The 109,898-nt window shown below is 57.5% G+C and carries 105 protein-coding genes, 1 pseudogene and 1 riboswitch; of the genes and pseudogenes, 58 read left to right on the forward strand and 48 right to left on the reverse strand.

Annotation, left to right across the window (positions count from 1 at the left end; translation table 11 throughout):
* Window positions 1-299: pseudogene (locus tag E1297_RS41620) on the forward strand (aspartate aminotransferase family protein); the annotation flags it as partial.
* Between the two features lie 14 nt (window positions 300-313).
* Here E1297_RS41620 and E1297_RS41625 read toward each other — a convergent pair.
* From E1297_RS41625 to E1297_RS41635, 3 genes are all read right to left on the reverse strand, one after another.
* Window positions 314-532 carry a DUF1127 domain-containing protein gene (locus E1297_RS41625; protein WP_155148811.1) on the reverse strand — a complete coding sequence of 73 codons (219 nt, stop codon included), beginning with the start codon at window positions 530-532 and terminating at the stop codon, window positions 314-316.
* 136 nt (window positions 533-668) lie between these two features.
* Window positions 669-1,064, reverse strand: coding sequence for a carboxymuconolactone decarboxylase family protein (locus E1297_RS41630; protein WP_155148813.1), 396 nt, complete (start codon window positions 1,062-1,064; stop codon window positions 669-671).
* A 2-nt stretch (window positions 1,065-1,066) separates the two neighbouring features.
* Complete coding sequence (locus E1297_RS41635) at window positions 1,067-1,885, reverse strand: cyclase family protein (protein ID WP_155148815.1); 819 nt, start codon at window positions 1,883-1,885, stop codon at window positions 1,067-1,069.
* Window positions 1,886-2,084: 199 nt separating this feature from the next.
* On the opposite strand from E1297_RS41635, the gene E1297_RS41640 reads away from it, so the two are divergent.
* Window positions 2,085-4,178: a 3-hydroxyacyl-CoA dehydrogenase NAD-binding domain-containing protein gene (locus tag E1297_RS41640; RefSeq protein ID WP_155148816.1), complete on the forward strand. Its 2,094-nt coding sequence runs from the start codon at window positions 2,085-2,087 to the stop codon at window positions 4,176-4,178.
* A 146-nt stretch (window positions 4,179-4,324) separates the two neighbouring features.
* On the forward strand, window positions 4,325-4,741 hold the full coding sequence (locus E1297_RS41645) for a PaaI family thioesterase (protein ID WP_155148818.1): 417 nt from the start codon (window positions 4,325-4,327) through the stop codon (window positions 4,739-4,741).
* Window positions 4,742-4,890: 149 nt separating this feature from the next.
* Here E1297_RS41645 and rpe read toward each other — a convergent pair whose 3' ends face one another.
* Window positions 4,891-5,580, reverse strand: coding sequence for a ribulose-phosphate 3-epimerase (rpe, locus tag E1297_RS41650; protein ID WP_155148820.1), 690 nt, complete (start codon window positions 5,578-5,580; stop codon window positions 4,891-4,893).
* A 232-nt stretch (window positions 5,581-5,812) separates the two neighbouring features.
* On the opposite strand from rpe, the gene E1297_RS41655 reads away from it, so the two are divergent.
* The 6 genes from E1297_RS41655 (at window position 5,813) to E1297_RS41680 (ending at window position 11,707) form a co-directional block, all read left to right on the forward strand.
* Complete coding sequence (locus E1297_RS41655) at window positions 5,813-6,847, forward strand: DUF4274 domain-containing protein (RefSeq protein WP_155148822.1); 1,035 nt, start codon at window positions 5,813-5,815, stop codon at window positions 6,845-6,847.
* Window positions 6,848-6,960: 113 nt separating this feature from the next.
* A complete protein-coding gene (phnC, locus tag E1297_RS41660; RefSeq protein WP_368669835.1) occupies window positions 6,961-7,782 on the forward strand; it encodes a phosphonate ABC transporter ATP-binding protein in 822 nt (273 codons plus the stop codon).
* A 68-nt stretch (window positions 7,783-7,850) separates the two neighbouring features.
* Window positions 7,851-8,753, forward strand: coding sequence for a phosphonate ABC transporter substrate-binding protein (gene phnD, locus E1297_RS41665; protein WP_155148824.1), 903 nt, complete (start codon window positions 7,851-7,853; stop codon window positions 8,751-8,753).
* 66 nt (window positions 8,754-8,819) lie between these two features.
* Entirely contained in the window at window positions 8,820-9,701 is an 882-nt protein-coding gene (phnE, locus tag E1297_RS41670; protein ID WP_155148826.1) for a phosphonate ABC transporter, permease protein PhnE, read from the forward strand.
* On the forward strand, window positions 9,698-11,065 hold the full coding sequence (gene phnE, locus E1297_RS41675; protein WP_155148828.1) for a phosphonate ABC transporter, permease protein PhnE: 1,368 nt from the start codon (window positions 9,698-9,700) through the stop codon (window positions 11,063-11,065). The genes phnE (E1297_RS41670) and phnE (E1297_RS41675) overlap by 4 nt, the downstream gene beginning before the upstream one ends.
* A 24-nt stretch (window positions 11,066-11,089) precedes the next feature.
* The gene (locus tag E1297_RS41680) at window positions 11,090-11,707 is read left to right on the forward strand and encodes a chloramphenicol acetyltransferase (RefSeq protein ID WP_155148829.1); all 618 of its coding nucleotides are present in this window, start codon (window positions 11,090-11,092) and stop codon (window positions 11,705-11,707) included.
* A gap of 154 nt (window positions 11,708-11,861) precedes the next feature.
* Here E1297_RS41680 and phnF read toward each other — a convergent pair whose 3' ends face one another.
* A complete protein-coding gene (gene phnF, locus E1297_RS41685) occupies window positions 11,862-12,572 on the reverse strand; it encodes a phosphonate metabolism transcriptional regulator PhnF (RefSeq protein ID WP_155148831.1) in 711 nt (236 codons plus the stop codon).
* A 103-nt stretch (window positions 12,573-12,675) separates the two neighbouring features.
* On the opposite strand from phnF, the gene phnG reads away from it, so the two are divergent.
* Genes phnG through phnN form a run of 8 tightly spaced genes read left to right on the forward strand, consistent with a single transcriptional unit; the run spans window position 12,676 to window position 18,261 of the window.
* Complete coding sequence (gene phnG / locus E1297_RS41690) at window positions 12,676-13,137, forward strand: phosphonate C-P lyase system protein PhnG (protein ID WP_155148833.1); 462 nt, start codon at window positions 12,676-12,678, stop codon at window positions 13,135-13,137.
* Entirely contained in the window at window positions 13,134-13,709 is a 576-nt protein-coding gene (gene phnH, locus E1297_RS41695; RefSeq protein ID WP_155148834.1) for a phosphonate C-P lyase system protein PhnH, read from the forward strand. The genes phnG and phnH overlap by 4 nt, the downstream gene beginning before the upstream one ends.
* A 3-nt stretch (window positions 13,710-13,712) precedes the next feature.
* Window positions 13,713-14,804, forward strand: coding sequence for a carbon-phosphorus lyase complex subunit PhnI (locus E1297_RS41700; protein WP_155148836.1), 1,092 nt, complete (start codon window positions 13,713-13,715; stop codon window positions 14,802-14,804).
* Entirely contained in the window at window positions 14,801-15,397 is a 597-nt protein-coding gene (locus E1297_RS41705; protein WP_155148839.1) for an HAD family hydrolase, read from the forward strand. Before E1297_RS41700 ends, E1297_RS41705 begins: the two co-directional genes overlap by 4 nt.
* A complete protein-coding gene (locus tag E1297_RS41710; RefSeq protein WP_155148842.1) occupies window positions 15,394-16,254 on the forward strand; it encodes an alpha-D-ribose 1-methylphosphonate 5-phosphate C-P-lyase PhnJ in 861 nt (286 codons plus the stop codon). The genes E1297_RS41705 and E1297_RS41710 overlap by 4 nt, the downstream gene beginning before the upstream one ends.
* Window positions 16,251-17,021 carry a phosphonate C-P lyase system protein PhnK gene (phnK, locus tag E1297_RS41715; RefSeq protein ID WP_155148845.1) on the forward strand — a complete coding sequence of 257 codons (771 nt, stop codon included), beginning with the start codon at window positions 16,251-16,253 and terminating at the stop codon, window positions 17,019-17,021. The genes E1297_RS41710 and phnK overlap by 4 nt, the downstream gene beginning before the upstream one ends.
* Before the next feature lie 11 nt (window positions 17,022-17,032).
* On the forward strand, window positions 17,033-17,716 hold the full coding sequence (gene phnL, locus E1297_RS41720; protein WP_155148847.1) for a phosphonate C-P lyase system protein PhnL: 684 nt from the start codon (window positions 17,033-17,035) through the stop codon (window positions 17,714-17,716).
* A complete protein-coding gene (phnN, locus tag E1297_RS41725; RefSeq protein ID WP_155148849.1) occupies window positions 17,713-18,261 on the forward strand; it encodes a phosphonate metabolism protein/1,5-bisphosphokinase (PRPP-forming) PhnN in 549 nt (182 codons plus the stop codon). The genes phnL and phnN overlap by 4 nt, the downstream gene beginning before the upstream one ends.
* Here the strand turns inward: phnN and E1297_RS41730 are convergent.
* Complete coding sequence (locus E1297_RS41730; RefSeq protein WP_209016317.1) at window positions 18,243-18,926, reverse strand: DUF1045 domain-containing protein; 684 nt, start codon at window positions 18,924-18,926, stop codon at window positions 18,243-18,245. The genes phnN and E1297_RS41730 overlap by 19 nt on opposite strands.
* A 53-nt stretch (window positions 18,927-18,979) precedes the next feature.
* Between E1297_RS41730 and E1297_RS41735 the strand changes: the two genes are divergently transcribed.
* Window positions 18,980-20,122, forward strand: a complete 1,143-nt coding sequence (locus tag E1297_RS41735) for an alpha-D-ribose 1-methylphosphonate 5-triphosphate diphosphatase (RefSeq protein WP_155148852.1) — start codon at window positions 18,980-18,982, stop codon at window positions 20,120-20,122.
* Window positions 20,123-20,133: 11 nt separating this feature from the next.
* On the opposite strand, the gene E1297_RS41740 is transcribed toward E1297_RS41735, so the two are convergent.
* Genes E1297_RS41740 through E1297_RS41770 form a run of 7 tightly spaced genes read right to left on the reverse strand, consistent with a single transcriptional unit; the run spans window position 20,134 to window position 26,632 of the window.
* Complete coding sequence (locus tag E1297_RS41740; RefSeq protein WP_155148854.1) at window positions 20,134-20,610, reverse strand: class I SAM-dependent methyltransferase; 477 nt, start codon at window positions 20,608-20,610, stop codon at window positions 20,134-20,136.
* Between the two features lie 18 nt (window positions 20,611-20,628).
* The gene (locus tag E1297_RS41745; protein WP_155148856.1) at window positions 20,629-21,381 is read right to left on the reverse strand and encodes a polysaccharide deacetylase family protein; all 753 of its coding nucleotides are present in this window, start codon (window positions 21,379-21,381) and stop codon (window positions 20,629-20,631) included.
* Window positions 21,378-22,520 carry a glycosyltransferase family protein gene (locus E1297_RS41750; protein ID WP_155148857.1) on the reverse strand — a complete coding sequence of 381 codons (1,143 nt, stop codon included), beginning with the start codon at window positions 22,518-22,520 and terminating at the stop codon, window positions 21,378-21,380. Before E1297_RS41750 ends, E1297_RS41745 begins: the two co-directional genes overlap by 4 nt.
* Window positions 22,517-23,101: a histidine phosphatase family protein gene (locus tag E1297_RS41755; RefSeq protein ID WP_155148860.1), complete on the reverse strand. Its 585-nt coding sequence runs from the start codon at window positions 23,099-23,101 to the stop codon at window positions 22,517-22,519. The genes E1297_RS41750 and E1297_RS41755 overlap by 4 nt, the downstream gene beginning before the upstream one ends.
* Complete coding sequence (locus E1297_RS41760) at window positions 23,098-24,174, reverse strand: glycosyltransferase family 4 protein (RefSeq protein ID WP_155148862.1); 1,077 nt, start codon at window positions 24,172-24,174, stop codon at window positions 23,098-23,100. Before E1297_RS41760 ends, E1297_RS41755 begins: the two co-directional genes overlap by 4 nt.
* Entirely contained in the window at window positions 24,174-25,421 is a 1,248-nt protein-coding gene (locus E1297_RS41765) for a glycosyltransferase family 4 protein (RefSeq protein WP_155148864.1), read from the reverse strand. The genes E1297_RS41760 and E1297_RS41765 overlap by 1 nt, the downstream gene beginning before the upstream one ends.
* Window positions 25,418-26,632 carry a glycosyltransferase family protein gene (locus E1297_RS41770; RefSeq protein WP_155148866.1) on the reverse strand — a complete coding sequence of 405 codons (1,215 nt, stop codon included), beginning with the start codon at window positions 26,630-26,632 and terminating at the stop codon, window positions 25,418-25,420. Before E1297_RS41770 ends, E1297_RS41765 begins: the two co-directional genes overlap by 4 nt.
* Window positions 26,633-27,020: 388 nt before the next feature.
* Here E1297_RS41770 and E1297_RS41775 point away from each other — a divergent pair, with 388 nt between their 5' ends.
* Window positions 27,021-29,399: a mechanosensitive ion channel family protein gene (locus tag E1297_RS41775; protein WP_155148868.1), complete on the forward strand. Its 2,379-nt coding sequence runs from the start codon at window positions 27,021-27,023 to the stop codon at window positions 29,397-29,399.
* 89 nt (window positions 29,400-29,488) lie between these two features.
* Here E1297_RS41775 and E1297_RS41780 read toward each other — a convergent pair whose 3' ends face one another.
* From E1297_RS41780 to E1297_RS41800, 5 genes are read right to left on the reverse strand one after another with little or no spacing between them, the layout of a single operon-like run.
* Window positions 29,489-30,844, reverse strand: a complete 1,356-nt coding sequence (locus E1297_RS41780; RefSeq protein ID WP_155148870.1) for a CoA transferase — start codon at window positions 30,842-30,844, stop codon at window positions 29,489-29,491.
* Window positions 30,841-31,995 (reverse strand): ABC transporter permease, encoded by a 1,155-nt coding sequence (locus E1297_RS41785; RefSeq protein WP_155148872.1) that lies wholly within the window; start codon window positions 31,993-31,995, stop codon window positions 30,841-30,843. Before E1297_RS41785 ends, E1297_RS41780 begins: the two co-directional genes overlap by 4 nt.
* Window positions 31,992-33,014 carry an ABC transporter permease gene (locus tag E1297_RS41790; RefSeq protein WP_209016331.1) on the reverse strand — a complete coding sequence of 341 codons (1,023 nt, stop codon included), beginning with the start codon at window positions 33,012-33,014 and terminating at the stop codon, window positions 31,992-31,994. Before E1297_RS41790 ends, E1297_RS41785 begins: the two co-directional genes overlap by 4 nt.
* A gap of 19 nt (window positions 33,015-33,033) precedes the next feature.
* A complete protein-coding gene (locus E1297_RS41795) occupies window positions 33,034-34,947 on the reverse strand; it encodes an ABC transporter substrate-binding protein (protein ID WP_155148877.1) in 1,914 nt (637 codons plus the stop codon).
* On the reverse strand, window positions 34,940-36,712 hold the full coding sequence (locus E1297_RS41800; protein ID WP_155148879.1) for an ABC transporter ATP-binding protein: 1,773 nt from the start codon (window positions 36,710-36,712) through the stop codon (window positions 34,940-34,942). The genes E1297_RS41795 and E1297_RS41800 overlap by 8 nt, the downstream gene beginning before the upstream one ends.
* A gap of 231 nt (window positions 36,713-36,943) precedes the next feature.
* On the opposite strand from E1297_RS41800, the gene E1297_RS41805 reads away from it, so the two are divergent.
* The 7 genes from E1297_RS41805 to E1297_RS41835 all read left to right on the forward strand — a co-directional run bounded on the left by E1297_RS41805 (window position 36,944) and on the right by E1297_RS41835 (window position 44,992).
* On the forward strand, window positions 36,944-37,441 hold the full coding sequence (locus E1297_RS41805) for a class I SAM-dependent methyltransferase (protein WP_209016318.1): 498 nt from the start codon (window positions 36,944-36,946) through the stop codon (window positions 37,439-37,441).
* A 95-nt stretch (window positions 37,442-37,536) separates the two neighbouring features.
* Window positions 37,537-38,166: a glutathione S-transferase family protein gene (locus E1297_RS41810; protein ID WP_155148883.1), complete on the forward strand. Its 630-nt coding sequence runs from the start codon at window positions 37,537-37,539 to the stop codon at window positions 38,164-38,166.
* Between the two features lie 113 nt (window positions 38,167-38,279).
* The gene (locus E1297_RS41815; protein ID WP_155148885.1) at window positions 38,280-40,682 is read left to right on the forward strand and encodes an FAD-dependent oxidoreductase; all 2,403 of its coding nucleotides are present in this window, start codon (window positions 38,280-38,282) and stop codon (window positions 40,680-40,682) included.
* Window positions 40,679-42,199 carry a trimethylamine methyltransferase family protein gene (locus E1297_RS41820; RefSeq protein WP_155148887.1) on the forward strand — a complete coding sequence of 507 codons (1,521 nt, stop codon included), beginning with the start codon at window positions 40,679-40,681 and terminating at the stop codon, window positions 42,197-42,199. Before E1297_RS41815 ends, E1297_RS41820 begins: the two co-directional genes overlap by 4 nt.
* A gap of 14 nt (window positions 42,200-42,213) precedes the next feature.
* Window positions 42,214-42,888 (forward strand): TetR/AcrR family transcriptional regulator, encoded by a 675-nt coding sequence (locus E1297_RS41825; RefSeq protein ID WP_155148889.1) that lies wholly within the window; start codon window positions 42,214-42,216, stop codon window positions 42,886-42,888.
* Complete coding sequence (locus tag E1297_RS41830) at window positions 42,885-44,189, forward strand: FAD-binding oxidoreductase (protein ID WP_155148891.1); 1,305 nt, start codon at window positions 42,885-42,887, stop codon at window positions 44,187-44,189. The genes E1297_RS41825 and E1297_RS41830 overlap by 4 nt, the downstream gene beginning before the upstream one ends.
* Window positions 44,190-44,245: 56 nt before the next feature.
* On the forward strand, window positions 44,246-44,992 hold the full coding sequence (locus E1297_RS41835) for a hypothetical protein (protein WP_155148893.1): 747 nt from the start codon (window positions 44,246-44,248) through the stop codon (window positions 44,990-44,992).
* Here E1297_RS41835 and E1297_RS41840 read toward each other — a convergent pair.
* A complete protein-coding gene (locus E1297_RS41840) occupies window positions 44,965-48,393 on the reverse strand; it encodes an indolepyruvate ferredoxin oxidoreductase family protein (RefSeq protein WP_155148895.1) in 3,429 nt (1,142 codons plus the stop codon). The genes E1297_RS41835 and E1297_RS41840 overlap by 28 nt on opposite strands.
* Window positions 48,394-48,539: 146 nt before the next feature.
* On the opposite strand from E1297_RS41840, the gene E1297_RS41845 reads away from it, so the two are divergent.
* Window positions 48,540-48,998 (forward strand): Lrp/AsnC family transcriptional regulator, encoded by a 459-nt coding sequence (locus E1297_RS41845; RefSeq protein WP_155148897.1) that lies wholly within the window; start codon window positions 48,540-48,542, stop codon window positions 48,996-48,998.
* A gap of 2 nt (window positions 48,999-49,000) precedes the next feature.
* On the opposite strand, the gene E1297_RS41850 is transcribed toward E1297_RS41845, so the two are convergent.
* The gene (locus E1297_RS41850; RefSeq protein ID WP_155148899.1) at window positions 49,001-49,390 is read right to left on the reverse strand and encodes a DUF3307 domain-containing protein; all 390 of its coding nucleotides are present in this window, start codon (window positions 49,388-49,390) and stop codon (window positions 49,001-49,003) included.
* A 170-nt stretch (window positions 49,391-49,560) separates the two neighbouring features.
* Between E1297_RS41850 and E1297_RS41855 the strand changes: the two genes are divergently transcribed.
* Entirely contained in the window at window positions 49,561-52,602 is a 3,042-nt protein-coding gene (locus E1297_RS41855; RefSeq protein WP_196223538.1) for an ABC transporter transmembrane domain-containing protein, read from the forward strand.
* A gap of 6 nt (window positions 52,603-52,608) precedes the next feature.
* On the opposite strand, the gene E1297_RS41860 is transcribed toward E1297_RS41855, so the two are convergent.
* From E1297_RS41860 to E1297_RS41900, 9 genes are all read right to left on the reverse strand, one after another.
* Window positions 52,609-52,950, reverse strand: coding sequence for an ArsR/SmtB family transcription factor (locus tag E1297_RS41860; protein ID WP_368669836.1), 342 nt, complete (start codon window positions 52,948-52,950; stop codon window positions 52,609-52,611).
* A 59-nt stretch (window positions 52,951-53,009) separates the two neighbouring features.
* A complete protein-coding gene (locus tag E1297_RS41865) occupies window positions 53,010-54,242 on the reverse strand; it encodes a mandelate racemase/muconate lactonizing enzyme family protein (RefSeq protein ID WP_155148901.1) in 1,233 nt (410 codons plus the stop codon).
* A 24-nt stretch (window positions 54,243-54,266) separates the two neighbouring features.
* Window positions 54,267-55,361 (reverse strand): Zn-dependent alcohol dehydrogenase, encoded by a 1,095-nt coding sequence (locus E1297_RS41870; RefSeq protein WP_155148902.1) that lies wholly within the window; start codon window positions 55,359-55,361, stop codon window positions 54,267-54,269.
* Between the two features lie 83 nt (window positions 55,362-55,444).
* A complete protein-coding gene (locus E1297_RS41875; protein WP_155148903.1) occupies window positions 55,445-56,644 on the reverse strand; it encodes a TCR/Tet family MFS transporter in 1,200 nt (399 codons plus the stop codon).
* Window positions 56,645-56,774: 130 nt separating this feature from the next.
* A complete protein-coding gene (locus E1297_RS41880; protein ID WP_155148904.1) occupies window positions 56,775-57,488 on the reverse strand; it encodes an alpha/beta fold hydrolase in 714 nt (237 codons plus the stop codon).
* A gap of 12 nt (window positions 57,489-57,500) precedes the next feature.
* Window positions 57,501-58,289, reverse strand: coding sequence for a 3-oxoadipate enol-lactonase (gene pcaD, locus E1297_RS41885; protein WP_155148905.1), 789 nt, complete (start codon window positions 58,287-58,289; stop codon window positions 57,501-57,503).
* A gap of 76 nt (window positions 58,290-58,365) precedes the next feature.
* The gene (locus tag E1297_RS41890; protein WP_155148906.1) at window positions 58,366-59,340 is read right to left on the reverse strand and encodes a threonine/serine dehydratase; all 975 of its coding nucleotides are present in this window, start codon (window positions 59,338-59,340) and stop codon (window positions 58,366-58,368) included.
* Window positions 59,337-60,164, reverse strand: a complete 828-nt coding sequence (locus tag E1297_RS41895; RefSeq protein ID WP_155148908.1) for an alpha/beta fold hydrolase — start codon at window positions 60,162-60,164, stop codon at window positions 59,337-59,339. Before E1297_RS41895 ends, E1297_RS41890 begins: the two co-directional genes overlap by 4 nt.
* Window positions 60,164-60,850, reverse strand: a complete 687-nt coding sequence (locus E1297_RS41900; RefSeq protein ID WP_155148910.1) for a haloacid dehalogenase type II — start codon at window positions 60,848-60,850, stop codon at window positions 60,164-60,166. Before E1297_RS41900 ends, E1297_RS41895 begins: the two co-directional genes overlap by 1 nt.
* Before the next feature lie 125 nt (window positions 60,851-60,975).
* Between E1297_RS41900 and E1297_RS41905 the strand changes: the two genes are divergently transcribed.
* Entirely contained in the window at window positions 60,976-61,404 is a 429-nt protein-coding gene (locus E1297_RS41905) for a peptidylprolyl isomerase (protein ID WP_155148912.1), read from the forward strand.
* 10 nt (window positions 61,405-61,414) lie between these two features.
* Here the strand turns inward: E1297_RS41905 and E1297_RS41910 are convergent, their stop codons facing one another.
* The 4 genes from E1297_RS41910 to fabA are packed head-to-tail and all read right to left on the reverse strand — an operon-like array spanning window position 61,415 to window position 64,253.
* Entirely contained in the window at window positions 61,415-61,609 is a 195-nt protein-coding gene (locus E1297_RS41910) for a hypothetical protein (protein ID WP_155148914.1), read from the reverse strand.
* Window positions 61,610-61,668: 59 nt separating this feature from the next.
* On the reverse strand, window positions 61,669-62,460 hold the full coding sequence (locus E1297_RS41915; RefSeq protein WP_155148916.1) for an enoyl-ACP reductase: 792 nt from the start codon (window positions 62,458-62,460) through the stop codon (window positions 61,669-61,671).
* Window positions 62,461-62,465: 5 nt separating this feature from the next.
* Entirely contained in the window at window positions 62,466-63,695 is a 1,230-nt protein-coding gene (gene fabB, locus E1297_RS41920; RefSeq protein WP_155148918.1) for a beta-ketoacyl-ACP synthase I, read from the reverse strand.
* Window positions 63,696-63,743: 48 nt separating this feature from the next.
* Window positions 63,744-64,253, reverse strand: coding sequence for a bifunctional 3-hydroxydecanoyl-ACP dehydratase/trans-2-decenoyl-ACP isomerase (gene fabA, locus E1297_RS41925; protein WP_093964585.1), 510 nt, complete (start codon window positions 64,251-64,253; stop codon window positions 63,744-63,746).
* A 188-nt stretch (window positions 64,254-64,441) separates the two neighbouring features.
* Here fabA and irrA point away from each other — a divergent pair, with 188 nt between their 5' ends.
* Window positions 64,442-64,861, forward strand: coding sequence for an iron response transcriptional regulator IrrA (gene irrA / locus E1297_RS41930; RefSeq protein ID WP_155148920.1), 420 nt, complete (start codon window positions 64,442-64,444; stop codon window positions 64,859-64,861).
* Here the strand turns inward: irrA and E1297_RS41935 are convergent, their stop codons facing one another.
* Window positions 64,862-65,758, reverse strand: a complete 897-nt coding sequence (locus tag E1297_RS41935) for a LysR family transcriptional regulator (RefSeq protein WP_196223539.1) — start codon at window positions 65,756-65,758, stop codon at window positions 64,862-64,864.
* 86 nt (window positions 65,759-65,844) lie between these two features.
* On the opposite strand from E1297_RS41935, the gene E1297_RS41940 reads away from it, so the two are divergent.
* Entirely contained in the window at window positions 65,845-66,642 is a 798-nt protein-coding gene (locus E1297_RS41940) for a phytanoyl-CoA dioxygenase family protein (RefSeq protein ID WP_155148924.1), read from the forward strand.
* Window positions 66,643-66,648: 6 nt separating this feature from the next.
* Here E1297_RS41940 and E1297_RS41945 read toward each other — a convergent pair whose 3' ends face one another.
* Window positions 66,649-67,512: a hypothetical protein gene (locus tag E1297_RS41945; protein WP_196223540.1), complete on the reverse strand. Its 864-nt coding sequence runs from the start codon at window positions 67,510-67,512 to the stop codon at window positions 66,649-66,651.
* A gap of 123 nt (window positions 67,513-67,635) precedes the next feature.
* Between E1297_RS41945 and miaB the strand changes: the two genes are divergently transcribed.
* From miaB to cmk, 11 genes are all read left to right on the forward strand, one after another.
* Window positions 67,636-68,955 (forward strand): tRNA (N6-isopentenyl adenosine(37)-C2)-methylthiotransferase MiaB, encoded by a 1,320-nt coding sequence (miaB, locus tag E1297_RS41950; RefSeq protein WP_155148928.1) that lies wholly within the window; start codon window positions 67,636-67,638, stop codon window positions 68,953-68,955.
* 175 nt (window positions 68,956-69,130) lie between these two features.
* A complete protein-coding gene (locus tag E1297_RS41955) occupies window positions 69,131-69,895 on the forward strand; it encodes an outer membrane beta-barrel protein (protein ID WP_209016319.1) in 765 nt (254 codons plus the stop codon).
* Window positions 69,896-70,057: 162 nt separating this feature from the next.
* Window positions 70,058-71,080 (forward strand): PhoH family protein, encoded by a 1,023-nt coding sequence (locus tag E1297_RS41960; protein WP_155148930.1) that lies wholly within the window; start codon window positions 70,058-70,060, stop codon window positions 71,078-71,080.
* 45 nt (window positions 71,081-71,125) lie between these two features.
* The gene (gene ybeY, locus E1297_RS41965; protein WP_155148932.1) at window positions 71,126-71,620 is read left to right on the forward strand and encodes an rRNA maturation RNase YbeY; all 495 of its coding nucleotides are present in this window, start codon (window positions 71,126-71,128) and stop codon (window positions 71,618-71,620) included.
* A 36-nt stretch (window positions 71,621-71,656) separates the two neighbouring features.
* Complete coding sequence (locus E1297_RS41970) at window positions 71,657-72,544, forward strand: hemolysin family protein (RefSeq protein ID WP_155148934.1); 888 nt, start codon at window positions 71,657-71,659, stop codon at window positions 72,542-72,544.
* Entirely contained in the window at window positions 72,541-74,040 is a 1,500-nt protein-coding gene (gene lnt, locus E1297_RS41975) for an apolipoprotein N-acyltransferase (protein ID WP_155148936.1), read from the forward strand. Before E1297_RS41970 ends, lnt begins: the two co-directional genes overlap by 4 nt.
* Window positions 74,041-74,088: 48 nt before the next feature.
* A riboswitch (SAM-SAH riboswitch) is annotated at window positions 74,089-74,137 on the forward strand.
* A gap of 5 nt (window positions 74,138-74,142) precedes the next feature.
* Entirely contained in the window at window positions 74,143-75,324 is a 1,182-nt protein-coding gene (gene metK, locus E1297_RS41980; RefSeq protein ID WP_155148938.1) for a methionine adenosyltransferase, read from the forward strand.
* A 114-nt stretch (window positions 75,325-75,438) separates the two neighbouring features.
* Complete coding sequence (gene trmB / locus E1297_RS41985; RefSeq protein ID WP_196223541.1) at window positions 75,439-76,152, forward strand: tRNA (guanosine(46)-N7)-methyltransferase TrmB; 714 nt, start codon at window positions 75,439-75,441, stop codon at window positions 76,150-76,152.
* A 90-nt stretch (window positions 76,153-76,242) separates the two neighbouring features.
* Window positions 76,243-77,316, forward strand: a complete 1,074-nt coding sequence (locus tag E1297_RS41990) for an amidohydrolase family protein (protein WP_155148942.1) — start codon at window positions 76,243-76,245, stop codon at window positions 77,314-77,316.
* Window positions 77,317-77,413: 97 nt separating this feature from the next.
* On the forward strand, window positions 77,414-78,766 hold the full coding sequence (gene aroA / locus E1297_RS41995) for a 3-phosphoshikimate 1-carboxyvinyltransferase (RefSeq protein WP_155148944.1): 1,353 nt from the start codon (window positions 77,414-77,416) through the stop codon (window positions 78,764-78,766).
* A gap of 5 nt (window positions 78,767-78,771) precedes the next feature.
* A complete protein-coding gene (gene cmk / locus E1297_RS42000; protein ID WP_155148946.1) occupies window positions 78,772-79,398 on the forward strand; it encodes a (d)CMP kinase in 627 nt (208 codons plus the stop codon).
* 26 nt (window positions 79,399-79,424) lie between these two features.
* Here the strand turns inward: cmk and E1297_RS42005 are convergent, their stop codons facing one another.
* Window positions 79,425-79,904 carry a YHS domain-containing (seleno)protein gene (locus tag E1297_RS42005; RefSeq protein ID WP_155148948.1) on the reverse strand — a complete coding sequence of 160 codons (480 nt, stop codon included), beginning with the start codon at window positions 79,902-79,904 and terminating at the stop codon, window positions 79,425-79,427.
* Window positions 79,905-80,121: 217 nt separating this feature from the next.
* On the opposite strand from E1297_RS42005, the gene E1297_RS42010 reads away from it, so the two are divergent.
* Complete coding sequence (locus E1297_RS42010) at window positions 80,122-80,637, forward strand: hypothetical protein (protein WP_155148949.1); 516 nt, start codon at window positions 80,122-80,124, stop codon at window positions 80,635-80,637.
* Between the two features lie 180 nt (window positions 80,638-80,817).
* A complete protein-coding gene (locus E1297_RS42015; protein ID WP_155148951.1) occupies window positions 80,818-82,503 on the forward strand; it encodes a tryptophan halogenase family protein in 1,686 nt (561 codons plus the stop codon).
* A 97-nt stretch (window positions 82,504-82,600) separates the two neighbouring features.
* Here the strand turns inward: E1297_RS42015 and E1297_RS42020 are convergent, their stop codons facing one another.
* Window positions 82,601-84,076 (reverse strand): sulfatase-like hydrolase/transferase, encoded by a 1,476-nt coding sequence (locus tag E1297_RS42020; RefSeq protein WP_155148953.1) that lies wholly within the window; start codon window positions 84,074-84,076, stop codon window positions 82,601-82,603.
* Between the two features lie 437 nt (window positions 84,077-84,513).
* Between E1297_RS42020 and rpsA the strand changes: the two genes are divergently transcribed.
* The 7 genes from rpsA to E1297_RS42055 all read left to right on the forward strand — a co-directional run bounded on the left by rpsA (window position 84,514) and on the right by E1297_RS42055 (window position 90,136).
* Window positions 84,514-86,190, forward strand: coding sequence for a 30S ribosomal protein S1 (gene rpsA, locus E1297_RS42025; protein ID WP_039532111.1), 1,677 nt, complete (start codon window positions 84,514-84,516; stop codon window positions 86,188-86,190).
* 270 nt (window positions 86,191-86,460) lie between these two features.
* Complete coding sequence (gene ihfB / locus E1297_RS42030; RefSeq protein ID WP_050603110.1) at window positions 86,461-86,745, forward strand: integration host factor subunit beta; 285 nt, start codon at window positions 86,461-86,463, stop codon at window positions 86,743-86,745.
* Window positions 86,746-86,749: 4 nt separating this feature from the next.
* Window positions 86,750-87,103 (forward strand): lipopolysaccharide assembly protein LapA domain-containing protein, encoded by a 354-nt coding sequence (locus tag E1297_RS42035; protein ID WP_155148955.1) that lies wholly within the window; start codon window positions 86,750-86,752, stop codon window positions 87,101-87,103.
* Window positions 87,104-87,112: 9 nt separating this feature from the next.
* Window positions 87,113-87,757 carry a phosphoribosylanthranilate isomerase gene (locus tag E1297_RS42040; protein WP_155148957.1) on the forward strand — a complete coding sequence of 215 codons (645 nt, stop codon included), beginning with the start codon at window positions 87,113-87,115 and terminating at the stop codon, window positions 87,755-87,757.
* Window positions 87,758-87,803: 46 nt separating this feature from the next.
* Complete coding sequence (locus E1297_RS42045; RefSeq protein ID WP_155148959.1) at window positions 87,804-88,139, forward strand: hypothetical protein; 336 nt, start codon at window positions 87,804-87,806, stop codon at window positions 88,137-88,139.
* Window positions 88,140-88,206: 67 nt separating this feature from the next.
* Window positions 88,207-89,454 (forward strand): tryptophan synthase subunit beta, encoded by a 1,248-nt coding sequence (trpB, locus tag E1297_RS42050; protein ID WP_155148961.1) that lies wholly within the window; start codon window positions 88,207-88,209, stop codon window positions 89,452-89,454.
* Window positions 89,455-89,503: 49 nt separating this feature from the next.
* Window positions 89,504-90,136, forward strand: a complete 633-nt coding sequence (locus E1297_RS42055; protein WP_209016320.1) for a class I SAM-dependent methyltransferase — start codon at window positions 89,504-89,506, stop codon at window positions 90,134-90,136.
* Window positions 90,137-90,257: 121 nt separating this feature from the next.
* Here E1297_RS42055 and E1297_RS42060 read toward each other — a convergent pair whose 3' ends face one another.
* The 6 genes from E1297_RS42060 to E1297_RS42085 form a co-directional block, all read right to left on the reverse strand.
* Window positions 90,258-90,578: an antibiotic biosynthesis monooxygenase gene (locus E1297_RS42060; protein ID WP_155148963.1), complete on the reverse strand. Its 321-nt coding sequence runs from the start codon at window positions 90,576-90,578 to the stop codon at window positions 90,258-90,260.
* An 85-nt stretch (window positions 90,579-90,663) separates the two neighbouring features.
* Window positions 90,664-91,041, reverse strand: coding sequence for a DUF2237 family protein (locus E1297_RS42065; protein ID WP_155148966.1), 378 nt, complete (start codon window positions 91,039-91,041; stop codon window positions 90,664-90,666).
* A gap of 9 nt (window positions 91,042-91,050) precedes the next feature.
* Complete coding sequence (locus tag E1297_RS42070; RefSeq protein ID WP_155148968.1) at window positions 91,051-92,214, reverse strand: serine hydrolase; 1,164 nt, start codon at window positions 92,212-92,214, stop codon at window positions 91,051-91,053.
* An 82-nt stretch (window positions 92,215-92,296) separates the two neighbouring features.
* Entirely contained in the window at window positions 92,297-92,980 is a 684-nt protein-coding gene (pth, locus tag E1297_RS42075) for an aminoacyl-tRNA hydrolase (protein WP_155148970.1), read from the reverse strand.
* A gap of 91 nt (window positions 92,981-93,071) precedes the next feature.
* Window positions 93,072-94,994 (reverse strand): DUF3604 domain-containing protein, encoded by a 1,923-nt coding sequence (locus tag E1297_RS42080; RefSeq protein ID WP_244328082.1) that lies wholly within the window; start codon window positions 94,992-94,994, stop codon window positions 93,072-93,074.
* A 163-nt stretch (window positions 94,995-95,157) separates the two neighbouring features.
* Window positions 95,158-95,814: a 50S ribosomal protein L25/general stress protein Ctc gene (locus E1297_RS42085; protein WP_155148972.1), complete on the reverse strand. Its 657-nt coding sequence runs from the start codon at window positions 95,812-95,814 to the stop codon at window positions 95,158-95,160.
* A gap of 148 nt (window positions 95,815-95,962) precedes the next feature.
* Here E1297_RS42085 and E1297_RS42090 point away from each other — a divergent pair, with 148 nt between their 5' ends.
* Entirely contained in the window at window positions 95,963-97,135 is a 1,173-nt protein-coding gene (locus tag E1297_RS42090; protein ID WP_155148974.1) for an MFS transporter, read from the forward strand.
* A 32-nt stretch (window positions 97,136-97,167) separates the two neighbouring features.
* Here the strand turns inward: E1297_RS42090 and E1297_RS42095 are convergent, their stop codons facing one another.
* From E1297_RS42095 to E1297_RS42105, 3 genes are all read right to left on the reverse strand, one after another.
* Complete coding sequence (locus E1297_RS42095) at window positions 97,168-98,334, reverse strand: alpha-hydroxy acid oxidase (protein WP_155148976.1); 1,167 nt, start codon at window positions 98,332-98,334, stop codon at window positions 97,168-97,170.
* A 163-nt stretch (window positions 98,335-98,497) separates the two neighbouring features.
* Window positions 98,498-99,289: a tryptophan synthase subunit alpha gene (gene trpA / locus E1297_RS42100; RefSeq protein WP_155148978.1), complete on the reverse strand. Its 792-nt coding sequence runs from the start codon at window positions 99,287-99,289 to the stop codon at window positions 98,498-98,500.
* Between the two features lie 79 nt (window positions 99,290-99,368).
* Window positions 99,369-99,854, reverse strand: a complete 486-nt coding sequence (locus E1297_RS42105; RefSeq protein WP_155148980.1) for an acyloxyacyl hydrolase — start codon at window positions 99,852-99,854, stop codon at window positions 99,369-99,371.
* Between the two features lie 200 nt (window positions 99,855-100,054).
* Between E1297_RS42105 and ychF the strand changes: the two genes are divergently transcribed.
* Window positions 100,055-101,152 (forward strand): redox-regulated ATPase YchF, encoded by a 1,098-nt coding sequence (gene ychF, locus E1297_RS42110; RefSeq protein WP_155148982.1) that lies wholly within the window; start codon window positions 100,055-100,057, stop codon window positions 101,150-101,152.
* 55 nt (window positions 101,153-101,207) lie between these two features.
* Here the strand turns inward: ychF and E1297_RS42115 are convergent, their stop codons facing one another.
* On the reverse strand, window positions 101,208-101,720 hold the full coding sequence (locus tag E1297_RS42115) for an ester cyclase (RefSeq protein ID WP_155148984.1): 513 nt from the start codon (window positions 101,718-101,720) through the stop codon (window positions 101,208-101,210).
* 165 nt (window positions 101,721-101,885) lie between these two features.
* Here E1297_RS42115 and E1297_RS42120 point away from each other — a divergent pair, with 165 nt between their 5' ends.
* The 5 genes from E1297_RS42120 (at window position 101,886) to E1297_RS42140 (ending at window position 108,909) form a co-directional block, all read left to right on the forward strand.
* Complete coding sequence (locus tag E1297_RS42120; protein ID WP_155148986.1) at window positions 101,886-102,767, forward strand: LysR family transcriptional regulator; 882 nt, start codon at window positions 101,886-101,888, stop codon at window positions 102,765-102,767.
* A gap of 86 nt (window positions 102,768-102,853) precedes the next feature.
* Window positions 102,854-104,554 (forward strand): NAD(P)H-dependent oxidoreductase subunit E, encoded by a 1,701-nt coding sequence (locus E1297_RS42125; protein ID WP_155148988.1) that lies wholly within the window; start codon window positions 102,854-102,856, stop codon window positions 104,552-104,554.
* Window positions 104,555-104,567: 13 nt separating this feature from the next.
* On the forward strand, window positions 104,568-107,351 hold the full coding sequence (gene fdhF / locus E1297_RS42130; RefSeq protein WP_155148989.1) for a formate dehydrogenase subunit alpha: 2,784 nt from the start codon (window positions 104,568-104,570) through the stop codon (window positions 107,349-107,351).
* Window positions 107,352-107,467: 116 nt separating this feature from the next.
* Complete coding sequence (locus E1297_RS42135; protein ID WP_155148991.1) at window positions 107,468-108,244, forward strand: cyclase family protein; 777 nt, start codon at window positions 107,468-107,470, stop codon at window positions 108,242-108,244.
* Between the two features lie 143 nt (window positions 108,245-108,387).
* Complete coding sequence (locus tag E1297_RS42140) at window positions 108,388-108,909, forward strand: thioesterase family protein (protein ID WP_209016322.1); 522 nt, start codon at window positions 108,388-108,390, stop codon at window positions 108,907-108,909.
* A 6-nt stretch (window positions 108,910-108,915) separates the two neighbouring features.
* On the opposite strand, the gene E1297_RS42145 is transcribed toward E1297_RS42140, so the two are convergent.
* A partial coding sequence (locus E1297_RS42145; RefSeq protein ID WP_196223542.1) for a gamma-glutamyltransferase occupies window positions 108,916-109,898 on the reverse strand: 983 nt, incomplete at its 5' end.

Consider the following 109,898-nt stretch of genomic DNA (forward strand, 5'->3'; position numbering starts at 1 on the left):
ATGGGCAGCGGCTGATGGATATGGCCAAGGCAGCGTTGGACGCGCATGGCATCGCGCATCGGATCGTCGGAGACCGTACCCTGTTCGAGATCGTGTTCACTAATGGTGAGATTCGCGATTATCGCGATGTGTTTGGTGCGGATACGGCCAAAGGCGCGAAGTTCAATGCGGTCCTGATGCAAAACGGCATGTTCAAATCGGCAGGCAAGACCTATCCGTCACTGGCGCTGACGGACGCTGATTTCGAACTGTGTGAAGCCGCCTATTCCAAGGCCGCACAGGCGGTTGCCGAAATGTAGCGGGCAGGCGGGGCTCAGTACACGTCTGCCATAACGAGGCGCACAATGTCCTCGCGCTGGATGCCGCGGGCTGCAAGCTCTTCGTCGGTCAGCTCGTGCAGGGCCTTGATTCTGAGGACCTTTGCATTGGCTTCCCCAACGCTGATCAGGGCCTCGTAGATACCGTTGAAGATATCGCCGACGACCGCCAGCAGGTTCATGACGGCTGAACGATGAGATGTGGAATGTGCCATGAGCAGTTCCCCTTTTGGTCTGAAATCGACGCGGGGAACTTAGGCTCTGTGCTGCGGTGCAGCTAGCCGCGTTTGCGAATAGCCGCTGTGCGTTTCGTGCAAATCTGCATTGGAAATGCCAGATTTACGGGCGGGTTCAGGCCGAAAACACCTCATCTGTCGGCACCTGCAGGGCTGTTGCCAGCGCATTGGTCTGGCTCGCCATTGCGATAACTGCAAGCAACTCGCCATACATCTCGTCCGTCATGCCCTTGGCGCGTGCGGCTGCAGAATGTGAATGGACGCAGTATTCGCAGTTGTTTGCCGTCGATACGGCGACATAAAGCAGTTCCTTGACCAACGGATCAAGCGCACCCGGTGCCATCACTGTTTTCAACCGGTTCCATGTCGCGCGCAACAGATCGGGGTCATGGGCTAGCGCGCGCCAGAAGTTGTTGATGTATTCCGTGCCTCGGGTGGCGCGAATATCTTCAAAGACCGCCAGCGCCTCGGCGCTGACGTCTTCGTCCGTCAAAAGGCGAACTGTTGCCATGATCAAACCATCGCAAAGATGCGGGCCGGGCCGCCAGAGCCACCCCGATGGGCTGGAGCTCCAACAACCAGCGTTGCGCCTGTGGCCGGAACCTTGTCGAGATTGGCAAGGTTCTCGATACCGTAGCGGTTGGTTGGCAGCCAGGCATAGTGGGTCGCGAAATCAGCTGACGGCCCGTGATCCAGCGACAGCGTATCAACGGCCATTGCAATGGCCCCGGTGTCTTCCATCAGCATCTGCGCGGCTTCGACGTGGAAGCCGGGAAAATGCATCTTGCCTTCGCCATCGGCATTCCGGAACCCGGGGGTTGCGGTTTTGGGCCCCCAGCCGGAATGCATGGCAATGCAGAACCTTTCGGGGAACGGGCCATTGGTGTCGATCCAGATGTTCAGATCATCAGGCGTGACCTGCGTATCCGGATCATCCTGCGCGCGCTCGGCGATATCCACAACGCACAGCGGGCAAACCAGATTTGAGACCGGGATTTCGTCGACGGACTGACCATCGGCAGAGAAGTGTAGCGGGGCATCAATATGCGTACCTGTGTGTTCGTTCACAGCCAGATTGAACAGATTGAAGCCATGGTCCTTGAAATTGAAGGCCTGGGTCGCCTCGATCCCGGGTTCCCCGAAATAGGTCGGGAATTCGGCGTCATAGACATGGGTCATATCCACAACCTCACCATGGCCCTGTGCCATTGCAGGTGTTCCGGCTGCAGTTCCCAGTGTCGCTCCGGCGGCCATTGCGGCACCGCCTTTGAAAAATGACCGCCGGGACAGCATCCTGTCTTTCACGGCGTTCATCACGCAAACATCACACATAATAAAGCTCCCTGTTCTAAAAATTCTCTGTAGGTCCGGAGTTTGCGCCGGATACGCTGATCAACCTAGCACGAATCCCCGATTGTCCCCTTTATGGGGTTGAACATACCTTTCGGTGCGTTCAATTTATTGCGAAATGCAATTCCGCATAGTGAAATCATGCATCGTGAATGCTGATTTGAAAGAGGAGACAGGGCTGATGTCCCAGGCAGTCGAATATGAACGTATCGGCGAAATCGCGGTGCTTGCGGCAAACAACCCGCCAGTCAATGCGCTGGGTGTTGACGTGCGTCGTGGCCTGCTGGCCGGGATCGAACGCGCCGAAACCGAGGGGGCAAAGGCCGTTCTGATATACGGCAAAGGCCGGACTTTTTTTGCCGGGGCAGACATTCGTGAATTCGGCAAACCACCTCTGGAACCCTTTTTGCCATCGCTGTGCAATCGGATCGAGGCGTCGCCATTGCTTGTCGTCGCAGCCTTGCATGGAACGGCGTTGGGAGGCGGGCTGGAGGTTGCATTGTCCTGCCATTATCGCATCGCTGTCCCCTCGGCCAAAGTCGGACTGCCCGAGGTCAAGCTGGGAATCATTCCCGGTGCAGGCGGGACACAGCGCCTACCCCGCATCACCGGTGTCGAGGCCGCATTGGATGTGATCACCACGGGACGGCAGGTGCAGGCTGATGAGGCTCTGGAATTGGGCGTTGTCGATAAGGTTGAGGACGGCGAACCGCGCGACATTGGTTTGGCCTATGCCCGGGAGTTGCTTGACGTGGATGCGCCACGCCGCGCCGTGGGTGAATTGCCTGTTCCTGATCCGGTAGATTTCGATGCTGCCTATGAATCCGAGTTGAAGAAAGGCCGTGGTCAGTTGTCTCCGGCGGTTGCGGTGCGCGCTGTGCAGGCCTGCTGCGAAGCCGAGAGTTTTGCGGACGGCATGGCGCGTGAGCGAGAGTTTTTCCAAGATCTTTTGGTGTCGGATCAGAGCAAAGGTCTGAGGCATGCCTTTGCCGCTGAACGCACCGTTGGAAAGCTGCCGGAACTGAAAGACGTGGACCCGCGAATGGTGCATCAGATCGGTGTGATCGGTGGCGGTACGATGGGTGCGGGGATTGCCACGGCGGCTTTGCTGTCGGGGTTACCCGTTGTTCTGTTGGAAATGTCCAATGCGGCTGCAATAGCAGCAAAGGAGCGGATCGCAGGAAATCTGGCCGGGGCCGTGAAGCGTGGAAAGCTGAGCAAGGAAGACCACGACGACATTCTGGAGAACAAGCTTGAGCTTGCCACCGGCTACGGTGCGCTGAGCGGTGTTGATCTGGTGATCGAAGCCGTGTTCGAAGACATGGCGGTCAAAAAGCAGGTCTTCACCCAGTTGGATGAGGTCTGCAAAAAGGGTGCGGTTCTGGCGACCAACACCTCATATCTTGATGTGAACGAGATCGCGGCAATGACCAGTCGGCCAGAGGATGTGATCGGGCTGCATTTCTTCTCGCCCGCGCATGTCATGAAGCTGCTGGAGATTGTGGTCGCGGACAAAACCGCGCCTGACGTGGTTGTAACCGGGTTTGCCCTGGGGCAGCGGCTGCGCAAGGTTTCAGTGCGGGCGGGGGTTTGTGACGGCTTTATCGGCAACCGTATCCTGAATACCTATCGCGCCTGTGCCGATCACATGGTTCTGGACGGTGCCAGCCCGTATCAGATCGACAAGGCGCTGACGGATTTCGGTTTTGCCATGGGGCCGTTTGCGGTGTCGGATCTGGCGGGTCTGGATATCGGTTGGGCGGGGCGCAAGCGCCGTCGGACCGAGGGGATGGATCCACGTGCACGCGACAGCTCATACGCAGACAAGCTCTGCGAGGACGGTCATTTCGGTCAAAAGACCGGCAAGGGCTACTACATCTACGAGCAGGGCAAGCGTGGGGGGGTGCCGAACCCGGATGTGATGCCGTTGATCGAGGCGGATCGTGCCGCGCAGGGGATCACGCCGCGGGATTTTTCTGATGAGGAAATTGTACGCCGGTATATGACCGCCATGGTCAATGAGGCTGCTAGGGTCGTGGGCGAAGGTATCGCGCGCCGTCCGTTGGATGTGGATGTGACGCTGCTCTATGGTTACGGGTTTCCGCGTTATCGCGGCGGACCACTGAAATGGGCTGATCTGCAAGGGCTGGCGGGGGTGTTGTCAGATATCCGGAACTGGTCGCAGGAAGATGACTATTTCTGGCAACCGGCACCTTTGCTGGAGCAGCTGGTGGCTGAAGGGCGTAAATTTGACGATCTGAACAAAGCTGGTTGAGAATCTGCCGTCGGCTGGCGAGAGCGTCAGATGTAGTCTCGATGGAAGGCGTGGATGCACGCCGTCAACTCCGTAGCCGTATTGCAAAACGCATTGGCTGATCGCAGTGTTGGCTCGCAGGTTATGTTCGGAGCGGTGGAGTGCACTTGAAACAGAATGACGGAGATCACCCACGGGTCCGGCGGTCGGGCTGCCAGAATGCGGTGGGGTTCGAGATTGATTTGTCCAACCCCGAGGGATGTGCTCGCTGTCACCTCACGATCCGTGAGGATCACCTGAACAGTCAGGGCATTCTGCATGGCGGGATCATCGCCATGTTGCTGGATGTGGCATGTGGGAACACGGCTTCTGCCTGGTTCGATCGCGCAGAGCATCCCATGGTGCTGACGCTTTCGCTGAACACCAGCTACGTTGCAGCAATCAGAAGCGGCCGGGTGACCGCCGTGGGACGACCGTCAGGAGGCGGTCGCAAGCTGGCCCATATCTATGGAGAACTGCACAGTGAGGATGGCGTTTTGATCGCCACGGCAGCAGGAGTGTTCAAGCGCGGTTCCGCAAGATAAAGCACGGAGCTCTTTCGCGTCCGCGCGACATTGGCTTTACTAATCCAGCCAGTGGTTTTGGGCCCGGCATCGCGCAACGCGCGATGCCGGGCCCAACAGACGGAGATGTTCCGTCAGGAACATTAACGACTGGCGGGAGAGTGCCGATGTTAGTCGAGCGCCGTTTCTGCCGCCGCACGAACGGCGCGGATGTTTTCGCCATACACCTCGGGATTGGATACGGAGCCACCCTTGAAGACCGCTGAACCGGCCACCAGAACATCAGCGCCAGCTGCTGCGACCAGTGGGGCGGTTTTTGGGTCGACACCGCCATCGATTTCGATGTGGATCGGGCGGTCTCCGATCATCGACCGCAGTCGGCGGACCTTGTCGGTCATGTCGATGAATTTCTGACCGCCAAACCCCGGGTTCACTGTCATCACGCAGACAAGATCTGCAAGGTCCAGAAGATGCTCAACCGCTTCGGCCGGAGTGCCGGGGTTCAGTGCGACACCGGCTTTCATTCCGGCTGCCCGGATTGCTTGCAGCGTGCGATGGGTGTGAGGTCCGGCCTCGACATGGGCCGTCAGGATATCAGCCCCGGCGTCAGCATAGGCCTGAATGTAAGGGTCGACCGGAGTGATCATCAGATGCACGTCCATTACAGTTTTCACATGTGGCCGAAAGGCTTTTACTGCTGGCGGACCAAAGGTCAGGTTCGGAACGAAATGCCCGTCCATCACGTCGACATGGACCCAGTCGGCGCCCTGCGCCTCGATGGCCTGAATCTCCTGCCCGAAATTGGCGAAATCGGCGGAAAGGATCGACGGAGCGATCTTGATGCTGCGGTCAAAGCTCATGCTGGCCTCGTGGATTGGAGTGCGTTGCGGCTGATATAGGTGGTTTTTGCGGTCGCGGACAGTCGTATCTGCGTTAACGCGGTGCATTGTGGGGCTGCGCATTGGTCTGCAACAACCTGTGCTGTTCACCGCACATTCTGATTTCAGTTGAGGACTTAGGACCTGTACTCGGATTGTCTGACCCGTATCTTCATAACTATATGAAGAGATGAATTAATTCGGGGAACGGGCAATGTTCGGTTTCAGGTCATCCAGAAAAGACGCGCAGGTGCAGGCCGATTATGAAAAAGGCCGGAAGGATGTGCTCTACTCAAAACAGCTCAGTAAACGTGGCCGAAAAATGATGTGCTGGTTGCCAATCGGGCTGATCATGGCTCGGGCAAAAGTGAGTGGTGCGGAGAAACCCGACTTTTCGCTGATTCCCGATTGGGCAAGTCTTGCACCGGTCGAGCGCAAAGCGCTGAGTATTGCGCATCTTGCCATGTACGGGGATGAGGGTGATGTGATCGATGCGATGACTGCCCACCCGCATTTGAGCGGCTGGGTCATGTCCATTCAGCGCAGCGCCAGAAGCTACATGGAAGAACTGGGTAGCAAGACCCTTGATCGTGCGATGCTCGATCATGAATATCTGACCGATTTCGGTAATTGGTCGAATCTAAAGCCCTATCCGCATGCAGAGGGCGCAGCCCGCCTGCCGCATTTCATTGCAGTCCTCGTCTATACGACCCTCTCAGCCGAACTGCGTTTTCTTGACAGGCGATACACCCTTCCCGACCCGGGTTTTGAAATCTCGATCGGTGACAATGGGTTTCTCAACTGGCTTGAAGAATACCGTGATCCGGATTTCTGGCCCGAACTGATCCGGGGAATGAACCCTGATCTGGATTCGGCGCTGCCTGTCATCGGATGGATCGTTAAGCAGCCAGATTGCGATCGTGCTACTGCGGCGATGGCTTTTGTTCTTTTGGGCGGAGACAGCACTGTAGGTAAAAGCAGGGCAGGCCTGCGTAGCCAGCGCGAGAATCTTTGCGCGGATATCTGCGAGCGAGCCGCGAATGGTGGTTATGAGCGTCAGGAGTTGTCATTGGCGGCAGTGGGTCTGGCCGAGGACCCGGCGGAACGGTTTCGAAGATACGCGAACGCCGAGATCAGCGGTGACATTCCTTCACCTGCTGCCCTGTTCGCTGGTTCTGTCGATGGAAGAGCCCCACTAACACCGTTTTACATCCACTCGGAAGATACAGTCGCGCTGGCACTGATCTGACCGTTGGCTGAAGGGCAGCCCACCCGCCGCCGTTACAAAACTTTCATCGCAGTGACACACAGCCGTTGATTCCGAGCTTTAGCTGACCCCCCAACACGATTTGGGGGTGGCACGTGCTGCGCATAGAAAAACTGACCAAGCGCTTCGGCGAAAATGTTGCCGTGGATGCTGCGACGCTTGATGTAGACAAGCCGTGCATGATCGGAATTATCGGGCGGTCCGGTGCAGGCAAGTCGACACTGCTGCGGATGATCAACCGCCTGACGGATTCGAGTGAAGGTCAGATTCTGTTTGAAGGTCGGGACATCACCCAACTGAAAGGTCGCGACAAGCGCGCATGGCAGGCCGACTGTGCGATGATCTTTCAGCAGTTCAATCTGGTACCCCGCCTTGATGTTGTCTCAAACGTTCTGCACGGGACGCTGAACCGGCATTCGACCCTGGCCACAATGTTCAACCTGTTCCCGATGGAGGATATCCACCGGGCAATCGATATCCTGGACCGCCTGGGCATTGCCGAGCATGCGCCTAAGCGGGCCGAAGCCTTGTCGGGCGGCCAGCAGCAGCGCGTCGCCATCGCACGCGCTCTGATGCAGGATCCCAGCATCATTCTTGCGGATGAGCCGATTGCCTCGCTGGACCCGATGAATGCACAGGTCGTGATGCAGGCCCTGCGCCGTATCCACGAAGAGGACGGCCGCACTGTCATTGCAAACCTTCACACGCTGGATACCGCGCGTCGCTATTGCGATCGCGTGGTTGGCATGCGCGACGGGCGCATCGTGTTTGACGGGTTGCCCGAGCAGCTGACCACCGGGGTTGCCCGCGAAATCTATGGCGCCGACGCCAGCTTCTCGGAAGAGGCGACATCGACCGAGATCGAAACGCTCGACGCCACCCAGAAGGCCCTGATGGAAGCCGAGGCCACCATCTGAGCCACCCCCACCACCTTTCATCGCCCGGCCCGATGAGAGGTCGGGGTAATCAAACTGGAGAGAGACAGATGAAAAAACTAATGGCTGCCCTTGTTGCGACCACTGCCATGGCCGCACCTGCAATGGCTCAGGACATCAGCGAGTTCCGCATCGGTATTCTGGGCGGCGAAAACGCTCAGGACCGTCTGAACAACAACGAGTGCCTGCGGGAATACACCGAAGAAGCGCTGGGCGTTGAGACCAAGCTGTTTGCCCCTGCCGACTATAACGGCGTTATTCAGGGTCTGCTGGGCGGCACCATCGACATGGCATGGTTGGGCGCGTCGGGCTACGCAAAAACCTATCTGAGCGATCCTGAGGCGGTTGAGCCGGTTCTGGTCAAAGTGAATGTCGACGGCGGCTACGGCTACTACTCGATCGGGTTTGCACGCAAGGACAGCGGCATCACCTCGCTTGACGACATGAAGGGCAAGACCTTTGGTTTCGGCGACCCGAACTCGACCTCGGGCTATCTGATCCCGTCGATCGAAATCCCGCAGGCCACTGGTGCGACCATGGATTCGGGCGACTACTTTGGTGAAGTGAAGTTCACCGGCGGTCACGAGCAGACCATCGTTGCGGTCAACAATGGCGACGTAGACGGTGGCGTTACCTGGGCTGACGGTCTGGGCAACTGGGAAGACGGCTACAACTCGGGCGCCCTGCGCCGCGCTGTTGATGCCGGTCTGGTCGACATGAACGACATGGTCGAAATCTGGAAATCCAAGCCGATCCCGGAAGGTCCGGTAGTTCTGCGCACCGCGCTGCCTGCGGATGTCAAAGAAAAGATGACTGCCCTGATGGCTGGCCTGCATGAGAAAGACCGCGAATGCTTCTACGGTGTTGCCGCGGGTGAGGCAAAAGCGTTCGAGCCGATCACGCATGACGCCTACGAAATCATCATCGAAGCACGCAAGCTGAAGTCCAACTAAGCCTGCCTATCCAATGATCGGGGTCTGGTATTGAACCGGACCCCGTTTTCCCCTCAGGAGCATTCCATGACAGACCTGACTGCAGGGTCCCAAAGCGTCGATCAGATCCGCGATGAATATACAGCGATGACGCGACGCAAGAGGGTCTATGGTGGTATCCTTCTGATCCTGTTCGTGGCTTTGATGGCTGCGGGATTCCGCACCGCTGACAGCCGCAATGCGGGAAGCTTCACCGACGGCTGGCATCGCATTCTGGACTATCCGGCAGAGGTGCTGTCGGAAGCTTGGGAAAAGATCGGCGCTATGCCGGCGAACCTTGTCGAGTTTTTTCCCGCATTGATCGAGACGCTGAACATCGCGGCGGCGGCGACTTTGGTCGGGACGATCGGCGGAACGTTTCTGGCACTGATGTCGACGCGGGGCATGGCGCTTTGGCCATCCCTGATCCCGGTCTTCCGCCGGATCTCGGATATTTTCCGTGCCATACCCGAGATCGTGATCGCGCTGGTTCTGATTTTCATTCTGGGTGGTGGCCCGATCCCGGCGATGATCGCCATTGCCATTCACACGGCGGGCGCGCTGGGCAAGCTGTTCTCAGAGGTCAATGAAAACGCCTCGCTAAAACCGGTTGAAGGGTTGCAGTCGGTCGGGGCCAACTGGTCGCAGCGCATGTATCTGGGCGTGATCCCGCAAGTCGGTCCGAATTATGTCAGCTACGCCCTGCTGCGTTTTGAGATCAACATTCGCGCCTCGGCCATTCTGGGCTTCGTGGGCGCAGGCGGTCTGGGCTACGAGTTGCGCAACGCCATGTCCTGGGGGCAGGGGCGTTACGATGAGGCCGCGGCCATCTTCATCCTGCTTTTCGTCACCATCGTTATCGTGGATCAGCTGTCCGGGCTGCTGCGCGATCGCCTGACCCACGGGTCGGAAAAAGGAGCTACGGCATGAGTACCTTTGCCACCGACCTGTCGATAGATGACCTCAAGGCCGAGGCTGACCGCCTGTTCAGCCGTAAGCGTATCGTGAACTTTGGTTTGCCGGGATTGGTTGTCCTGTACCTGATCTATGTCTTCTTCGCCTTTGACGTGCCCGGTCTGGCCGAACGCGCCAATTGGGAAAACGGCAAGACGCTGGTTTCGGACAGCTACAGCTACAAAACCCATGTCGAACGCGACAACCGCAATGGTGAAGTTTCGGTTGCCATCGAGGGCGAGCGGAAGGGTGCCTATCCCGAGGGGACCGCGCCGGATTGGGTCGTGTTGGGTGAGACGACCGTAATCGATCTGGAAGACGGACACGTTGTGCGATTTGGTCCCGAGTCGGTCGAGTACGACATCCCGGGTTACGGAAGGGTACGCGCGACACCCAGCCGATCCGCTGGCGTGCAGGCGGAATTGCCGTCAGGGGATGTGCCTGAATGGATCAATGTCTCCAAGAACCGTTTGGCAATCACGACGGATGCGGGCCGTCTGACGGTTACCCGCAACCGATCAGAAGTATTCCGCTATTTCACTGGTTGGGAGCTGTTCTGGTTCACGCTGGATAGCCCGTATTACGGAAAATCCTTCTCGGAGTTGATGGGGCGTGCCGCATCAGGTGAAGCCGGTGCGATCTTCAATGACTTCTGGACCAACAAGATGTGGCGGCATCAGGATGTAGCCTGGGCGATCTTTGAGACCATTCTGATGGCCTTTCTGGGAACCCTTGGGGCTGGCCTGATCGCATTGCCGCTGGCCTTCATGGCGACGCGCAATTTCAATCCGTTGCGGTCGGTACGCTTTGTCACGCGCCGGGTGTTCGATTTTGTCCGTGGCGTGGATGCGCTTATCTGGACGGTTGTTCTGGCCCGGGCCTTTGGTCCCGGCCCGTTGACGGGCGCGCTGGCCATTCTGGTGACGGACACAGGCACATTCGGCAAGATTTTCTCGGAGGCGCTGGAAAATGTGGATCAGAAGCAGATGGAAGGTGTGCAATCCACCGGAGCGAACGCGCCACAGCGCTATCGCTTTGGGGTGATCCCGCAGATCACTCCGGTGTTGTTGAGCCAGTTGCTTTACTTCCTCGAATCCAACACCCGCAGTGCCACCGTGATCGGTGCGATCACTGGCGGCGGGATCGGTCTGCTGCTGACGCAGGCCATCATCACGCAAAAAGACTGGGAAGAGGTTGCCTACTACATCGTCCTGATCATCCTGATGGTGATGCTGATGGATTGGTTCTCGGGCTGGCTGCGCAGACGTCTGATCCAGGGTGAAACCGGAAAGACGCGCAAGCCGCGGGATCGCAAGGGCAAGCCGTTCCTATTGCCGTGACCTAAGAACAAGGACAAAAAGACCATGGCGCGACTGCGTTCCGACCAGCCGTTCATCCATCCCGATTGCCAGATTGCCGGCAGCATCTTTGGCGAGTTTGTCGAGATCGGTGCCGGTACCCGCGTGGCGAATTCCGAGTTCGGCGATTACTCCTATTGCGACCGAACCTGCGACATCGCCAATGCCCGGATCGGCAAGTTTGCGAACATCGCCAGCTTCACTCGGATCGGGGCGACCGATCATCCGATAGAAAAAGCCTCGCTGCATCATTTCCACTATCGGTCAGCTGACTATTGGGACGATGCCGAGGACGATGCCGACTGGTTTGCCCATCGCGCGGGTCGCACAGCGTTTATCGGCCATGACACGTGGATTGGTCATGCCGCGATCATCAAGCCCGAGGTTACCATAGGCCATGGCGCGGTCGTCGCCTCTGGTGCGATTGTCACCAAGGATGTAGCGCCCTACACGATTGTTGCTGGTGTTACTGCACAACCGGTGCGCCGCCGCTTTTCCGAGGATATTGCAGATCGCATGATGGCACTGGCCTGGTGGGATTGGGACAACAGCAGGCTTCGTACTGCCCTGCCAGATTTCCGTGCCATGTCTGCCGAAGCATTTCTGGAAAAACACGAGGCGTGATCTAATCAGCCAAGACAGCTCCCGCGCCCACAGGGACATCGGCTGCGCCGATACCCCTTGGCGGCCTTGGGCCCGGCGCCGCGCATAGCGCGGCGCTATGCCCAACGGGATGAGGCCTCCGTCAGGAGGTTGAAGACGGGCGGGAGCACACCTGTTATTCATCGCTTAGGGTAAGTGTCACGCGCTCACCAGCGAATACGGTCTTGCCATATTCAACGGGCTGTCCGTCAGGATCAGCGTTTACCCCCAGCGAATGCAGCACGGGGGCACCTTCGGTCAAATGCAGATGCAGTGCCTGCGTTGCGCTGGCGGATCGTGCGGTCAGGCGGGTCGAAATACGGGTGTAATCCGGCACCCCGCAGGTTTGTAGGGCCTTTGTAACCGATGCATTTTCGGACAGGGCATCCAGCAGATCGGGAAATCGCTCTGCCGGAAAGACGCTCTGAAACAGACCCACAGGTTGCCCGTCAGCCAGAGACAAGCCGTCATAGACATGAACCGGGTCACCTGTTTGCAGGCCGAGCGCTTCGGCCTCGGCCTCATCAGACGCGCGGGTTGTCAGGGCCAGCACCCGTTTGCCCGGAATCTTGCCGCTGGCCGAGATGTTCTTGTGATATCTGACACGTTTGCCAATCGGGTAGTCGGTGGGGCGAGCCGAAACAAAAACGCCTGCACCGCGCCGGGCATGGACCAGCCCGCGCTCGGCCAGATCGGACAGCGCCCGTCGGACGGTATGCCGGTTTACGCCATGGGTGGCGGCTAATTGCGCCTCGGTGGGCAGTCGGTCGCCAGTGTTGTAGCGGCCCTCGGCAATGTCCGAGGTCAGGGTCAGAGCGATGCTTTTCCAGATCGGTGTTTTGCTCATGTCATAAAAACTTCACGGCTGAGGAGATTGCGACTCGAGATCGACAGGTGTAATATTTGTCTAGTTGTATAGTAAAAATAGACAACCTGGCCAAGAGGCTTTGATGGTGGAACAGACAGATAAATCAGCCGAAGCGCGGCAAGCATGGATGGGTGTGCTGGCCCGGGCGCCGCAGGATGCCCTGATGGCACTATGGGACGGCCTGCAGCTGAACCCGACATATGAATGGCTGCGAGCGCCCGAAATCGGTGGCGTCATGGTGCGCGGTCGCACAGGCGGCACGGGTGCCCCGTTCAATCTGGGTGAGATGACAGTGACGCGATGCTCACTGGTGCTGGAGGATGGCACGGTCGGGCACGGCTATGTGCAGGGCAGGTCCCGGGATAAGGCCCGGATGGCAGCTTTGGTCGATGCGCTGATGCAGACCGGGTCTGCCGACATGGTCCGGGCAAAAGTGATCGATCCGCTGACGATGCAGATGCAGGCCGCCAAAACGGCACGTGCGGCCAAGGCAGCGGCCACCAAAGTCGAGTTCTTCACCATGGTACGCGGAGAAGACCAATGAACGCACAAACCCAATTCTCGGGCGGTTTCCGAAATGCTCCGGTTGATGCCTCACATGCCTTTCGTGCGGCAATGACCGTCATGGCGCGACCCGGAGAGATTCGTGACCTGATTGGTGCTGAGCCCCCTGCACCTTTGTCCATCGCGGCGGGTACGTTGCTGTTGACCCTATGTGATCCTGAAACCCGCGTTCATCTTTCCGGGGAGGCTGATACCGAAGCGGTGCGGAAATGGCTGACCTTCCATACCGGCGCGCCGATTGTTGCGGCAGCCGAGGCCGATTTTGCGGTGGGTCGCTGGGATGATCTCATACCGCTGAACACCTACCAGATCGGTACGTCGGAATATCCTGACCGGTCTGCCACGCTGATCGTGGAATGCGATGCGCTCGAACAGCAGGGTGCGGCACTCAGCGGGCCAGGCATCAGGGACGTGGCGCATCTTTCGCTTCCGGATATCGCTGTCCTGCAAGGCAATGCAGCGCTCTACCCACTGGGATGCGACTTCTTTTTCACCAGCGGAACGCAAGTCGCGGCATTGCCGCGCAGCACGCAGATCAGGGCGGAGGGTTAAGCGATGTATGTTGCTGTCAAAGGTGGTGAGAAGGCCATCGAAAACGCCCATGCCTGGCTGGCTGAGGAACGGCGCGGATCAACGGATGTTACCGAACTGAGCCTTGCGCAGATCCGGGAACAACTGAGCCTTGCCGTGAACCGCGTGATGGCCGAAGGATCCCTGTTCGATCCTGATCTTGCGGCGCTGGCGATCAAACAGGCGCGCGGCGATCTGATAGAGGCGATTTTCCTGATCCGGGCCTATCGCACGACACTGCCGCGATTTGGTTATTCCAATCCGGTTGAAACAGGTGACATGGCGTGTGATCGCCGTATCTCAGCCACTTTCAAGGATGCGCCAGGGGGGCAGGTGCTGGGCCCGACCTTTGATTACACGCACCGTCTGCTGGATTTCAAACTGGCCGCTGACGGAGAGGTGGCTGCTGCGCCCAAAGGTTCTGCCCGGCAAGAGCCAACACCGCATATCACCGAGTTCCTCAAGGGTGAGGATATCATTCAGGACGAACCGCCCAGCGACGCAACACCGGGAGACCTAACGCGCGAGCCGATGGAATTTCCGTCAAACCGGCCACTGCGCCTGCAATCCCTGACACGCGGGGATGAGGGGTTTGTGCTGGGCATGGCTTACTCAACTCAGCGTGGCTATGCCCGCAACCACGCTTTTGTCGGAGAGTTGCGGATCGGCAAGGTCGCTGTTGAGATGGATATCCCCGAACTGGGGTTTGCCATTGAGATCGGCGAGATCGAGTTGACCGAATGCGAAACGGTGAACCAGTTCAAGGGTTCCAAAACCGAACCGCCGCAGTTCACGCGCGGATATGGGCTGGTATTCGGCCAGTCGGAACGTAAATCCATCGCCATGGCTCTGGTAGACCGTGCCCTGCGCTGGGAAGAATTGGGTGAGGACAATCTTGGCGCCCCTGCGCAGGATGAGGAATTTGTCCTCAGCCACTCAGACAACATTCAGGCCACCGGATTCCTCGAACACATCAAGCTACCGCATTACGTGGATTTCCAATCCGAGCTGGAACTGGTCCGCAAACTGCGCCGTGAGGCCGAAGAGCGGATCACACCGAAGGAGGCAGCGGAATGAAGGCCGTCGTTTTTGATATCGGTGGCGTGCTGATTGACTGGCAGCCGCATCTTGCCTGGGTTGAAGTATTGGGCTCAGAAGAGGCCGCACACGCGTTCATTGAGCGCACGGATTTCCTGACGCGTAACGCCCGCGGAGACAACGGCGAACGCTTCGCCGATCTGGCGCAGGAACTTGAGGACCCGCAGGATCAAACCCTGTTTGCCGCTTACGTCGAACTGTACACGCGCACCGTTGAAAACCCGATCCATGGTACATGGGATGTGCTGGAGCGGCTTAAGACGCAGGGAACTCCGGTTCATGCCATCACCAACTGGTCAGCTGAAACTTGGCCGGAAGGGTTGAAGGTTCATCCGCGTCTTGGCGATGTTTTCGGAACGCTTGTCGTTTCGGGGCAGGAGGGTGTGATGAAGCCCGACGCGCGGATTTTCGAGCTGCTCTGCGAACGAGCAGGTATCGCGCCTCAGGACTGCGTGTTCATTGATGACGGTTTGCACAATGTCGAAGGCGCGCGCGCTGTCGGCATGGACGGCATTCACTTTACCACTCCGCGAGCGTTGGAGATTGAGTTGACCGAAAGAGGTTTCCTATGAGCGAGTATAATTTCGCCTATCTGGATGAACAAACCAAACGAATGATCCGCCGCGCCATTCTCAAAGGGCTGGCGGTGCCGGGTTATCAGGTGCCTTTCGCCAGCCGCGAGATGCCGATGCCCTATGGCTGGGGTACGGGCGGAGTGCAGGTTTCTGCCGCAACCCTGACGCCCGAGGATACGTTCAAGGTGATCGATCAGGGTGCGGATGATACGACCAACGCCGTTTCTATCCGTAAGTTCTTTGAAAACACTGCAGGTGTTGAGACCACGGAAGAGACCGAGAAGGCAACGGTCATCCAGACGCGCCACCGTATCCCCGAGGCAACGCTGCGCGAGGATCAGATCATCGTCTATCAGGTGCCGATCCCGGAGCCTCTGCGCTTTCTGGAACCGCGCGAGACAGAAACGCGCAAGATGCACAGCCTCGAGGAATACGGTTTGATGCATGTTAAGCTGTATGAGGACATCAGCCAGCACGGCGCGATCTCGACCGCTTATGCCTATCCGGTGAAAGTCTCGGATCGCTATGTCATGGACCCGTCGCCGATCCCGAAATTCGACAACCCCAAGCTTGAGATGGATGCGATCCAGCTGTTTGGTGCGGGGCGCGAGCAGCGGATTTACGCGGTACCCCCGCATACCAAGGTCGTGAGCCTTGACTTCGAGGATTACCCGTTTGAGGCGACCAAGGCCAATCATCCCTGCGACCTGTGCGGGGCCGAAGACAGCTATCTGGACGAGGTGATCATGGATGACGCAGGCAACCGGATGTTTGTCTGCTCGGACACCGATTATTGCCGGTCACGCCGCGAGGCGGGCCATGTGGGCCGACTGGCCGAGGAGGACGCGGCATGACCCCCCTGTTGCAGGTCAAAGGCATCGAGAAACGCTATGGCGCGCGGATCGGATGCACTGATGTAGATTTCGATCTCTATCCCGGTGAGGTGATGGGGATTGTCGGTGAAAGCGGATCGGGTAAGTCGACGCTGCTGAATTGTCTGGCCGGGCATCTTGAACCCGACGCAGGGCAGGTGGTTTTTGACACCCGTGCCGATGGGCTGGTGGATACGGTCACCATGTCGGAACCCGAGCGTCGGATGCTGAGCCGAACGGACTGGGCTTTCGTGCATCAACATGCGCGTGATGGTCTGCGCATGTCGGTCAGTGCCGGGGGCAACATCGGAGAGCGGCTGATGGCCGTCGGTGACCGGCACTATGGTGATATCCGCGATAAGGCAATCGACTGGCTTGGGCGGGTCGAGATTGAAGCGGCGCGGGTTGATGAACGGCCAACAGCGTTTTCGGGCGGGATGCAACAGCGCCTGCAGATTGCGCGCAATCTGGTGACCGGCCCCCGGCTGGTGTTTATGGACGAACCAACGGGTGGGCTGGATGTTTCGGTTCAGGCGCGTTTGCTGGACCTGCTGCGCGGGCTGGTGCGCGAAATGGGGCTGAGCGCCATCATTGTAACCCATGATCTGGCGGTGGTTCGCCTTTTGGCGGACCGGTTGATGGTGATGAAAGATGGCCACGTGGTCGAGGCCGGGCTAACCGATCAAGTGTTGGATGATCCACAGCATGCCTACACTCAATTGCTGGTCTCCAGCGTGCTGCAGGTGTGAGGGCGAGGAAGATGATTGAACTCAAGGACGTGAGCAAAAGCTTCACCCTGCACAATCAGGGCAGTGCGGTAATCCCGGTGATGGAAGGCGCTTCGCTAAAGGTTGCCCCCGGAGAATGTGTTGCCCTGACCGGTGCGTCAGGCGCAGGCAAATCGACGCTGATGCGGGTGATCTATGGTAACTATCTAGCCGCATCTGGTCAGGTACTGGTGGGTGGGCTGGATGTGGCCAAAGCCGAGCCGCGCGAGATTCTGGCGCTGCGCCGGGAAACGCTTGGTTATGTCAGCCAGTTTCTGCGCGTCGTGCCGCGGGTGCCGACGCTCGAAGTCGTGGCAGAGCCTTTATTGGCTGTGGGTTGTGAGAAGCGGGCGGCGCTGGACAAGGCGGCTGAATTGCTGAAGCGGTTGAACATACCTGAACGTTTGTGGACCCTCAGCCCGACAACATTCTCGGGCGGTGAACAGCAGCGGGTGAACATTGCGCGCGGATTTGCGCATGAATACCCCGCGATGCTGCTGGATGAACCCACGGCCAGCCTGGACGCACAGAACAGGGAAACCGTTCTGTCGCTGATCAAAGAGGCAAAGGAACGCGGTGCAGCAATTGTCGGGATCTTTCACGATGTAGATGCGCGGGAACGGGTTTGCGATCGCGAGGTCAACGTTTCGGAATTCACGCCGGGGGTGGCCGCATGAGGCTGGCGCCTGTCATAGCGGTTGTCGGACCTTCCGGGGTCGGCAAGGACAGCGTGATGGAGGCGCTGGAGGCGCGGGCCAACGGCATTCAGCGGGTTAGGCGGGTTATCACGCGTCCTGAAGGTGAAGAAGGCGAAGAATTTGAGAGGGTCTCGGTCGATATGTTCGAGCAGATGCTGCTGGATGGCGCATTTGCTTTGCACTGGCCTGCACATGGTCTGCATTATGGAATTCCGCAAGAGATTGCGGAGCAGCGGCGAGAGGCAAAGGCCGTTCTGGTCAATCTGTCGCGATCCGTGTTGCTGCAGGCGCAGGACGAGTTTGGTGAGTTGATCGTGGTTTCGCTAACTGCTGATGCAGAGGTTCTGGCGCAGCGTCTTTCGTCGCGCGGCCGGGAAAGCGCGGCAGAGCAGATGCGTCGATTGGGCCGGGCCAGGGCACCGCTGCCTGAAGGTCTGAACCGGGTTATCGAAGTCGATAACTCCGGATCGCTTGATGACACGGTGAATGAAATCCTGACCGGTCTTCAGCCGGAGAGGGCGTAGCGATGGATCAGGTGAAACCGACCGTCATCAGCCTCGCCCGTCAGTGCCAGATCATTGATCCGGAAAGGAGTGGGCAACAGCGGACCAAGATGGGTTTCCAGCGTCGCCTGAACACTACTCAGCGTGGGCTTGTCCAGTTTGCCGCTGAGCGTGATGTGAAAGCGAAACGAGTCCAGAACATAAGGGTAGCCCCAGTTGGTCAGGTTGGCATCCTGTTCCATGGACAGGCCCGCAGCCCGGCGGCGGGCCAGTTCATCCTCGGTCGCGGGTGCCCGGAACCGGTCGAGGTCACGCACGCAGGCAGCAGCCAGCTCCCCAAGCTGGCCGGTGTTGCCGTGAGGGCGCAGAGCCAGGAAACGGCCCAACCGCGCAATCTCCAAACCATCCAGCGAGATCGGGGCGTAAGACGCAGCAAGTTGCGCGCAAGCATCTTGCAGCTGGGTTACCGACCGCCCCTGGTACAGGCGGAAGGGCGGTTTCATAGTGGCATGCAACCCATATTTGCGCGGAGTTTCGGTAACCGAGGCCACATCTATACCATCGATGACCGGATGCGCCGCCTCGGATCCGGTTTCCATGTCCCAACCCAGCCAGTTGGTTGCGAATTTCGTCCAGTCCGCATCGGCGGGTGGCGCAAAATAGATCGCGTATCGCGTGAATGTCACATTGGCCTCCTATTGCGTGGCCTACCCAATAGTTCAAACTACGTGAAGTTCAGATGACAGAAGAATTGATCCTTGCCAATGCCACGCTTGTTCTGCCCGAAGAAACTGTAACCGGCAGTGTCCGGATTGTCGGCGAGAACATCACCGAAATCGATACGGGTAACTCGGTTCCTGCGGGCGCGATCGATTGTGAGGGGGACTATATCAGTCCCGGTCTGGTCGAGCTGCACACCGACAATCTGGAACGTCATATTCAGCCACGCCCGAAAGTGGACTGGCCTCATGCAGCAGCGATCATCGCGCATGATGCTGAACTGGCAAGCACGGGTATCACGACAGTGTTTGACGCCATGCGTGTGGGATCGATCCCCAGTGGCCAGGCCCGGTATTTGAAATATGCGCGCGGATTGTCCGAAGAGCTGTGGCAGTTGCGGGAACAGGATGCGCTGAAGATCAGCCACTTCCTGCATTTGCGGGCCGAAGTTTGTTCCGAGACGCTGGTTGATGAGCTGGACGAGTTCGGCCCCGAGGATCGCGTCGGTCTGGTGTCTCTGATGGATCATACACCGGGGCAGAGGCAGTTTCGCGACCTCTCAAAACTCAAGGCTTACGTACAGGGCAAGCACAGCATGGATGACGATATGTTCAAGCAGCATATCGCCCAGTTGCAGGGGTTGCGGGACCGGAACGGTGACCGGCACGAGGTCGAAACGGTCAAGGCAGCCCGCCGCTTTGGCGCGGTGCTGGCCAGCCACGATGACACGACCGAGGATCAGGTTCGTGTCTCGGCAGGCCACGGTATTCGCCTTGCCGAGTTTCCAACCACAGTCGAGGCCGCACGCGCCTGCCATGATCACGGTATCAAGGTGATGATGGGCGCACCGAACGTCATCCGGGGTGGGTCGCATTCGGGCAATGTGGCGGCGCGCGAGCTGGCCGAGCTTGGCCATCTGGACATCATGTCTTCGGATTACGTGCCGTCAGCGCTGCTGCTTTCCGCAGCGATGCTGGGCGAGATGTGGGGTGATCTGGCAAGGGGTATGAAAACCGTCACGCTTACCCCTGCACAGGCCGCCGGGTTGACTGACCGTGGAGAATTGCGGGCCGGAACCCGCGCCGATTTGATCCGGTTTAGGATGCGTGCCGGTGTTCCGGCGCTGAGTGCAGTCTGGTCCCGAGGTCGTCGGGTCGCCTGACAAAGGGCCGTTCAGGTGCGATAGAACAGATAACGGTCCGGGGCGATTGTCTCGGGCCCTTTGATCTGATCGAAGCCCACCAGAGGCTGGCCAGAGATCAGCAATCCACCCGGCAACATCACCTTGGCAATCATCGGACTGAGCCGCGCGGCCTCGGCCACGTCTTCGGATTTGATGCCGCGTCCGAAATCGTAATGCGCCATTGCAATGCCGCTACCGTTTTGTGCCAGTTTTTCCAGCATCGGTTCAGCCTCGCCCTGCAGAAAGTCCTCGGCTGGCGGAGTGCTGTCGGGATGGCATTGCAGCACACGGTCCATCACCCAAATCCGGCGGCCGGGCAGGATTTCGCGCAGGTGATCATAGGTGCGGCCATTCCCGAGCCCCATATCCAGAACATCGCCGTCGACGCCATTGATCTGTGCGGCAGCCCAGTTCAGACCATCGCGCTGCGCGGTCAGGCGGCGCAGCATGGAATCCAGTCGGCTCATCGGGAACTCCTTGAGTAGTCAGTCGCGCGGCATTGTCCAGACGGTTGCCGGACCGTCCAGAAGTCTGCGCAGTAAATCTTCGGTAAAGGTCCAGATGTCTTGATCATGAACAAGGTGATGGGTCAACACGCCAAAGGGTTCGGTGTTATCTGCAGAACCTTCTCGGCGGTCTTTCAGTAACTGGACGGTTTTGGCGATCAGCATATCCGTGGCCGCCAAACCGCGCGTACCGCGCCAGTCTATGGGGTCAAGATGGGTGTTGATCTGTTCCAGTCCGGGTGCCGCGTTTGCGGCCTTTCGTGGCGTGGCAGTCGACAGAACACGATACCCCATCCCCGGAAGCTCGGCGGCAACCTCTGAATCAATTCGGTTCCACGGGGGAACGAACATCGGTCGCAGCGTTTCACCAAACAGCTCCCGTAGTCTTGTCAGGCCCGCTTTTGCATCGGCAGTGATGTCATCCAGCGAGCGGTGCAGGCGGAATTCGGCCTTCTTTTCCTCTTTCGGAGCGTGATTTTGATGCGCCCAGCCGTGTACGACAGGGATCAGAGCGGGTTCTCTGGCCATATATTCTGACAGTGCCTGATCCGCATCGCGGGGAATGACGGCAAGATGGACGGGCAGGTCGAGACGGTTGCTCAGATCGGTTAAAACATTCAGTTGTGGGGTTGGGGTCACCGCGTCATCATCTCGCCACCAAAGCGGAAGGGTCAGACCCCGGGCCTGCCATTCTTCCAGTTCTGCGTGCAGGGGGCGCCAGTCTGGGGTCATTGTCTGGGCTCCAGTATGCCTGTCGCGATTTCAACAGATCGCTTCGCACCGTCAAAGCCGTGCCGCATCGCGTCGCGCGGCCCGTCCGTGATGACGCGCATCAGCGCATCAGACAGGCTTTGTCCGTTCAATTCACTGCTGGGCAGAACCTCGATTGCCGGAAGTTGTGCGAGGCTTTGCCCCCGCAGGCCCTGTTCGACTTCTTTGCCATCGTCAAACGGTATCAGAACGGACGGAGTGCCGGATTGCAGCAGGTCCATCGCAGTGTTGTAGCCGCACATGCTGACCGATGCCTTGGCCAGCGGCAGCATCTGGCGAAAATCAGGGCGTACCGGTTCAAGTGTTACAGGTGCATCACCGGCAAGCTGTGCCAGTTCACAGATACGGGCGGTGGCGTCCTGGCCGCCGATCAACATGCGCCAGCGCGTGTTGGGCATCTTTCGGGCGGCTTCGATGGCCGCGCGAAAGATCGGTTGTCCGACCGAGCCTCCACCAGCGCTGACGAGAATCTCGTTCGATCCGATGCTTTCGGGATGGGGTGATGGCGCAGAGGGCGCAACGAAACCCGTATAGTGCAGCCGGTCCGCCAGAGATTCGGATACCGGCCAACTGATGTCCAGCGGCGTGATCCGGGGATCAGAGTGCACGAGAATTCCGTCATAATACTGTGCCACAACCTCATCGGCACGTTCTGCCTTTGAGGGCTTCGAGGGCGGCGCGAGGATATCGCGGATCGAGCCCAGAATGACGGGGCGTGATGGGAGCTCCTGTGCGGCCTCAAGTGCGGCCTGAAACTCTGCCGCCAGACTGCGGCGTCCGAACGGATAAAGCTCGGTTATCAGAATCTGAGGCTGAAAGCTGCCGACAGCCTGTATCAGCGCATTGGCGCGAGCCTCCTGATAGGCTGGCGTGGCGATGTCGCCGGTCTGGGTCAGAAGTCGCGTGAAATCGGTGCCGTCTGATCGCAGGGGCGGCAAACCAAGCAAAGTCATTCCGCTGGTGTCCAGCTGCGGTGCGGGCATCCCGCCGGAGACCACAAACACGTCATGCCCTTGTTCAACGAAGGCACGGCCAAGGGTCAGGGCCCGGCTCAGATGACCGGTTCCCAGCAGATGGGTGACGACGATCATCACCCTCATGCGGACACCTCGCGCGGCGTCAGGCGGACGGGTTCAGGCACCGGGGCCATCGTGTCGAGATCCACGACGAAAAGGCGGTTGCGTTTGATCTTGAACGGGGCGGGACCAGAGAAATCCCAACCCCACGCTTTTGCCAGAATGACCCGCATGATACCGATATGGCACACGGCAATTGCATCGTTCTGCAATCCCGACACCCACGGCTCGAGACGCGCCCAGAGCTCCGCAGGGCTTTCGCCATTCGGGGGGCGGAAATCCCAGCCCCAGTCTTCGATGTGGCGATAGCCGCTGTCCGCCTCTTCGATGAGGTCGACGCCGCGCTGTCCTTCCCAGTCGCCCCAGTTCATCTCGATCAACGCATCTGAAGTCTGTGGATCATGGCCAGCCACCAGTTGCGCCGTCTCAAAGGCGCGGCCAAGTGGGCTTGCCCACAGCGAGGCCGTGTTCCACGGGTCCGGCAGTTGGTACCCGGCCAATTCAGCGCGCGCCTGCTCATCAAGTGCAATGTCGCTGCGGCCCTGAATGCGACCCGCGCGGTTCCAGTCGGTATGGCCATGACGCAGCAGTGCCAGTTTGCTCATGAGTGTTTCTCCAGCAGGGGTCGAACTGTGGCCCAGAACCGTTCTGTTGCAGATGGGATCAAATGGCGTTGGGCAACATAGGCCCGCGCCTTCGCACCCTCGGACTGACGCAATGCGGGATCGGCCAGCAATGTCTGAATTCGTTTGGCCAGCCCCTTTGCACCCGTTTCAATGGCAGGATGGTCCGCTGACATCAGCACATCGCGGACACCGGGGCGATCCTGCGCCACCACTGGCAGGCCGCTTGCCTGCGCTTCCAGATAGATCATTCCATAGGCCTCGTTCACACCGGGCCAGACAAGCATCGAAGCGGTTTCGTACACCTTCTGCAATGCGGTACGATCGAGCTGACCCAGAAACTGTACCCTATCATCAAAGGGTGCCACCAGGGTCTCGACCTCGGCAAGGGCAGGGCCATCGCCTGCGATGTTCAGCTGCCAGTCGCCAGAGAGATGTTCCAGCGTGTCGGCCAGAATTTCATATGAGGCGAATTTGTCGCCGTGGCGCATCATCCCCACCGCCAGCATCGGCCCGTTGCAGGAAGACGCACCGGGAAGTTCGGAAATGGGCAGAAAGGGTGGCAGCTCGGACAGGGTTTGATTGCCGTACCGCTCCCGCTTTAGCGTGATCAGGTCGTTGGCGGTGTGATAGAAAATCACCTGTGCCGCGTCACAGGCATCGTGCGCAGATTGCGCAAAGCCGGACCATGGCCCCGTAAGTCGGCTGGTCGCACGTGTGCTTTCAAGCTGTACATACGGAATGCCGCGCGCGTGGGCGACCTTTGGACCCAGCAGGTCAGGGGCTTTGTAGTAGTTGTGGTAGGTCACCCAAAGATCGGTATCCCCGGGCATTTCCGCGACTAGGCGTGTAGCCTCCGCCTCGGCCGCTGTACGCAGCCTGTCCTGAATGGTGCTGTCGCCTATTTTGTCGTAGATCCGCAATTCGGAGACCAGATCGACCCTATCGCCCTGTGCACCGATCGCATGCATCAGGTTCCGGGCCATTTCGCGATCACCCGAAGGAACCGGGCTTTGGGGTGACTTCATCGGAGCATAGAAGGCGACCCGGGCCATCAGGCCTCTTCCATGCACAATGCGTTCAGGCGTTCGGACAGGCGTGCGATACCGGGATCCATGCGGAATTCGGCGATCAGGCGATCATAGGCCGCCTTTGCCATCCGCTCAGCTGCGCCGGGATTATTGGCCAGCGTTGTGATTGCCTGAGCCAAAGCAGCGGGATCATCATCGGTTAGGATGCCGTGGACACCGGTTTCGATAAATTCGGGGATAGCCGATACGGGTGTGGAGAGGATGGGCAGACGCTGCGAAGCGGCCTCCATCAGCACATTCGGCAAACCGTCGCGGTCACCATCCTCGGCAATGCGGCTGGGCAGAACGAACAGATCGGCCTTGCGCATTTCGGCAATAACTTCGGGCTGATCACACGGGCCTTTCCATGTGATCCGGTCCGACAGACCTGCAGCTGCTGCGCGATCCTGAAGCGCCTTGCCGAGGGTACCGCCACCGATATGGGTCCAGTGCCAATCCAGCGAGGATGGCAGCATGGCAAAGGCATCAATCAGCCGGTCAAAGCCTTTCTTTTCGACCAGCCGGCCCACCGATATCATGTGGAATGGACCATCCGGTAAACGAGGGTCCCGCTGTGGCGGATCAGGGAAGCGCGACAGATCAAGCCCATGGTAGATCAGTTCAACCCGCGCGGGGTCATCGGCCAGCTCGCGCAAATGCCGCGCACCGATTGCGGTGCAGGTCGCCCCGAAGGTGGCGCCATAGGTCGCGGCCTGCAACTTTTCCTGCTTTTCCCAATCCGGGGATGTCCAGATGTCCTTGGCGTGGGCGGCAAAGCTCCACGGTATGTCGCGCATGATGGCAGCGTAGCGCGCGACCGAAGATGGCGTGTGCATGAAATGCGCATACATTGCATGGGTCGAAGCAGGAAGCTCGGCCGCCAGCACACAGGCCTGACCGAAACGACGGATGCGATTGTGGGTCGGATCACGGCGCAGGTCTTGCCGCCAGATTTCGTAGGCCCGGGCGTAGCCGGGCAGGCGTTTTGCAACTTCGCGCGCGGCCCAGACACGTTCGGGTTCATCGTAAAGATATTCAGGCAGGTAATGCACCTGACCCTTGAACCGGTCATGCAGCGGGTGCCGTTTGGTATCGGTCGGATGGCGCAGCGACCAGATGTCGAACTGATGCCCGGCATCCTGAAGGGCCACCAGTTCCTGTGCAATAAACGTCTCGGACAGGCGCGGCCACCCTTTGACCAGCACCGCCAGTTTGGGTTCGGTTGTGGTCATCCGGTTGCCCGTTCCTGTTCCCCACCCAGAAGGGCGTCAATGCGATGGGTGACGTAGTCCAGCCCATCCAGCAGACCGCTGCTGATTGCCTGCGACGGCAGCGGCTGATGTGGCAGGTTGCGGATCGCCTGGATCATCGCATCTGCACTGAGCCCGTCGCGGGTTTCATCCAACATCCGAACGAGTCCAAGATTCTCGGCACGCGAGGCGCGGATCCATTGTTCGAGCCGTGGTGTGGTGCGCGGGACGATGACGGCGCGCTTATCGAAGGACAGCACCTCGCAGAAGGTGTTGTAGCCGCCCATGCACACAACGCCTGCAGCACCGGCAAACAGCGTTTCGATCTGGGATTCGAAGCCAACGGCGGTCACACGGCCGTTCAGCGCGGCAACACGTGTCTCGAATTCTTCCCGAAGCTCGCCCGACAGGAAGGGGCCATAGACCAGAACCGCACGCGGTGACAGGTCAGGGTCTTTCTCGTAAGCCGACAGGACCTGATTGACCATCGCCTTACCGTCGCCACCCCCACCGGGAGTGATGAGGATATAAGGTTGTTCCGGCGGTTCACCGACCGGACCAAGATCGCGGCGCAAATACCCGGTCCAGTGAATACGGGATTGCGCGGCGGGGCTAAGCGGCAATCCTTTGGTCGGGTCATAAACCGACTTTAGGCCGTAGACCCATATTTCGTGATAAAAGCGCTCGGTTGCGGCCACGGCTTCTTTACGTGCCCATTCGGCGGCCAGAACCTCGGGTTCGTCCAGAACGTCGCGCAGGCCAAGAACCAGCTTTGTGCGGTGCGACCTTTCGAGGCGTTCAAGCGTTGGCAGCAATTCACCCCGGAACCCGGTTGGTTCCTTGTCGACGATCAGAATATCGGGGTCAAACTGCTGCACAGCGGTTTGAATCAGGCCCGAACGCAGCTCGGTCACTTCATCGATGCCCATGCCGATGGTTTGTGCGGCATAGGATCCGTCAGCCCGTTTTGTCACGCCGGGCAGGCGAACGTGATCGACGCGGCGGGGAAAGGTGAAACGGCCAGCCACCGGCGAGCCTGTCAGAATCAGTGCCGAGGCAAGCGGATCGGCCTGTGTCATCGCCGCCGCCAGAGCGCGCGAGCGTCGCAGATGCCCAAGTCCGAACGTATCATGGCTGTAGAAAAGTATGCGCGGCGCTCGGCCGGTTTTGTCTTTCGAGATGCCTAGGCTCATGCCCTCGCCCGTTTTCCTGGTTTCGGTGCAATATCCGCGCGTCCGCACCTGATATCGCATATTTTCCGGTTCCGCTTGCCAAAGGATGCCAAACCATGCAGCAAATGCGCCAAGCATTGCGATTTGGCAACAGCATTTTGAGTGTTTTCAGACATGTTAAACCACTATGCAGCGCCGCTGGCAGATGGTGGACAAAATCAAAACCTTGCCAGCATCCGCTTACGAAACCGGTCATATTCAATTTTTGCTAACAAGAAAATACCCGGCCCGGATCATTGCGCCAAGAACACGGGTCCACACGATGTCAAAAATGTCCGTGGGAGTATTTGAACACCGCCCGGGGGTTCTGTAGTCTGTCGGGCAGCAATCGAGTTGGATGCAAGACCCTATGAAAACGAACTTTCTCGCCGGACTAATTCTGGTCATTTGGACTGCGGCCTTAGCCTTTGCTACGGGTGCGGTGGCGCAAACCTCGTTAATCCCGGGCTATTCCTCAGGTTCAGGTAGCGAAACGGCGACCACGACCGACAGCGATCTGGCCACGGCAATCCGTTCTGCCACCGAGGCCGGAGCCAGTGTGATCGTGATCGACAGCGCGGGTCAGGTCGTTTCGTCGGCGGGTCAGCAGACTGATGCCGCAGCCGAGGCAGCATCTTCCGATCCCATGGGGGACGGATCGCAGCTGATGAAAGCGCAGGAGCGGTTTTCCAAGTTCCGCGAGTCGCTTGTATCCCGTCTTCAGGCTTTGCCCTATTCGATATTCGAAGTGCAGTACATTCTGCGCCAAACCAGTCCGGACGGCCGTATTCAGACCTATTTCGAAGTGCTTGGCTGGAACATCCTGTTCCTTTTGCTGGGCCGGTGGCTGTCGATCGAGATCTACGGAAAACGCATAGCCAAGCGGCTGGTTGTCGCGCGGATCAAGGAAAACCCGCAGGGCTATCGCGAGAAGATGCCGTTCCTGGTGTTCCGCTTCCTTATGGGGATCGGCGCCACGATATTTGCCATGATCATGGCGCTGATCGTTGGGTATCTGTTCTTTGGCGAAGCCGAAGATATCTCGATCCAGTTTACGATAACGGCAATCTTTAGCGCGTTCTTCCTGGCCCGCACCGTATCCGATCTGTGGCGGATGGTGCTGTCACCTTTCCTGAGCCAATATCGCTTGCCCCCGTTTTCCGATCGCGATGCAAAGCGGTTGTATATCTGGGCGTCGGCACTGGCGACTTATGATATTTCGGTCGTCCTGTTTGCGACCTGGGTGGCTGATTTTGGCCTTAACTACAACGTCTATGCCATGGTGTACGGCAGCCTGACCATGGTGGGTGCGTTGGGGAACATCCTGATGATCCTGTTCAATGCGCGTGCCATTTCGAATGCCATCCGGGGCGGGCGAGCGGCGGATCAGGTCTCGTGGCTGCTGCGCTTTGTTTCGTTTGGATGGGCACCGGCACTGATCGTCTATATCGGGTTCAGCTGGTTCCGTCTGGCGGTTGACCTTGCGTTGGAAAACCCGACGCCGTTGCCGTTGATCGTCAGCTCGTATCTGATCTTCATGTCCGTGGTCATCGCATATGGCGCGATGAACTACATGCTGGAACGCTACTTCGATCGCTCGCGCAAGATAGAAGAGATGAATGCCGAAGTGGTTGAGGGCGAAGTTGTCGAAATGGCAGAGACCGCCGAGGCTGAGCAGAGAAAACACTATCTGCTAACCTATGAAGATCTGGCCCGGCGGGTCGCAGGTATTCTGGCCTTTGTCATCGGGGCCTATGCGCTTGTCGTGATCTGGTATCCTGAAGCCGACTGGAGTCAGGACCTGCCGGTCGAGCGGGCGCTGGATGTGATGGTGATCATCTTCATCGGCTATATCCTGTTCCATTTCTTCCGCATCTGGATCGACAGCAAGATTGCCGAGGAATCCGATGACGGGACCGCAGAAGCTGAGCTGGGCGATGAGGGTGGTGAGGGCGGACAGAGCCGGTTGGCAACTCTGCTGCCACTGTTCCGGGGTGCAATCCTGGCCGTCGTCGTTGTCACCATCGTTCTGATCGTGCTGATGGAACTGGGCATCAATGTCAGCCCGCTGTTCGCCGGTGCGGGTGTTGTCGGACTGGCTGTAGGTTTTGGTTCTCAGACCTTGGTGCGGGATATCTTTTCGGGGGCGTTCTTCCTGTTGGACGACGCGTTCCGGAAGGGCGAGTATATCGATATCGGTGATGTCAAAGGAACGGTCGAGAAAATCTCGGTCCGCTCCATGCAGTTGCGTCACCATCTGGGTGCGTTGAACACCATTCCCTTTGGTGAGATCAAGGTTCTGACCAACTATTCCCGTGACTGGGTGATCATGAAGCTGCCGCTGCGGGTCACCTATGACACGGATGTCGAAAAGGTGCGGAAACTGATCAAGAAGCTGGGCCAGCAATTGCTGAGCGACCCAGTGATCGGCGAGAACTTTATCCAGCCGTTGAAATCGCAGGGTGTAATCGAGATGCAGGATTCGGCCATGATCATCCGGGTCAAGTTCATGACCAAGCCGGGGGATCAGTGGCTGGTGCGCAAGAAAGTGTATCAGGAAATCCGAGAGCTGTTTGCCCGCGAAGGTATCCGCTTTGCCCACCGTGAAGTCACCGTCCGGCTGGCGGATGGGAAAGAGGCCGAAGACCTGACCCCCAAACAGCGCGAAGCTGTGACCGGCGCGGTACAGGCCGCCATCGACGAGGATTATCTGGATGATATTGGTCCGGGCGGCGGGGATGATCGGTAAGGGCCTCTCCCGCCCCATTTGATCTGCGCCTCTGACGAGACGCGGGACAAAAGCGTTGGGCCGGGCCGCGCGCTACGCGCGGCGGACGCTCAGGGTTGCGATGAGGGCCAGGCCGGTTCGGAGGTTCCCGTTTTTGGTGCGGGCAGAGACCAGCGCATGGTCGCGTTTCCGACGCTTAATGCGGGTTTCAGCCTGTGGCCCGGTCCCCAGCCTGAGGCTTCGGTGTTTTCGGTATAGTCGTCGGCTTTGGCGGCCGTGATGTCTTCGCCCTCGCTGGATTTAGCAAGGCTTGCCAACAGTTCAGCCGTACGGGCGAGGGACAGGCGCGCATCCATCACTGCGTTATGCAAGGCAGCCTCGGCCAGAGCCGAGAGCACTGCTGCGGCCATGAAGTAACCGGTCGCATGATCCAGCGCCTGTACGGGCAACGGGGTTGGTTTATCAGCCTTGGCCCATTCGCGCCCGGCATCCGCGATACCCGAGCTCATCTGAACAAGGCTGTCGAAACCTCGCCGCATGGCCCATGGCCCCTGCCAGCCGTAAGCGTCCAGTGTGACCTCAATTCGGTTGGGGGCCAGTGAATCCCGTTGAGTTTTGTCCAACCCAAGCGCGTCGAGCGCGCCGGGGCGGTATCCATGCACGAACACATCGGCCTGCGACAGAAGTTCCTTCAGTCGTTCAAGACCAGCGGGCGACTTCAGATCCAGATACGCGCAGGTTTTGCCAAGGGAGATGTCCGGGATCACCCCGGGTTCGTCCCAGCCGGGTGGATCAAGGCGCAGAACCTCGGCCCCGAAACCGGCCAGAGTACGGGTCGAGACCGGACCGGCCAAAACGCGGGTCAGGTCCAATACGCGCAGGCCTGCCAACGGGCGATCAGCCGTTGCCTCAGGGCGTTCGCGCAAAGTGATGCTGCGTGGCCCCTGCCAACCGATCAGGGGATCACGGGCCACGGCCCGTCCCTGAGGGTGGTCCAGCCACTCAGCCCGACTGCGCATTGCAGCGGCAACGCCACCCTCGGCCACGATCGCGGTTTCAAGATCGGAAATTGCCCAATCCCTAATGGCCTGACCAACGATTGAACGATCGGCCCTGGTGCCGAGAACCTTCAAAGCGGCGGCACGGTGATGCGGCAGGTTGGTGTGCAGCCTGATCCAGCCATCCGAGGCCCTGTAGTCACCAGCCACGGCGTCCCAGAGGCTGGGCATTTCCCAGCCATCGGGTTTGAAGGAGTAGCCGTACCATAGCGATGCGAGGCGATGATCGACTGTTACCTTGGGTGGTTTATCGGTCAGGTTTTGAGCAACCAGAAAACGCGCCAGTTCCTGACCCACCGCAGCAAAACTGGCCGTGGCGAGTTCGGACACCGCAAACACGCTGGGCCGCGCGCCTGTGCCCTTTACTTCATAGGTGTCAGTTGAGGGAAGCGACGCGAGCAGTGTCATTGCTGATACGGATCCAGACTGTCACGCAGGCCATCACCCAGGAAGTTGAACGCCAGAACAACAACGATGATCGGCAACATCGGGATCGCGGTCCATGGATAGATTTCGATTGAGGCGAGGTTCTGCGCGTCATTCAGCATGACGCCCCAACTGACCGCCGGAGCACGCAGGCCAAGGCCGAGGAAGCTGAGTGCGGTTTCCCCGAGGATCATGGCGGGTATCGACAGTGTGGCCGAAGCGATCAGGTGCGACATGAAATTGGGCAGAAGGTGCTTGCGGATCACACGGCCCGAGCTTGCGCCCATCATTTCAGCCGCGCGCACATATTCCTCTTCGCGTAGCGACAGGAATTTGGCGCGCACGGATCGGGCGAGGCCGGGCCAGTCAAGAATGCCGAGAATGATCGAGATGATGAAGAAGACCGCAACGGGGCTCCAGTTCGACGGGACCGCGGCAGATAGTGCCAGCCACAACGGCAGTTCAGGCAGGGACCGCAGAATTTCGATAACTCGGTTGATCACCCAGTCGATGCGCCCGCCAAAGTATCCCGCCATCGACCCGAACAGGATGCCGAGGAAGAAAGAGACCGAGATACCGATCAGGCCAACAGTCAGCGACAGTTGGGCTCCATAAAGAATACGGCTGAACACGTCGCGTCCCAGACGGTCTGATCCCCATAGGAACAGGGTCGCGCCTTCGGGAGCGCAGAACAGGTGGGTGTCCGATTTGATCAGGCCAGCAAGCTTGTATTCCGATCCTTCACAGAAGAACCGGATCGGGCGCGGGTCTTCGGTATCGGGGACGAATTTCCACTGGAAGGTTTCCAGATCGGCCTCGGCAACTATGGGATAGATGTAAGGCCCGATGAACTTGCCATCGTGGAACCAGTTCACCGATTGCGGTGGCGCATAGAGATGTTCGCCATTGCGATCATTGGGTCCGTAAGGGGCGATGAAGCCCGCAAATGGCAGCATCAGGTAGCACAGCAGCAGGAAGATGCCCGAAATCAGACCCAGCTTGTGGGTTTTGAACTTGCGCCAGACCAATACCCAGTTGGGGGCGTCCAGATCCTTGCGTTCAAGCTGTTGCAGGGCCGCCTGCGGATCGAATGGGGCGTCGTCGACATAACGACCGTCGGGTTTATGGGTCATGCTTCACGCCCCTCGTACCGGATGCGCGGGTCAAGCATGACCAGCAGGATGTCAGAGATCATGGTGCCGATCAGGGTCAGCAGGGCCACGAACATCAGAATGAAAGCGGACAGGAACTGGTCCTGGGTTTTCAGAGCCGTCAGCAGGGTGGGGCCGATGGTTTGCAGGCCGAGAACAACCGAGACCAGAACCGAGCCTGAAACCATCGACGGCAGCAGGTTGCCGATATCGGCCACAAAAGGGTTGAACGCCACGCGCAGAGGATACTTGGTCAGCATTCGCGACGGCGCCATGCCTTTGGCGATGGCCGTTTCGACATAGGGTTTGCCCAGCTCGTCCAGCATGTTGGCGCGCAGGCGCTGCATCATGGCGGAGGCACCCGAGGTGCCGATGACGAAGGTAGGCACGATCAGGTGTACCAGAATGGACTTGAGCTTTTCCCAGCTCATCGGCTGGCCTTCGAAGGATGGGTCCATCAGGCCGCCGATCGGCAGGTTGAAGTAGCGATGGCCATAGTAAAACAGGATCAACGCGAGCAGAAAGTTCGGGGTCGCCAGACCCAGATAACCGACGAAGGCCGATGTATAGTCAATCCATGTTCGTGATCTGGCCGCAGCAATGACGCCCAATGGCAGGGCGACGGCATAGACAAACAGGATCGCAGCCAGGTTCACAACGACGGTTAGCCAGAGTGTGTCGCCGACGATCTCACGCACGGGCCGATCAAATTCGAACGACCAGCCGTAATTGCCTTGCAGTAATCCTTCGAAGCCGTGTGGACCGGGCCAAAATCCGATCCAGATCAGATATTGCTCCCACATGGGGCGATCCAGCGCATATTCCTTGCGCAGGAACTCAGCCTTGGCGACTCCGGCCGATTGGCCCGAGGCCTGCAGTTCGGCAATCTGATTGCTCAGGTAATCGCCGGGCGGCAGGTTGATGATCACGAAGATCAACACCGACACCACCAGCAGCGTCAGCAGCATCGTGAAAAAGCGGTACACCGCGTAGCGCAGCATGATCATTTAGCTGCTCCTGTCAGTCGGCGAAAAAGAACTCATCAGGGCGGTGGATACCGAAATGCGCCCCCGGTTCCCATGCCCACATCGCCTTTTCAGGCACGTTACGCAGGCGGTTCGAAACGACGATGGGCTGAGGGGCACCGTTCAGAATTCCGATTGCATAGAGCTGATTGGCGTGAATCTTGAGCATCTCGGACCAGACAGCCTCACGCTCTTCGTCGGTTGTCGCAACCTCCCAGTCATGGGCCAGAGCCATCAGGCGTTCCGCGTCGGGCATGTCAGGCGGCTCACCGGCTTCGCCACCAGTCTGATAGTACTGACCCCATTTGGGCCAGGCCAGAAAGACCTGATCAGTCGGTGCAAGGTAAGCAGGCGAGGTATGGGCCTGTGGAATGCCATCATCCCAGCCGAACCAGACAGAGGCCATGGTGTTGCCGGAAAATACACGGTTGCGCAGGATGTCCCGATCCAGCGGACGCATGACCAGTTTGACACCTATGTCGCGCCAGTTGTCAGTCACGATCTGCAGGGCGTTCTCAACCTCTTGCCGCTCGCCCGCTGTTTCAATCACCAACTCCATAGGGCGGCCATCAGGCAGCAGGCGGATGCCATTGCCGTCGCGTTGATCCAGCCCAGCCTCGTCCAGCAGGGCATTGGCCTGATCGATGTCATATTGCGCCCACGCCTGAGCGTTTTCTTCGTCATAGAAGGGGGAAGCCGGCAGCACCGACATCGCACCGGGGTGGGCCAGCTTGAAGTAGAGCGCCTGATTGATCGTCTTGCGATCGATGGCAAGCGACAGTGCACGGCGGACGCGTACATCCCTCAGCACTTCACGCCAGCCATCATCGGCAAAATTCAGGTTCGGATAAATCGCAATTTGCGAGGCCACACCAGTCTTCCAAAGCAAGGTCTTGTAGTTGCCTTGTTCCTCGCCTTTTTTCAGGATCGAGGCGTCACGAAACGCCAGCCCACGTCCTTGCAGATCGCTTTCACCCGCATTCGTCTTGGCTGCGACCAAACCCGGAGCCACGATCTCCATCTCGACCACGTCGATATAGGGCAGTTGAACACCGTTTGTATCGACGCGGTGATAGTATGGGTTGCGCACGAAGTTGTGGCGAATTTTCTTGCCCGAGCTTGCATTCAGCCAAGGCTGCAAGGTGGGCAGCTGGTGATTGTCGAACTTGTACAGATTATCGAGCTTGTTGTGGAGTGCAGCCCAACTTTTGACCCGCGCGTCATCAACCTCAAACGCCAGTTTGTCAGGATCGGCGAATTTCTCGTGATACTGCTTCAGAAACTCGGCCGGACGATAGATGAAGGGCGGGCGAGCCTGAGCAAGCGATTGCAGAAAGTCCGGATTGGGATCTTCCCATTCGTAGACAATGGTTGTTTCATCCGGGAAGGAAACCGTTGGCAGTTTGTCTTCGACAATCAGGAAATCTGGCGGGCCGGAGGGGCTGAGCAGTTCGTTATTGGCGACATCTTCCCACCAATAGCGGAAGTCTTCTGAGGAAAAGGGTGTTCCGTCGGACCACTTGTGCCCGTCGCGCAGATGCAGAGTGAATTTCCGGTTACCCTCGTTTTCATAGGATTCCAGCAGATCGGGAACGATTTTGTAGTTCTCGTCAAAACCAACCAGCCGGGCGTAGCCATAGACCACCATCTGCCGGATGTCTTTCGAACGGGTAACCATCGTGCGCAGGGTTCCGCCAGGCGTTCCGAACTCGCGCCCTTTGGCGGACAGATCGACAATCAGGGGTTCTTGTGGGATACGATCCTGAACCGGAGGAAGGTTTCCGTTTTCAACTTCGGACTTCCAGAATGCGCTTTCCTGAAGATCAGGGATGTTTCCTGCCGTGGCGGGCAGCATCCAGGTCACGGCCAGAGATGTGGCCAGAAACAAATTTCGAGTGGTCTTAAACATGGCAACGTACCTTATGGCCGGGCTCCATCTCCACGAGTGAGGGTATCACGGAGTCGGAGAATCTGAAGGCGTCATCCCAACTGTCTGGCGCACCAGCGCCCAATGCAACCAGTTTCAGGTCGATCGGGCGATTGATGTCAGGCTCGGGCTGGGCGGCGATCAACGCCTTGGTGTATGGGTGGCGGGGGTTGTAAAACAGTGTTTCGGGTGGGGCCTGTTCGACGACGAGACCCTGCCGCATGACGGCAACTTCGTCGGCGATGCGCGCGACAACCGCCAGATCGTGAGAGATAAAGAAGTAGGACAGGTTCAGGCTGTCCTGCAGTTCTTCCAAAAGCGTAAGTATCTGTTCCTGAACGGATACATCAAGTGCCGAAGTCGGTTCGTCACAAACGATCAGCGACGGGTCCAGCATCATTGCACGGGCAATCGACAGGCGCTGGCGCTGCCCGCCAGAAAAGGCGTGAGGGTAGCGTTTGAGCATATCCGAGTTCAGGCCGACACGTTTGAGCATTTCAGCAGCCTTGTCGCGTTGCTCGGAGGTAGTACCTATGCGATGGATTTCCAACGGTTCGGTCATGGCGTCCTGAATGCGCATTCTGGGGCTGAGCGAACTGTAGGGGTCTTGAAACACCATCTGTGCCTTGCGCTGAAACGCCGTACGTTCTGCGCGAGTCATGCGATGAACTTTGATCGTGTCATCATCGGGGCTGGGCCGAAACAGGACTTCTCCGCCCTCGTCGGGCAGTTCAGCGCCGAGGGCGATCCGGGCTGTGGTGGTCTTGCCGGATCCGCTTTCACCTACTACGGCCAGCGTTTTGCCGCGGGCCAGCTTCAGATCGACACCGCGACAGGCGAAGATCTGTTTGTCTGATCGCCAACCTTTGCTGGATCGCATCGTGTAGGTTTTGCAGACATCCTTCATCTCGAGGATCAGATCTTCCTCTGGCATCGGAATGCCGACGGCATCCTGATCAGGGATTTCCGGCGCTGCGTCAAAGAGTTGGCGTGTGTATGGGTGGGCGGGATCGTTCAGGATCAACTCGGCCGGTCCGGCCTCCATCACGCGCCCCTTGTGCATGACAACGACCTGTTCGGCCATGTTCGCAACCACGCCCAGATCGTGGGTCACAAGGATCAGGGCCATGCCCGTTTCCCGCTGCAGTTCCTTGATCAGCCCAAGAACCTGCGCCTGTGTGGTCACATCAAGTGCAGTCGTCGGTTCGTCGGCAATCAGCAGATCCGGTTTCGAGACCATCGCCATGGCAATCATCGCCCGCTGACGCATGCCGCCGGACAACTCGAACGGATAGGAATCGTATGCGCGGGCAGGATCGGGAAAGCCGACCCGCTCGAATTGGGTCAGAACTTCTTTGCGCGCTTGCGCCTCGGATGCGTTGCGGTGCAGCCACAGAACTTCGCTGACCTGATTGCCGATTTTATGAAGTGGGGACAGGGACCGCATGGGTTCCTGAAAAATCATCGAGATTCGGTTGCCGCGAATATCGCGCATTTGCCGCTCGGTGATTTTGGTGAGTTCTGCCGTGCCCTTCGAATCGTTCAGCGTGATTGAACCGCTGCGAATTTGCGCTGTTCGGGGCAGAATGCGGAGCGCAGCGCGGCAAGAGATGGTTTTTCCAGACCCGGATTCGCCAACCAATGCCAGAGTTTGCCCGGGTTCAACGTCAAAATTTACGTCTTTGACAACGGCTTCACCTGCGCCAAAGCCGATGCTCAGGTCGCGCACAGATAACAAGGCCGTCATGCGGAATCCCCGCCTGGTTGGCCGTGTATTGAGGTCGGCATTACAACTCCCTGTTTTTTTGTCACAGTTTCGCGCGCTTGGGACTCAATAGTCAAACCCCTTCTTGGGCTGAAATGTCGCGGAATTGTGAAACTGAGGGCAATGCACCTACACAAAGTGTTGAGTTTTTGTCATCTAGGGCACGCTCGGCACCATCCTGGCTGCCAACAGGTATCAGAGAGAGATTTTAACGTGTCCGACAATCAAAGCCGTCTGGATCTTTTCATCGACCGCATGGTGTCACAGCGTGCGTGTCTGGATTTTGCCATCGATCAGACAGCGGATCAGACAGGTCCTGTGTTCGAGCTTGGGCTGGGGAACGGTCGCACGTACCACCACATGATGCAGCGCATTCTGGGGCGTGAGATCTACGTTTTTGAAAGAGCAGTGGCCTCGCACCCGGATTCCACTCCGTCAGATGACCAGCTTATTCTGGGCGATGTTCGTGAAACCCTGCCGGCTTCCGTCGAACGGTTTGGGGCCACAGCCAGCCTGATCCATGCGGACCTTGGTGGTCACAACCGGGAAAAGAACGATGTCTTTGCCCGTTTCGTCTCACCCCTGATTGAACCATTGCTGGCCCCCGGTGGGCTGATGGTATCGAGTGACCGGATGTATTTTGAAGGTCTATCAGAGCTTCCGCTGCCCGAAGGTGCGGTCGAAGGTCGGTGTTTCATCTATCGCCGCTGAATTCTGATGCCGCAGGGTCACATCAGGATGTGACTCGATCCGATATGTGAATGCAGTCTAACCTTCGGGTGTTTGCCCGAGGAAGGACTGCGCCGATGTTATTCTACGATTGCTCAACCGCCCCCAATCCACGCCGCGCCCGAATGTTTATTGCGGAAAAGGGTTTGGAGATCGAGACACGCGAGATTTCGATCGCCAAGGGCGAACAGTTGAGCGAGGCGTTTCGCGCTGTGAATCCACGCGCAACGATCCCTGCTTTGGTCACCGACGAGGGTGGCGTTTTGACCGAAAACCTTGGGATAGCGGCTTATCTCGAAGCGCGTTTTCCCGAACCGCCACTCATGGGACGAACCCCAGATGAAAAGGGTATGGTTCTGATGTGGAATTCGATTGTCGAGCAGCAGGGCGGTGCGCCTGTTGCCGACGCTTTGCGCAATACGCACCCTGCGTTCAAAGATCGGGCTATTCCGGGGACGGTGAATTACGAGCAAATCCCAGCGCTTGCGCAGCGAGGGATTGCTCGGGTGGGCGCTTTCTTTGATTTGCTGGAAGAGCGGTTTCAGGACAGTCGGTTTGTCGCCGGAGAGGCGTTTTCGCTCGCCGATATCTCGACATTCGTGTTTGTCGATTTCGCTCGTGTGATCAAAATGCGAATTCCAGAGGGGAATACTGCCACCCTCGGATGGTTTGAAAAGGTTCAGGCCCGCCCTAGCGCCAGTCTTTGAAAATTGACCAGCAAATGGTGCAGTCATCATTTGCTTTGGACTGTACAGAAATGTCTAGACAGAAGTGAACAGTGCAACTAGCGTCTGCTGTGAATCATCCAGGGGAGGTCGGGATGAAATCTCAGTATCGCGTAGTAGTCATCGGTGGTGGCGTTGTTGGCGCCTCAGTTCTCTATCATCTGGCCAAGTTTGGCTGGTCGGACGTGGTGATGTTGGAACGCAGGCGTCTGGCATCGGGGTCTTCGTGGCACGCGGCCGGGGGTATTCATGCGCTGAATGCCGATCCGAACATGGCATCGCTGCAGGCCTATACGATTGATCTGCTGAGCGAGATCGAGAAAGAGTCGGGGCAGAACATCGGCTTGCATATGACCGGTGGTCTGACTCTTGCCGGTACGCCTGAGCGCTGGGAATGGCTGCAGGCCAACTATCGTATCTTCCAGTCCATCGGTATCGATGATTGTGAGTTGCTGTCACCTGAAGAGGCGCAGCGCCGATGCCCGATCATGTCAACAGATGGTGTACTGGGTGCGATGTGGGCAGATCGTGAGGGGTATATCGATACGACCGGCACGGTTCAGGCCTATGCAACGGCGGCAAAGAAACGCGGCGCGGAGTATTTCGAGGAAACCAAGGTCGAGGAGTTGATCCAGACTGATGATGGCTGGCAGGTCGTGACCGACAAGGGCACGATCACCTGTGAACATGTGGTCAATGCGGCCGGGCTTTGGGCCAAGCAAGTGGGCCGTATGGCAGGCGTCGAACTGCCGGTTTCGCCGCTCAAACACCATTACCTGATTACTGACTCGGTCCCCGAAGTGGCTGCTGCTGATTTCGAGATGCCGATGACAGTCGATCTCGAAGGTTTCACCTATATGCGGCAGGACCAGAAGGGTGTTCTGGTCGGGATTTACGAGGTCGATCACGAACACTGGGCCATGGATGGCGCGCCATGGAACTATGGCGAAGAGTTGTTTCAGGAACAGCTCGACAGGATCGAGAATGAGTTGACGCTGGGTTTTGAACGGTACCCGTCGATCCAGAATGTCGGCATCAAGACTTGGGTGAATGGCGCCTTTACCTTCTCACCAGACGGCAACCCACTGGTCGGTCCTGTGCCGGGCAAGCGGGGTTATTGGTCGGCCTGCGCTGTGATGGCGGGTTTCCTGCAGGGTGGCGGTGTCGGCAAGACATTGGCCGAGTGGATGATCCACGGAGAGCCTGAGGCGGATGCGTGGCCGATGGACGTGGCGCGCTATGGTGATTTTGCCCAGAACAAACGTTACATCCGCGAAACCACGGGTCAGTTCTATTCCCGCCGCTTCGTGATGACCTATCCGAACGAACAGCTTCCAGCGGGGCGCCCGCTAAAGATGGCCCCGGCGCATGATGCGATGGCCGAAGCGGGCTGTAAGTGGGGCGTGAGCTGGGATCTTGAAGTGCCGCTTTATTTTGCACCGAAAGGGTTTGAGGAAACGCCCACGCTCAAGCGGTCAAACGCGCATGACATCGTAGCCGAAGAGTGCAGAGTAATCCGGGAAGGCGTCGGCCTGATGGATATCTCGGGCTTTTCCCGTTTCGAGGTCTCCGGGCCGAATGCAGAACTCTGGCTGGATAAGGTGATGGCCTCCAAGCTCCCCGCTCCGGGTCGCGCGAAACTAGCCCCGATGCTGGGTGAGAACGGGCGACTGAAGGGTGATTTGACTGTACTGAACTGGGGTGACGGTACCTGGTGGGTCATGGGCAGCTACTACCTGCGTGCCTGGCATATGCGCTGGTTTGACGATCACATGATAGATGGCGTCAAGATCCGGGATCTGGGCGAGGAATACTGCGGCTTTGCTGTTGTTGGACCGAAATCGCAGGATGTGGTCGAAAAGCTGGCCGAGCAGGACATCTCGGGCCTGAAGTTCATGGGATGTGGCGACTTCGATATCGGCCTTGTGCGGGCCAGAGTCGCGCGCATGTCGGTCACAGGCGAAAAGGGTTATGAGATCAACTGCCGTTACGGCGATCATATCAAGCTGCGCCGGATGCTGCTTGAGGCCGGAGCTGACCAAGGTATTCGCGAATGCGGCTTCAACGCGATGCTGTCAACGCGGCTGGAAAAGAGCTTTGGCATCTGGTCGGCGGAGTTCACGCAACTCTATACCCCCGGGATGACGGGGATGGATCGCTGGATCGACTGGGGCAAGGATTTTATCGGTAAAGATGCCGCCTTGGCAGAGCGTGATGGAAACGGTCCGGCTCAGGTACAGGTGACGTTGGAAGTTGATGCGCTGGATGCGGATGCCAGCGGGTATGAACCCGTCTGGCAAGACGGTGAGCGTGTCGGGTTTGTGACGTCAGGCGGGTATGGGCACTACACGGGTAAGTCACTGGCCATGGCGCTGGTTGATCGCGACAAGGCTGAACCGGGGACAGAGTTGTCGGTTCACGTTGTTGGTGTCGAGAGGCCTGCGCGTGTGATTGCGCCATCCCCGTATGATCCGCAAGGCAAGGCGATGCGCGCATGACACGGCGCGGTCGCAGAGCACGAGCCGAAGCTGCGGAAACACCGCAGCGGCAGGTGGACTATCGCAATCTGCGCAATCCGTTCCCGCCCATGGCGGCTTTCACCGAGGATCGGATCGAAGCGCTGCATCAGGCCTCACTGACCGTTCTGGAAGAGATCGGGATCAAGGTCTTGCTGCCTGAGGCGCGCAGGCTGTTTCAGCAGGGCGGCGCGCGCGTCGATGATGAGATGGTCTATATCGGCCGTGAAATGGTCGAGGCTGCGCTGTCAACCGCGCCACGTTCTATCGTCATGAAAGGGGCGGTGCCGGATCGGGACATCACGCTGGAACTGGGGCGACTGGTCTTTCAGCCCGGTGCCGGTGCACCACATGCGACCGATCTTGAACGCGGGCGGCGGCCGGGAACGCTGAGCGATTTTCGCGAGATGGTTCAGATCACCCAAGCCTTCGATGTTCTGCACATGGTTCCACCTTTGGTCGAGGCGCAGGACATTCCTATGCACCTGCGCCACTACGCGATGACCGAGGCAGAACTGACGCTGAGCGACAAGGTTCCATTCATCTATTCCCGCGGAACGCCTCAGGTGATGGACGGGTTCGAGATGGTGCGCAGTTTTCGCGGACTGACCGACGATGAATTCAACGCGCAGCCCTGGTGTTACACGATCATCAACACAAACTCGCCGCGTGTGATTGACATGCCTATGGCGCAAGGTCTGATCGACTTCGCACGCGCAGGTCAAATGTCCATCGTGACACCGTTTACGCTGATGGGGGCGATGGCCCCGATCACCGTAGCCGGGGCTATGACGCTGAGCCACGCCGAGGCGCTGGCGGCGATCACACTGACCCAGCTTGCCAAACCTGGCGCACCGGTTTGCTACGGGACCTTTACCAGCAATGTGGACATGAAATCCGGGGCACCTGCATTTGGGACGCCTGAGCATTTCACCGCTTCACTGGTTGCGGGCCAATTGGCCCGTCGGGTCGGGCTGCCTTGGCGTTGTGCCGGGGGCAGCGCGGCCAATGTCAATGACGCGCAGGCCGCGAACGAGACACAGTTCGGCCTGTGGGGGTGCCTGATGGCCGGCGCCACGGTGGTCATCCATTCGGCAGGTTGGCTGGAAGGTGGGCTGACGGTTTCGTTTGAAAAGATCATCACTGATCTGGAAGTGTTGCAGATGGTGGCTGAGCTGTGTGCGGGTACTCCGGCAACGGATGCCGACATTGCTTTGGACGCATTGCGCGAGGTTCAACCATCGGGCCATTTCTTTGGTGCCGGGCACACGATGGAGCGGTATCAGACCCAGTTCTACGAGCCGTTGGTTGGGGACTGGTCCAATTTTGGTACCTGGAGCGAACGCGGCGCGATTGACGCCAATCACAGGGCCACAGGGATCTGGAAGAATATCGTTGAGAACTTCGACGCCCCGGCTCATGATGTGGATCGGTCAGAGGCGTTGCGTGCGTTCATTGCCCGTCGTACGGAAGAGGGCGGCGCTCCGCCGGAAAGCTGATCGGGTTCAACATCATGACCACAAAACCTGTACTCCACCGTGACGATCCCGATGCCGAACCTCTGGTCGGCAACATTAAGGTGACACGTGACGACTGGCTGAATGTGGCGATGGATGTGCTGATTTCGGATGGGGTCGAGCAGGTCAAGGTGCTGAATCTGGCCGAGCGGATGGCGGTCTCGCGATCATCTTTTTATTGGTACTTTAAATCCAGGCAGGAATTGCTGGACGCACTGCTCGCTCGTTGGCAGGCCACGAATACGGCTGCGTTGATTGCACAGACCGAGGCCCCGGCCCAAACGATCACGGCCGCCGTTTGCAATGTGCATCGCTGTGTCGTCAATACAGCGCTGTTTGACACTGCGCTGGACTTTGCGGTGCGGGATTGGGCCCGCAGGTCTGGCAAGGTGCGCCGAATGCTGGATCAGTCGGACGCAAAACGACTGCAAGCGTTGCACGTGATGTTTGCACGCTTTGGGTATTCAGCGGATGAGGCCGAGACGCGGGCGCGAGTTCTTTACTACATGCAGATCGGTTATGACCTCGCACAGTTGAACGAGCCGCTGGCCACGCGGTTGTCGCTGGTTCCGCACTATCTTTATGTTTTCACAGGGGTCGAGCCGCGACCGGAAGAGATCGAAGAATTCAGCGCCTATGCGCGACGTTTCTGGGAAGGGGATCCATCATGAGCCAGCCTGATGCAATCATCATCGGCACCGGCGTAATAGGTGCGGCCATCGCGTTCGAGATGTCCAAGGCAGGGTGGAAGACCCTGTCGCTGGATCGGAACACGCAAGTAGGCCACGGCTCAACCGCCGGGTCCTGCGCGATCATAAGAATGCACTATTCCACATTCGACGGGACTGCGTTCGCTTGGGAGGGTTATCATTATTGGCGCGACTGGGCCGAATATCTGGGACTGCCTGTGGAAACCAATCTGGCTCAGTTTCGCGAAACCGGATGTCTGGTCATGAAGACGGCAGCCAATGAATTTCTGGAAAAGCACAAGAAATACAGCACTGAACTGGATTGTCCGTTCGAAGAGTGGGGGGCAGAGCAGATCAAAGATCGGCTGCCTGTCTACACATTGGACAGCTTTGCCCCGGCCAAACGCATGGATGATCCCGACTTTGGTCAACCCAACGGAGGGCATATGGAAGGCGCGGTCTATTGGCCTCAGGCAGGTTACGTGACTGACCCGGCACTTTCAGCGCAGAACCTGATGGATGCTGCGAAACTGCACGGGGCTAGATTGCGAACCGGGGCTGAGGTCGTCGAAATACTGACCGCCGGGGGCCGTGTCTCCGGGGTCCGGCTGGCGTCAGGCGAAGAAATCCACTCAAAGGTAGTTATTAACGTTGCCGGTCCCGGTTCTGCAATCATCAACCGGATGGCAGGTGTTCTGGATGACATGACAATCGAAACCCGCCCCCTGCGGCAGGAGGTGGTACATGTTCCGGCCCCGGATGGGTTCGATTTCGAACAGGATGGCACCATCGTATCTGACAGCGATATTGCCTGCTATTGCCGTCCGGAACATGGCAATCACATTCTGATCGGATCGGAAGACCCGGAATGCGATCCCCACCAGTGGTGCGAGGATGACGTTAACTACAATCACGATTTCACGGATCAGTGGACGACGCAGGCAATGCGTTATGCCCAGCGCGTGCCCAGCCTTGGTATCCCGTCGAAAACCCGCGGGGTGGTTGATCTGTACGATGCGTCGACCGATTGGATTCCGATCTACGACAAGTCCAGCCTACCCGGATTTTACATGGCCTGCGGAACCAGCGGCAACCAATACAAGAATGCGCCGATTGCGGGCAAGATGATGACGTCACTGATCGACTACTGCGAGGGTGGGGCCGATCACGATGCCGATCCTCTGCAATTTGAGCTGCCTTATATCAAGCGCAGCATCAATGTCGGGTTCTATTCGCGGAAACGGCCGATCAACGAAGAAAGCAGTTTTTCCGTTTTGGGCTAGAGAGACAGAAAAATCGGACTAAGTCGCCTGTGGAGTGGTAAGAGGCCAAGCAAGGCATGACTGATAAACGTCCAAAAGTTCTGATACTTGGAAGTGCCCCTTCTGCGATGGCTGCGCGGGACTGGCCGCGCGGCCCGTTTTCGCATGTGCTTGCGATCAACAACGCCTGGCGGATCCGTGATGACTGGGACATTTTGGTTCATCCCGAAGATTTCCCAGTCGAAAACAGACCCAGGAGAACTGAGCGGTCTCAGAGAATTGTCAGCGCAAAAGAGTATGTCCCGGCGCAGAACAAGTATGGCGGCTTTGTCTATGCCGGTGGAACTATGGCGTTCACCGCAGGGTATTGGGCTCTGGCTGCTCTGCACCCGGCAGTCCTTGCTTATCTTGGATGTGACATGGTGTATCCCAAGTCGGGTAAATCTCATTTTTACGGGCGGGGCACTGCGGACCCCCTGCGCCCCGATGTGACTCTGCGATCGCTGGAGGCAAAATCAGCACGGCTTGCCCTGATGGGCGCTGGGCAGGGATGCCACGTGGTCCGGTTGTCGTCTGGGCACAGCCGTTTGGCGTTTCCCAGCGTTTCAAAGGACGATCTGAGTGCCGCAGGTTTGCCCGATGCAAATGGAATGCAACGCGCGTTGAGCGCTGAAGCAAAGATCGATTACTCCGTTCCGTCAGGACGATATTGGGAGGTCGAAGAGAGGTTCGACCCCAATGTTATAGACAGGTTGGATCGACTCTGGCTGTCGACCTACAAAGCCGCGATTCCGGATCAGGCCGTCTGTTCTGTCTTATCCTGAACCATTTGCGAAACATTTTTGCGGGCCGCTTCTGCAGACTTGATCCGAACTGGACCATAGCCACGGATTTCGTCGGCACATGCCAATATCTCAACCCATGTAACCGCATTCGCGTCAGTATAGCTTGTCATGAGTTGGTACAGCAGATCCTGGTACCACGACAATAGCTCTCGATGCAGGCGCGCCTCTTCATGGTAACCGAAGGGATTGAATACGGAGCCGCGCAGGGGGCGGGCATTGGACAGAACTTTCAGAACGGGTTGCAGCCATGGACCAAAGACCTGTTTGAGTGGGCGACCGCGTTCATCTTTGCCACGGCTCAGAAGAGGGGGCGCCATGTGGAACTTTACCGAAAAGTCGCCTTCGAATTTCTCGGATAGCTCCTTGGTGAATTGGCCGTTTGTCATCAGGCGCGCCACTTCGAATTCGTCTTTGTAGGCCATAAAGCGGAACAGGTTTCTGACTACGCTGTGCAGCAAATTCTCATCTGCATTAGGCAGCGTACTTCGAAGCTCAGCAATCCGATCCTTGTACTTTTTGCTGTATCTTTCGTTCTGATAGTCGCGCAGAAACTCGGCGCGGCGTTCAATCATCTGATCCAGTGTTTCTTCGTTGGCGGTGGTATCGTCAAACCGGGTCAGCACGTCGGGCCGTGCAGCGATATTGCGCCCGATGGCAAAGGCCAGCCGGTTCTTTTCGATCGCGACACCGTTCAGCAATATGGCCTGACCCAGTGCGCTGTGTGAAACCGGAACAAGCCCTTTTTGCCATGCATATCCCAGCATGATGACATTGGCGAAAACGGCATCGCCCAGCATGTTTTCAGCGGCGGCGTTGGCGTCAAATCCGGACAAGTTATCTGCCCCAACGACACGTTCAATGGCTTCCTCCCGCGCCTTCACGCCCAGCTGTGCATCGCGGCGCAGAACCAGATCGCCTGTTGGCATTTCAGCCCGGTTCAAGACCACCTGAGTCCCTTCGCGATAATGCGCCGAAGCTTTGGCGGCGGAGCTGACTACAACGTCGCATCCAATCACCGCATCTGCAGTTCCCTGATCGATCCGGACCTGATTGAGCGCGTCGGGAGAGCCTCCCAGACGGATATAGCTGAGGACGGTCCCAAACTTCTGCGCAAAGCCTGTGAAATCCAGTACTGATGCACCTTTCCCTTCGAGATGTGCGGCCATGGTGATCAAGGCTCCGACCGTGACGACGCCAGTGCCGCCGACCCCGGTGACCAGCAGATCAAATGGCCGACCCAGTTCAGGCAGGTCGGGATGCGGCAGGCCGCTTTCGAGCCTGCCCAGGTCTAGTTCGACCGCTTTCTTGCGCCTTGTTGCACCCTCGACCGTGACAAAGCTGGGGCAGAAGCCGTTCAGGCAGGAAAAGTCCTTGTTGCAGGAGCTCAGATTGATTTTGCGCTTTCTGCCAAGCGGTGTTTCGCGCGGCTCGACGCTCAGACAGTTGGAGGCGACCGAGCAATCACCGCATCCTTCGCAAACCAGATCGTTGATCCAGACAAAGCGTTTGGGATCCTCCATGGTTCCGCGCTTGCGTCTGCGGCGCTTTTCGGTGGCGCAGGTCTGTTCGTAAATCAGGACCGTTACGCCGGGTATTTCCCGCATCTCGCGCTGCAGAGTATCCAACGCGTCCCTGTCATGGAACGTGGTCTGGGGTGGAAAGTCTGTGCCATGAAACTTGGAGATGTCATCCGAGACAATCGCTATTCGTTCGACGCCTTCGGCGCGGCAGGTTTGAGCGATAGCGGCAACGCTGACCGGGCCATCGACAGGTTGCCCGCCTGTCATGGCGACGGCATCATTGTAGAGGATCTTGTAGGTGATGTTTGCACCCGCTGCGACGGCTTGCCGGATCGCAAGAGAGCCCGAGTGATACCAGGTGCCTTCGCCCAGATTCTGAAAAATATGCTTGCCGCCGTTGAACTTGGAGGCGACCACATGCGGTACACCTTCGCCGCCCATCTGCGCGTAACCCACAGTCTGCCGATCCATCCAGCTGGCCATGACATGACATCCGATCCCGCTGGCCGCGGTTGAGCCTTCGGGCACTTTGGTCGAGGTGTTGTGTGGGCAGCCCGAGCAGAAATAGGGCGTGCGTGTAGCGCCGGGCACATTGATGAGCTGAGGGGGTGTATCGGTTAGGGCTTTGGCTTTGGCGGGCAGGTTTTCTTCGGGGAAGAACCGATCCAGCCGTGCCGCCACAATAGGAGCCAGCATCAGCGGGCTCAGCTCACCCGTCCATGGGATCAGAGGCTCGCCATGACTATCGTATTTCCCGACCATCTTGTGCGGCTTGTCGCCGGGCCAGTCATAGAAATACTCCTTGAACTGGCTCTCAATAATGCCGCGTTTTTCCTCTACAACCAGAACCTCGGCTTTTCCCTTCACAAAGCGTAGCGCGTTGCGTCGGGCCAGCGGCCAGACCATGCCGACCTTGTAGATATCGATGCCCAGACGGCGGCAGGCGGCTTCATCCAGGCCCAGCAGGCGCAGCGCCTCCATCAGGTCAAGATGGCCTTTGCCGGTAGTGACAAATCCAAAACTGGCCTTGTCGATGTCATAGATGCGGCGATCTATCGGGTTGGCTTCGGCAAAGGCGCGAACAGCGCGCAGTTTTTGCCGAATGCGTGTTTCGATCTCCGGAGAGGGCAGGTCGGCCGAACGTACATGCAACCCGCCTGCGGGCAGATCGATCTCGGGCAGTACAAAGTTTCGGTCAGGTTTCAATTCGACCGAACGCGCGCTTTCGACGGTTTCCGAAATCGCCTTGAACCCGACCCACGTGCCGGAATAGCGGGAGAGCGCCAACCCATATTCGCCGAACTCGAGATATTCATCTACCGAGGCCGGATTCAGGGTCGGCATGAACCACGCCATGAAGGCCACGTCCGACTGATGCGGCATTGAGGAACTGACACAACCGTGGTCGTCCCCGGCCACTACAAGCACACCGCCCTTGGGTGACGATCCATAGGCGTTTCCATGCTTGAGCGCATCGCCGGACCGGTCCACGCCAGGGCCTTTGCCGTACCACATGGAAAAGATACCTTCGACCTCGCACTGTGGATCGAGGGTGGCTTGCTGTGCGCCCAGAACGGCAGTGGCCCCGAGGTCTTCGTTCACTGCGGGCATGAAGGTGATGCGCTCATCCTTCAGCCGCGCTTTCGCGCGCCATAACTCCAAGTCCAGCCCACCAAGAGGTGAGCCGCGATAGCCTGAGACAAAGCCTGCTGTGTTCAGGCCAGCATCGCGATCCCGACGGGCCTGGTCCATCATGATTCTGGCCAGAGCTTGAGTGCCGGTGAGGAAAACCCGTCCGGTCTTCAGGTCATAACGGTCTTCAAGTTGGTATGTTCGGGGGGCGGGGTCGAGATGGCTCATTGCTCAGTTCCATGGGGCTGCCTTTGGAATTGAGGAAGATTAAACCGGTCCAGGTGGAAATTTATGCCTGATTGGTCGGAGTATTGCATGTGTGGTGAAAATATTGTTCAATTTTTCCATGACATACGGAAAGTGTGGCCAAATCCATGTTGCTAGATGAACGAGACCGTCGAATTCTAACGATGTTGCAGAAGGACAGTCGCATCTCGAATGCTGATCTGGCCGAAGCCGTTGGTATGTCGGCATCGGCACTGTGGCGCCGGGTTCGCAGCCTGGAAGAGGCAGGGATCGTCGAGCGCTATGGTGCTGTCGTGAACCCAACGGCGATGGGGTTGAGCTTTGAAGCTATCGTGCATGTTCACCTGACGCGGCATGACCCCGAGAAGATTGTCGAGTTCATTCGTGCCATCGAAATCAGCCGGGAAGTGCAGGACTGCTACGCGACAACAGGGCAGGCTGACTACCACCTGCGCGTATTGTGCGCTGATCTGGCCGCTTACAATTCCTTCCTTGAGGATTTCCTGTTCCGCCTGCCTGCTGTTGCCAGCGCGCAGACCAATGTGGTTTTGCGACCGATTAAGCGGAACAGACCTGTCGAATTCTGAGATCAGGCCACGAATTTCACCCATGCCCAGGCCATGGCGATATAGGTCAGATTGTGCATGCACTGATCCAGCCCGGCCGCACGCCAGAACGCAGCCTGATCAGGCTGCAGCTTTTTCTTGTCTGAATAGCTGGCTTTGAAAAAGTCGATGTTGAAATGAACAATCCACTCTAGTGCGGCGATGATCAGGATGAACTGAAGTGGCGCGCCAATAACCAGAAAAACAAGAACAGACCCAACAACATGCACTGCGGCATGCTGGGCGCGTCCAACGTGAAAATATTCCCCTCGCCCAGAGAGCATCTTGGGCGTTTGCAAGTAGAAGTCGGCAAACATGTGCTTGATCTGCAATAGGCAGAGCAAAAGCAACACCGTGCCAAGAGTAGCAGGCAAAAGTACCTCCCGATATCGTCCTGGATGTAGAGACTAGGCACTAAAATCGTGTCGCGCAAATGAACTAGTTCACACAAGCTAAATAAAAGTGAAAAAATAGGAAACTATTTGCCTAGCCTGATGCCGATGCAGTAAATTCCCACTGCTGGTCTAGGTAAAGATCGCCATATTTGGATAACGGTTCAGTTGCAGGGGCAGGCGCCATAGAACGCACAATCTTCCGTTTCATCTGGAAATACTCAAAACGCGATCAGCTGATCCTGCTGGCCGTGACGGCGACGCTGTTTCCGCTGTTGTATCTGACGTTGGAGTTGCCAAAACGCATCATCAACGACGCGATCGGCGCGACCAGTTCGATCGTCAATGTCTGGGGCTACAGTCTTGAGCAAACCACCTTTCTGGTGATTCTGTGTTTTGCCTTTCTTGCTGCTGTTCTTGCGCATGGTCTGATGAAAATGCGGATCAACACCATGAAAGGTGTGCTGAGCGAACGTATGTTGCGCAGGTTCCGCTATCAGCTGATCAGCCGGGCTCTGCGATTCCCGCAGCCGTATTTCGAACGCGTCAGTCAGGGTGAACTGGTCTCGATGGTCACGGCCGAAAGCGAGCCGATGGGAGGCCTGATGGGGGATGCCATCAGTCAACCGGTTCTGCAGGCCGGGCAGATGCTGACGATCCTGTCCTTTTTGTTCCTTCAAAGCGTTTGGTTCGGGCTTGCCGCTATTGCGTTGATCCCGTTGCAGGCCTGGCTGATCCCGCGCTTGCAGCGCCAGATCAATCTGCTGAACAAGAAACGCATTCAGGAAGTGCGCGTGCTGGCGGCGCAGATTGGCGAAAACGCGGCCGGAGCCTCGACGTTGCGGGCAAATGGTGGCTGGCGGTATCGGCGCGCTATGATCTCGGATCAGCTGGGCCGCCTGTTTGGCATTCGGTTCGAGATTTACCAGAAGAAGTTCTTTATGAAGTTCATAAACAACTTCATCTCGCAGCTGACGCCGTTCATGTTCTATCTGATTGGTGGCCTTCTGGTGCTGCAGGGATCGGTTTCGCTGGGCGCGCTGGTCGCGGCGCTTGCGGCCTATAAGGATCTGAGCTCACCCTGGAAAGAGCTGCTGACATACTACAACCAGACACAAGACATGTCGCTGCGCTGGGAAGTTGTCATCGAACGCTTTGCACCGGATGGCATGCTGGATGAAAAGCTGTTCGAAGGAGAGCCGACCGAGCGGCCAAGACTGAACGGCGACATCGTGCTGGATCACGTTTCGGTTCGCGATATGGACGGAAATCAGGTTCTGGATGATCTGGATCTCACATTCCCCTCGGGCAAAACGATCGGTATCGCGGCCCCCAGCGAAGAAGATCGCCGTGCCCTGGCGGAAACGCTGACGCGTGAGATATTGCCAAGTTCCGGCAAGGTAAGGATTGGCGGGGCAAATCTGTCTGATCTTCATCAGGGTGTTGTTGCGGCAAGGATCGGGCACGCCACCTCGCGCCCGGTGATGTTTCAGGGAACTGTGGGCGATAACGTCATGATGCCGATGCGGTTCAAGCCGCTCTCGGATCAAGCCAACGATCCCGATTTTCACGAGACATTGCGTGCAGGAAATAGCAACGATCCTTTCCGGACCGAATGGTTGGATCCGTCACTAGCCGGGTTTGAGAACCCCAATCTGCTACGCAATTGGTGGCTGCAACTGATCGACGGCATGGGATCAGGCGCGACCCTGTTCCAACGCGGCAGTGAACAGGTCTTTGACGCTGCCGAGCATCCGGAACTTGCTGCCAAGCTGGTTGAACTGCGCCCGCTGGTGCAGAAGGCGGTGCGTCGGGAGGGGTTGGAGCAACAGGCACTGGTCTTTGACCGGGCGACATATAATCCTGCATTGCCGGTGGTTGAAAACCTGCTGTTTGCCACGCCACGGGTTCCGGTCACGCAAAAGTTGCTGTCAGAGCAAACGATTTTCCTAGGTCAGTTGCGGGAACTGGGTCTGGATGAAACCCTGATCAGCCTGACGCGTGACGTGATCGAGATGTTGCGGCAGATCTTTGGTCTGGATGGCACCGACCATCCGCTTTTCCGCAAGCTCGGGCTTGAGGCTTCGACCTATGAGGCCGCTGTTGAGTTGGTCGAAAAGACACGCAAAGACGGCGCTGTTGGTCTGGATGATGAACAGCTTGCCAGTATGCTGGCTGTGCCTTTTGTCATTTCGGCTGAACAGATCGGTCCTGCCTTCAGTGAAGAACTAAAAAGCCGCATTCTGGAGCTGCGACACAGCCATTCGGAAGAGTTGATGGCGCGGTTGTATGATGTGTTCGTCCCGCTGGATGCATCAGAATTTGCACCCGGTCTGACCGTCATGGAAAATGCCCTGTTCGGTAAGGTCAGCCAGATCGGCGGGGCGCGTTCGGACGAAGCACGCAAAGTGATTGTAGATGTTCTGGCTGAAAACGGAGCCCGGTCTCTTGTGGTCGAGCTGATTTACGACGTGCCTGTTGCGCTGGGTGGGCAGAACCTTCCGGCGGCGTTGGCCGAGCCGCTGGCCTTTACCCGGGCCACGATCAAGAAGCCCGACATTTTGATCCTCGAAAATGCGCTGGCCAGCTATGACATGGACACGCAGATCGCGGTGTACAAAAACCTTCGGGAACTTCTGCCTGAAACCACCGTCATCTATCTGAACGACCAGTTTGAAGAGCCGGATGTCTTCGACATGTTCGTTGAGATCCGGCAAGGCCGGGTCGTTTCTGATCAGGGACCGGCAGATGTCGAGGGCGATGGCGCGGCGTCAGCAGACCTGGCGCGCAAACTACGGGCACTGGAGCAGACGCCACTCTTTTCTGGCCTGGATCGTCGGCAGCTACGCCTGCTGGCCTTTGGTGCGCGTTGGTTTGAGGCTAAAGCTGGTGAAGTAGTGTTCCTGAAAGACGACCAGCCAACCGATGGCGCGTATATGATCCTTGAGGGCGAGGCGGGCTTGTATCTGCCGCAGGATTCCGGCCCGGATCAGTTGATTACGCGCGTGGGCGGCGGAACGCTGGTGGGCGAGCTTGGATTGATCCGCAAAGAACCCCGCGCGCTGAGCATGGTTGCCGAAACGGATCTGGTCTGCCTGCGCATCGGTGAAGAAGAATTCCTGGCCGTAGTCGAGAATGATGCGGCCACGGCGTTCAAGCTGCTGCAGGTTGTTGCGGGATACGTCGCGAGCTAGTGCAACTTAGCCATCCGCTTTGCAGAACTGGGAATAGAGCAGCTCGATGACCTGTGCTGTGTTGCCATCACTCAGCGAGTAATAGATCGTCTTGCCTTCGCGTCGGGTTGTCACAAGGCCTTCTTCACGCAGTCTTGCCAGCATCTGACTGACCGCGGCCTGACGCAGTTCCAACAACGCCTCCAGCTCTCCGACGGATCGTTCACCCGCACCCAGATGACACAGGATCATCAGGCGGCCTTCGTGTGCAAGCGTCTTGAGAAACGCGGCGGCCTTCGCTGCGCTTTCCTTCATGTTTGCCGGTGTCTCGGGCGGCAGGTTTTGCGGTTCGATATCTTGAATTGTCACGGAAGTGCCGGTCTGGGGGGTTGGGGTTGGCGCAATATGCCCCAACCCAAGCTAATTTGTCACCCCTCTGTCGCGGGAGCACCACCCTGAAAGGCGTTGCCGTTGACATAGTCGCAGGGTTCTTCCTGCATCTGCAGGTGCAAGCCATCGCCGGAATAGGGATGTGCGCGGGCCAGCTCTTCGTCCACCTCAATTCCCAGACCCGGCGCTGTCGGCGGAGTGACGAAGCCGTTTTCAACGCGGATCGAGCCTTTGATCAACTGATCGTGGAATGGGGTCTCAATGGTTTCGAGCAGCAGCAGGTTCGGAATCGAAGCCGCCAAATGGATGTTTGCCGCCCATTCCACCGGACCCGCATAGAGGTGCGGTGCCATTTGCGCATTGAATACCTCAGCTATGGCGGCCACCTTCTTCATTTCCCATATGCCGCCTGCACGTCCCAGCGCTGGCTGCAGGATTTCCGCAGCACCTGCACGCAAGACCGCACCAAACTCGGCTTTTGTGGTCATGCGTTCGCCGGTTGCGACCGGAATGCGGACGTTGCGTGCCACACGCGCCATGTCTTCGATCATGTCCGGTGGTGTCGGCTCCTCGAACCAGAGTGGAGAGTAGGGTTCCAGTGCTTGTCCAAGACGGATCGCACCCGCGGTGTTGAACTGACCATGAGTGCCGAACAGCAGGTCGGCTTTGTCGCCGACTGCTTCTCGGATCGCTTTACAGAAAGCCACGGACATCGAGATGTCGGACATGGCCGGCATATGCCCGCCGCGCAAGGTGTAAGGGCCTGCCGGGTCGAACTTGACGGCCGTAAAGCCGCGCCGAACCATTTCAGCGGCGCATTCCCCGGCCTGCTCGGGAGAGGTCCAGAAATCCGTCAGATTATGTTGCGGCAGCGGATAGAGGTAAGTGTAGGCGCGAATGCGTTCATTCATCTTGCCGCCGAGCAGAGCATAGACTGGGCGGTCGCGATCTTTACCCAGGATATCCCAGCACGCGATTTCCAGCCCCGAGAATGCGCCCATGACGGTTAGGTCGGGTCTTTGGGTAAAGCCACTGGAATAGGCGCGCCGGAACATCAGTTCGATGTTTTCGGGGTTTTCGCCTGCCATGTGCCGTTCGAACACGTCCCGAATGACGTGCTCCATTGCCTTTGGCCCGACAGAGGAAGCATAGCATTCCCCCCAACCCGTGATGCCGGTATCGGTGGTGACTTTCACCAGTATCCAATACCGGCCACCCCAGCCCGGTGGGGGCGGCGCGGTGACGATGATATCAAGATCCTGCAGTTTCATCGGGTGTTCTCCCCCTGAATGGCGTCAGCCCCGGTCAAACAGGATCACGTTGCGCTTGGCCGATCCGGTTTTGGTGTCTTCGATCGCGTCGTTGATCTGATCCAGCGACCATCGGCCCGAAATCAGTTCATCCAGTTTCAGTCGCCCCTGTTCGTACAGGTCGATCATCCATGGGATGTCGCGCTGAATGACAACATCACCCATTTTCGAACCGATCAGACCTTGTCCGATGGCGGCCAGAATGACGGGCTCATAGCTTGCCTGAGCGCCGGAATGGGGCATGCCGATCATGATCGCCTTGCCGCCGCGACCCAGATAGCGAGGGGCCTGATCATAAGCGGGTATCGCACCGACCGTGATCAGAACCGCATCAGCACCGCGCCCGCCAAGTGCCTTGTAAGACGCTTTCCAGGGTTCTTTGAGCGTTGCCAGAACACCATGGGTGGCGCCGAATTCTTTGGCAATCTCAAGCTTCTCTTCCGTCATATCGACTGCCACGATGCGCCGCGCGCCTGCCAGCCGTGCACCCTGAATGGCGTTCAGGCCGACGCCACCTGCTCCGATCACCACGACATCCTGACCCGGGCGCAAACCGGCGGCGTTGACCGCAGCGCCCACGCCGGTGATCACGCCGCAAGACAATAGGCTTGCCACATCCTTGGGCATGGTTTGTGGAATTTTGACAATTTGCCGGTGACTGACCACAACCTTTTCAGCAAAAGCACCACAGGCCATCGCCTGTTCAAGAGGGCCACCATCGGCGGTGCGCAGCGGGCCCTTGACGGTATCGTAAGGTGTTTCGCAAATGGTCGGCTTACCGCTGGCGCACGAGGGGCAGGAGCCACAGGCGCGGATCAGTGTCACAACAACCGAATCCCCAACCTGAAAATCCCCTGCCGCATCTCCGACAGCGGTAATGATGCCTGCCGCTTCGTGCCCGTAAACGGCTGGCAGGAAACCGCCCCACGCGCCGCTGGCATAGGTGATGTCCGAGTGGCAGATGGCTACCGCGTCCAGAGTAACCTCGACCTCGCCCATCCCGGGCGGGGCGATTTGGATTTCCTCAATCACCAGTGGTTCATTAAAGGCGCGGCATACGGCGGCTTTGATGGTTTGCATGGCTTCCCCAAAATTTGCTTTGGGTCACGGTGGCGCGTCGAGCATCAAGCTGCAAGGCGGAAACCGCCATAGATGTGTCGTTGTTACACCTCGGCAGGGCGAGAGCGCAGAAAAAGGACAAATCCGACCAGCATCAGGCCCAGGGCCAGCAGGAACGGTGCCCCGGGGAGGTATACTGGCGCGTTTTCCCTCGCGAATTGCGCGAACACACTGGTCATAACCAGCGGGGACAGGATCATGGACAGCGCATGCAGGGCTGCAAGAACCCCCTGTAACTCACCCTGCTGAGAATCGGGCGTTGCACGGGACATCATGGCCTGTAGTGCCGGTGTCACGACTGCGCCCAATGCCGTTATCGGGATCAACATCAACGCGATTTTGCCACTGGTCAAAAACGCCAGCAGCGCAAAGCTGATGATTTCAAAACCCATACCGGCGAATATCGTTACCCGCTCACCCAGATACCGCGTTGCGGGGCGGATCAGGCCACCCTGAACCGCTGCCATGCCGATTCCATATATCCCCAGCGAGAACCCGATGATCTGTGGGGACCAGCCAAAACGTTCGACCGTGAAATAGGACCAGATTGCCGGATAGACGTAGATCGAGACCGAATAGAGGAAGTATACCCACAGCATCGGTCGAATGCCCGGCAGCGCTGCGATGGCCTTTAGAGAGCCGGCTGGATTGGCACGACGCCAGTTGAAGGCGCGCCGGGTTTTGTCCGTCACGGTTTCCGGCATCACGAGGCAGCCCGCGATAAAGCCAAGTGCAGATAATCCGGCAGCAGCCCAAAAGGGCGCGCGCGTTCCAAATTCGCTCAACAGCCCGCCAAGCAGGGGGCCGAGAACAAAACCTACTCCAAAAGCTGCACCAAGCAGACCAAAGTTTGCTGCTTTCTCATGTGGCTTGGAGACATCTGCCATGAACGCCGCCGCGGTCGAATGTGTGGCGGCAGTTATCCCACCGACGATGCGGCCGATCAGCAGCAGCCAGATAGATCCCGCAATTGCCATCACTACGTAATCCAACGCCATCACGAACAGCGAAACCAGCAGAACCGTCCTGCGTCCGTATGCGTCTGACAGGTTTCCAAGAACCGGGCCGAACAGGAATTGCATGGTGGCAAAAGCCGTGCTCAGCACGCCGCCCCAGATCGCGGCATTGGCCAGCGATCCGCCCTGAACCTCGACGATCAGCTCGGGCATGATCGGCAAGACAAGACCGATGCCCATCGCGTCGATCATCACGGTGCAGAGTACAAACAGAAAAGGCAGGCGCATGGGAACCGGATTCAAGTATCTTTGGTCGGACCCTAGCCCCGGTCGCATCCGGTTAAAAGAGATGCTTTTTGGGCAAATCACCTCTGGTTCACCTGACGTTCCGTAAGTCGCGGAGTGCGGTGACCTGAACTTAGAAATTCCGGGTGATCTGATGGATCATTCCCGCCAGCGTCCGGGGGTGAGAAAAGAACGGAGAATGCGACCCATCTATGTTCAAACGCATGTTGGGAGATGCGCAATGGCTCATTTGTTCTTCGTATTCGGTCGGAATGGTATGGTCATCCAATGCGCGGATATAGCCTTTTGGCACTGAGGCAAATTTCTCGCTGAGCTGTAGCGGCGTATCCTGAGGCAGGATCGCCTGAGGGCACAATCTGGGCAGAGCGTAAGACGTCACTTCGGGCGGGCAATCATGGTAGAAAAGATCATGCACGCGATCCGGCAGAACTGTGTAGGATAATCCATCTGCGGACTTTTCGACCGCGCCTTCGGTCAGCTGTCGTGGTGCGCGTTTGCGCATTTCAATCATCGAAACACCGGATTGCGGGACGTAAGCACAGACATAGATCAATGCGCGCATTGAGCCGGGTGAGGCCTCTGCAGCGGCGCTGATCGGATAGCCGCCCCAGGAATGACCGACGACGATCGTTTCCGGGCTGGATGCTTTCAAAACCGCATCACGGCAGCTGTCCAATGTAACCTCGGCGATTGGGGTTGGGTCTGATCCATGACTGGGCAGATCAATCGCACGTGCAGTGTGACCGAGCGCCGTCAGTTCGGGTATCAGATCGCGCCAGCACCAGGCGCCATGACAGGAACCATGAACCAATAAGAAATCGGCCAAAGAAACTCTCCTTCAAATATGCCCAATATCGACTAAAAATTCCTTGAGTATCTCGGCGTACCTGATCGGCTGCTCAACACAGGGCAGATGCCCGGCTTTGCGCATCAATTCAAATCTTGAGCCGGGGATCAGGTCGGTGGTCTCACGAACCAGATCAGGGGGCGTCGATCCGTCATCGCTTCCCGCGATGCCAAGCGTGGGCAGGCGTAAACCGCTGGTGGGGGTGTAGAAATCTGTGCCTGAAATTGCTGAACAGCAACCCAGATACCCGTCCAGCGGCTGGCGCACCATCATGTTGCGCCAGAGCTCCATCTCTGGCGTTTCGCGGAAGGTTTTGGTGAACCAGCGTTCCATTGTGGCATCGGCAATCGCCTCGATGCCGCTTGTACGGATCGCATCAATGCGATCCTGCCAGATCGATGGGGTCGCAATTTTTGCGGCGGTGTTCGACAGCACCAGCGCCCGGACCTGATCCATACGTTTGACGGCCAGACCCTGCGCGATCATGCCGCCGATGGACAGGCCGACAAAGACGCAATCTCTGACTTGCAAGTGATCCAGCAGGTTCTCGGTATCGCGAACCAAAGCGCCCATCGAGTAAGGCGCGGGCGGCTGCGAGGACAGACCATGGCCCCGCTTGTCATAGCGGATAATTTGAAGGCCTGCGGGCAGCAGCGGCAGGATCGGATCCCATAGGCGCATGTCTGTGCCCAGTGAATTCGCGAACACAATGGGTGCGCCATCGGGATCGCCATCGATCCGATAATGCAGTTTTACGTCCCCGAGATCGGCGATGTTCATATATCGGCCCTTGTCTGCGATTTTTCCGGTCGGAATGTGTGGTGCCTGTCCAGATTGCACCGGTTTCCGTCCGTTGTCAGGTCAGGAATTCCAACGCTTTAGCAAAAATTTGCGGATCAACATTCCCGCCCGAGGCAACAACAATCACCGCATCCCCCTCGATCTGATCCTTGCGGAACAGCGCCGAGGCCAGCGAGACGGCCCCGCCGGGTTCCAGTACGATTTTCAAGCGCAGGAATGCCAGCGCCATCGCATGCAGCGCTTCTTGCTCGGAAACGGCAAGACCCGGCCCACAGAGACGGTTCAGGATCGGGAAGGTGATCTGCCCGGGCTGAGGCGTCAGGATCGCATCGCAGATATTGCCGGACGTGGCGTTGTTGTTCTGAATGCTGCCTGACGCAAGCGAGCGTTTGACGTCGTCAAAACCTTCGGGTTCGCAGGGGCGGGGCCGCAGGCCGGGGGCGTGTTTTTCCAGCGCCAGCGCGATCCCGGACGTCAGGCCTCCGCCACCACAGCACACCAGAACATCGGCTTCTCTCACGCCCAGTTCCTGCGACTGGCGGGCGATCTCAAGCCCGGTTGTGCCTTGACCGGCTATGACCTGCGGTTCGTCATAAGGGCGGATCAGGGTCAGCCCGCGCTCGGCAGCCAGTGCTTCGCCAATTTCTTCCCGGCTTTCATTGGCGCGGTCATAGAGGACAACTTCGCCCCCCAGCGCACGGGTATTGTCGATCTTCAACTGAGGCGCGTCCGATGGCATGATGATCACAGACGCTATCTCGTGTTTTGAGGCCGCCATTGCGACACCCTGAGCGTGATTGCCTGATGAATAAGCGATAACGCCACGCTGACGGGTAGAATCATCAAGGGCTGAAATCGCAGACCACGCACCCCGAAATTTGAAGCTGCCTGTATGCTGCAGGCATTCCGGTTTGATCAGCACTTTTCGACCTGCAATCTCATCCAGAAACGGAGAGGTCAGGATCGGCGTCTCCCGAACATGCCCTTTCAGCCGCTCGGCGGCGGCCTCGATCATCTCAATATTGCTCATGCGGCGTCCAATACTTTGCGAATGAGTTCAAGTGACTGCGGTTCATCCAGAAACGGGACGTGACCCCGATCCGGTATTTCGGCTGAAACAAGGTTGGGATGGCGTATGTGCATCTCTGCCAGTGTTGCGGCCCCCAGTACATCGGAGTTCGCCCCGCGGATCACACCAGTTGGTATGCTGCGCAGTGCGTCGAAAAGGTCCCACAGATCCGGCGGCGCGCCCGCAGCAGCCTGTTCGATCAGCGCAGTTCGCAAAGCGGGATCATAGCGCAGAGCCAGGCCATCCGCGGTTTCGCGATACTGAGCTTCGGCATGCTTGCGCCAGACAGTCAGCGGAACGCCGGGAAACTGGGGCTCCAGCGCTTGTTTCAGAATTTGTGCCGCCTCGTCATAGGTCTTTGAGGCGGGTGGTTTGCCAACATATTCCATGATCCGCGCAATCCCGGTGGGCTCGATCACCGGACCAACGTCGTTCAGGATCACGCCAGACAATCGCTCAGGGTGACTGACGGCAAGCGCCATCGCGATCAGGCCGCCGCGTGAAGTGCCGATGACAAATGCCTTGCCCAGTCCCAGGTGATCAAGCAATTCGATTGCATCCTGGGCTTCGCGAATGATGTTGTAATTCATGCAGTCGGGGTCGTAATCTGACTGACCGCGCCCCCGATAATCCATCGCGATCATGCGCAGATCTTTCACATGTGGTGCCAGCGATGCGAAATCCTGCGTGTTGCGCGTCAGTCCGGCCAGGCAGAGAACCGACGTGCCATTGCCGGTATCCTCGAAATAGAGGCGCCTGCCGTCAGACGCAGTGAAAAATGCCATCAAAGCCCAGCCAGTTTCGGGATCGTCGTCAGGTCGGACAGTACATGTGCAGGCGTCCAAGGCAAGCGGTCCATTGGCTCACCGGCACGATTGACCCAGGCGGTCACAAAACCATACCCGCTGGCCCCCGCAGCGTCCCATCCGTTTGAGCTGACGAACAGCACTTCATCCCGGGTGCATCCAAATCGGTCCTGCACCAGATCATAAACCTTTGCATGGGGTTTGAAGACGCCGACACTCTCAACCGACAGGACATCGTCCAGCACATCCCCAATCCCGGCAGATTGTACGGCCCCGTCCAGCATTGGCGGTGAACCATTCGACAGAATAGCCGTCTGCATACCACCCGCTTTCAGTGCCTTTAGCATTTCAGGAACTTCGGGATAGGCTTGTAACTCCCAATACAGATCCAATAGCCGCTGGCGCAGGGTCGCGTCGCCCTGCAGGCCTGTCGCCTCAAGCGCCCAGTCCAGACCATCCTGCGTCACGTCCCAGAAATCGGTATGCGCATCGGCAACGGCCCTGAGCCAGGTATATTGCAACTGCTTCAAACGCCAGTGATTGGCCAGTTCCGGCCATTTTTTCTGCAGGGCCTCAAACCCCGGCTCTCCCGCGGCCTGACGTGCAGCCGCTGCAACATCGAACAACGTGCCATAGGCATCGAAAACGCAAGTCGTGATTGCCATCTGCTTCTCCCCTGATCGGGCGCAGGTTGGCACAAGAGCTGAAGGGGTAAAAGAGCCAAGGGTTTACATTGTCGTGTTAGCCCCTAGGCTTGGCCGTTCCTTTCCTTATGAGGCCGGAGGCCAATATGACCGCAATCAAACAGGGCGACACGGTTCGCATCCATTACACCGGAACTTTGCTGGACGGTAACGTCTTTGACAGTTCCGAAGGACGCGATCCGTTGGAATTTGCGGTCGGATCCGGGCAGATCATTCCGGGGCTGGATGCTGCGATTCCGGGAATGGAAGTTGGCGAGAAGAAGCGAGTCGAAATCCCGTGCACCGAGGCATATGGCCCGATCAACCCGGCTATGCGGCAGGATATCCCGCGCGAGGGTATCCCGGATGATATCCCGCTTGAGCCCGGTACGCAGCTGCAGATGCAAACACCAGATGGGCAGGCCCTGCCGGTGACTGTGGTCGAGGCCAACGAGGCGACCGTTACGCTGGACGCAAATCACCCGTTGGCGGGACAGGATCTGATTTTTGATATCGAGATCGTTTCGGTTAACTGATCAGTCTGACCTATAGGCCAGGTAACTGGTTCAGAAACGGCCCAACCGCGTCACGCACCTGCGGTTGGGTGTAGAAGACGAACAGAATCAGCAGTGTGGAGAGGGTCAGCAGCATGATACGCGCGCGGTTGCTGCGCATCCCCGACTTGCGCCGGGATTGAGCTGCACGCGCGTTGCTTGCGATAATCTGGTCAAGTTTGTTCATAATGCCATCCCTGCCGCTGAAAGATGGTTAAATCTTGGCGGCGACAGGGAAAGATATGGTCACATAGAATCGGGCTGAGGCATGCCCAAAACGTGGAAGCCGCCATCGACGCGAATGATTTCGCCCGAGGTGCAGGCACCAGCGTCCGAAGTCAGATAAACGGCGGTGCCACCGACGGCTTCGAGCGTTGCGTTTGAGCGCATCGGAGCGTTCTGATCGCAGAACTTGTAGGTCTTGCGTGCGCCACCGATCGCAGCACCGGCCAATGTCTTCATCGGGCCGGGCGAGATCGCGTTTACGCGGATACCTTCGGGGCCAAGATCGTTGGCCAGATAACGGGTTGCCGATTCCAGTGCCGCTTTGGCAACGCCCATGACGTTGTAGTTCGGGACAACCCGGTTTGACCCCTGATAGGTCAGGGTCAGCAGCGTGCCGCCATTTTCCTTCATCATCGGATAGGCGCGGCGGGCCACTTCGATGAACGAATAAGCCGAAACATCCATGGAATGTTTGAAGTTGGCACGGGTGGTGTTCAGGAACCGTCCGGTTAGTTCGGATTTGTCCGAATAGGCGATGGCGTGCACGACAAAGTCGATGGTTGGCCAGCGCTCGGCCAGTTCACCAAATGCGCGGTCCAGAGATTCGTCGTCAGTGACATCCGCATCAACCATGAAGTCGCTGCCAAGGCTTTGGGCCAGCGGTTCCAGCCGCTTGCCGAATGCCTCGCCCTGATAGGTGAATGCCAGTTCCGCGCCGGCCTCGTGCATGGCCTTGGCGATGCCCCATGCAATTGAGCGGTCATTGGCCACGCCCATGATCAGGCCGCGTTTACCCTTTAGAAGATCCGACATCATTTTCACCCGTTATACTTTGACAGAACCATGGATCCGTTCGTGCCGCCAAAGCCGAAGCTGTTGGTCATGACACTGTCCAAGCCTGCGTTTTCAACTACTTGAGTTGCAATTTCACCGGGCAGGATGCCTTCGGCAAGTGTGTCGACGTTGATCGACGGAGTAATAAAATCGTTGTCCAGCATGAGCAGGCAGAAGATCGCCTCAAGCGCGCCCGCCGCGCCCTGTGCGTGCCCTGTCATTGATTTTGTTGAAGAAATCGGAGGGACATTACCTTCGCCAAAGATGCGGCGAACAGCTTCGACCTCACCCACGTCCCCGACTGGTGTCGAAGTGCCGTGTGCGTTGATGTAGCCAACCTTGCGTCCTTCGGGAACGGTTGAAAGTGCCAGACGCATCGCGCGCTCACCACCTTCACCGGACGGGGCCACCATGTCATGGCCATCCGATGTGGCGGCATAGCCGGTGACTTCGGCATAGATTTTTGCGCCGCGTGCCAACGCGTGATCCAGATCTTCCAGAACGACGATGCCGCCGCCGCCAGAGATGACAAAGCCATCTCGGTTCTGGTCGAACGCGCGGGAGGCCTTATCAGGAGTGTCATTGTATTTCGAAGACATAGCGCCCATGGCGTCGAACAGGCAGGACAACGTCCAGTCCAGTTCCTCACCGCCGCCCGCGAACATAACGTCCTGCTTGCCCAGCATGATCTGCTCGGCGGCGTTGCCGATGCAGTGCAGCGAAGTCGAGCAGGCCGATGTGATCGAGTAGTTGATACCCTTGATCTTGAACGCGGTCGCCAGGTTGGCGGAAATGGTCGAACACATGCATTTCGGCACGGCAAAGGGTCCGATGCGCTTGGTTGCACCGTTTTTCAGAACTGTCTGGTGCGCGGTCAGCATCGCGCTGGTCGACGGGCCGCCGGATCCAGCGACCAGACCGGTACGTGGATTCACAACCTGATCTTCGGTCAGACCAGCGTCGGCAATCGCCTGGCTCATGGCGATATGGGCATAGGCCGCACCGGGGCCCATGAAACGCAAGGTGCGCTTGTCCACATGTTCCGTGACGTCGATCTTGAGCGAGCCGGCGATCTGGCTGCGGAAGCCATGTTCAACCATCTGCTCATTGGCCTCGATGCCGGATTTGCCTGCTTTGAGCGAGGCGAGGACCTCTTCGGCATTGTTCCCGATGGAGGAGACTACCCCCAGACCGGTGACGACGACGCGACGCATAAGCGTACTCCTGTGTTCCGTTCCCTGTTGCTTGTCCGTCAGTTGGGGTCAGCTTTCGGACAATGCAACCTTCATGTCTTTGACCTGATAGATCACTTCACCATCGGCTTCGACCCGACCATCCGCCACACCCATGGTCAGGCGGCGTGTCTGCACGGCCTTTGTGAAATCTACATAATAGGTCAGCATCTTGCGGTCAGGGCGCACCATTCCGGTCAGTTTGACCTCACCTACACCCAGTGCGTATCCACGACCCTGCCAGCCGCGCCAACCCAGGTTAAAGCCTGTCAGCTGCCACAAGCCATCCAGGCCAAGGCATCCGGGCATGATCGGGTTGCCGGGGAAGTGGCAGTCAAAGAACCAAAGGTCAGGTGTGATGTCGAACTCGGCCACAACATGACCTTTGCCATGCGCGCCGCCATCACCCGAAATATCGGTGATCCGGTCCATCATCAGCATCGGCGGGGCAGGCAATTGTGCGTTGCCGGGGCCGAATAATTCGCCACGGGCGCATTTCAGCAGATCGTCCTTGTCAAAGCTGCTCGGGAATTGGGCCATTCTGCCGCCTCTCCTGCCAGGGGTCCGTTTATTCAATCTGGCCTCGTCTAGCACCCGTATGCAAGGTCCTGCAAGAGCAGCGGACAACATCGTGTCGCACGTAGTGCATTCTTTGCGAATGAATTTCATTTGAAATTCCCATCAGACCGCACTTATATATATGGTCAGCAAAAACGGGTATCGGATTCATGACGCCTCAGAGCCGTAACATCGCTACAAATTGGTTGGTTGATGCAGGATTGCGTCCCACACGTCAGAGAGTTGCCCTGGCGGAGTTGCTGGTTGGCGACGGACGTCATCGCCATGTGACCGCAGAAAGCCTGTTCGAGTCGGCCAAGAAAAACGGCGACGCGGTATCGCTGGCGACTGTTTACAATACACTGCGCGCGTTCTGTGACGCCGGAGTGTTGCAGGAAATCACCGTTGATGGATCAAAAAGCTATTTTGATACCAACACTCATGATCACCCGCATTTCTTCTGGGAAGATGAAAGCCGCCTGAGCGATGCACCATCTGATCAACTGGTCATCCAGCGTTTGCCCGAAGCACCCGAAGGGGTCGAGATCGCTTCGGTTGATGTGGTGATCCGCCTGCGCAAAAAGCCGTAACTACTCAGTTCGCAAACATTCGATGAGCGACCGCTCGGCTGCTGCAATAAGCGAGTCGGTGGGCCCGGTGCCGTGGCGGGCCAGAACGACGGCTTCGGTCGCATCGGGGTCGGAAATGGACAGGCTGACCAAGGGCATGTGATCATAACTGAACTCACTATCGGGACTGGCATAGCTGATGCCGATCCCTTCGCCGTGAGCGGCCAGACTGCGTTGAATTTCAAGCGATTCTGCCCGGTGAGAAACGGTGGGGTTCAGGCCGCGGCTCCGGAACAGCCCAAGTACGTGCTGGGCGGACAATCCTTCTTTGGACAGGATCAGCGGATATGCTTCGAGTTCTGTGAGCGATGTCTGGTGTGACCCTGCCAGAGGATGATCCGGTGCCACAAGTGCGCGCGGACCGCTACTGAACAGTCTTTGGCGTGTAAAACCGGCATCCATTCCCAGATCATAGGTGACCGCCAGATCAAACTGACCGTCGGTCAGGCCAGTGATCAGGCCCTCGAAACTCTCAACGCCATGAGTCACCACAACATCAGGGAGCGTGTCCCGAAGTGTGTGGAGGGCTTTGGCCAACAGAAATGGCGCCAGATCCACGAAACACCCAAGCCTCAATCGGCTGGCACCCGTCACCGGTTGCTTCGAATCTTCCAGCAAGGCGGCGCTGTTCAGCAGCGCTTCGGCCTCTTCAATGAACTTTCGTCCCTGTGGTGTCAGCGCCATCGCCGCCCCACGCCTGCGTGAGAACAACGGGTACCCCAGATGTGATTCGACACGGGTAAGTGCATTGGACAGGGCAGGTTGTGACACGTTCAGGTGTTGCGCCGCTGAAGACAGGCTGCCGTGGCGGCCAATGGCGCACACATATTCGTATTGCCGCAGTGAGATATATAACATGAAGTTAATAGTTAGTTTGAAAGATATGATTTGAACAGTGGTCACAAACATGCGCAGATCGGGTCGAGCTATCCAAGGAGACCATCATGACCCACCCCCTTGTTTCCCAAGAGATGATCGACACCTACCAGACCGACGGCGTTGTTTTGGTCAAAGGCCTGTTCGCTGATCATGTTGAAGCATTGCGTGACGGCGTCGCCGCCAACATGGCCGAGCCCGGACCTTATGCATCTGAAAACAAGAAAGAGGGTGAGACCGGTCGTTTCTTTGATGATTACTGCAACTGGTCGCGAATTCCGCAATTCAAAGAGGTCATTGAAACCTCGCCGGCTGCCGAAGTGGCTGCAGACCTGATGAAGTCGCAGTCCGTGCAGATGTTCCATGACCATGTGCTGGTCAAGGAACCCGGGACGTCGATGGCCACGCCGTGGCATCAGGACGGCCCTTACTATTTTGTCGAAGGGCAGCAAACGATCAGCTTCTGGTCTCCGCTTGATGCTGTAAGAAAGGCCACCCTGCGCTGCGTCGCGGGCTCACATCGTTGGGAGAAGGAAGTTCTGCCGACGCGGTGGGTGTCCGAGGAAGGGTTCTTTGCTGATGAAGGTCAGTACATTCCTGTTCCGGATCCTGACGCCGAAGGAATGAAAGTCGTGGAGTTCGAGATGGAACCCGGCGATGCGGTAGCCTTTAACTACAAGACGTTGCATGGCGCGCGCGGCAATCAGTCTGACAGCCGACGCAGAGCGTTCTCGCTGCGACTTGTTGGTGATGATGCGCGATACGTGGAACGTCCGGGCCGCACATCGCCCCCTTATCCGGGCCATGACATGCAGCCGGGTCAGCGTCTGCGCGAAGACTGGTTCCCGATTTTGTTGCAGCGCTGAGGCTGATCAGAACCACTGGCCGGGTTCGATCAGACCCAAATCCATCAGCTGGCGCGAATTCCACTGGAACGGAACGGAATTGCGCCAGCGGAAGCTGGGGATATCAAAGGTCGATCCCGCATTGCTTTTCAGAGCCTTGGCTGCGCGGAATGAGCAAATCGCTGCGGTCAGGTTATGGTGCCAGGGGCAGGAATAGGTATTGTATTCCGGTTCATTGAACGTGTGGTCTGGCAGCAGGGTGAGGCCCTTCTTTGCCTTGAACAACGCGATCCGATCGATGCGCCGCCGCTCATAAGGAATGTGATCCTCGAACCGCCAGCGCAGGCCGCCTGACATGTCCAACTGGCGCTCCATCGGTTGCCCTGTCGCATCATGCCGGGCGTGGGCATAGTAGCCGGTGCCGTCCAGCATCGCGTGATCGACATCCACACCGTTGGGGTGCGTCGTGAGGTCGTCAGCATAAAGGTCAATGACGTGGCTGAGCATCGCATTGCGGCGTTCTTCAGTGTGAAAGGCCAGCATCTCACCGATGCTGCGTGTCTCGCAGAAGGGAAAGTAGAGATACTCGGCGTTATAGCAGTAGTACATCCAGACACCGGGAGCGGCCTGAATGATCTGGTTGATGATCTCGAAGGCGACTGATCTGGGCGCGCAAGTCAGTGTGACCCGGTGAATTTGCTCTGTCACGTCCTCGGACAGCTTGAAATCCAAAGGCATGAAGGTGATCACTGATTTGAAACCGAGATCGATGTGATGTCGTAGCGTATTGTCCAGTTCTACGTCGTCCTCGACAAACACCAGTGCGATTGGTCCCTTGGCCAAGGCGCTTTGGCCGGTTTTCAGAAAGTGATCGAGGGATTCGTACTGCATCGCTTGTATTGTGTTTGGACCTTGCTGGAATTTCCGGCCAAATTCGGGTAATTGCGCCAGCATTGCAAGCGGCGTTCTAAGGGTATAGACGACGCCGACCCAGCGAATGCAAAGGCCCGCTCCATGTCCGAACCGAAAAAGCTGTTTATCAAGACCTATGGCTGTCAGATGAATGTCTATGACAGCGAGCGTATGGCCGAAGCGCTGGGCGGTCAGGGTTATGTCGAGACCAAAAGCCCTGACGACGCGGACATGATCCTGCTGAACACCTGCCATATTCGCGAAAAAGCTGCCGAGAAAATCTATTCTGAGCTGGGGCGCTTTAAGGGGCTGAAAGCTGAAAATCCTGATCTGAAGATCGGTGTCGCTGGCTGTGTTGCGCAGGCAGAAGGCCAGGAAATCATGCGCCGTCAGCCGATGGTTGATCTGGTTGTCGGACCGCAAAGCTATCACCGCCTGCCCGAGATGGAGGCGAAGACGCGCGCGGGTGAAAAGGCACTGGATACGGATTTTCCCGAAGAGGACAAGTTCGAGAAACTCAAGGGCCGTCCCAAGGCCAAGCGCGGCCCTACCGCCTTTCTGACGGTTCAGGAAGGTTGCGACAAGTTCTGCGCATTCTGCGTGGTGCCCTATACCCGCGGTGCCGAAGTCAGCCGTCCGGCGGACCGTATCCTGCGCGAAGCAAATGAACTGGTTGAACGTGGCGTGCGGGAAATCACGCTGCTGGGGCAGAATGTGAACGCTTATCACGGCGCAGGTCCAAACGGGGATATGACGCTGGCCGGACTGATCTGGGAACTGAACAAAGTTGATGGGCTCGAGCGCATCCGCTTTACCACTTCGCATCCCAATGACATGGCCGATGATCTGATTGAGGCGCACGCGACCTGCGATAAGCTCATGCCTTACCTGCATCTGCCGGTGCAGTCGGGATCAGACAAGATTCTGAAGCGCATGAACCGCAGCCACACCGCCGAAAGCTATCTGCGATTGATTGAACGCATTCGCGAAGCGCGTCCGGATATCCTGATGTCGGGTGATTTCATTGTCGGCTTCCCGGAGGAAACCGAAGAGGACTTTCAGGCGACCTTGGATCTCGTGGAAGAGGTCAGATACGGTTATGCCTATTCTTTCAAGTACTCTACCCGCCCGGGAACGCCTGCGGCAGAACGGCCACAGGTGGATCAAGAAGCGGCAGATGACCGTCTGCAGCGGCTTCAGGCAATGATTACGCGCCACCAGCGTGAGATTCAGGATTCCATGGTTGGCAAGAAAGTCAGTGTTCTTTTTGAAAAGCCGGGCCGTTTACCTGGTCAGATGGTCGGGAAATCCGAATATCTTCATGCGGTTCACGTCTCGGGCGGTGAAATTGCCAAGGGCGAGTTGAGGGATGTCATGATCACGGCATCCGGTGCCAATTCCCTTGCTGGTGAGCTGTTGTAAGCTTGTAGTTATTCTCGCTTTAGACACCATACATGGTGTTTGTTTCCAATTTTTACCCTTGATTTGTTGCTTGGAACCATGTTCCGAGAATAGTTAACTTTTTTCCGGGGCGGCGTCAGCGCACAATGCGGGCGGGTCGTCGTGACCGGGTGTTTGTTTGTGATGGAGGGTACGAGTGGCAATCTTTGCGAAGGCTTTGAGGCCAAAGGGCAAGCAAGTTTTGTTCGGGGCGGCCTTGACCGTCTCGTTTGCTGGCGCGACGGTTGCCGGTGATTTGACAACTCCTGTCTCGGATCCAGTCGTTGTTGGCCCTGAACGATATTCTGATGATGTCAGTGCGTTTTATCTTGGTCTGAATGCGGGTTACGGATTTGGTGGAACTGACCGGTTCGGGTTGAGAACCGGCGGCGGTACCTTTGATATCGGAAACCTCAAGCCTTCCGGGGCCTACGGTGGCATTCGCGGAGGATGGCGCGGCGTCGTGCCAGCAACGGGCGGTCGCGACTATGTCTACGGTTTTGAGCTTGGGTATGATTTTGGCTCGTTGGAAGATACGGTTTCAAGACAAATCGGCACTACGACTGTCACGGGCGGGTCTGAGATATCGGATGTGCTGTCGCTCAAATTTCGGAATGGCCTGACAAACAAGAGTGGAAGCGTTTTGTACTTCGTGTCATTTGGTCTGGTGCAGGGTGAGGTCGCGACGACAAACAGCACCACCAGCGGGGGGACAACCCGGGCCTTTGAGGAAAAAGGGCGCCGCAACGGATTGTCTGCCAGTATCGGAGCCGAGCACCAGTTGAATGACAACTGGTCGATCACCGGTGAGTACGAGTATGTCCAGTTCGAGTCGAAAGATGTGGTTTTCGGTTCGGGGTTCTCAACGAAGTCTACGCCAAAATACAGCGGCCTGCGGGTTGGCCTGAACTACAAGTTTTAATCCACCACGAGGTTCTTCGGCCTTAAATCGCCTTGTTCCAAGGCGGATTTTTGCGTGCCATTGGCGGTTTTATCATAAGGTGTAAATTTTTAGAAACTGCGGCTTGCGCCGACCCGGTTTTGTTGTCACGCTTGAGGTGAAACGCCAAGACAGGAGAACGGATTGGCCATCGGTGCCCTTACCCCACCGCAAGATGAGATGCCCCAACGCGAGGCGCTTGTAGAATTTCCTGACAATCGGTTGCTGATAGATCTGTGCGGCGAGTATGACCGCAATCTGACTGATATTGAGCAGAAGCTTTCGGTTCAGATCGTGAGACGTGGCAATCAGCTTGTCATTATGGGCGAAGAGGATGCCCAGAAACAGGCCATTGAGGTGTTGCAAGCACTTTACACTCGGCTGGAAGGGGGGCGCGACGTTGAGGCCGCCGATGTCGACCGTGAATTGCGAATGGGCAATTCCGAGGTTGGAACAGGATCTCGTGATGGTGACCAGCTTGAGATGTTCAAGGGCGGCACGGTCGAGATCAAGACTCGCAAAAAGCTGGTCGAGCCGCGTACGGACGCCCAAAAGGCTTATGTTCAGTCTCTGTTCAACAATGAACTGGCCTTTGGCATTGGACCAGCGGGCACCGGTAAGACCTATCTGGCAGTCGCTGTTGGTGTGTCGATGTTCATCGGTGGCCATGTTGATCGGATCATCCTCAGCCGTCCGGCGGTCGAGGCCGGAGAAAAGCTGGGCTACCTTCCGGGTGACATGAAGGACAAGGTCGATCCGTACATGCAGCCGCTATACGATGCTTTGAACGACTTCCTGCCGGGCAAACAGCTTGCCAAGCTGATCGAAGAGAAGCGAATCGAAATCGCGCCTCTGGCCTTCATGCGGGGACGGACACTGGCAAATGCCTTTGTCGTTCTGGACGAAGCGCAAAACGCCACCACGATGCAAATGAAGATGTTCCTGACCCGTCTGGGCGAGGGGAGTCGGATGGTCATTACAGGCGACCGGTCTCAGGTGGATCTGCCTCGTGGGGTTCAATCCGGTCTGGCCGATGCCGAGAGGTTGCTGAAAACGATCCCGAATATCAGCTTCAATTACTTCACCTCCAAGGATGTGGTGCGTCATCCGCTTGTCGCTGCGATCATCGAGGCGTATGAGGCCGATGCGGGCCGCGAAACAGGATAGAATGCCGGGCCTCTGATAAGTTGGGGCCTCAAGGAAAATAGTGGCATGAACCTGGAATTATCCGTTGAGGACGCACGCTGGACTGATCTGGAGCTTTTGTCCGGGCGGGCGATTGCGGCTGTGCTGGATCGGTTCGGGATCGATTCCGACATATGCGAAATTAGCCTGCTGGGGTGTGATGACGCCAGAATTGCTGAATTGAACGCCGAATTCCGTGAAAAGCCGTCAGCGACAAATGTGTTAAGCTGGCCTGCAGAAGATCTGGCCGCAGAGGAAGCGGGGCAGCATCCGCCTCTGCCGAGCCCTGATTTTACAGGGGAAATTGCTTTGGGTGACATCGCAATTTCGTATGACACATGTGCCCGCGAAGCGGAGGCCGCCGGAAAAACCATGGATGATCACGTGACCCATTTGATCATTCACGCAATGTTGCATTTGCTTGGTTACGATCACATTCGTGACCGCGACGCCACTTTGATGGAAAGCATCGAGGTCGAGATACTTGGCAAAATGGGTATTGATGACCCATATAATGGGTAATGTGGGCAATTCTGCCTGAATAGTTGGAACAGGATAATGGGCGATACAGACGGCAGTTCTAGGGCGGCGCAAAGCGCGCTTCCAGAGAACGGCAACAATGACACCGAAGAGAAAAGCGGATTTTTTACTCGAATAATTGATGCCTTCTCCTCGCATGGTGAGGAAGAGGCCGGGTTGATAAACGGCCACGAAAGCGTGAGCTCTCAGCCTCGGGGCATGATAAACCTGCGCCGGATGCGGGTTGAAGACGTTGCGATCCCGACGGCGGAAATCGTGTCAGTTCCCTCGACAATCGCCAAGGATGAACTTGCGCAGGTGTTCCGCGACAGCGGTCTTTCCCGGATCCCTGTGTATGATGGTACCTTGGATACGCCTTTGGGATTTGTGCACCTCAAGGATTTTGCCCTGACGCACGGTTTCAATGGCGGGTCGTCCGAGTTCGATTTGCGATCAATGCTCAGAACGCTTCTGTTTGTGCCACCGTCCATGCCCATCGGGGTTCTGCTGACTAAGATGCAGACCGAACGCCGCCATATGGCACTGGTGATCGATGAATACGGTGGTGTCGATGGTCTGTTGACGATCGAAGACCTGATTGAGCAGGTCGTTGGTGAAATCGCGGATGAGCACGACGCAGACGAAGATCAGCTATGGATCCAGGAAAAACCGGGCTGCTATGTGGTTCAGGCCCGGGTCCCGCTTGAGGATTTTGAGGCCGAGATCGGCCGATCATTGACCAGCCACGAAGATGTGGATGAAGAAGAGATTGACACTCTGGGCGGACTGGTCTTCATGTTGTCGGGTCGTGTACCTGCGCGGGGCGAGGTTGTGTTGCATCCTGAAGGCCCCGAATTCGAGGTAATCGATGCCGATCCACGCCGCATCAAGCGTCTGCGTGTCATGTTACCGGATATCGCTGCATGAACCCTGCCACAGGCTGGCCCTTTTGGCTTAGACTCGCGTTAGCAGCCTTGCTAGGCGCAGTTGGTGCTTATGGGCTGGCCCCATTCGGCTATTGGGGCGCGACACTGATTGCACTGGTGTTGATTGCTCCACTGTTTCTGGCCAGTGAAACCCGGGCCAGAGCAGCCTGGATTGGATGGTTCTTTGCAACCGGATATTTTGCCCATGCGTTGAACTGGATCATCGAGCCCTTTCAGGTGGATGCTGACCGCCATGCCTGGATGGCACCTTTCGCCCTCGTTTTCATGGCGGGGGGGCTGGCCTTGTTCTGGGCACCTGCTTTTTGGATATCGCGAAGGCCAGCGTTTTCAGCAGTGCGACAGGGTGTATTGCTTGCTGTAGCTTTATCCATCACCGAATTCGCACGAGGTTACGTGCTGACCGGATTTCCGTGGGCAGGTGTCTCGCAGGTTTGGGTGAACACGCCGGTCGCGCAGCTGTTATCCCTGATCGGTCCCTACGGATTGGCCGCACTGACCTTTGCCGCGACTCTGCCGTTGGGGGCTGCCTTGTCTGCACCCAAGGGGTCACGAGCAGTGGTCTTTCCTTTGGCTCTGAGTGTTGGCTTTGCTGTGCTGGCGCTGGGCTACGCATCGATCCGCCCGGCTGTAGTTGAAACCGAAAACGCCGTGCGTCTGGTGCAACCCAATGCGCCGCAGCATCAGAAATGGGATCCGGATTACGCGCCACTGTTTTTCGCGCGACAGATCGAGTTCACTGCAGCAGAGCCACGGCCGGATCTAATCGTCTGGCCGGAAACATCCGTTCCCGCCTGGTTGGCAACTGCTCAGCCTTATCTCAGCGCTATTGCACATGCGGCTGACGGAACGCCAGTCTTTCTGGGTATTCAGCGCGGAGACGGTCCGCGTATCTACAACTCGATGATCTATCTTGATGAGAACGGGCGACAAGCGGGTCTTTACGACAAGCATCACCTTGCGCCGTTCGGTGAATATGTGCCCTTCGGTGATCTCATGGCGCGGTTTGGGATTTTCGGTCTTGCCGCGACCGCCGGCAATGGCTTCAGTGCAGGACCCGGTGCTGCGCTGATGGATGCAGGTAAGCTTGGTAAAGCGTTGCCATTGATCTGCTATGAGGCAGTTTTTACGCAGGATGTACTGGCGGCCCCGGACAGGGCAGACTTTCTGTTGCAAATCACCAATGATGCCTGGTTTGGAACGCGGTCAGGGCCGTATCAACATCTGGCGCAGGCTCAGATGCGCGCGATCGAGCAGGGTCTGCCGATGATGCGTTCGGCCAATACAGGCGTATCTGCGATGATTGATCCGCTTGGGCGGGTGACACACTCCCTGGCACTTGGTCAGGCTGGGTATGTGGACGCGACATTGCCCCAGCCACTGAAACCAACGATTTATGCCCGAATGGGCGATTTTCCGGTATTTCTGATGTTATCCGCCCTGTTTCTGCTGCTTGTGCGCAACGTCCGGAAGGATTGAGGCTAATTTCCGATTGACCCTTTGTTTTTCTGGGCGTATCCCGTCGGGCGCCTGTCACAACGGCTTCCTGACGTGGCAGGGAAATCTCAATGGAGCACTTTCATGTCCAGACAGAACTACACATTTACTTCGGAATCCGTATCCGAAGGGCACCCGGATAAGGTCTGTGACCGTATTTCCGATGCAGTACTCGACGCATTTCTGAATGAAGAACCCGAAGCACGCGTGGCGTGCGAAACCTTTGCTACGACCAACCGGGTCGTCATCGGTGGAGAAGTAGGTCTGTCTGATCAGGAAAAGCTGCATGACTACATGGGCCGTATCGAAGAAATCGCGCGCGCCTGTGTCAAAGACATCGGTTACGAGCAGGATAAATTCCACCACGAAACCGTTGAAGTAACAAACCTGTTGCACGAGCAGTCTGCGCATATTGCCCAGGGCGTTGATGCATCCAGCGATAAAGACGAAGGCGCTGGTGACCAGGGTATCATGTTCGGTTATGCGACGACCGAAACACCCGCACTCATGCCTGCACCGATCCAGTACTCGCACGCGATCCTGCGCCGTCTGGCCGAAGTGCGTAAGAACGGTACCGAGCCTGCGCTGGGCCCGGACGCGAAATCGCAGCTGTCGGTAATCTATCGTGATGGCAAGCCGGTCGGCGTAAGCTCGATCGTTCTGTCGACGCAGCATCTGGATGAATCCCTGACTTCGGACGATATCCGCAAGATTGTTGAGCCCTACATCACTGAATCCCTGCCCGAAGGCTGGCTGAGCGACGAGACCGAGTGGCACGTGAACCCGACGGGTAAATTCGTAATTGGCGGCCCTGATGGTGATGCCGGACTGACCGGTCGTAAGATCATTGTGGATACCTATGGTGGTGCCGCACCTCATGGTGGTGGCGCGTTCTCGGGTAAAGACCCGACCAAGGTTGACCGTTCGGCGGCTTACGCTGCGCGCTATCTGGCCAAGAACGTTGTGGCTGCTGGCATGGCCGAGCGCTGCACCATCCAGCTGAGCTATGCGATTGGTGTTTCCAAGCCGCTGTCGATCTATGCGGATGCACATGGCACAGGTCAGATCGCGAATGCTGAGATCGAAAAGGCAGTTAGCGAAGCCATGGACCTGACGCCGCGTGGCATTCGTGAGCATCTGCAGCTGAACAAGCCGATCTATCAGCGCACGGCAGCTTATGGCCACTTTGGCCGTGAACCGGATGCAGATGGTGGCTTTAGCTGGGAGCGCACCGATCTGGTCGACACCCTGAAAAAAGCAGTCTGATCTGCAAACATTACAAAGCGCGCCCTCCGGGGCGCGTTTTTCGTTGCGGGAGCGTCATGGTTCACCTGACCTCGCCTCTTGCAACGGTACCGGTCTCAAAGTAAGGCCACCGCCATGAGCACCGAGACCCCAAAACGCCCCCGCAGGAATTTCTATGGCCGCTTCAAGGGTAAAACCCTTAAGCCCAGCCAAAAGACCTATCTGTCCGAGGATCTGTCCGATCTTTCGCCGGGTGCAGTGGATTGGGAGACCAACCCCGAACGGACACCGATCGATCTGGATGCACGGTTCGGTGGCAAACCCGTCTGGTTGGAAATTGGCTTTGGTGGGGGCGAACATCTGGTGCATCAGGCACAGCAGAACCCGGATATTGGAATCATTGGCGCCGAACCGTTCATCAATGGTGTGGCCATGTTGTTGGGCAAAATCCGCAAGGCGGGTGTCGAAAATCTGGCGGTGCATCCCGGCGATGCGCGTGATCTGTTCGATGTGCTGCCAGATGCCAGCATTTCGCGCGCGTTTCTGCTGTATCCCGACCCATGGCCTAAAAAGCGGCACCACCGCCGCCGTTTTGTCACGCCCGAGCACCTTGAGCCGCTGGCCCGGGTGCTGAAGCCCGGATCGATTTTTCGGGTTGCAACGGATATTCCCGACTACGTTCGCCAGACCCTCGAAGAGGTTCCGCGCGCAGGCTTTGAATGGCTGGCTGAACGACCGTCCGACTGGCGCGAGCCTTGGGATGACTGGATCTCGACACGATATGAGCAAAAGGCGCTGCGCGAAGGACGGACACCTCATTATCTGACCTTCCGCCGGACCGAGAGCTGATCCCTTTCAGATTTCTGTAATCCTGATCGCTATGCTAGGCTGGGAACGCCACGCGCGTTTCTTTCGCACAAGTATTTTTCAGGAATTGCCATGTCTGATATTCAGATCACAAATTGCCATACCCACTTATTCCACGGGCGGCATGTGCCCGAGGATTATCCTTATCCGGCGCTCAAGCCCTTCAAGAAAATGCCATGGCTTCTAAAGCTGCTGGCATTTGGGGCCCGCCTAATCGGACAACATCCCGTTGCGGAAAAGTTGGATCGGCTGTCGCGTTTCCAACAGGAAACTGCAGAAGACAGCCAACGGGATATTCTCGACAACATGCGGCGACACTATCCGGGCAACACCCGATTTGTCGTTCTGCCGATGGAGCTGTCTGCATTTGGGTACGGCGCACCAGAGGTTCCGCTTAATGCCCAGCATGACGAGTTGGCGAAGCTCGCTGGTGACCCTGAGGTCGGTGGGTCTGTTATTCCATTTGCAACCATTGACCCACGTGCTGATCCGCAGGCTAAAGAGGTGTGGCGCGCAATTGACGGTCTGAAATTTCGTGGCCTCAAGCTCTATCCCCGGCTGGGGTTCGCTCCGGATGACCCGGTATTGATGCAACATGTCTATCCTCGTCTGGAGGAAATGAACCTGCCGGTCATGTCTCACTGCTCACGCGGTGGAGTGCAGGGGCGTTATCTGTCCGATTACTGGGCAGACCGGTACACAGAGCCCGAGGCCTTTATTCCGGTAATGCGGGCACATCCCAAGCTTAGGATTTGTCTCGCGCATTTCGGTGGGCAACGCGATTGGGAAGCCTATGCCAACCCGGATCGGGAGGATCCTCTGGACGATGCATTCAGCCAGAACTGGCAGGTGGAGATCCGGCGTATGATCGGCAGCAGAGATTATCCGGGCCTCTGGACTGACATCTCGTACACGCTGTTTCAGTTCGAGGACTATGCGCCTTTCCTGAGGATGTTCCTGACCGGTGATGATAAGGAAAGCGAGAGATTGCGCTCTCGGGTTTTGTTCGGGTCGGATTATTACATGACCCGTCAGGAGAAGCTGTCGGAGAAGGCAGTATGCATTCGTTTGCGGAATGCGCTGGGGGAAGAAGTGTTCCGGCAGATCGCCGAAGAGAATCCGGCAAAATGGCTGGGAGAGGCCTGACAAACCGCGTTGCGGTCAATGTGCATATCATTGCCGCTGGACCAAGCGGCCCCAATTCGCTAATCGGCCTAGGACTGATAGCGCAAAAGGAGCCCCCATGTCCGGACACGGCACGCCCATCCCGATGACCTCGCATCCCTGCGGCCCGCTGACCGGTATAGCTGAGGTGCCCGGAGACAAGTCAATCTCGCACCGTTCGCTGATCCTTGGCGCCATGGCTGTGGGTGAGACGAAAATCTCGGGCCTGCTTGAGGGCGAGGACGTTCTGGATACAGCTAAGGCGATGCGCGCCTTTGGGGCTGAAGTCACAGATCATGGCGGCGGAGAGTGGACCGTGCATGGTGTGGGTGTCGGCGGCTTTGCAGAGCCTGATCAGGTGATCGATTGCGGCAACTCGGGCACCGGTGTTCGACTAATCATGGGCGCGATGGCGACTTGTCCGATCACTGCAACTTTCACGGGCGACGCCAGCCTGAACAAACGTCCCATGGCGCGCGTCACTGATCCGTTGGCATTGTTCGGAACTCAGGCGGTTGGCCGTTCGGGTGGCCGTCTGCCGATGACCATTGTTGGTGCTGCTGACCCAACCCCGGTGCGGTATGAGGTTCCGGTGCCGTCGGCTCAGGTTAAATCGGCGGTGCTGCTGGCGGGTCTGAACGCTCCTGGCCAGACCGTAGTGATCGAGAAAGAGGCCACGCGCGACCATTCCGAGCGTATGCTGGCCGGTTTCGGTGCAGAGATTACTGTTGAAGTCACGGATGAGGGGCGAGTGATCACCCTGACTGGTCGTCCCGAACTCAAACCGCAGGTCATCGTGGTTCCGCGTGACCCTTCCAGCGCGGCGTTCCCGGTCTGCGCGGCGCTTATTACGCCGGGGTCTGATGTTCTTGTGCCGGGGATCGGTCTGAACCCGACCCGCGCGGGCCTGTTCACAACCCTGCGTGAGATGGGTGCCGATCTGACCTATGAGAATGAGCGTGAAGAGGGTGGCGAACCTGTCGCCGATCTGCGCGCGCGCTATTCGCCAGATATGAAGGGCATCAATGTTCCGGCGGAACGAGCGGCTTCGATGATTGATGAATACCCGGTTCTGTCCGTCATCGCGGCGAATGCCACCGGAACCACGATGATGGGCGGTGTCAAGGAACTGCGTGTCAAGGAAAGCGACCGGATCGACGCAATGGCGCGTGGTTTGCGCGCGAATGGCGTGACAGTCGAAGAGGGTGACGATTGGTGGTCGGTCGAAGGGCTGGGTATCGGCGGAGTGCCCGGTAACGGCACCTGCGAGAGCTTTCTGGATCACCGAATTGCCATGTCCTTCATGATTCTGGGGATGGGTGCAAAACAGGGCGTTACGGTTGATGATGCAGGCCCTATCGCCACATCGTTCCCGATATTTGAGCCTTTGATGGCAAATCTTGGCGCTCAGCTGCGCCGGAACAACCGGTAGATCCGATGCCGACAGCCAGCTTCACAGTCGCGATCGACGGGCCGGCAGCTGCCGGGAAGGGTACCATTTCCAAAGGGGTGGCGGCCCGGTTCGGGTTGGCACATCTGGATACCGGATTGTTGTACCGCGCCGTTGGACGACGCACGCTGGATGGTGTTGACTCGGTTACCGCAGCGCAATCGCTAACTGCCGAGGAGCTGGAGCAGGGTGATCTGCGTACGGCCGATGTCGCTCAGGCTGCATCGAAAGTTGCGGTTATTCCCGAGGTTCGGTCTGCGCTGGTCGACTTTCAGCGCGCCTTTGCCCGCAGGGCAGGCGGTGCTGTGCTGGACGGCCGGGACATCGGGACCGTGATCTGCCCACATGCCGAAGTAAAGCTGTTCGTAACGGCGAGCCCTGAGGTCCGGGCTGAGCGTCGCTATCTTGAGCTGAACGCCAAAGGTGCAGACGTGACGCGGGAACAGGTATTGGCCGATGTGCGGGAGCGTGATTCCCGCGATGCCGCGCGAAGCGCGGCCCCTATGAAAGCGGCAGATGACGCTGTTCTACTGGATACTTCAGATTTGAGCATTGATGACGCTTTGGCACAGGCAATTGCGGTTGTGCAAAAGAAGCTGCCCGTAGCGGATTAACGCCACGGGCAGAGAGCAGGCGAAATTTAAAGTTCGCCCACAGCGATGCTCTTGATTTTGGACCACTGATCATCTGCAGTTTTTGCCGTGCCGGTTACGTCCTCCAGGAAGCTGGCGCGGGTTGCAGCGTTCAGGAACAGATAGAGCTTGCCATCGGCAACAAGATACTGATCCGGATCCCCGTCGAACTTTTTGCCGACAGATACCCCAAACGAGCAAAAGCCACCGTGCTGCGGAAGATAGGCTGCAGGGTTGGCCTCGAATGCCTCGCGGTTCTCGGATGAGGTGAAGTAATAAGATGCACCGTCATACGTGGCCGAGTGGTTGGCAAACCCTTCGACCGGATTGCCGTCCTGAACCAGAGCAACCAGATCGACACCATGTGCCGCCAGCGGTGCACCACCCGCCGAGATACCATTCGAGACGTTGATTTCATCTGCAGCAAAAGCGGGGGCGGCGATCAGGGGCAGGGTTGCGATAAGCGTGGTCAAAACAAGGGACTTCATTCTGTTTTCCTTTCAATTTGGGTTTGGGTCAGATGCGTTTCCGACCGGTATTGCGAAAGTAGGGGCGGCAGGCTGAACGTGTTATCGCAGGTAGGACAGGAAACATTGCAGAACGTTCAGAGTTTGGGATTAGCCGAATATCCCGCTCACCAAGCTTTGTTTGGCCAGTGTGGAGCCAGCTGCCTATTGTCGAGGTATTATTTGCAGGAGTGACCCAATGATCCGACTAGTCCTGATACTGATGTTTCTGGCCACAGGGCTTGCCGCGCAAGAGGCTGAGCCACCGATGACTTATGAGCGGCTGGGTAAGATCATCTTTGCCCTTGATCCGGATGCGCAGCCGCAAGGTCCAGGGTTTGAGTTTACGGTGTCGGATGTGCCTGTGTTGGTCATCACCGATACAAATGCGGATCGAATGCGGGCCATGGTTGCGATCCGCAGCGCCGAAGAATTATCGAACCAGGACCTTCAGCGCATGATGCAGGCCAATTTCGATAGTACGCTCGATGCGCGTTATGCGATCGCAAACGGAACTCTGTGGGCTACGTATATTCATCCGTTGTCATCTCTGGGAAAGGACCAACTGATCTCAGGGTTGGCGCAAACCGTAAATATCGCAAATACTTACGGCACTCTGTATTCTGGCGGCGCCGCGGAGTTTGGCGGGGGTGACAGCCATGATCTTCAGCGGGAGCTGATTGAAGACCTCTTGAAGAAAGGCGAGGAAATCTGAGGATCGTGTGGATTTCGCATCTGTTCTGATGGCGCGGAAACCGTTGCGTCACAGGCCCTAGCTGGATGCAGGAAAGCTGCTATAGTCTCTAATAAGCTAAAAGGGAAAGCTGCTCTACAAGCCCAAAAACAAAAAGGGCAAGCGGCTACAAAATCCCTCAAGCCAACAGGGACAAAAAATATGAATAATCGTTTGCGCAAGATCACCATCGTTGGTGGTGGCACAGCGGGATGGATGACCGCGCTAATCTTGGACATGGTGTTTTCTCGCACCTCAGCAGAAAAGGACCGTCCGCGTATCTGCCTGATCGAAAGCCCCAATATCTCTACTGTGGGTGTCGGCGAGGCTACGGTGCCACGAATGCCGGTCACAATCCGTCAGGCGGGCATTTCAGAGCGGGACTTTTTCCGCGAGACCAACGCGTCGTTCAAGCTGGGTGTGAAGTTTTGCAACTGGAACAAGGACCCCAAGGGTAATCGCATCGACTATGTGAACCCCTTTGCCCACGGCCAGATGGTAGAAGGGTTGGAGGCTGCCGAGTATTTCCTGCGCTTTGGCAACGGGGACCGGGATTTTACACAATCAATCTCGCCCCACGATCATCTGGGCCGCATGTGCAAAGGTGCACGGCAGTTGGGCCAGCCTGAGTTTGAACAGCGGTTTGGTTATGCCTATCATCTGGACGCTGTTAAATTTGCCGGCATGCTCACCAAGGTCTGCACCAAGCGCGGTGTGGAGCATATTCAGGATGAAGTGCAGGCGGTTGAGCTGGATGAGCAGGGCAATGTCAGCCATCTGATGTTAGAACGCAAAGGCCGTCACGACATCGAGATGGTTGTGGATTGCACCGGGTTCCGCGGGCTGATTATCAATCAGGCCCTTGGCGAGCCGTTCATGGATTACTCGGATTATCTGCCCAACGATCGCGCCATGGCGTTGCAGATCGAGCATCCTGATCCAGATAAGATCGAAAGCCTCACGCGTTCTACCGCGCTTGGCGCAGGCTGGACATGGCGGGTGCCTCTCTACAACCGTGTGGGCACAGGCTATGTGTTCTCATCCGCGCATCGAACGGATGATCAGGCGGCAGATGAATACCTCGAATGGCTGGGCGACAGCGGCAAGGGTGCGACGCCGCGCGTGATCCCGATGCGCGTCGGGCGTGTGCGCAATGCCTGGGTCAAGAACTGTGTGGCGGTCGGTCTGTCCGGCGGGTTTATCGAGCCGCTGGAGAGCACCGCGATCCATATGATCGATCACGCGGTGCGCTGGTTTGCCGAGCACCTGCCAACCCGGGATATCGAGCCGTCGCTGCGGGACAGATATAACCGGCAGATGGACAAGCTGTATAATGAGGTTCTGGAGTTTATCTGTCTGCATTATCGATTAGGCAACCGCACGGATGACCAATACTGGATCGACGCGCGCACCGAGATGAAACTGCCGGACCGGTTGGCCGAGAACTTGGAACTGTGGCAACACCGTTTGCCCATGGACCACGATATCGAGTTTGCCACGCTCTTTGACAGCCGTGTTTATCAGACCGTTCTTCTGGGCAAACAGGTCTATGATACGGGCTATGGTCCCGGTATCCGGGACCGTCTGCGGCCGTTGAAGAAACCGATTTGGTATCAGGGCATGAAGACTGCGAAAGCGGACCTTGCTCAGATACTCAAAATGATGCCGGACCACAAAACGCTGCTGCGCGATATACGCGGAGAGCTAGAGCAGCCAGCCTTTGGTATGGCGGCCGCAATGCAGCCGACAGTGGCAATGCCGGGCGCAGCACCGGCACCTGTTGCGATCCAGAACATGCCCAACTTCGCAGAGATTCAAAGTGGCGAAAAGGATCTGCAACTGTTCTAGAGGTTCTTAGCAATCCACTTGTTTAGCGGCGGTGACAGGTGTCGCCTGCACCGCGCGCTGATCAAGGGACCGCACAGAAGAGGCTGAAAGAGCTGAGCTAGAGCGCGGGTCCTTCGCGCAGCTTGTCCTGTTCGGACGGAGTCGGGGTGTGATTGAACACGAATGCAGTGCGGCAGGCTTCTTCGCCGCCCAGCTCCTCGATCTTCTTGCGCTGATCTGCAAAGGCGCGGGCGTTGACCTCTTCGGGGTCGCAGATTTCGCGTAGGCGCCGTTCACCTTCAATCAGTGCCGCCTGAACCTGTGGATCATTCACCCGATCCAGCGCGCGATTGACCTGTTCATGCGGATCAGATGCCAGATCGAACAACTGCGGCGGGTGGCCTACGTAATATACGTATTTCCAATTGCCCCATCGCACCATGAAGCTGCCGGTTTTTGATCCGCCATCATGATATTCGCTGAACCCGGTTCGGTCAGCATCGTCCGGCGCGTTGGCCAATCCAACCAGAGAGGTGCCGGGTTGATTGGCGTTTCCATCGTCATCTTTTACGCCGCAGACATCGCGGGCGGTGGCGGCTATGTCCGTCAGGTTGGTACATGTCGTAACCCGTCGCCCCGCCGGGATGCCCGGGCCAGCCGCAATCATCGGAACACCGGCGCTGGCCTCGTACATGACCTGCTTGGTCCAGAAACCCTGATCGCCCATCATGTCACCATGATCTGACACATAGACCACAACGGTATTGTCTGCCTGACCACTATCGGACAGGGCTTTTAGGATGCGCCCAACGCAATCATCCATCAGGGAGGTCAGGCCGTAGTAGGCTGCCTTCGCCTCTCGCATCTTCTGCTCATCAAAGTAGTCGTTGTAGTTGAAGAACGATGCGATGTTGCGCAGCTCCTCATGATTGGGCAGCCCTTCACCGTAGCCGACCGGCAGATCCATTTTGGCCGGATCATAGAGATCGTACCATTCCTTGGGGCAGGTCAGGGGATAATGCGGACTGACCAAGGACACGAAGGCGGCCCAAGGTTGGTCTTGTCGCGCCGGATCATTGAGCCAGGTCTCGGACGCCGCAGTGATATCCAGATCATAGTCGGTATATGTGCTGGAGCCTACGCCTACATCGCCCGCAAGTTCCGCGGCCGAATCGTATTCAGGTGGGTTTTCACGAAGCAGACCGACCGCCCAGCCGACACCGCCAACTACGTGCATCGGCAGGATTTCCTGCGAGAAACCGTTGTCGTCCTCGGCGGACCGGAAGTGCAGCTTTCCGATCGAAACCACCTCTCGTCCGGCGTCCCTCAGCTGGCGCATCCAGCTCCGCGGCTGTCCGGTATAGGGCGTTGCGCTATCCCAGTTTCCTGTCTTGTGAACCCAGTCACCAGTCGCGAGTGCCGCCCGCGTGGGGACGCACATGGGCGAGGGCGTGTAGGCGGAGTCGAACATAGTGCCTCGTGCGGCCAGAGCGTCCAGATTTGGTGTTTTGACTATCGGATGGCCGGCGCAGCCCATGGCGTCTTTACGGTGTTCGTCTGAAATGATCACAAGAAAGTTGGGTTGCTGGCTCATAAGGTCCTCCGCTTTTGGCAAAGATGCGTTTTGCAGCTGCCTTGTGCTTTTCGAAACGCGACATTCCTCACCGGAAACGGCCGGTTTGGACAGTCTGCCTGAACGCGATCGCGCAATCCTAGTTTCAGCGGGATGCGCGAATTTGGGCTCCCAAGGGGTGATCAGGCTGATCGGCAGGATAACGCCAGAGATGCCCCGGGCCTTGCATAACAGGGCTTTGCTCTTGCACCTGCCGGGGAATCCGCCTATACGCGCGCTGTCGATACAAGGGCGGTCAACGTCCGGATGACGTTTCTGAGCAGGGCCGGGTAACCTCGGCCCTTTGTGTTTGTTTGCTCAGCGGCGCACCGGATCACGCCTGAAGACATCATGAAACAAGACCGGCGGAGACAACCGCTCGGCCAGCAAAAACGTACTGTAAAGGAATATGACGCCACATGGCTAACGCATCCATGGAGGAATTCGAAGCCCTCCTGAATGAAAGCTTCGAAATGGACACACCCGAAGAGGGTTCTGTTGTCAAAGGCAAGGTTCTGGCGATCGAAGCCGGCCAAGCCATCATCGACGTAGGCTACAAAATGGAAGGCCGCGTTGATCTGAAAGAATTCGCAAATCCCGGCGAAGCCCCTGAAATTGCTGTTGGTGACGAGGTAGAAGTTTACCTGCGCGCCGCAGAAAACGCCCGTGGCGAAGCCGTCATCTCGCGCGAGATGGCCCGCCGTGAAGAGGCATGGGACCGTCTGGAAAAAGCATATGCCGACGACCAGCGCGTCGAAGGTGCAATCTTTGGCCGCGTCAAAGGTGGTTTCACTGTCGATCTGGGTGGCGCAGTTGCGTTCCTGCCCGGCTCGCAGGTTGACGTTCGCCCCGTGCGCGACGCTGGCCCTCTGATGGGTCTGAAGCAGCCGTTCCAGATCCTGAAAATGGACCGCCGCCGTGGCAACATCGTTGTTTCGCGTCGCGCAATCCTGGAAGAATCGCGTGCCGAACAGCGTGCCGAAGTTATCGGCAACCTGTCCGAAGGTCAGACCGTCGAGGGTGTTGTCAAGAACATCACTGAGTACGGTGCATTCGTTGACCTGGGCGGCGTTGACGGCCTGCTGCACGTTACCGACATGGCATGGCGCCGTGTGAACCACCCGTCCGAGATCCTGACGATCGGCGAAACCATCAAGGTTCAGGTCATCAAGATTAACAAAGAGACCCACCGCATCAGCCTGGGCATGAAGCAGCTGCAGGAAGATCCGTGGGATCTGGTTGCTGCGAAATACCCGCTGGGCTCGGTCCATCAGGGTCGCGTCACCAACATCACCGACTACGGTGCGTTCGTCGAGCTGGAAGCCGGTGTCGAAGGTCTGGTGCACGTGTCCGAGATGTCCTGGACCAAGAAAAACGTCCACCCCGGCAAGATCGTTTCGACCAGCCAGGAAGTCGACGTCATGGTTCTGGAAATCGACGGCGCCAAGCGTCGCGTGTCTCTAGGCCTGAAGCAGACTCAGCGCAACCCATGGGAAGTGTTTGCAGAAACACACCCCGAGGGCACCGAGGTCGAAGGCGAAGTCAAGAACATCACCGAATTCGGTCTGTTCATTGGCCTCGAAGGCGACATCGACGGTATGGTTCACCTGTCGGACCTGTCCTGGGACGAGCGTGGCGAGGATGCGATCCAGAACTACCGCAAAGGCGACATGGTTTCGGCCGTTGTCTCGGAAGTTGACGTCGAGAAAGAGCGTATCTCGCTGTCGATCAAAGCCCTGGGCGGTGACAAGTTCGCCGAAGCCGTGGGCGGCGTGAAGCGTGGCTCGGTCATCACCGTTGAAGTCACCGCGATCGAAGATGGCGGCATCGAGGTCGAATACGAAGGCATGAAGTCTTTCATCCGTCGTTCGGACCTGTCGCGTGACCGTGCCGAACAGCGCCCCGAGCGTTTCTCGGTCGGTGACAAGGTCGACGTTCGCGTCACCAATGTCGACAGCAAGACCCGTCGTCTGGGCCTGTCGATCAAGGCACGCGAGATCGCCGAAGAGAAAGAGGCCGTGGAACAGTACGGTTCTTCCGACTCGGGCGCGTCGCTGGGCGATATCCTGGGTGCAGCGCTGAAATCCGGCGACTAATCCGGGGCACATCCCAAAGTGAAATTACGGCCTCGCACCATGGTGCGGGGCCGTTTTTGTTGCGAATCAATGTGTTCCAAATTCCAGCGTTGAATTTGAATATGTACACGCATTAAGTGTCCAAACCGGGGTTCAACCCCAAAAATTATCGAAGTTTCCCAAAAAAGGGGACCCGGACACACAGAGTTTACGTTCCCCCCCACGGCGTTTTTTCCTATACTGACCAGACCAGTAGACGACGTAACACGGTGACCTGGGAGGGTAGCACGCATGATCCGTTCAGAACTGATTCAGAAAATCGCCGACGAGAACCCGCATCTTTATCAGCGCGATGTCGAGCGGATCGTGAATACCGTTTTCGAGGAAGTAACCGATGCAATGGCGCGCGGTGATCGGGTTGAACTGCGCGGCTTTGGCGCATTTTCCGTGAAAAAGCGGGATGCCCGGGTGGGCCGCAACCCAAGAACCGGCGAAACTGTGCAGGTCGAGGAAAAATGTGTACCGTTTTTCAAAACAGGTAAGTTGCTACGGGACCGTTTGAACGGTAAAGCGTGATCTCATGATGCGCTACATTCGCTATGCTTTTCTCGCGATCCTCGGGATCGTTCTGGTTTCGGTTTCACTGGCCAATCGCCAGATAGTTGAACTGAAACTGATGCCCGATGCTCTGTCCGAGCTATTAGGCTTTAATCCATCCACCTCTCTGCCGCTGTTTTTGGTGGTGCTGGGGGGCGTGGTTGCCGGATTGGTGATCGGATTTCTTTGGGAATGGCTGCGCGAACATAAGCATCGTCGCGACGCCACCGCCAAAACCAGCGAAGTGCGCAAGCTTGAGCGTGAGGTCAAGAAGCTCAAGAAAAAGCAGAATCAGGGACAGGATGATGTTCTCGCCCTACTGGACGAGGCAAGCTGAGGCCCTCTGATGTCGGACAATGTGAGCGTAAAGATCTGCGGATTGACCGCACCGGAACACGTGCGCGCTGCAGCTGATGCTGGTGCACGTTATGTTGGGTTTGTGTTCTTTCCCAAGTCTCCCCGACATCTGGAGATCTCCAAAGCGGCAGAGCTTGCACATCTGGTTCCGGCCGGGGTTGCAAAAGTCGCGCTCACCGTAAACGCGACAGATGAGGACTTGGACCAGATTTTGGCGACCGTTCCGCTGGACATGCTGCAACTGCATGGCAAGGAAAGCCCGGATCGCGTTTCCGAAGTCCGGGACCGATTTGGTCTGCCGGTGATGAAAGCTGTAGGGGTGGCCGAGGCAGAAGATCTGGCTGCCATAGACCTTTATTCCGAGGTCGCGGATCAATTGTTGATCGACGCCAAACCACCGAGGCATTCAGAGTTGCCGGGTGGCAATGGGCTGGCTTTTGACTGGCGTTTGCTGGCCGGGCGAAAGTACTGGAGCCGACCTTGGATGCTTGCTGGTGGTCTGACGTCCGATAACGTGGCCGAAGCGATCCGCATGACCGGGGCGCGACAGGTTGATGTCTCTTCAGGTGTTGAAAGCGCACCGGGGATCAAGGATCCGATCCGTATCAGAGACTTCATCGACGCGGCAAAGTGATCTGACCAATACCATGCTGCGTATCACTGGTCGGGGAGGATTAGTGATGCTGGCTGCGATTGGTGGAGTTTCCTTAAAACACTGGTACAACGCGCCCGAGTTCTTTTGGCGTGCAGGTCGTGCGTTGCAACAGGCAAGGGGCGATGCGCTTTGCCTTCATGCCTCGGTCTTCCCCCATAACGGGCTCTATTTTTCTTACAGTGTCTGGCAGGATATCGAGGCCATGCTGACCTTTTCACAGTCTGGTCCCCATCGCCGGGTGCTGCAGGTGACAACGCGTCTGGCCAGCACTTACAGGTTTTGTCATTTCTCCTGTATCGCCGTGCCGTCTCAAGAGCAGGCCTTGCGTATCTGGAGTGAGCGGGGTCTAGCCGCGAAATGATGCGTTTTGCCATGGCAAATCCTGCCGCCACCTCCTATGAACAACGGGCACGACGATGGAGACACCCATGGCCAATGATCTTTTCAACTCCTTCATGTCCGGTCCTGATGAGCAGGGCCGTTTTGGCATCTTCGGCGGACGGTTTGTCAGCGAAACGCTGATGCCACTGATCCTGTCGCTGGAAGAAGAATACGAGAAAGCCAAGGATGATCCGACATTCTGGGCCGAGATGGATGATCTCTGGGCGAATTACGTCGGTCGCCCGTCGCCGCTGTATTACGCTGAACGCCTGACCGAGCATCTGGGCGGCGCCAAAGTCTATATGAAGCGGGATGAGCTGAACCACACTGGTGCTCACAAGATCAACAACGTACTGGGCCAGATCATTCTGGCGCGCCGTATGGGTAAGACCCGGATTATCGCTGAGACCGGTGCAGGCCAGCACGGCGTGGCAACGGCCACTGTCTGTGCCAAGTTTGGCCTGAAATGCGTAGTCTACATGGGTGCACATGACGTTCAACGTCAGGCCCCGAACGTGTTCCGTATGCGTCTGCTAGGGGCCGAGGTCGTGCCGGTGACATCTGGTCGAGGCACGCTGAAAGACGCGATGAATGACGCGTTGCGCGACTGGGTAACCAATGTTCGTGACACGTTTTATTGCATCGGCACCGTGGCTGGCCCGCATCCCTATCCCGCGATGGTTCGCGACTTCCAGTCGATCATCGGTAAAGAAGCCAAGCAACAGATGCAGAAGGCCGAAGGCCGTCTGCCCGACACCATCATTGCCGCGATCGGCGGTGGTTCGAACGCGATGGGCCTGTTCTTCCCGTTCCTCGACGATAAAGAGGTCAACATCATCGGCGTCGAGGCAGGTGGTCGCGGTGTGAACGAAAAGATGGAGCATTGTGCGTCGCTGACAGGTGGCCGCCCGGGCGTTCTGCACGGCAATCGCACCTATTTGCTGCAGGATGATGATGGTCAGATCCTCGAGGGCTATTCGATTTCAGCAGGCCTGGACTATCCGGGTATCGGCCCGGAGCATTCGTGGCTGCATGAAGTGGGTCGTGCGCAGTATGTATCGATCACCGACAAAGAGGCGCTTGAGGCGTTCCAGCTGTGCTGCGCGACCGAAGGTATCATTCCGGCGCTCGAACCCAGCCACGCTTTGGCTCATGTGATGAAGATTGCACCTGATCTGCCCAAGGATCACATCATCTGCATGAACATGTGTGGCCGGGGTGACAAAGACATCTTCACCGTCGCCAAGCACCTGGGCTTTGACATGTCCGATACCGAAGGTCGCGACGCGGACTGAGCCTGCGCGAAGACTGTTCGCCCTAACCGAATTGTGTCAGGTTGCGCTTATGCGCAACCTGTCCTCACCAATAAGTACAAAGCAGCTCGATCAGAAATACGACGCTGCCGCCCCTGGCTGGGCGGACAAGATGCGTTTGCTTGGCTACTTTGATGCCTATCTGGGGTTTCTTTCAGCGGATCCATCCATGGAAATGGGTGGTAATGCGCTGGACGTCGGATGCGGAACCGGAGCGTTTGCCGAAGCGCGCGCAGTCGTGCAGCCCAAGGGGCGCATCACACTGCTGGAGCCGTCGGTGAAGATGCTTCAGCAAGCCAAACATGCTTTGTCTGCCCGTGGCATTGACGCCAACACATCGCATTCCAGGCTAGAGGATTTTCAGGCCAGCAAGCCTTTTGACTGTGTCATGGCGGCACATGTTCTGGAGCATTGCACTAACCCCGTGGCTGCACTGCGACAGATGCGAAATCTGGCAGAGCCGGGCGCCACACTGTGGCTGGTGGTCAGCAAACCTCATTGGTGCAATGCCATCATCTGGTTTCAGTGGCGGCATCGGTCTTACCGTCCAGAAGCGGTGGCGGAAATGTTGGAGAAGGCGGGATGGCAGCTGACGGCTGAACACTGTTTTCCAGCCGGTCCTCCATCGCGTACATCGCGTGGATATAGGGCTCAAGCAGTCTGACCCAAAACGGAGTCAGTGGCGCGTTTCGGAAGGCTGTAGATCGCATGGCTGCTTGCCAGTTCATTGGCAATAGGGGCAGCTAGGAAGTGATGCTGCCCGCTATAACTCATGCGGCTGGGTGTTAACCCTCTTGCAGGACGGTTTCAAACCCTTCGAACTGCGGCGGCCCCATCAACGCAGACTGGGTGTTGCTGTTCCCTGCATTCTTATGGGCATCGCGAAATTGCTCAGACTTGGTCCAGGCTTCGAAATCCTCGCGCCGATCCCAGATCACATGGCTTGAATACAGGCGATATCCATCCCCTTCCGGCCCTTTCAGCAGTCGAAATTCCCGGAAGCCGGGCAGTTCGTTCAGCCGGCTCTGACGTGATTTCCAGACTGTTTCGAAATCTGTTTCACTACCCAGCCGGACTTTGAACCGGTTCATCGCGATAAAGCTCATAGCTTACCTCATTCGTTTGTGGTGCAGCGCTGGCTTAACGATGGTCTGGCTCGCCTTTTGATAGGGGTGGAGTAATACGTCGTGATCAACCCGTCTGCACGGCATGTTGCCGCAGAATATTCAGGGGTACGATCTCCAGAGCCCTCTGGTGGGTCGCCTCCATATGGACTTTTGGGGCGCATCCTTCGTCATGGGCTTGGAGGAATCGGCCGGCGCACAGGCACCAGCTATCACCGGGTTTGAGGCCGGAAAAATCGAACTCGGGCCGAGGAGTGCTCAGGTCATTACCGACATACTTGGAATAGGCCAGAAACTCGGCTGTCATAACAGCGCAAACCGTGTGGCTGCCCTGATCCTCGGGGCAGGTATTGCAGGCGCCATCACGAAAGAACCCGGTCAGTGGGTCGCGTGAACAGGGGGCCAGTACGCCCCCCAGCACATTGATGCTGTCTTGCTTTTGCATGAGAGCACCTTACAGGCTTTGAGCGATCTTGCGGAACATTTCGATATTTTGCTCGTTGATGCCGGGCTCACGGAACTTTCGATCCGCACCAGTCGACACTATCAGGACGCCGCGCGGCTGATCGAAGTAGATATATTGGCCATAGACACCACGCGCCAGAAACTCACCTTCATGCGCGCCAAGCGGGATCCACCATTGGTAACCATATCCGATTTTCCCCTGAGCAGTCGGTGCACTGGGCTGGGTGGATTCCGCGATCCAATCAGCAGGCACCAATTGCTGACCATCATGCACCCCATTTTGCAGGATCATCTGGCCGAAACGCGCGAAATCACGGGTGGTGAAGTTCAGCCCCCCCAGGACAAAGGCAACGCCGGCCCCGTCAGTGATGTAATATCCATCGCGTTCCAGCCCCAAAGGTTGCACGATTTTCTCTGTCATCAACTCGGATACGCTGCGGCCTGTGGCCCCGCGGATCACCATGCCGATCACATGGGTGTCGATTGAGACGTATTGCCAGGTCTCTCCAGGTGTCGTGAAGCTTTCTTCCAGCGAAGCTGCGAAATCATCCAGCTCTCCACCAAGGGCAACGACACGGCCCATCCGGTTGATGTCTGAGTTGTAGTCCAGATAGTCTTCATCGAAGGTCACACCGCTGGCCATGTTCAGGACGTTTCGGATCGTTGCGTCCTGATAGGCACTGCCTTCAAGTTTAGGCGCATACTTGGTCACCGGGTCATCCAGCGAAGCGATGGCGCCTTCTTCCATCAGAATGCCAAACAATGCCGACAGATAGCTTTTGGCGACCGACCACGAAATCCTTCGGTCATCAGCCCCGGTCCCAAGGTAATACTCTTCGAACCGGATCTGACCGTCCTGCATCACCAGCAACGAGGTGACCGCGCGATCTTCGATCCATTGATCCGTCCCCTCGGGCAGGTCGAATCCGCTTCCGTAAGGGAGCTCCGAGGTCGGTCCATCCCCACGGGGCAGATCAATTGTCAGAAAGGCCTCGTTCATATGCGAAAAATTGTGAACGATCTTGTCCTCGGAGAACAAAGAGTTCACGGCCATCAGCCGCTGAATCTCTTCACGTTTCCAGATCCCTACAACAACTGCTGCCAGTACAAAGACCAATACAATACGCAGCAGCCACTTAAAAAATGTTCGCATCTGTCGCCTCCCTATATGGGCGACATTGGAGCGTGACGTGACCCGTTCCGCAATTGATACGTTACGGAAACCTGTGGTCAGATTATTTAAACTTGTCCAACAGCTTTTGCATTGCCGAGCGATTATCAGGTTTTGGTTCCGGCTCTGCCACGGCTTTTGCCGCTGGCTGAGGTTTGGCTGGTGACTTTGAAGAACGAGCGGGGGCTGTTCGCAAGGCAACTGCGTTCATGAATTTACCGCCTTCACCATCGGCCAGCTGACCCGCGCCATCCGAAACGCCGCGCAAAACATCGTCCAGCCAGTCCGCGTCAGATTTGGCAAAATCGCTCAGGACATAGGGTGAGACCATTTCTTTGCGCCCCGGATGTCCGATACCCAAACGCACCCGATCATAAGCGGCACCGATGTGATCATGGATCGAGCGCAGCCCATTGTGGCCCGCATGGCCACCACCGGCTTTAACACGCACCTTGCCCGGTGCCAGATCGAGTTCGTCGTGAAATACAGTCACATCGGTCGAGTCGAGTTTGTAAAACCTCGTCGCTTCGCCCACGGACTGGCCCGAGCGATTCATGAAGGTTTGCGGCTTGATAAGCAGCACTTTCTCAGTGCCCAACCGACCCTCGGAAATTTCGGCCTGAAACTTGGATTTCCACGGGCCGAACCCATGATCGTCGGCTATCCTGTCCAGCGCCATGAAGCCGATATTGTGCCGGTTCCGGGCATACTTCTGACCCGGATTTCCCAGTCCGACAAACAGTTTCATGGCTCTGCTCCGCACTTCCTTGTTCGCTTTGCGCCCTCATGCCCCGAATTGGATCGGAAATCCAGCCCGGGCAGGGTGCAAAGCAGGGGTCTCAGCCTTCGGGCGTGTACCAGATTGGCGAAGTATAGGCGCGTTCGGTCGTCGTCATCGGCACGTTCGAATCCATCTGAACGTTGAACCGTTTGGCCTCGTAAGCCGTCCAGCGCGGTGTCGGTATTTCGATGACGCGGACGTAGTAGAACGCCCGTTGCGACGGATCGAAGTCGGGATCCTGCCAATACGTGATCAGTTCTGGTGCACCTATTGTGTTGGTCCAAGTGGCGTTTTCCACGTCGACGGTGTTGCCGACCGAGGGCAGCTTGCCGTCTGCTCCGGGTGTGCGATCACCACCCCACGCCACGTCATAGACCTTTTCGCCGCGCGTCCCGTCGGCGTTCAACCAACCTTTGATGACCTGAACGCGGTCAAGGTTCCCGCTGTAGGGGTCTTTCAGCGCTGCAATCAGGAAGTTTGGCGCACCGTCACTTGGGTTTTTTGGCAGGTCCGATCCCATCGGAACACCCTTGGCATAGCCGATATCGGCCGGCAGTCGGGACAGCGCATCCTCTTCGGCAAAGTCCCAGCCTCCGAAGAACCGTACAAGGATGCGAGAGCCGGTAGTGCCGTAGACTTCGCGCCGCTCCAGCGCATCAAAGATAGCTTCACGCGTGTTTTCTACGGCCCAAACCGCCGCGTAGCCTCCTGAGGCCTGTTTCCATCCATAAATCGAGAACTCGGGGTCCGGCGCCTCGATCACCAGATGCTCCCACCGGTTTGGTTCAGGTTCAACGCCGGAATGCTTGCCAAAGAAGTTTTCTTCTTCCACAGCAGCCATACCCGTATGTGCATCGGTCGAGCCAATCTGACCGACCTTGTAGGGATTGATGCCCAGCTGCTCTTCCAGCATCAGCCCGGTTTTGTAGGCCTCGCGAGAGTATTCGTACTGCAGCATGTCCTGAGTTTTGGCCTCGGTACCGTTCAGGTTCGACGCATCCCAGGTGTCGAAATCAGCGAACTCGTCGTCTGGGCTCAGGAATGGATGCGCCTCACTGTCACCTTTGATCTGGGTTGTTTCGATGACCGGTTCGAACCGGGCACGCAAACGCGCGTTTTCTTCTGTCAGCGGGGTTCCGTCGAAATTCGACACTGAAAACAGCCGCCCATTGGACAGGTTGCCGTTATGCGGAATTGCTAAAACATCGCCACCGGTTCGATCTTCGTAGTCAGCCAGATGCGCCCAGAGATCTTCGGGGTTTTTGCTGTCGAATTGCGAGAACGGCAGCACCTGATTGGCCATGGTCGCGCCATCCCTGAAGATCACGTTGCGGTGGATGTTGTCTCCACCCTCGGACGTCCATTCGTACCCGATCAGCGCTGTAAATACGCCCGGCTCGTTATAGTGATCTGCGAGCGCCGTATAGTTTTGCCAGGCATCCTTGATCGCTCTGGGGTTATCTATCGGCGGTTCATCACCTGACAGTGAGGCGACAATTTCCATTGCGGTCGCAAAGACCAGATCGGAATCGTTGCTGGTCAGCGCATCGTACCAGGCTTTGCCCTGTGGCGTGGACAGGACATTCTGATCGCCTCCAAGCAACTGCGGCATCAATCCGTACATCTCGGCGTGATCCGAGATGACCAGCCAATCCAGCGGTCGTGACAGTTTCGCCTGAAGCCCGTGCGTCGTGGTGACCTCGTGACCATGCGCAAAGCGGAAGGCATCTTCCTGACTTAGCCGCGTCATCGTTCCAGCGTCTACAGATACTTCAGTGTGGAGATGGGTATCACCCCACAGAGGCTGCGTCGGGAAATTTCGGCCCGCATAGGGTGAGAAATGATCCGAAGTGAACCGTTCAGCGACATCGTCCTTGCTGGGCAAAGTGTCCTGTACCTGCGCGTACGCTGCGCAGCTGCAAGCAATTCCGCCAATCGTTGAAATCAAGGTTGCTGAAAATCTGTAACGCTTGGTCATCATTGCAGGCTCCGTTGAACTGATCGCTGGCAAGTGACCCTGAACTGAGGTCACTGGCGACGAGCCTAGCATAGTTTGCCTTCAAATTCTAAAATTCGCATTTTGCAAAACGAAAACGAGGCTCCGATGGAACCCCGTTTCAAAATCAGAACAGTCGAAACTGAACTTATTCTTCAGCTTCCTGACCGACGACTTCTACTTCGTCTGCGGCCACTTCTGCTTCATCACCTTCTTCGTCGTCGCTGGTCGACAGACCGGTCGGTGCCGAAACGTTCGCGATCACGAAGTCACGGTCGATGGTCGGCTTGGTGCCTGCGGGCAGGTCAACCGACGAAATGGTGACAACGTCGTTGATATTCATTCCGGTCACGTCGACAACGATCTTCTCAGGAATGTCACCTGCGGTGCACATCAGTTCGACTTCCGGGCGGACAACGGTCAGAACGCCACCCTTCTTGATGCCGGGAGCTGCATCTTCGTTGATGAACTCAACGGGGATGAACAGCGCGATCTTGGTGGTACGACGCAGGCGCATCAGGTCCAGGTGGGTCGGCAGGTCTTTGACAACGTCACGCTGAACGTCGCGGCAGATGACGCGAACGTCTTCGTGGCCTTCGACTTTCAGGTTCCACAGGGTCGACTTGAACCGGCCTGCTTTCAGGCGCTTGAACAGGACGTTGAACGGGATCTGGATCGGCAGCGGCTCTTTGTCACCACCAAAAACAATGCCCGGAACCATGCCGTCGCGGCGTGCCTGACGAGCGGCGCCCTTGCCTGTCCCCGTCCGTTCCAGAGCTACGAGATCAGGAATCTCTCCAGCCATGATAATTCTCCAATGTTAGGGCGGGCATCCTCCAAGGCTGTATGCCCGCGTGAAGGCTGCCGTTTAAACCGGATTGACGAGGTTGAAAAGGCCTAAAATGCTATGGTTTTGGCTGGACGAGCGCAATTGGCTGTGTCAGCGGTAGCATATGCGAATTAAGGACGATCTGTACGCGTCACGACGGGCGCTGGCCGGTTTTGTCGTGATTGGGTTGGGCTGGGCAAGTTTCTCGGCCCAGATGCCTGTGATCAAGGCGCAGGTGGACGTAAGCGATGGGTTCTGGGGAACCCTGGTTCTTATGGGGTCGACAGGGGCCTTGATGGCGATGTGGCTGGCCCCTCTGGTCTATCGGGTGTTGGGGGCATGGGCGATGATCGCCGGTGCCTTCGTGATGGCAAGTGGCTTTGTGCTGGTCGGAATGGCACATGGGCCGTTCGTTCTGGGCCTTGCGCTGTTCCTTGCCGCGGGTGGGTCAGGTGTGGCGGACGTGTTGGCCAACGCCGAGGTCAGCGAGGCTGAGGCTGAGACAGGTCGGAGCCTGATGAACCTGAATCACGGATGCTTTTCGTTATTCTATGCCTTCGCCGCTGTTTGCGTAGGTGCAGCGCGAGGCGCTGGATTAGGGCCGGTGATGATATTCACTGGGACCGCGTTGGCGATCGCGATCCTCGCGATCTGGATGAAACTGCCAGATCGTCAAGAGCATGATGATGACCCTGCCGAAGCGAAAGGTATGCCCTATGGGCTTGTCTGGGTCGGTGGATTGGTTGTGTTGTCCGCATTTCTGGGTGAGGCCGCTTCGGAAGGGTGGTCGGCCCTGCATGTGGAGCGCACATTGGGTGGTGGCCCCGCCGAGGGTGCGATGGGCCCGGCGCTTCTGGCCGCAGGTATGGCTGTCGGTCGGCTTGGTGGTCACGTGATCGGGGCCGGTTGGCCGCCAATACGAACGATGATAATCGCCTCGTGTATTGCTGGGTCTGGATTGGCGCTGTCAGGGATCGCGCCAGATATTCCAGTCGCCTATGCGGGTTTCTTGCTGGGCGGGCTGGGAGTTTCTGTTGTAGGCCCCTTGGCCCTGGGCCTTGTCGGTCAGGCAGTGCCGGGGCATTTGCGATTGGCTGCGATTTCGCAAGCCGCAGCTCTGGGCTATGCGGCGTTTTTCCTAGGGCCAGTCTTGATGGGCTACGTGGCAGAAGGTTTCGGATTGCGGGTTTCGTTTTATGTAATCGCCGCGGTGATGTTTATTGTCGCTGCAGTGCTTGTTCCATTATGGGCGCGACTGTTGGCAGGGCAGCGCGCAGGTCGGCACATCCGTTCCTGAAACTGAAGCGTGCCGACCAAGAGTGGGCTACATTATTCCTGCCAGCGACCTTCAAAGTCTTCGGGGACAAGCAGATTGTGGCGCCCCAGATCGCTGACATTCCGCTCTCCGCAGAGCGCCATGGTGGTATCCAGCTCTTTCTGGATAACCTCCAGCGCTGTGGTCACGCCTTTTTGCCCCATCGCGCCAAGCCCATAAACAAAGGCGCGCCCGATATAGGTGCCCTTGGCCCCCAGAGCGAGAGCCTTGAGGACGTCCTGTCCAGAGCGTATGCCGCTGTCGAGATGTACTTCAACGTCACCGCCTACAGCGTCCATGATCTGGGGCAGCATGCGGATCGAACTCAGCGCGCCGTCCAACTGCCGACCGCCATGGTTGGAGACGACAATCGCGTCTGCGCCAAGTTTGGCTGCCATTTTGGCATCTTCGGCATCCAGAATGCCTTTGAGGATGACCTTGCCACCCCATTGCTCCATCAGCTTTTCGATCTTGTTCCAATCGAGGCTTGGATCAAACTGTTCAGCAGTCCAGGCACCCAGCGAAGATGCGTCTGAAATGCCTTCGACGTGACCGACGATATTGCCGAATTCACGTCGCTTGGCCCCTATCATCTCGATACCCCATGCCCATTTGGTCATCAGGTTGGCGATGGTCTTCGCAGTCAGCTTTGGTGGAGCGGACAATCCGTTTTTAAGGTCTTTGTGGCGTTGGCCAAGAATCTGCAGATCCAGCGTAATCACCAGCGCAGAACATTTTGCATCCTTGGCGCGCTGGATCAGGCGGCTGACATAATCCTCGTCTTTCATTGTGTAGAGCTGGAACCAGAACGGTGCGCTGGTGTGTTCCGCCACATCTTCGATCGAGTTGATCGACATGGTGGACAACGTGAACGGAACGCCGAATTCCTCAGCTGCTTTTGCGGCTTTCATTTCCCCATCTGCGTGCTGCATGCCGGTCAGGCCCACAGGTGCCAGGGCCACGGGCATCGATACATCCTGACCAATCATTTGCGACGCTGTTGATCGGCCTGCCATATCAACGGCGACCCGTTGGCGCAGGCGGATATCTTCGAAATCCGAGCTGTTCTCACGAAATGTCTGTTCGGTCCAGCTGCCGCTTTCAGCATAGTCGTAGAACATGCGAGGCACACGGCGTTCGTAGATACGCTTCAGGTCTTCGATGTTGGTGATAACGGGCATAAAATCAGACCTCGGGGAGTTTTGGTTAGGTTTTCTTACCAATTCAGGGGTGCGATCGCAATGATCTAGCTTGTCGCAGTATTCAGTCATTGCAATTCAACAAAAAACCGCCGCAGAATTGGGTTCTGCGGCGGTTAATCGATTTGAACTGTTTAGCTTTGTATCAGGCGCTGTGTGCACCATCTGAAAGCGATTTTACAAACTCAAGCACTTCGCCAACGGGTTTGCCCGCGCCAATCTGGCTGACGATTGCAGAACCCACGACTGCGCCGTCAGATACACTTGCGATATTGCGGGACTTCTCTGGCGTGTTGATCCCGAACCCGACAATTACTGGCAGATCGGTTGCTGCTTTGATGCGTGCGACTTCCGGTCCGACATCAGTTGCTTGCGCTTCGGCTGCGCCCGTGATCCCGGTGATAGATACGTAATAAACAAAGCCCGAGGTGTTCTGCAGAACGCGTGGCAGGCGCTTGTCATCGGTGGTCGGAGTGGCCAGACGGATAAAGTTCAGGCCTGCGGCCTGAGCAGGCAGGCACAGCTCTTCATCTTCTTCGGGCGGCAGATCCACAACGATCAGCCCGTCGATGCCTGCATCTTTTGCGTCGACCAGAAACTTATCGACGCCACGGCTGTAGATCGGGTTGTAATACCCCATAAGAACAATCGGCGTGGTGTCATCGGTTTCCCGAAACGCCTTTGCCAGATCCAGCGTACGCTGCAGGGTCATGCCGCTGTCCAGCGCCCGCTGTCCGGCAGCCTGAATTGTCGGTCCGTCCGCCATCGGGTCGGTGAAGGGCAGACCCAGCTCAATTACATCCACACCCGCGCCGGGAAGACCTTTGACCACCTCAAGAGAGGTTTCATAGTCGGGATCCCCTGCCATGACATAGGCGACAAAGGCTTTTTTCCCTTCGGCTTTCAGGGCGGCAAACTTGGCGTCGATACGGGTCATCGGATGTCCTTGCGATCAGGTTTCGACCTGATGTGCAGAAACTTTGCCCGAAAATCAATCCCGCTCCTGATCGGATAAGTCAGAAGCCGTAGTGATACCGAACCAGAAGTGAGTTGACGCCCGGGTTATCATCCTGCGTGCTGGCGTTTGATTTATGGGTAATAGCCATCGAAATCTTGTTGCCGCTGTTCAGTGTATAACCGACGCCGAACAGGCTGCGGATCTGAAAGCTGCCACCCAGATCATTCAGAGCGTTTGACTCGTCATAGTAACCGGGCATGACGCTGCCTTCGAGGAACCAGCGGTCAGCAAAGGTATAGATTCCGATCAGGCCAACACCGACATGTGTATCGCCGTCCTTGTCGACCGAAAGCGCACCGCCCCATGTGGCGCTGAAGCGGGTGGCTTGGTGAAAGGGCCTGTGCTGATACTCAAGCGAGAAAATCGCCTGATCAACTGATTGGCTGTCGGAGTAGTCCGCATATCCGGCGCCAAAGATTAACGACTGGGCCTGCGCCGCCGATGCAGCGGCCAAAATCGCAACAGAAACGAGTAAAGATCTCATGATGGGGCTTCGCTAATTGTTTGTTCGCAAATCGTTAGGTGGTCATCCTAGGGATCAAATTTCAATGTGCGCAACTGCGCAGGGCGACAACAATTTTGTGATGTTGCCAATTGATCCTAGTTCTGCAGGTCGTTTGTCTGGCTTGCGCATCGATGCTGACCTGCATAGAAGCAGCCGTCGAATGGCTTCAGGAGACCGTTATGGGCTTTAAAATGGGAATCGTGGGTTTGCCGAATGTAGGCAAGTCGACCCTCTTCAATGCGTTGACCAAAACCGCAGCCGCACAGGCGGCGAACTTCCCGTTCTGCACCATCGAACCCAATGTGGGTGATGTGGCTGTGCCCGATGATCGTCTGGATAAACTGGCGGCCATTGCCAGCTCAAAACAGATCATCCCGACCCGGATGACATTCGTGGATATTGCGGGCCTTGTGAAGGGTGCGTCCAAGGGCGAGGGGCTGGGCAACCAGTTTCTGGCTAACATCCGCGAAACCGACGCCATTGCCCACGTCTTGCGTTGCTTCGAAGACGGCGACGTAACCCACGTGGACGGCCGCGTCGATCCCGTGGCCGATGCCGACACGATCGAGACCGAACTGATGCTGGCCGATCTGGAAAGCATCGAAAAGCGCCGCGCCAATCTGGTGCGTAAGCTGAAGGGCAACGACAAAGAGGCCCAGCAACAGGACCGTCTGCTGGCCGAAGCGCAAGCGATGCTGGAAAACGGCAAGCCCGCGCGTCTGGTCGAAGTGTCGGACGAAGACGCCAAGGCCTGGAAAATGTTGCAGCTGCTGACCACCAAACCGGTCCTCTACGTCTGCAACGTTTCCGAAGAGGAAGCAGCAGACGGCAACGAGTATTCTACCAAGGTTGCCGAGATGGCTGCGGCACAAGGCAACTCTCACGTCATCATCAGCGCCAAGATCGAAGAAGAGATCAGCCTGTTGGAAGATGACGAGGCGCAGATGTTCCTTGAGGAGATGGGTCTGGAAGAGCCCGGTCTCGATCGTCTGATCCGCGCCGGTTATGACTTGCTGAAACTGGAAACCTATTTCACCGTTGGCCCCAAAGAGGCCCGCGCCTGGACCATCCGTACCGGTACCGCTGCACCGCAGGCGGCGGGTGTGATTCACGGTGACTTCGAAAAGGGTTTCATCCGCGCCGAGACCATCGCCTATGACGACTACATCGCCGCAAACGGTGAGCAGGGTGCGAAAGAGGCTGGCAAGATGCGCGCCGAAGGTAAGGGCTACATCGTCAAGGATGGCGATGTGATGCACTTCCTGTTTAACACCTGATTAGTGCTGAATTGCCCGGCCTACTGGCAGGCCGGGCGCATTGTATTCGTGGCTCTTAGATTTCCAAACCAAGCTGCTGTCGCTGCGTGAAGAAATCCCACACAACCCAGCTTTCTGCTATCTGGCCATTAGCAAACCGGTCGATCTGAATGCCGGTCCAGTCAACCGACCGCCCAGTAGCGGGCAGCCCGAGATAAGTGCCATTCTGAGTTCCGTAAAAGCGCCAGTGGGTGGATACGCGGTCGCCTTCGGCGGTTTGCCCCAAAATCTCAACCTTCAGGTCTGGAAAGGCCTTATGGTTCTCTTCGACAATACTGACCCAGGTGGTCAGGTCGATGCTGCCGGTGCCTCCGGTAGCCAAGGGGGCCTGATGGTTCTGATAGCCATCAGCGAATATCGATTCATCAATCGTGGAATCTGCGGCCCACATTTCGAGGACCTGTCGGGACAGGTTTTTTGCTGTTGAAATGTCGTTCTCCTGTGCCATGGCACCTCCTACTGCCGAAAATACAAGCGATACTGTCAGTATCCAGATATGCGCGACCAAGCCGATTTGCTGTCTCACCATTGAAATCCTCCGCCCATCATCTCGACTCTGTTTCACGATAGCGCGCTGTTCGTGAAAGAAGAAAGCGCATTTCACAGCCCAACTTCATAGTCGGACTACAACTATAGCTTTCACCGCGTCGCAAACGCGTTACTGTGCATCTGGTCAGATTTGGGACAACGCCGAATGATCGAAATCCGCGATTTGCAATTGCTCAGCGCTTTGGCGCGGCATCGACACTTTGCCAAGGCGGCCGAGGAGTGCGGGATATCGCAGCCTGCCTTTTCCATGCGCATTCGCAACCTTGAGGATCGGCTGGGCGTCTCCATCGTCCGTCGCGCCAATCGGTTTCAGGGTCTGACTGAGGAAGGCGAGATGATCGTCCAGCGGGCACGTCGTATACTGGATGATACCAAGGCGCTGGAACAGCAGGTGCTGGCTGCAAAGGGCGAGATTACTGGTACTCTGATCCTCGGTGTGATCCCAACTGCAATTGCATTTACCGGACGGCTCACCAAGCGATTGCGGCAGGCGCACCCGCGTATTGTGACGCGCATCGAGACGATGTCCGCTTCTGCCATCCAGCATCGGTTGGACGAGGGGAGTCTGGATGCAGGCGTGACCTATGGAGACAGTATTGGGACTGATCTTCGTCAGGTGCAGCCGCTCTACGAAGAGACGTACGTATTGCTCGTACCGACGCATATGACAGATGAAACCGGGCCGGTTCCCTGGGCGCGTGTGGCCGAGTTTCCGTTGAGCCTGCTAGAGCCTCAGATGCAGAACCGGCGCATTCTCGATCGAATCTTTGCTGATCAGGGGCTGCATCCCGATGTTGTTGCCGAAACCAGCGGATTTACAGCGTCTATGGTCATGGCGCGCGAAGGGTTGGCGGCAACTGTTGTACCCCGTGTACTGGTTCGTGCGCTGGGCGATCTGAAGGGGACGAAGGTGCTGCCTCTGGTCGATCCTGTTGTAAGTAAACCAATTTGTCTGGCCACGCTGACGCGGGATCCGGAATTGCCAACTGTCGAGGCTTTGCGCGCTGTGGTGACGTCTTTACGGTGATAACCTGTCGTTATCGTGCGATTGAGATTTGCGATTTGACGATATGCTACTCTGATGAGAGACGGATGTCTCATACGGAGGAAAGCATGGCACCACTGGATACCAAGCCATCCGACGCAAAGGGCGTTTGGAAGTCAGGTAAAGGCAAAGGGCGGCACACGCCCAAAGGCCGACAGTTTACGGATGAAGCACAGGCCGAAATTGCGCGCCTGTTGGGCGATCGCCCGCGCCGCCGCGACCTGCTGATCGAGTTCCTGCATTTGATTCAGGATGAACATGGCCATATCAGCGCCGATCACATTGCCGCTCTGGCTGTTGAGATGCGGATCGGGCAGGCCGAGATTTACGAAACTGCGACCTTCTATGCCCATTTCGATGTGGTCAAAGAGGATGAAACGCCCCCTCCGGCGTTGACAATCCGTGTCTGCGATTCCCTGTCCTGCGAAATGGCTGGTGCTCAGCAGTTGCAGAAGGCGCTGGAAGATGGGCTTGATCCTTCCGAAGTTCGTGTGCTGCGCGCGCCGTGTATGGGCCGTTGTGACACCGCTCCGGTGCTTGAGATCGGTCACAACCACATCGACCATGCGACACCGGAAAAAGTGCAGGCTGCCATTGCTGCCGATGACACCCATGCTCATCTACCCGATTACGAAACCTTTGCGGCCTATGAGGCTGATGGCGGCTATGCCAAGCTGAAAGAACTGCGCGACCGTGGCGACTGGGAAAAGGTACAGGAAGATGTCCTGTCCTCGGGCTTGCGCGGTCTGGGCGGTGCTGGTTTCCCGTCCGGCAAGAAGTGGGGCTTTGTTCGCATGAACGAAGGTCTGCGCTATCTGGCCGTGAACGGCGATGAGGGCGAGCCCGGTACATTCAAGGATCGCTACTATCTGGAGCGTACGCCGCATGTCTTTCTTGAGGGCATGCTGATCGCTGCCTGGGCGGTCGAGGCACAAACCTGCTTCATCTACATGCGCGACGAATATCCAGCCGTTCTGGAAATTCTTCGTCGTGAGATTGCCGCTCTGGAAGAGGCCGGAATCGTTGAGCCAGGCTACATCGACCTGCGCCGAGGTGCCGGTGCTTATATCTGCGGTGAAGAATCCGCGATGATCGAGTCGATTGAGGGCAAAAAAGGTCTGCCGCGTCACCGTCCTCCGTTCGTGGCGCAAGTTGGGGTGTTTAACCGCCCAACGCTCGTGCACAATGTTGAGACACTCTATTGGGTCTCGAAGATCTGCCGCGAAGGGCCGCAGCTTCTTAATTCTGTTGAAAAGAATGGCCGCAAGGGTCTGCGCAGTTACTCGGTTTCAGGCCGTGTGGCGAAGCCCGGTGTTTACCTGCTGCCAGCAGGGTCGACCATTCTTGACGTGATTGATGCCGCCGGCGGCATGGCCGAAGGTCATGTGTTCAAGGCGTATCAACCGGGCGGGCCGTCGTCAGGTCTTCTCCCCTCCAGCATCGACGACGTCCCGCTCGACTTTGACACACTGCAGCCGTTGGGCACCTTCATCGGGTCCGCCGCCGTGGTGGTTCTGTCCGATCAGGATACCGCACGCGACGCGGCGCTGAACATGCTGCGCTTTTTCGAAGATGAAAGCTGCGGCCAGTGCACGCCCTGCCGGGCGGGTTGCGAAAAGGCGGTAAAGCTGATGCAGGCCGACAAGTGGGATCAGGACCTACTGGAGGACCTGTGTCAGGTCATGGGCGATGCCTCGATCTGCGGTCTGGGGCAGGCGGCCCCGAACCCGATCCGCCTGGTCATGAAACACTTCGCAGACGAAATCTGAGGGAGACAGAGCCATGCTTGATGCAAGCCCAACCAAGACCGTCACCTTCAATCTGAACGGCGAAGACGTTACCGTCCCCGAGGGCTGGACCATCTGGGAAGCCGCCAAGGGGCAGGGGTTCACTATCCCGCACCTGTGCCACAAGCCACAGCCGGGCTATCGCCCCGACGGCAACTGCCGCGCCTGTATGGTCGAGGTGGAAGGCGAGCGCACTCTGGTCGCCTCGTGTATCCGTCCTGCAGCCGAGGGAATGGTCGTCAAGACTGACAGTGACCGCGCCGAGAAATCACGCGCCATGGTCATGGAACTGCTGGTTGCCGACCAGCCCGAGGAAGCGCACGATAAATCGAGTCACTTCTGGGATATGGCCGAGCTGAATGATGTCAGCGAAAGCCGTTTTCCGGCGAAAGAGGCCGACAAAATCCCGCTGCTGGATGACAGCCACGTGGCGATGCGCGTCAATCTGGACGCCTGTATCAACTGCAACCTCTGCGTCCGGGCATGCCGTGAAGTGCAGGTCAATGACGTGATCGGCATGGCCGGTCGCGGACATACCGCGCAGGTGGTGTTCGACCAGAACGACCCGATGGGCGCATCGACCTGTGTGGCGTGTGGCGAATGCGTTCAGGCCTGCCCAACCGGGGCGCTGATGCCTGCCACCGTGCTGGACGACCAGCAGAAGGGTGACAGCAAGGACTACGATAGCGAAACCGAAAGCGTCTGCCCGTTCTGCGGTGTGGGCTGTAAGGTCTCGCTGAAAGTCAAAGACGGCAAGGTCAAGTATGTCGAGGGCATCAATGGCCCTGCGAACGAAGGTCGCCTGTGTGTCAAAGGTCGCTTTGGCTTTGATTATATCCATCACCCGCACCGCCTGACCAAGCCGTTGATCCGGCGTGAGGATGCGCCTGAGAAGGGCCTGAACGTCGATCCGGGCAATCTGTCGACCCACTTCCGCGAAGCAACGTGGGAAGAGGCGATGGATCTGGCCGCCACCAAACTGAAAGCTCTACGCGCCGAAGATCCGCGTTCGGTTGCAGGCTTTGGTTCGGCCAAATGCACCAACGAAGAAGCCTATCTGTTCCAGAAGTTCATTCGTCAAGGCTTCAAGCACAACAACGTCGACCACTGCACGCGTCTGTGTCACGCCTCTTCCGTTGCGGCGTTGATCGAAAACGTTGGTTCAGGTGCGGTGACCGCGACCTTCAATGAGGTCGAAAACTCGGACGTGGTGATCATCATCGGGGCCAACCCGATCGAGAACCACCCGGTTGCGGCGACCTACTTCAAGCAGTTCACCAAACGTGGTGGCAAGCTGATCGTGATGGACCCGCGCGGCGTTGGCATGCGCAAGTTCGCAGACGAGATGCTGCAGTTCCGTCCGGGTGCTGATGTCTCGATGCTCAATGCGATCATGAACGTGATCGTCGAAGAGGAACTGTACGACAGCCAGTACATCCACCGCTGGACCGAAAACTGGGAAGCCGAGAAAGAGCACCTGCGTCAGTTCACGCCCGAGGCGATGGCGCCGATTTGTGGCATCGAACCGGATCAGTTGCGCCGTGTCGCGCGCACCTTTGCGCAGGCCAAGGCCGGCCTGATCTTCTGGGGTATGGGGGTTAGCCAGCACATCCACGGAACGGACAACTCGCGCTGCTTGATCAGTCTCGCGTTGATGACCGGCAATGTCGGTAAGCCCGGTGCCGGTCTGCACCCGCTGCGTGGTCAGAACAACGTGCAGGGCGCGTCTGATGCGGGCCTGATCCCGATGTTCCTGCCGGACTATCAGTCGGTCACCGATGACAGTATCCGCGCGAAGTTCAACAACGTGTGGGACTCAGATGATTTCTCGAACGAGAAGGGCCTGACAGTCACCGAGATCATCGACCAAGCCTATGCGGGCAACATCAAGGGCATGTACATTCAGGGTGAAAACCCGGCCATGTCCGACCCAGATGTTGGCCACGCGCGTGATGCGCTGGCCAAGCTGGAGCTGATGATCGTGCAGGATATCTTCCTGACCGAAACAGCGAACTACGCCGACATCATCCTGCCGGCCTCGGCGCTGTATGAAAAGAACGGCACCGTGTCGAACACCAACCGTCAGGTGCAGCGGGTGCGGCCCGCCGTGGCACCTCCGGGTGAGGCACGTGAGGATTGGAAGATCACAGTCGAACTGGCACAGCGGATCGGTCTGAACTGGGATTACACCGATGTGTCTCAGGTCTTTGACGAGATGAAGCTGACGATGAACTCGCTCGACAACATCACTTGGGATCGTCTGAAGACCGAAACCATCACCTACCCCTCGCTCAGCGAGACTGACCCGGGGCAGGCGATTGTGTTTGGTAATGGCTTCCCGCGTGCTGACGGCAAGGCCCGGTTCACTCCGGCCAGCGTCATCCCACCGGATGAGGCACCGGATGAGGAATATCCGATGATCGCCACCACGGGTCGTCAGCTGGAGCATTGGCATACGGGTTCGATGACCCGCCGGTCGAATGTTCTGGACGCTGTTGAGCCGGAAGCGAACTGTTCGATGAACCCGCGAACGCTGAAACTGATGGGGATCGAAGCGGGTGAAATGATCCGTCTGACGACCCGCCGCGGCTCAATCGAGATCATGGTGCGGGCTGACCGAGCCATTGCCGAGGATATGGTGTTCATCCCGTTTGCCTATGTTGAAGCAGCGGCGAACATCCTGACAAACTCGGCCATCGACCCCTATGGTAAAATCCCCGAGTTCAAGTTCTCGGCGATCCGGGTTGAGAAGATCAAAGACGCCATCGCGGCGGAGTAATACCACTACCACTCACGAAGCAGGATCAGGCGGCCCGAAAGGGTCGCCTTTTTCACTTCTTGACAGTCGCTTACGCGCAGCCAACCCTTAGGTCGAGTGCAGCCGGGGAGGAATTCATGCCGCGCCGTTTTGTCGATCTGTCCGTACCTCTGGAAACCGGTATCGTATCGGACCCGCCGATCATGTTGCCGGAAATTGAGTACATGAGCCATGCCCAGACTGCAGAGCAGGTCATGTCATTCTTTCCAGGATTGAAAAAAGAAGACCTGCCCGGTGGGGAAGGTTGGGCCATTGAACGGCTTCAGATCGCGACACATAACGGAACCCATCTGGATGCGCCGTATCACCATCATTCGACAATGAACAAAGGCGAGCGTGCGATCACAATCGACGAAGTCCCATTAGAATGGTGCATGAACCCCGGCGTAAAGCTGGATTTCCGCCAATTCGATGATGGCTATGTCGCCACCGCAGCCGACATCGAAGCCGAACTGAAACGCATCGGTCACGAGTTGCAGCCGCTTGACATCGTTGTAGTCAATACTGCTGCCGGGACACGCTATGGCGAGGTTGACTATCTGATGAAAGGCTGCGGGATCGGGCGCGAGGCGACGCTCTATCTGACAGAGCGTGGGGTACGTGTAACCGGCACCGATGCCTGGAGCTGGGACGCCCCGTTTCCTTTGACCGCGCAGGAATATGCAGAAACGCATGACCCCTCGATCATCTGGGAGGGACACCGCGCCTCGATGGATATCGGGTATTGCCACATCGAAAAGCTGACCAATCTGGAAGACCTGCCACCAACAGGGTTCGAGATTTCTTGTTTCCCTTTCAAGATCAAAGGTGCTTCTGCCGGGTTTGTACGGGCCGTGGCTATTTTTGAGGAATAGGTCTCTTTTCATGTGATTAGGTGTCTGATGCGTCCAATTTGGTCAGCGTACCGAACAACGTTGCGACCCAGATAGCGACGCAGGTTTTCGCGACGGGCGCTCTGCTGCATCATGAGTGCATGAACACACGGAGGAAGATGTACGTGTCATCAGCTGAAACGACAGGAGCGGGATACGACGGGCCCTATCCCGCGCCGATCGAAGTTCATGGTTTTACCGCAAAACCAGAGTGGATCGACTACAACGGCCATATGAATGTCGGCTACTACGGGGTCGCCTTTGACAACGCGCTCGAGGTATTCATGGTTGACCATCTGGGGCTGGGTGAAGTGCAGGTGGCTCAGTCCGGGCAGGGCCCATACATCATCCAGTCGCATCTGCATTTTGTCCGAGAGGTCTTGGAAGGTGAGGCGTTTTATATCCGAGTTCGCCTGCTGGATGCCGATCACAAGCGCGGGCACTACTTCGCTGAGATGTTGACTGAGTCCGATCACAGCCTGTGTGCAACGCAGGAAGCGTTGTTTATGAATGTCTGCCACGAAACGGGGCGCTCCATACCTTATCCCGACTGGGCCGCTGCTCGACTTGCGCAAATGGTGCAGGATCACAGCGAACTAGAGCCGGTATCCCAGATCGGCCAACCAATCGGCATTCGCCGGAAATAGGTGAGCTTAGCGCCCAATCGCATAGGCCTGCATCAGGCGCGGAGTCGCTGCGGCATGCAGCAGGCCGTCAGGCTGTCGGCGCGCCGCCGTCAATCTGCCCACAGTCCAGGGCTCTGCCTGTTCGATTTTGTGGCCGCGGGCCTGAAGGTTAGCGATCGCTTCGGGCCCAAATCCCGGCTCGATCATCAAATGCCCGGGCCTTGTTTCGCGAGGATAGAACGAACTTTGGAAGTGAGCTGTATGGAACAGCGGTGCATCAATAGCTTCCTGAAGGTTCATGCCATGATGAACCAGTCTTAGCAGATAGATGAGCTGCCACTGATCCTGTTGGTCGCCACCGGGTGTGCCAAAGGCAAGTTCGCTGCCATCAGGTGCACGTGCCATGCTGGGCGACAGGGTCGTACGCGGGCGTCGGCCGGGGGCTAGTGAGGTTGGCAATCCCTCCTCAAGCCAGAACATCTGAGCGCGAGTGTTGAGCGGCATTCCTAGCCCGGGAACAACTGGAGAAGATTGCAGCCACCCGCCCGAAGGTGTGGCGGATACCATGTTGCCCCAGCGGTCGATCACGTCCAGATGTACCGTATCGCCGCGCTTTTCAGTCAGATGCGCCATGGTAGGCTCACCCGCGCCGATCTGATCTGTCGGCTGATAGGCTTCTGACGCATGGGCAAGCGCCGCATCGACCCAATGCTCATATCCGGGAAGACGACCCGGTCTTTGATCGGTTGATGCAGAAGCACTGATCAAAGCGCGGCGCGCATCGGCATATTCTGCTGACAGAAGTGTATCGATGGGAATGCCTACCTGTGTCGGGTCCCCGTAGTAAGCCTCACGGTCGGCAAAGCTGAGCTTCATTGCTTCAGTCACGAGATGGACAAACTCGACATCATCTGCGGCGTTCAGATCGAACCCGGCCAGCAGATTGAGCGATTGCAACAGCGTGGGTCCTTGGGTCCAGGGGCCCCCCTTCCAGACAGTCCAATCGTGAT

Source organism: Roseibium sp. RKSG952 (assembly GCF_009711355.1).

Bases quoted from the DNA above. Each gene is read 5' to 3' on its own strand.
- E1297_RS42045 (WP_155148959.1), top strand. From the start codon at position 87,804: ATGCTGGCTGCGATTGGTGGAGTTTCCTTAAAACACTGGTACAACGCG.
- E1297_RS41635 (WP_155148815.1), bottom strand. From the start codon at position 1,885: ATGTGTGATGTTTGCGTGATGAACGCCGTGAAAGACAGGATGCTGTCC.
- ihfB (WP_050603110.1), top strand. From the start codon at position 86,461: ATGATCCGTTCAGAACTGATTCAGAAAATCGCCGACGAGAACCCGCAT.
- E1297_RS41910 (WP_155148914.1), bottom strand. From the start codon at position 61,609: ATGAACAAACTTGACCAGATTATCGCAAGCAACGCGCGTGCAGCTCAA.
- phnE (WP_155148828.1), top strand. From the start codon at position 9,698: ATGAGTACCTTTGCCACCGACCTGTCGATAGATGACCTCAAGGCCGAG.
- E1297_RS42040 (WP_155148957.1), top strand. From the start codon at position 87,113: ATGTCGGACAATGTGAGCGTAAAGATCTGCGGATTGACCGCACCGGAA.
- fabB (WP_155148918.1), bottom strand. From the start codon at position 63,695: ATGCGTCGCGTCGTCGTCACCGGTCTGGGGGTAGTCTCCTCCATCGGG.
- E1297_RS42080 (WP_244328082.1), bottom strand. From the start codon at position 94,994: ATGATGACCAAGCGTTACAGATTTTCAGCAACCTTGATTTCAACGATT.
- rpsA (WP_039532111.1), top strand. From the start codon at position 84,514: ATGGCTAACGCATCCATGGAGGAATTCGAAGCCCTCCTGAATGAAAGC.
- E1297_RS41875 (WP_155148903.1), bottom strand. From the start codon at position 56,644: ATGCGCCTGCCTTTTCTGTTTGTACTCTGCACCGTGATGATCGACGCG.
- E1297_RS41820 (WP_155148887.1), top strand. From the start codon at position 40,679: ATGACACGGCGCGGTCGCAGAGCACGAGCCGAAGCTGCGGAAACACCG.
- E1297_RS41795 (WP_155148877.1), bottom strand. From the start codon at position 34,947: ATGTTTAAGACCACTCGAAATTTGTTTCTGGCCACATCTCTGGCCGTG.
- ybeY (WP_155148932.1), top strand. From the start codon at position 71,126: ATGAACCTGGAATTATCCGTTGAGGACGCACGCTGGACTGATCTGGAG.
- E1297_RS41800 (WP_155148879.1), bottom strand. From the start codon at position 36,712: ATGACGGCCTTGTTATCTGTGCGCGACCTGAGCATCGGCTTTGGCGCA.
- E1297_RS42065 (WP_155148966.1), bottom strand. From the start codon at position 91,041: ATGCAAAAGCAAGACAGCATCAATGTGCTGGGGGGCGTACTGGCCCCC.
- E1297_RS41700 (WP_155148836.1), top strand. From the start codon at position 13,713: ATGTATGTTGCTGTCAAAGGTGGTGAGAAGGCCATCGAAAACGCCCAT.
- E1297_RS42105 (WP_155148980.1), bottom strand. From the start codon at position 99,854: ATGAGATCTTTACTCGTTTCTGTTGCGATTTTGGCCGCTGCATCGGCG.
- E1297_RS41775 (WP_155148868.1), top strand. From the start codon at position 27,021: ATGAAAACGAACTTTCTCGCCGGACTAATTCTGGTCATTTGGACTGCG.
- cmk (WP_155148946.1), top strand. From the start codon at position 78,772: ATGCCGACAGCCAGCTTCACAGTCGCGATCGACGGGCCGGCAGCTGCC.
- E1297_RS42055 (WP_209016320.1), top strand. From the start codon at position 89,504: ATGCGCAACCTGTCCTCACCAATAAGTACAAAGCAGCTCGATCAGAAA.
- E1297_RS41765 (WP_155148864.1), bottom strand. From the start codon at position 25,421: ATGACCACAACCGAACCCAAACTGGCGGTGCTGGTCAAAGGGTGGCCG.
- E1297_RS42120 (WP_155148986.1), top strand. From the start codon at position 101,886: ATGATCGAAATCCGCGATTTGCAATTGCTCAGCGCTTTGGCGCGGCAT.
- phnG (WP_155148833.1), top strand. From the start codon at position 12,676: ATGGTGGAACAGACAGATAAATCAGCCGAAGCGCGGCAAGCATGGATG.
- E1297_RS41745 (WP_155148856.1), bottom strand. From the start codon at position 21,381: ATGACCCCAGACTGGCGCCCCCTGCACGCAGAACTGGAAGAATGGCAG.
- E1297_RS41705 (WP_155148839.1), top strand. From the start codon at position 14,801: ATGAAGGCCGTCGTTTTTGATATCGGTGGCGTGCTGATTGACTGGCAG.
- E1297_RS42020 (WP_155148953.1), bottom strand. From the start codon at position 84,076: ATGAGCCAGCAACCCAACTTTCTTGTGATCATTTCAGACGAACACCGT.
- E1297_RS41810 (WP_155148883.1), top strand. From the start codon at position 37,537: ATGTTATTCTACGATTGCTCAACCGCCCCCAATCCACGCCGCGCCCGA.
- E1297_RS41835 (WP_155148893.1), top strand. From the start codon at position 44,246: ATGACTGATAAACGTCCAAAAGTTCTGATACTTGGAAGTGCCCCTTCT.
- E1297_RS41890 (WP_155148906.1), bottom strand. From the start codon at position 59,340: ATGAGCAATATTGAGATGATCGAGGCCGCCGCCGAGCGGCTGAAAGGG.
- E1297_RS41870 (WP_155148902.1), bottom strand. From the start codon at position 55,361: ATGCAAACCATCAAAGCCGCCGTATGCCGCGCCTTTAATGAACCACTG.
- E1297_RS42125 (WP_155148988.1), top strand. From the start codon at position 102,854: ATGGCACCACTGGATACCAAGCCATCCGACGCAAAGGGCGTTTGGAAG.
- E1297_RS41940 (WP_155148924.1), top strand. From the start codon at position 65,845: ATGACCCACCCCCTTGTTTCCCAAGAGATGATCGACACCTACCAGACC.
- E1297_RS41780 (WP_155148870.1), bottom strand. From the start codon at position 30,844: ATGACACTGCTCGCGTCGCTTCCCTCAACTGACACCTATGAAGTAAAG.
- fdhF (WP_155148989.1), top strand. From the start codon at position 104,568: ATGCTTGATGCAAGCCCAACCAAGACCGTCACCTTCAATCTGAACGGC.
- trpB (WP_155148961.1), top strand. From the start codon at position 88,207: ATGGCCAATGATCTTTTCAACTCCTTCATGTCCGGTCCTGATGAGCAG.
- E1297_RS42095 (WP_155148976.1), bottom strand. From the start codon at position 98,334: ATGCCCGTTATCACCAACATCGAAGACCTGAAGCGTATCTACGAACGC.
- E1297_RS41825 (WP_155148889.1), top strand. From the start codon at position 42,214: ATGACCACAAAACCTGTACTCCACCGTGACGATCCCGATGCCGAACCT.
- E1297_RS41915 (WP_155148916.1), bottom strand. From the start codon at position 62,460: ATGTCGGATCTTCTAAAGGGTAAACGCGGCCTGATCATGGGCGTGGCC.
- E1297_RS41935 (WP_196223539.1), bottom strand. From the start codon at position 65,758: ATGTTATATATCTCACTGCGGCAATACGAATATGTGTGCGCCATTGGC.
- E1297_RS42135 (WP_155148991.1), top strand. From the start codon at position 107,468: ATGCCGCGCCGTTTTGTCGATCTGTCCGTACCTCTGGAAACCGGTATC.
- E1297_RS41770 (WP_155148866.1), bottom strand. From the start codon at position 26,632: ATGAGCCTAGGCATCTCGAAAGACAAAACCGGCCGAGCGCCGCGCATA.
- E1297_RS41740 (WP_155148854.1), bottom strand. From the start codon at position 20,610: ATGAGCCGACTGGATTCCATGCTGCGCCGCCTGACCGCGCAGCGCGAT.
- E1297_RS41680 (WP_155148829.1), top strand. From the start codon at position 11,090: ATGGCGCGACTGCGTTCCGACCAGCCGTTCATCCATCCCGATTGCCAG.
- E1297_RS42015 (WP_155148951.1), top strand. From the start codon at position 80,818: ATGAATAATCGTTTGCGCAAGATCACCATCGTTGGTGGTGGCACAGCG.
- trpA (WP_155148978.1), bottom strand. From the start codon at position 99,289: ATGACCCGTATCGACGCCAAGTTTGCCGCCCTGAAAGCCGAAGGGAAA.
- E1297_RS41945 (WP_196223540.1), bottom strand. From the start codon at position 67,512: ATGCAGTACGAATCCCTCGATCACTTTCTGAAAACCGGCCAAAGCGCC.
- rpe (WP_155148820.1), bottom strand. From the start codon at position 5,580: ATGAGCTTTGACCGCAGCATCAAGATCGCTCCGTCGATCCTTTCCGCC.
- E1297_RS41970 (WP_155148934.1), top strand. From the start codon at position 71,657: ATGGGCGATACAGACGGCAGTTCTAGGGCGGCGCAAAGCGCGCTTCCA.
- E1297_RS42085 (WP_155148972.1), bottom strand. From the start codon at position 95,814: ATGGCTGGAGAGATTCCTGATCTCGTAGCTCTGGAACGGACGGGGACA.
- phnK (WP_155148845.1), top strand. From the start codon at position 16,251: ATGACCCCCCTGTTGCAGGTCAAAGGCATCGAGAAACGCTATGGCGCG.
- E1297_RS41655 (WP_155148822.1), top strand. From the start codon at position 5,813: ATGTTCGGTTTCAGGTCATCCAGAAAAGACGCGCAGGTGCAGGCCGAT.
- phnE (WP_155148826.1), top strand. From the start codon at position 8,820: ATGACAGACCTGACTGCAGGGTCCCAAAGCGTCGATCAGATCCGCGAT.
- fabA (WP_093964585.1), bottom strand. From the start codon at position 64,253: ATGGCCCAATTCCCGAGCAGCTTTGACAAGGACGATCTGCTGAAATGC.
- E1297_RS41790 (WP_209016331.1), bottom strand. From the start codon at position 33,014: ATGCTGCGCTACGCGGTGTACCGCTTTTTCACGATGCTGCTGACGCTG.
- E1297_RS41815 (WP_155148885.1), top strand. From the start codon at position 38,280: ATGAAATCTCAGTATCGCGTAGTAGTCATCGGTGGTGGCGTTGTTGGC.
- E1297_RS42090 (WP_155148974.1), top strand. From the start codon at position 95,963: ATGCGAATTAAGGACGATCTGTACGCGTCACGACGGGCGCTGGCCGGT.
- pth (WP_155148970.1), bottom strand. From the start codon at position 92,980: ATGAAACTGTTTGTCGGACTGGGAAATCCGGGTCAGAAGTATGCCCGG.
- ychF (WP_155148982.1), top strand. From the start codon at position 100,055: ATGGGCTTTAAAATGGGAATCGTGGGTTTGCCGAATGTAGGCAAGTCG.
- E1297_RS41640 (WP_155148816.1), top strand. From the start codon at position 2,085: ATGTCCCAGGCAGTCGAATATGAACGTATCGGCGAAATCGCGGTGCTT.
- E1297_RS41905 (WP_155148912.1), top strand. From the start codon at position 60,976: ATGACCGCAATCAAACAGGGCGACACGGTTCGCATCCATTACACCGGA.
- E1297_RS41900 (WP_155148910.1), bottom strand. From the start codon at position 60,850: ATGGCAATCACGACTTGCGTTTTCGATGCCTATGGCACGTTGTTCGAT.
- trmB (WP_196223541.1), top strand. From the start codon at position 75,439: ATGAGCACCGAGACCCCAAAACGCCCCCGCAGGAATTTCTATGGCCGC.
- E1297_RS41710 (WP_155148842.1), top strand. From the start codon at position 15,394: ATGAGCGAGTATAATTTCGCCTATCTGGATGAACAAACCAAACGAATG.
- E1297_RS41895 (WP_155148908.1), bottom strand. From the start codon at position 60,164: ATGGCATTTTTCACTGCGTCTGACGGCAGGCGCCTCTATTTCGAGGAT.
- E1297_RS42070 (WP_155148968.1), bottom strand. From the start codon at position 92,214: ATGCGAACATTTTTTAAGTGGCTGCTGCGTATTGTATTGGTCTTTGTA.
- phnD (WP_155148824.1), top strand. From the start codon at position 7,851: ATGAAAAAACTAATGGCTGCCCTTGTTGCGACCACTGCCATGGCCGCA.
- pcaD (WP_155148905.1), bottom strand. From the start codon at position 58,289: ATGAACATCGCCGATCTCGGGGACGTAAAACTGCATTATCGGATCGAT.
- E1297_RS41760 (WP_155148862.1), bottom strand. From the start codon at position 24,174: ATGGCCCGGGTCGCCTTCTATGCTCCGATGAAGTCACCCCAAAGCCCG.
- E1297_RS41630 (WP_155148813.1), bottom strand. From the start codon at position 1,064: ATGGCAACAGTTCGCCTTTTGACGGACGAAGACGTCAGCGCCGAGGCG.
- E1297_RS41750 (WP_155148857.1), bottom strand. From the start codon at position 22,520: ATGAGGGTGATGATCGTCGTCACCCATCTGCTGGGAACCGGTCATCTG.
- phnN (WP_155148849.1), top strand. From the start codon at position 17,713: ATGAGGCTGGCGCCTGTCATAGCGGTTGTCGGACCTTCCGGGGTCGGC.
- miaB (WP_155148928.1), top strand. From the start codon at position 67,636: ATGTCCGAACCGAAAAAGCTGTTTATCAAGACCTATGGCTGTCAGATG.
- E1297_RS41830 (WP_155148891.1), top strand. From the start codon at position 42,885: ATGAGCCAGCCTGATGCAATCATCATCGGCACCGGCGTAATAGGTGCG.
- E1297_RS41840 (WP_155148895.1), bottom strand. From the start codon at position 48,393: ATGAGCCATCTCGACCCCGCCCCCCGAACATACCAACTTGAAGACCGT.
- metK (WP_155148938.1), top strand. From the start codon at position 74,143: ATGTCCAGACAGAACTACACATTTACTTCGGAATCCGTATCCGAAGGG.
- phnH (WP_155148834.1), top strand. From the start codon at position 13,134: ATGAACGCACAAACCCAATTCTCGGGCGGTTTCCGAAATGCTCCGGTT.
- E1297_RS42060 (WP_155148963.1), bottom strand. From the start codon at position 90,578: ATGAGCTTTATCGCGATGAACCGGTTCAAAGTCCGGCTGGGTAGTGAA.
- lnt (WP_155148936.1), top strand. From the start codon at position 72,541: ATGAACCCTGCCACAGGCTGGCCCTTTTGGCTTAGACTCGCGTTAGCA.
- E1297_RS42010 (WP_155148949.1), top strand. From the start codon at position 80,122: ATGATCCGACTAGTCCTGATACTGATGTTTCTGGCCACAGGGCTTGCC.
- E1297_RS41735 (WP_155148852.1), top strand. From the start codon at position 18,980: ATGACAGAAGAATTGATCCTTGCCAATGCCACGCTTGTTCTGCCCGAA.
- phnF (WP_155148831.1), bottom strand. From the start codon at position 12,572: ATGAGCAAAACACCGATCTGGAAAAGCATCGCTCTGACCCTGACCTCG.
- irrA (WP_155148920.1), top strand. From the start codon at position 64,442: ATGACGCCTCAGAGCCGTAACATCGCTACAAATTGGTTGGTTGATGCA.
- E1297_RS41785 (WP_155148872.1), bottom strand. From the start codon at position 31,995: ATGACCCATAAACCCGACGGTCGTTATGTCGACGACGCCCCATTCGAT.
- aroA (WP_155148944.1), top strand. From the start codon at position 77,414: ATGTCCGGACACGGCACGCCCATCCCGATGACCTCGCATCCCTGCGGC.
- E1297_RS41845 (WP_155148897.1), top strand. From the start codon at position 48,540: ATGTTGCTAGATGAACGAGACCGTCGAATTCTAACGATGTTGCAGAAG.
- E1297_RS42115 (WP_155148984.1), bottom strand. From the start codon at position 101,720: ATGGTGAGACAGCAAATCGGCTTGGTCGCGCATATCTGGATACTGACA.
- E1297_RS41990 (WP_155148942.1), top strand. From the start codon at position 76,243: ATGTCTGATATTCAGATCACAAATTGCCATACCCACTTATTCCACGGG.
- E1297_RS41865 (WP_155148901.1), bottom strand. From the start codon at position 54,242: ATGAAACTGCAGGATCTTGATATCATCGTCACCGCGCCGCCCCCACCG.
- E1297_RS42005 (WP_155148948.1), bottom strand. From the start codon at position 79,904: ATGAAGTCCCTTGTTTTGACCACGCTTATCGCAACCCTGCCCCTGATC.
- E1297_RS42035 (WP_155148955.1), top strand. From the start codon at position 86,750: ATGATGCGCTACATTCGCTATGCTTTTCTCGCGATCCTCGGGATCGTT.
- E1297_RS41755 (WP_155148860.1), bottom strand. From the start codon at position 23,101: ATGAGCAAACTGGCACTGCTGCGTCATGGCCATACCGACTGGAACCGC.
- phnL (WP_155148847.1), top strand. From the start codon at position 17,033: ATGATTGAACTCAAGGACGTGAGCAAAAGCTTCACCCTGCACAATCAG.
- E1297_RS41625 (WP_155148811.1), bottom strand. From the start codon at position 532: ATGGCACATTCCACATCTCATCGTTCAGCCGTCATGAACCTGCTGGCG.